Source organism: Craterilacuibacter sp. RT1T (assembly GCF_023502145.1).
Classification (GTDB): Bacteria; Pseudomonadota; Gammaproteobacteria; order Burkholderiales; family Chromobacteriaceae; genus Craterilacuibacter.
Genome location: NZ_JAMFLI010000001.1, coordinates 566,053 through 680,317, shown reverse-complemented (window position 1 = coordinate 680,317; position 114,265 = coordinate 566,053). Strand labels below are relative to the sequence as shown.

The following is a 114,265-nucleotide window of genomic DNA, read 5'->3' as shown; positions in this document are numbered from 1 at the left end:
AAACTGCAGGACCCGCGCTTCACGATGATCGAGACAGTGTGCGAAGGCAATCGTGCCTTTGTCACTTGGGATTTCAGCTTTTCGCTGTTTGGCCGCGCCCGCCTGATTCATGGCGGCAGCCTGCTGCAACTGGACGAGGCCGGACTGATTGCCGAGCATCGCGACTACTGGGATGCCGCCGCCGGCGTCTACGAAACCCTGCCGCTACTGGGCATGCTATTGCGCTGGCTCAAGCGGCGCATGGCATAATCCGCAGCCTTCAGATCAAGGACAGGTCCATGAGTATGCCAGGCTTGCCAATTGCAGCCGTCGAGCGCGAAACCGGCATTGCCCGCCAGCTACTGAGAATGTGGGAACGCCGCTACGGCTACCCGATGCCCCTGCGCGATGCGCAGGGCGACCGCCTTTATCCGCCCGAGCAGGTGACGCGCTTGTGCCAGATTCGCCGGCTGATAGATATGGGCTTGCGCCCGGGACGGCTGATGGCGCTGACGCCGGCACAACTGGAGGAGATGGCCGAACTGCATCTGCCCAAACGGGAAACCCCGCCCTTATGCGATGGCCTACTTGACCTTTTGCGCCATCAGGATGGCCAAGCCCTGCGCCAAGACTTGCAACAGCGGCTGCAAGCGATGGGACTGGCGCACTTTGTTTGTGTTTTCCTGCCGCAAGCCAATGCCCTGATAGGCGATGCCTGGTCACGCGGAGAAATCCGCATTTATCACGAGCACCTTTATACCGAAGCGCTGACCCGACTGCTGCGCGAAGCGCTGTCCGCCCTGCCCTCAGGCACAGGCCGGCCGCGCATCATGCTCACCAGCACCCCGGCCGAGCCGCACACGTTGGGGCTATTGATGGCCGAAGCCTTGCTGCGACTGGCCGGCTGCGAATGTCTGGCATTCGGCCCGTGCATGCCGTTTGCCGAGATGGGCGAGGCCATGATCCAGCACCGTATCGATGTGTTGGCCCTGTCGTTTTCCGTGGCCTACAACGGGCCGCTGGATGAAGAAATCGGCCAGTTAATGGCCAGCATCCCGCCCGCGAGCCAGTTATGGGTCGGCGGTGCCGGCACCCGACGCCTGAAGCTGCAAGTGCCCGGACTGCACATCATGCAAGGGCTGGAGCAGATTGAGCGACAAGTTGCGCAGTGGCGCAGCGCGCCCCCCGTCTAAACGGCCCCGGCCATCATTCAGCACGGCAGGCTCGCAGCGTCAAAAGCGCGTCAGCACGAAATACACAGCGCCGCAGGCCACCACCAGCGTCACCAGCGCGATGACCGTCGGGGCAAAATACAGCGTCGGCGCCTCGCCCTCTATGCTCTTGTAACCGGTAAGCATGGCCTTGACCAGATTCTGCTTTTTCAGCACGCGGTAAAGCACAATCGCCGTCAAATGCAGGCCGACCAGAGCCAGCAGCAGATTGAAGTTCAGGCGGTGCCAGCTATTCATCTGCTCGGCCAACTCGCTGCTGATGCTGCCAGCCAAGGGGCCGTCATACAGATAAGCGTTCACATCGGCCGAAAACAGGCCGGTGACCACTTGGGTGCCAAGCGCGAGCAGCACCACAAGCACCATCCAGCCGCCCATGGGATTATGCCCGGGCTGCTCGCTTTCCTTGAGTTCGCCTTTGAGGTAACGGCGTATCGCCTGCGGGCCCTTGATAAAATCGCTGAAGCGGGCCGTTTCACTCCCCAGTACGCCCCAGATCACGCGATACAGCAGCAAAGCGGCCAGCGCCACACCACCGCGCAGATGCCACTCCATCCAGTTGCCGGACTGGTTACCGCTAAACCACATGCCGGCAAACAGCAAGACCAGCACCCAGTGGAATACGCGGGTCGGTACATCCCAAACCTTCACTAATTGCCTCATATGAAACCCCCTGCTTTCTAATGCCGTTATTCTACGCCAGCCGCGCTGCGGTCAAACAGGCACTTTTCGGGTAAGATTGTTAATCTTTTTTAGTCATGGCTGGCATAGCCGGCGGCAGCGCACGGTTTTCAACCATCGCGCCACACCCAAGAATTGGAGAATCAGCAGATGCACCCGTCCACCCTGATCCAGGACATGCAGGCCCGGGGCCTGATCGCACAGGTTACCGATGCCACCGCTCTGGACGAAATACTGGGCCAAGAGCAGGTCACCCTGTATTGCGGTTTTGACCCGACAGCCGACAGCCTGCATCTTGGTCACTTGGTGCCGGTGCTGGTACTCAAGCGTTTCCAGATGGCCGGCCACAAGCCTATCGCCCTGGTTGGCGGCGCCACCGGCATGATCGGCGACCCGAGTTTCAAGGCCAATGAGCGCAAACTCAACACCCCGGACATTGTCGCCGACTGGGTCGGCAAGATCCGCAAGCAAGTCGAGCCGTTTTTGAGCTTCGAAGGCGAATCCGCCGCCATTATGGCCAACAACCATGACTGGTTTGGCAAGATGAATGTACTCGACTTCCTGCGCGATATCGGCAAGCACTTCTCGGTCAACGCCATGATCAAGAAGGAATCGGTACAGCAGCGCATCAACCGCGACGACGTCGGCATCTCGTTCACCGAGTTCACCTACAGCCTGTTGCAGGGCTATGATTTTGTCGAATTGAACCGCCAGCACGGCTGTCGATTGCAGATCGGCGGCTCCGACCAGTGGGGCAATATCACGGCCGGTATCGACCTGACCCGCCGCATGAACCAGCAGCAGGTATTCGGCCTGACCCTGCCGCTGGTGACCAAGAGCGACGGCACCAAATTCGGCAAGACCGAAGGCGGCGCAGTGTGGCTGGATCCGAAAAAGACTTCGCCCTATGCCTTCTACCAGTTCTGGCTGAACACCGCCGACGCCGACGTCTACAAATTCCTGCGCTTCTTTACCTTTATGTCCGCAGCAGAAATCGATGCGATCGAAGCAGCCGACAAGGCACGCGAAGGCAAGCCGGAAGGCCAGCGCATTCTGGCCGAACAGGTCACCGCACTGGTACACGGCCAGGCCGCCGTGACCGCAGCGCAGCGCATCAGCCAGTGTCTGTTCAGCGAGAATCTTGACAGCCTGACCGAAGACGACTTCGCCCAACTGGCACAGGACGGCATGCCCTCGGTCCAGATCGACCGCAGCCAGAACAATCTGATCGAAGCCTTGTTCGCCGGCGCGCTGGCCAAGAGCAAGAGCGAGGCGCGCACCTTTATCCAAAGCGGCGCGGTCAGCATCAACGGCGTCAAGGGCGCCAGCCTTGAACATGTGTTTAGCGATGCTGAACGCCTGTTCGGCCAGTACACCCTGCTTAAGCGCGGCAAGAAAAACTACTGTCTGGTGCGCTGGCACTAAGAGCGTGTTCACGCTCTCGCGAGCGAGGGTGAGACAAGGCGAAAACGGCTGAGAAAGCGGAATGTACAGGTGGTACATGAGCATTTCGAAGCTGTTTTTAACGCCGTATCGCCGATGCGCAGCAGATCGTGAACAGGTTCTAAGCGTTACAGCACAAAAGGCCGCGCCCCATGCGCGGCCTTTTTTATCACGTCCCCGCCTTTACTTCCCCGCCCAGCCTCGCCCCCGCTGTTAAATTGCCACATTAGGCAACGAATGCATGGAATTTGATACGCATCATCCAAATTTAATCATATTGCGATATCATCTGATCGCTTAAGCGCTGCAATCCAGCGTGCTGCGGCGATTGATAGCAAATTACAATCAATATTATATTGATATTTAATTTGTTAAATGTAGGCTCCAAGTTTAAGATTCGTCTGTCTTCACCGCCAACATAAAAGGAAAAACCACATGTCCATCATCAACACCGTTATCAAGCCATTTACCGCTCAGGCCTACCACGAAGGCAAGTTCGTAACTGTTTCCGATGCTGACCTGAAGGGCAAGTGGTCGGTTGTGTTCTTCTACCCGGCTGACTTCACCTTCGTTTGCCCAACCGAACTGGGCGATCTGGCTGATGTTTACCCTGAGTTCCAGAAGCTGGGCGTTGAGTGCTACTCGGTTTCCACCGACACCCACTTCACCCACAAGGCTTGGCACGACGCATCCGACACCATCAAGAAAATCAACTACCCGATGATCGGTGATCCAACCGGCACCATCACCCGCAACTTCGATGTAATGATCGAAGAAGAAGGTCTGGCACTGCGCGGCACCTTCGTGATTAACCCGGAAGGCGAAATCAAGGTTGCCGAAATTCACGACCTGGGCATCGGCCGTGACGCTAAGGAACTGCTGCGCAAAGTGCAGGCTGCCCAGTACGTTGCAGCGCACCCGGGTGAAGTTTGCCCAGCCAAGTGGACACCAGGCGAAGCCACGCTGGCTCCATCGCTGGATCTGGTCGGCAAGATCTAATTAGCGGCCCACAAACCGCCCCGCCCGGGGCGGTTTGGATTTCAGCGGAAAGCCCCATTCCGCCTTTCCAGTGAAATTCATTTAAGGAATACCGACATGCTCGACGCCAATATTCAGACCCAACTCAAAGCCTACCTCGAAAAACTGCAGCGTCCGATCGAACTCGTTGCCAGTCTGGATGACAGCGCAGCCGCACAGGAAATGCACACCCTGCTGCAGGATATTGCCGCGCTTTCGGACAAGGTTAGCCTGCGCGACAACGGCGAGGCGGCACTGCGCCCATCGTTCAGCGTTGGCGCGATCGCTGACAGCGCCCGCATCAGCTTTGCCGGCATTCCCATGGGGCACGAGTTCACCTCGCTGGTGCTGGCCTTGCTGCAAAGCGGCGGTCATCCACCCAAAGTGGATGCAGCCATTATCGAGCAGATCCGCGCTCTGCCTGCCGGTGCCCATTTCGAGACTTTTGTTTCCCTGTCCTGCCACAACTGCCCGGATGTGGTGCAGGCGCTGAACCTGATGGCCGTACTCAACCCCGGCATCAGCCATACCATGATCGATGGCGCACTATTTCAGGATGAAGTAGCCCGCCGCAAGATTATGGCGGTGCCAACGGTGTTTATGAACGGGGCCGAATTCGGCGCCGGACGCATGACGCTGGAAGAGATCATTGCCAAGCTGGACACCGGTGCGGCCGCACGCGAAGCAGACAAAATCAAAAACAAAGACGTGTTTGATGTGCTGGTCATCGGCGGTGGCCCGGCCAGCGCTTCGGCCGCCATCTACGCCGCCCGTAAAGGCATACGCACTGGCATCGTAGCCGAGCGTTTCGGCGGTCAGGTACTGGACACCATGGCCATCGAGAACTTCATCTCGGTCAAGGAAACCGATGGCCCGAAACTGGCCATGGCACTGGAGCAGCACGCCAAGGAATACGAAATCGACATCATGAACCTGCAAAAAGCCAATGCACTGGTGCCGGGTGAACTGATTGAGATCCAGCTGGAAAACGGCGCCTCGCTCAAGAGCAAGACGGTGATTCTGGCCACCGGCGCGCGCTGGCGCGAGATGAACGTGCCGGGCGAGAAAGAGTACCGCAGCAAGGGCGTAGCTTACTGCCCGCATTGCGATGGCCCCCTGTTCAAGGGCAAGCGTGTCGCCGTCATTGGCGGCGGTAACTCCGGCGTGGAAGCCGCCATCGATCTGGCCGGCATCGTTGCCCATGTCACCCTGCTCGAGTTTGATGGCCAGTTGCGCGCCGATGCTGTGCTGCAGAAAAAGCTGTTCAGCCTGCCTAACGTGACCGTGATCACCAAGGCGCTGACCACCGAAGTGACCGGCGATGGCCAGAAGGTGAACGGTCTGTCCTACAAGGACCGTGACAGCAACGAAATCAGGCATGTGGAGCTGGAAGGCATCTTCGTACAGATCGGCCTGCTGCCCAACACCGACTGGCTCAAAGGCACAGTGGAATTGTCGGCCCGCGGCGAAATCGAGATTGATGCCCGTGGCCAGACTTCGGTACCCGGCGTGTTTGCCGCGGGTGACTGCACCACGGTGCCATACAAGCAGATCATTATCGCAATGGGTGCCGGCGCAACCGCGTCGCTGGGCGCTTTCGATCATCTGATCCGCACCTCGGCACCGGCCTGATTGATTCCGTCGGCAAAACAAAGCCCCCGTCGCCAACACGGGGGCTTTTTTATCTATGCCCAAACCGCGTCAAGGCTTGAGTGCCGAAATATCCCTGGCATCCCAGTGCGGGAAATAGCGCCGCACCAGACTATTGAGCTCCACTTCGAAAGCACGATAGTTTTCCAGCTCGTCAAAGCGGGCTGCTTTGGCCTCTGCCAGCACGCCCTCGACCATGCCGCCGCCTGCGGTGGCATTACTCAGGCGGTCAATCACGATAAAGCTGCCGGTTGCACGGCAATCGGCGTAGGCATCGACCACGACCGGTGCATTCAGGCTGACCTGCACGCGCGCAATTTCATTGAGTTGCAAGCTGTCGGCGGCCACCATTTCCAGCGTATTCACATCCTGGCGTGCCAGAATGCGGCTGACGCGCCCGGCGACCGTCTTGCCGGAAAACTTGAACAGATACTCGCGCCCGCAGTGCAAGGGAGACTCATCCATCCATACCAGTTGCGCTTCCAGCTCGCCTCCCAGCGCCGGTGATGGCGCATCGGCATGCACAATCATATCGCCGCGCGACACATCGACTTCATCTTCCAGTGTCAGCGTGATGGCCTCGCCGGCCTGCGCCGAGGCCAACTCGCCGGCGTAGGTCACGATGGCCTTGACGCGGCTGGTTTTGCCCGAGGGCAAAATACGTACTGCATCGCCCGGTGCCACGCTACCGGCGGCAATCGTGCCGCAGAATCCGCGAAAATCCAGATTGGGCCGGTTGACGTACTGCACCGGCAGGCGCAGCGACCCAAGACCGGTGTCGTGCGCCACTTCCACGCTTTCCAGCAACTTCATCAGCGTCGCCCCCTGATACCACGGCGTACGCGTGCTGGCTTCGACCACATTGTCGCCACGCAATGCCGAAATCGGCACGAAGCGGATATCGGGAATGGCGAGGCGCTCGGCAAAATCCAGATACTCGTCACGGATACGCTGGTACACCGTCTCGTCGAAATCCAGAAGATCCATCTTGTTGATGGCGACGATCACATGCTTGATGCCCAACAGACTGACGATAAAGCTGTGACGCCGGGTCTGCGTCTGTACGCCATAACGCGCATCGATCAGGATGACGGCGAGATTGCAAGTCGAAGCGCCGGTGGCCATATTGCGCGTGTACTGCTCATGCCCCGGGCAGTCGGCAATAATGAATTTGCGCTTGTCGGTGCTGAAATAGCGGTAAGCCACATCGATGGTAATGCCCTGCTCGCGCTCGGCCGCCAGCCCGTCAACCAGCAGCGCCAGATCGATGGCGTCATCGGTGGTATTGAATTTTTTCGAATCGCGCGCAATGGCCGCCAACTGGTCTTCAAAAATCAGTTTGGAGTCGTGCAGCAAACGCCCGATCAGGGTGGACTTGCCGTCGTCGACATTGCCACAGGTAATAAAGCGCAGCATATCCTTGTTTTCATGGGCAGCCAGATAAGCATGGATATCGCTGTTAATCAGTTCGGACTGGTGGCTCATACTGTGTTCCTTAGAGGGCTTAGGGCGTCGTGAACGGAGGCGCAGCAAGGACATGCCCAGCTTGATGCCCGACTCCGACTCGCTACGGCCTGAATGTCAGAAATACCCTTCGATCTTTTTCTTTTCCATGGAGGCGCTTTGGTCGTGATCGATCACGCGCCCCTGACGCTCGGAGGTACGGGTCAGCAGCATTTCCTGAATCACATCGGTCAGGCTGTCGGCCTCGGACTCGACCGCACCGGTCAGCGGATAGCAGCCCAGCGTACGGAAGCGCACCTTTTTCTTGTGAATGCGCGCCTTTTCCTCATCCGTCAGATAAGTCAGGATGCGCGCGTCGTCTATCATAATCAGCGTACCGTCGCGCTCGACCACCTCGCGCTCGGCGGCAAAATACAGCGGCACGATGTCGATGTTTTCCAGATAGATGTATTGCCAGATATCCAGCTCGGTCCAGTTGGAAAGCGGGAACACGCGTATGCTCTCGCCTTTGTTGACGCGGCTGTTATAGATATTCCACAGTTCGGGACGCTGGTTTTTCGGATCCCAGCGGTGCTTGCTGTCGCGAAAGGAATACACCCGCTCCTTGGCGCGCGATTTTTCCTCGTCGCGGCGCGCCCCGCCAAAAGCGGCATCAAAACCATACTGGTCCAGCGCCTGCTTCAGGCCTTCGGTTTTCATCACGTCGGTATGCTTGGCCGAGCCAACGGTGAACGGGTTGACGTTGTTGCGTATGCCTTCCTGATTGATATGCACGATCAGATCCAGACCGAATTTCTTCGCCACCTGATCGCGAAACGCCACCATCTCGCCAAACTTCCAGGTGGTGTCCACATGCAGCAAGGGGAAAGGCAGCTTGCCCGGATGAAAAGCCTTAAGCGCCAGATGCAGCATCACGGCCGAATCCTTGCCGATCGAATACAGCATGACCGGATGGTCAAACTCTGCCGCGACTTCGCGCAGGATATGAATGGACTCGGCCTCGAGTTGCCGCAGATGGGTTAAGCGTGCGCTATGGATCTTCATCGTATTCTGCCCTTACAGCCGGTTGCGGGTCACATCACCCTGTCATGACAAGTAATCTACCCAAGCCTTGGCCGTGCTGCAAAATCAACTGGATATATCGTTATGCTGTATTTTTTTGAAAGCTTAGTGCATTACGGAATAACAGCATTGCGGCAATTCGCATCTAGACTGTTATCATCCTGTCTGCAAGCAACACGCCCATCATCATGCCCAAGCTACCCGATCCGACCCGACGCACCCTGATGCAGGCACTGGCCGTTTTCGGCACACTGGGGCTCTTGCCAGGATGCAGCACCCGAGTGAAACCGACGACAGCCCCCCTCCCTACACCCGCGCCGATTCCGTCCTTGTCCATCACGCCACTGATTCGCGTCGTTGCGCCCTCCGGCTTGCTGCCGCAAAGCATACGCGCCGAGTACGGCGTACAGCGCCTGAGTCAGGCCGGCTACCGGCTGGACAACCTCGCCTGCCTAAGCCGCCGCTTCCAGCGCTTCGCCGGCACCGATGCCGAGCGTCTGGCCGACTTCAACGGCATCAGCCATGCCGCGCCGCCCAAGATCGTGCTGTCGGCACGCGGCGGCTATGGCGCCATGCGCTTGCTGCCGTTTATCGACTGGGCCCGTTTGTGCCCGCTATTCAAGGAAGCCGGCACACTGGTCATGGGCTACAGCGACTTTACTGCCATCCAGCTGGCGCTACTGGCACAAGGCGGCGTCACCAGTTTCGCCGGCCCCATGCTGTACAGCGACTTTGGCGCGCCGGTGCCCAGCATAGACACCATGAATGCCTTTACCCGCGCCAGCACCAGTCGCCCGCTCAGCATCCGGGTCGATGCGGCCCCCATGCATGCGCTAAAGACCGACGGCCTGTTCTGGGGCGGCAATCTGAGCGTGCTCTCGCATCTGGTCGGCACACCCTATTTTCCGGCTATAGAGGGTGGCATCCTGTTTCTGGAGGATGTAGGTGAACAGCCTTACCGTGTCGAGCGCATGCTGCAGCAACTGAATCTGGCCGGCGTACTCAAACGCCAGCGCGCCATCGTACTGGGGGATTTTTCGCTGGAAAACACCAAGGATTACTACGACCCAAGCTATACGCTGGAAACCGTGGCCCAACATATACGCAAGGTCACCGGCGTGCCGGTATTCACCGGCTTCCCGTTTGGCCATATCCGCAACAAGGCCACTTTCCCTCTGGGCGCAATGGCCACGCTTGCAACCGACACCTGGGGCTATAGCGTCACCTTCCCCGACTACCCGACCACCAGCGCAAGCGGTCTGGATTTTGCCGCACTGACCACCGTACTCTGAACACTAAAACAACAAGGACACGCCATGCCCAATCCTGTGATTCAACAAATGCTGGAGCGCCGCTCCATCCGCAACTTCTCCGGTGCACCGGTGAGCGACAAGGATCTGCAAATCATTCTCAGCGCGGCGCAGCAGGCGCCGACTTCGGTCAATGGCGAACAGATTTCGCTGATTGTTACCCGCGACAAAGACACCATACGCAAGATTGCCCAGATCGCCGGCGGCCAGCCGCAGGTTGCCGCGGCCGATGTCTTTATCACCATCCTGATCGACTTCAACCGCACTGCCAACGCCGTGGCCATGGCCGGCGAAAAACAGGTGATAGACCAGTGTGCAGAAGGGCTAATCGTAGGCGCTGTCGACGCCGGCATCATGCTGCAGGCACTGCAAATGGCAGCAGGCTCGCTGGGCTACGGCACCACCGCCATCGGCGGCATCCGCAACAATCCGCAGGCACTGATCGAACTATTCGGCCTGCCTGCGCGTACTTTCCCGCTGGTCGGTACCACCTTGGGCGTACCCGACCCGGACAAGCTGCCGCGCATCAAGCCGCGCGTACCATTGGAATCTTTCGCCCTGAACGAGCGCTACGACAGCGACAAGGTGAACGCCGGCATACGCGACTACGATGCCGCCTTACGCCACTGGTGGGACGCACAAGGCCAGTTCGATATGCCCTCCTATATCCAGGCCACCACCAACTACTACAAAGTTGACTACTTCCCGACCGTGGGCGATGCGCTGCAGCGCCAGGGCTTTGGCCTGATCGATATCAAGAACTAAAACGCAAGACCGATTGACGCCACATACAAAAGACGGGATGCTCAAATCATGAACATCCCGTCTTCCCTTTTGCTTTTGCTGCTGGCCGAACTGGCTCTGGATAGCGCGCTGATTCACCATCTGGCCGACACCAGCCTGATGCACACCCTGCTGCTGGCGCTCTTGGCCATGCTGATGCTGCGCATGCTGACCATGGCTTTTATCTGGGTTTTCTCCCGCCGGTACGCCTCTGCGGCCGCACCGCTTGGCCTGATGCGCTGGCTAGGCATGCTGCTGCATGAATATCTGGCCTATGTCTTTACCTTCAGCCTGCTGCTGCCGTTCGAGAAACTATGGATGCGCCCCGACCGTCTGCGCGCCAGCCACAGCGTGGTTTTGCTGGTACACGGTTATGGTTGCAGCCGGGGGGTGTGGTGGAAGATACGCCGTGAACTGGAAGCCGCCGGCCATGTCGTCGCCACGCTTAGCCTGACACCACCACTGGCCGGCATAGACACACTGGAAATACAACTGGATCAGCGCATACGCGAAGTCTGCGCTGCCACCGGTGCCCAAAGTGTGCATTTGATCGGGCACAGCATGGGCGGACTGGTCAGCCGCGCCTACCTCAAGCGTCATGGAGCCGGCCCTGTCACCCAACTGATCACGCTGGCCAGCCCACACCGCGGTAGCAAACTCGCCTGTCTGGGCATGGGCGAAAACGCGCGCCAGATGCAGCCGGACTCGGCATGGCTCAATGCACTGGGCGAAACGCTGCCTGCCATTGCCGTGACCTCGGTACGCACCAGCCACGACGACTTTGTTACGCCACAAGACAAACAGCGCCTGAACGGCGCTGTTGATATCGAGATGGCGGCGACCGGCCACCTCGCCCTGCTGTACACCGGGCAAACCTCGGCACTGCTGTGCCAGTTGCTGGCCGGCAACACCTGCCCGGCCAGCACGGATAAAGGCACCGAACAGCGGCGCCGTCTGGCTTAGAACCTGTTCACGATCTGCTGCGCATCGGCGATACGGCGTTAAAAACAGCTTCGAAATGCTCATGTACCACCTGTACATTCCGCTTTCTCAGCCGTTTTCGCCTTGTCTCGCCCTCGCCCTCGCTCGCGAGAGCGTGAACACGCTCTTAGAAGTAAATCCCGCGCATCATCTCGGACAAGGCCGTCTGATTGCCGGTAGGACGTGCCGCCTTGCTGCCGTCTTTCGACTTGGGCGCATCGGCAAAGGTGCGGAAGCTCGTGTTCATGATCACCTGCGCCACGCGTGGCGCCACGGCATGCAGCACCTGCCCCAGTGTGCCCAGACGGGTCGCCAGACGCACCTGCTTATTGATAATGGTGTCGCAGATCATGTCGGCGGCCTCTTCCGGCGTCAGCGTCGGCACCTGATCGTATAGCTTGGTCGGTGCAATCATCGGCGTTTTGACCAGGGGCATATTGATACAGGTGAAGTGCACGCCCTTGTCGGCAAACTCCGATGCCGCCGTACGCGCCCAGGCATCCAGCGCCGACTTGGATGCAACATAGGCAGCAAAACGCGGTGCATTGGTCAGCACGCCAATGGACGAGATGTTGATGATATGGCCGCGCTTTTGTTCGATCATCCCGGGCAACACGCCCATGCTGACCTTGAGTGCGCCAAAGTAGTTAAGCTGCATGGTGCGCTCAAAATCATGGAAGCGGTCGAAGGAATCCTCGATCGCGCGCCGGATCGAGCGCCCGGCATTATTGACCAGAATATCCACCGTGCCATGATCCGCCAGAATCTGGGCGGTCAGCGCCTCGGCTTCGGCCATATCGGCAATGTCGCCCTGATAAACATGCAGGGTGAATCCGGCCTCGGCAAACTCGCGGCATGTTTCTTCTATCTTTTGCGGGTCGCGCGCAATGGTCAGCACAATGGCACCGGCTTCCAGCAGCTTGAGTGCGGTTGCCTTGCCTATGCCCGAAGTCGCCCCGGTCACCAGCACCACGCGCCCTTCGACCTGGCCTTTGAGCGAGCGGTCGACAAACAGCGCCGGATCCAGATGGCGTTCCCAGTAATCCCACAAACGCCAGGCATAGGTATCCAGCGGCGGCACGCTGATATCGGTGCCTTTAAGCGCACGGCGGGTCTCGCGGCAATCAAAGCGCGTCGGGTAATTAATGAAGCCGAACACATCTTCCGGCAAGCCCAAGTCCTGCATCAGCGCATCGCGCACGCGGCGTACCGGCCCCAGCGCCATCACCATTTTCACCAGATGGCGCGGAATAAAGCCAAATAATGCGGCATTGATCCTGAGCGCCATTTCCGGCGCATGCGCGGCACGGGCAAAGGTATTGAGCAGATCGCCCACGCGCATAGGCGACGGATCGGTCAGGTGGAAACACTGGCCGTTTTCACCCTCAAGGTGGGCGATATGGTCGACGGCATTGACGACAAAATCGACCGGCACCACATTGATGCGCCCCCCCTCCACCCCTATGGTCGGCATCCACGGCGGCAGCAGGCGGCGCAGCTTCTGGATCAGCTTGAAGAAGTAATAAGGCCCGTCTATCTTGTCCATCTCGCCGGTTAGCGAATCGCCCACCACCATGCCCGGGCGGTAGATGCGCCACGGCAATGTGCACTCGCGCCGCACAATGCCTTCCGAGTCATGCTTGGTGCGGAAATACGGATGATCGAGATGCTCGGCCTCATCGAACATGTCTTCACGGAACAGCCCTTCAAACAGGCCGGCCGCAGCAATCGAGCTAAACAAATGGAAATGGCCGGCCGCGATGGCTTCGGCAAAGCGCACGGTCTGGCGCGTGCCTTCTACATTGGTGCGCTGCTGGGTTTCGGCATCAGCACCGAGATCATAAACGGCAGCCAGATGGAAAAAGTGATCGACTTTATGTTGCAAACGCACAGCATCTTCGGTACTCACGCCCAGAAGCGGCTGGGTCAGGTCACCGGCAATGGCAATCGCCCTGCTTTCGTCCACTCCCCAATACGTTCTGAGTTCCTCGACACGCGCCGGATCACCCTCGCGCATCAGGAAATGTACCACGCTGCCCTCGCGCTGCAGCAGCTTGCGCACCAGACGTTTGCCGATAAAACCGCTGGCACCGGTAATAAAATACTGCATATTGTTTTGACTCCTCGTGTCGTATCTAGCCACTTACACTGCCACCTCTGTATGCGGATGCAATATGCCATAGTTTTTATCGCTTGTGCTGATTAGGCTGATCCCTCTAATTTTCCGCCTTACACTGTAAGTACAGACAAAGAACTCCCCCAACAAACAATGCACCTAGGAGGTCATCATGGCCAAGAAACTCAAAGCGCTCGCAAGCTCGGTAACCGAAAACCAACTGGCTTCGACCATTCGCGAATCTGCCCAGCAGATCTGGCTGGCCGGTCTGGGTGCTTATGCCAAGACCCAGGAAGAAGGCGGCAAGGTCTTTGACGCGCTGGTAAAAGAAGGTGAAGTACTGCAAGCCAAAACCCGTCAGGTCGCTGACGAGAAAATCGCCGAAGTGGCCGACAAGACCGTCGGCACCTGGGGTCGCCTGGAGCAGGTATTCGAAGACCGCGTTGCTCGCGCCGTGTCCAGCCTGGGCATGCCGACCCGCAAGGATGTAGAAAAGCTGAGCAAGCGTGTTGCCGAGCTGACTGAAGTCGTACAGCAACTGACCGAAGCCCAGCAAGCAGAAGAAGCGCCTCGCGCCAAGCCGGTCGCAGCCAAAGCCGTACGCGCCAGCAAGCCTGCCGCCACCGCTGTTGCTGTTGCTGCGCCTGCAGAAAAAAAACCGGTTCGCGCTAAAAAGCCGGCCGCTGAAGTTGCTCCTGCCGCCGAGGTAGTGGCTGAAGCAGCAGCACCAGCCAAGGCAGAAGACAGCAGCACCGACAAGACGGAAGCCGCAAGCGCTTAAAGCGCGACGGCACCACAGTGCACAAGCCCGGCCTTCGTGCCGGGCTTTTTAACGGAAGGGGGAACAGATGAGCAAAATCGGTATTGCCTTGGCAGGCGGCGGACCATTGGGCGGCATCTACGAGGTGGGTGCCTGCGCCGCACTGGCCGAAGCCATAGACGGCCTGGACTTTGGCCATGTCGATTTTTATGTCGGTGTAAGCTCGGGCGCACTCATCGCCTCCATACTCGCCAACAACATTCCGCCTGCGCGTCTGGCCCGCATCCTGATCAATGATGACGCCGCCGTGATGTTTGACCCCGGCACACTGCTGCACCCGGCCCTGAGCGAGTACCTGAGCCGCGTTGGCATGTTGCCTGGCCTGCTGGCCTCTTCATTGCAGCACTATCTGGCTGCGCCTTGCCGCCATGGCCTGTTCGAGTCATTACAACAACTCAATCAAGCCATCCCGACCGGACTGTTTGACGGTCAGGGCATAGACCGCATTCTGGCCGAACTGTTCAGCAAGGACGGCTTTAGCAATGACTTCCACGCCCTGCATCACCGCCTGTCCATCATCGCGACCGACCTTGACTCCGGTCAGGCCGTTGCCTTTGGCTCGCCCGGTTTTGACGACATCACGGTATCCAAGGCGGTACAAGCCAGCACCGCCCTGCCCGGCCTGTTTCCGCCGGTCAAAATCAGGGATCGCTATTATGTGGACGGCGCCCTGATCAAGACGCTGCATGCGTCGGTGGCGCTGGAACAAGGCGCCGATCTGGTGCTCTGCGTCAATCCGCTGGTGCCTTACCGCGCCCCCAAAGAACAGACCAACACCCACAAGCTATACGAGCGTGGCCTGCCTGGCGTCTTGTCCCAGACCTTTCGCGCCATCATCCATTCACGCCTGCATACCGGCATGAGCCGCTACAAACACGAATACCCGCACGCAGACGTGCTGCTGTTCGAGCCGGCCCGTGACAACGAGGCCATTTTCTTCGCCAATGTATTTAGCTATCGCGACCGCCGCAGCTTGTGCGAGCACGCCTACCAGCACACCCGCACCGACCTGTACCGGCGGCACCAGACGCTGTCTCCGCTACTGGAAAAACACGGTCTCAAGCTGAATATGGCGGTCATCACCGATAAAAACCGCAGTTTGCTGTTGCCGAAAAAAAAGGGGCTAAGCGGCACCTTGCAAAATCTGGAGCGCACACTGGATAAACTTAAATATAAGCTGGGCGACAAAATACCCACATAGGGTATGCTTGTAGCGTCAATCGGCTCCCGGAAAAAGCAAATGGAGAAAAAACCCAGCCGCCAGACGCGCGAGCGCATTCTCGCGACGGCTTTGCGCCTGTTCAATACGCTGGGCGAGCCTGCCGTTACACCGGCCGCGATTGCTGTCGAAATGGAAATCAGCCCGGGCAACCTTTATTACCATTTCCACAGCAAGACCGACATCGTCAACGCCCTGTTCGCCCGCTACGAAGAGGACATCGGCCGTTTGCTGCTGGCCGTCGATGACCATGCACAGGAACCGGAAGACATCTGGCTGTTTCTGCATCTGTTATTCGAGACCATCTGCCAGTACCGCTTTTTTTATCACGACATCAACAATCTGTTGCTATCCAACCGTCTGGTCGAAACCCACTTCACCCGCATTTTACGGCGCAAGGAAGAAGCCGCTGCCACCTTATGCCACAACCTCGCCCGCGCAGGCGTACTGCAGGCCGGCGACGGTGAAATCCAGGCGCTGGCCGTCAATATGGCGCTGGTTTGCACCTTCTGGATTTCCTATGAACATGCACGCAGCCCGCGAACCGAGCCGGATATCGGCCGCGGGGCCTATCAGGTCATGCAGCTGGCCGCGCCTTATCTGCAAGGCGAGGCGCGCACCTTGCTTGAGCGCATTTCACACCATTATCTTGCCCGACAATAAAAGGAGACAGCAATGCCCAACTGGAATGCCTTTCCCTATGCGGAACCCGCCTACACTTACACGCTGGCCAGCCTGAAAAAGCACTGGCCGCGCCTGCATCAGGGCGACTGCGAGCCCTGGCCGGAAGACAAGGCGGCACAGGAAGCCTGGCGCGCCTATCATGCCGGCGACTTTGCCCGCGCTTACGACACAGGCCTCAAGGCAGGCCCCTCGGGCATCAATGCCGCCAACAAGGCCGCCATGATCTACTTCACTTATCTGGACGAGGACGAAGAGCGCAAGCTTGAAGGCTTCCAGGACATTGCCAAGCGCTGCGAAACCCTGCAGGCACAAGCGCCGGACAATGCCAATGCCTGGTATATCCACGCTTATGCGCTGGGGCGCTATAGCCAAGGCATTTCGATTGCCCGTGCCCTCGCGCAAGGCTTGGGCGGCAAGGTTAAGGCCAGCCTGGAACGCACGCTCACACTGGCGCCGGAACACGCCGATGCCATGATCGCGCTGGGCACCTGGCACACCGAGATTGTCGTCAAAGTCGGCACCATGATGGCCGGCATCACTTATGGCGCCAAAAAAGACGAAGCCGTGCGGCTATTTGAGCAGGCACTGGCGCTCAACCCCGAGTCGGCCATTGCCCGTACCGAGTTCGCCAATGCGCTGGCCGCCCTGTATGGCAAGAGCCGGCTGAAAGACGCGGAAAAATTGTATGAAGAAGCGGCCGCCTGCCAGGCGGCCGATGCGATGGAGCGGCTGGACATCGAAGCCGCCCGCGCCGAGTTGGAAGAGTAAAAAATCAGCCGGCCCTGAGTGCAGCTTCCACCGCCTCGGGGTCGGTGAGCCGCTCTGGCGGCTCCATCAGCACCAAAAGCAGAAGCTGGCTGAATTCGTCGTTAAAACGGTTGGCGATATGCTCCGGGTCGGGTATCAGCCCCTTGTCGGTAATCAGACCAATCTGCACATTGCCGTCGTACGACAAAATGGACACGCCCACGCCGATATTGCCCGACTGCGGCACCCAGAACATGGGCTGAGCCAGCCGTGCGCCGCCCAGATACAGACTCTTTTGCGGCCCCGGCACATTGGTCATCACCGCGCTGGCCTTATTCGCCAGCAAATCGAGGATCTGCTGCTGCACCAGCTTAGGCGCCATGCCCACCACGCCCAGAATGCCCAGTGCCAGCACCGCCTGATAAGAGCCTTTCAGCGCCTCCATGCGCTCGCGCACCGTATACAGGCGGGTCAGCGGGTTAGCGATGCCGACCGGCAACTCCAGCGCCACCAGACCAAAGCGGTTGCCCAGCGTGCCCCGGTCTCCCTCGCCGCGCAGATTGACCGGTACCATCACCCTCACCTCCAGCCCTTCGACCGGATCGCCCTTGGCCAGCAGATAAGCACGAATCGCGCCGGCGGCGGCCGAGAGCAGCATATCGTTGACCGAACAGGACAGCACCCGCCCGACCGCCTTCACTTCGGGCAAAGGCAAAGGCTCGGACCAGGCCACACGCTTGACCGGGCCGGGCTTGCCCTTGAGCCGGGTCGGCGAATCATTGCCCATCAAGGCCAGCTTGGCCGCTTCGGCGGCAACATCATAGCCAATGCCGATATAGTCCATCGCCTTGCGCGGATTGCTGACCAGCTCCATATATTTGAGCCATAGATTGCTCGACACTTTCATCGAGGTCAGCATCGCGGTACTGACCGGTGCCCAGATCATATCGAGGAAATGGCGCCCCCCCTCCACCTTGTGCTTTGCCGGCAATGCGTGTGGCTTAGCACCGCCGCCGGGCACGCCGCTTGCGTCGTCCATCATCGACAGCAGCACATCGACCAGCGCAATGCCGTCACCGATGGCATGGTGGATGCGCACAATCAGCGCCTGCCCGCCCAGCGAGGTATCCACCAGATGCCATTCCCACAGCGGGCGGTGCGGATTCAATGGCGTGGCACACAGATCGGCGGCAAAAGCCTGCAGCGCCTCTTTTCCGCCGTCGCCGGGCAAAATGGCCCGTTTCAGGTGATGGTCCAGATCGAAATCGGGGTCATCGCGCCAGAAATAACTGCCGTTTTCCAGCGTCGCGATCTGGCGGAAACGGTCATAACGCAACATGCGCTCGCTGATGCTCTGGCGCAGACTGGCCTGATCCAGCTCACCGTCAAAAACCATGACCCCGACAATCTGCATCAGATTATGCGGGCTATCCATGCGCAACCACGCGGTATCGACATGGGAAATAGGGCAACACATTGCCATTAGCAGGCTCCGGCGAAATTCAAGCAATAGCAACTGGCAGACACTCAGTGCTCGCTAAAGTGTTGATCAAAATAATCGTGGATGGCGCCTTCCAAAGAAGACTTAAACGGAATAAGCAGCCAGCCCAGCCGCACACGGACTGTCACCTGCCCTTCGTCCAGCGACAAGGAACCATTCACGCCGCTACGCACAAAGTGCAGGACCACTTCGTCCACCCACTCGTATGCCAGCGCATGCTCATCGGCCAGCGCCTGCGCAATCGCTTCGGCCGCCTGCTTGGCGTCTGCCCGGCTTAAACCGTGACGACGAATAACCAGAATTTCGCTCATTGGGGCAGTATAATGCGGCGAACGGGCAATGGCAAAAGCATAAATTTAAGCCTGGAAATTTCCAAATCACGATAGCGGGCAGGGTTATGAGCGAGCACTCACTGGACACTCATCACGAAGACGACAAGGCTTTTTGGGTCGCACAACTGCAAGGCAAGCTGATGCTGGCTCGCAGCTTGCGCGAGGCCGCGCAAAGCCGCGCGCCACACGCGCAAGCCCGTCTGGCATTACGCGCCTGGCAGTCCGAACGACTGGCTCGGACCTATGCCGATTTACTGGACAGCGAGCGCTATGCGCCGGCGGCCAGCTTTTTCTTGCAGGAGCTTTACGGCACCCATGATGCGACGGAGCGCGACAATGAAGTCGAACGCATTATGCCGACGCTGGAAAAGCTGCTGCCGGCCTCGGGCCTGCGTGTACTGGCGTATGCGCTGGAAATGGATGCCCTGTCCGAAACGCTGGATAACGCCATGCTGGCACAACTGGGCCATGACACGGCACTGAATGCGGCGCGCTATGCCCGCGCCTACCGCGACTGCAACAATCCGGCCGAACGCGCGCGCCAGATCTGGCTGATGAGCGAAATCGGCCACACGCTGGACCACCTCACCCAAAAGCCGCTATTGGGTCTTAGCCTGCAGATGATGGCCGGCCCGGCCAAACTTGCCGGCCTTGCCGACCTGCACCGCTTTTTAAGCCGCGGCTACCAGAGTTTTCGCCATATGCAAGGCGCCACCGATTTTCTCGCCACCATTGCCGCACGCGAAACGGCGCTGATGGAGACGCTATTTTCCGGCGGCAGCGACGGCTTGTAAGCGATAGGGCAAAGCGCCGGCCTGCGCTGCTATAATCGCCGCCTTAGTCCATCCCTACCGATAGAGCGCATGCCTGCCTTAGCCCTTGTTGCCGAACTGAAAAAATCCCTTGCCGACTGTCTGATCCGCGATCGCCACGGCCTGCGCCGCAAGCTTGCCGACGCCGAACAGCGCCTGAAAAAGGGCCAGGACGCAAAACGGCTACTGGATGACAGCAGCGCCGCTATCGCGCGCTCGCAGGCCAAGGTGGCCAGCCGCCGCGAACATCTGCCCACGCCGCGCTTTGACGACGCACTGCCGGTTAACCTTAGGCGCGATGAAATCCGCAGCGCCATCGCCGAGCACCAGGTCATTATCCTGTGCGGCGAAACCGGCTCGGGCAAGACCACCCAGCTGCCCAAGATCTGTATCGAACTGGGGCGCGGCGTCCACGGCCTGATCGGCCATACCCAGCCGCGCCGCCTGGCGGCGCGCTCGGTTGCCAGCCGCATCGCCGACGAGCTGGGCACGCCCTTGGGCGAGCATGTCGGCTTTAAGGTGCGCTTCAACGACAAGCTGTCCGAGCGTAGCGTCATCAAGCTGATGACCGACGGCATTTTGCTGGCCGAGACCCAGACCGACCGTTATCTGGAAGCCTACGACACAATCATCATCGATGAAGCGCATGAACGCAGCCTGAACATCGACTTCCTGCTGGGTTACCTTAAGCAGATGCTGCCGCGCCGGCCCGACCTCAAAGTGATCGTCACCTCGGCCACCATCGATGCCGACCGCTTCTCGCGCCATTTCGACGGCGCACCGGTCATCGAAGTCTCCGGCCGCACCTATCCGGTCGAAGTGCGCTACCGCCCGCTCAAGGAGCGCGACGAAGACGAGCGCGAAGTCGAGATGGAAGACGCCATCGCCTCGGCCGTCGATGAAATTTCGCGCCAGGGGCCGGGCGATATTCTGGTCTTCCTGCCGGGCGAACGCGAAATTCGCGATACGGCGGAAAAGCTGCGTAAAGCCGGCATTCGCGGCTATGAAATCCTGCCGCTGTTTGCCCGCTTGTCGAATGAAGACCAGCAAAAAATCTTCCGCCCCTCGGGCGGGCGGCGCGTGGTGCTGGCCACCAACGTGGCCGAAACCTCGCTCACCGTGCCCGGCATCCGCTATGTGATTGACACCGGCCTCGCCCGCCTCAAGCGCTATAGCCCGCGCGCCAAGGTCGAGCAATTGCTGGTGGAAAAAATCTCGCAAGCCGCCGCGCGCCAGCGCGCCGGGCGTTGCGGCCGGGTCGAAGCCGGTATCTGCGTGCGCCTGTACTCGGAAGACGACTTTAATGCACGCGCCGAATTTACCGATCCGGAAATCGTGCGCTCCAACCTCGCCGCCGTCATCCTGCGTATGGCGTCTTTGCGTCTGGGCAAGGTCGATGCCTTCCCCTTTATCGAAGCGCCATCCAAAGGGCTGATCGCCGACGGCTATCAGGTGCTGCAGGAGTTGGGTGCCGTCAACGACAAGAGCGAGCTGACGCCGGTCGGTCAGGAGCTCGCGCGCATTCCGGTCGACCCCAAGATAGGCCGCATGCTCCTGGCCGGGCGCGACTACGGCTGCGTACGCGAAGTGCTGATTATCGCCGCCGCCCTGTCTATCCAGGATCCGCGCGAGCGCCCGTTCGATGCGCGCGAAGCGGCCGAGCGCGCGCAGGCGCGCTTTGCCGACGACAAATCGGACTTTTTGTCCTTCCTCTATCTGTGGGATTTCTTCCAGGACGCGCTCAAACACAAAAAATCCAACCGCCAGCTGCTGGATGTGTGCCACAGCCACTTTCTGTCCCATCTCAGGATGCGCGAGTGGCGCGAGCTGCATGCCCAGCTGGCCGAAATCGCCAGCGATATGCGCTTGATTACGCGCGAGGCGGCGCACAGCCACGCGACCGTGCCTGATGCCCAGCTCTCCGACAAGAAGAAAAAACAGCAAGATGCCATCGCGTTTGAACAATTGCACAAAGCCCTGCTCACCGGCCTGATCGGCAATATCGGCCAGAAGGCGCTGGAAGGCGACGACTACACCGGCACGCGCGGCGTGCATTTCCATGTCTTCCCCGGCTCGGGACTGAAAAAGACCAAACCCAAATGGGTGGTCGCGGCCGAGATTGTCGAAACCAGCCGCCTGTATGCGCGCTGCGTCGGCAAGATAGAGCCCGAATGGATAGAGGGTCTGGCGCAGCACCTGGTGAAATATCATTATTTCGAGCCGCACTGGGACAAGGCGCGCGGCGAAGTCGTTGCCAGCGAACGCGTCACCCTGTACGGCCTGACCCTGGTTGCCAAACGCCCGGTCAGCTATGGCCGCATTGCGCCGGAAGAAGCACGCGAGCTGTTTATCAAGGGCGCGCTGGTAGCGATGGAGTACAGCAGCAACGCTCCCTTCTTCCAGCGCAATGCCCAGCTGATCCGTGACGTAGAGCAACTGGAGCACAAGGCGCGGCGTCAGGACGTGCTGGTGGACGAGGACGCACTCTACGACTTTTACGCCGAAAAGATTCCGCCAACGGTCACCGATGCCGCCAGTTTCGAAGCCTGGCGCAAGCAGGCCGAACAGGCCGAGCCCAAGATACTCTATCTCACGCGGGAAGAACTGATGCGCCATGCGGCGCAACACGTAACCGTCAACCAGTTCCCCGAATGGCTGGAGCATGCGGACGGACGCATGCGCTTAAGATACCGTTTCGAACCCAACCATGTACTGGATGGCGTCACCGTCGATGTGCCGCTGGCCAGCCTCAACCGGCTGGAGGGTGCGCCGTTTGAATGGCTGGTGCCGGGCATGTTGCGCGACAAGCTCACCGCCCTGATCAAGAACCTGCCCAAGCAGGTACGGCGCAACTGCGTGCCGGTGCCGGATTTCGTCACCCGCTTTTTGTCGTCGGCACCGGACGAGACCCAGGCCATCGCGCCGCAATTGGCGCGCTTTATCCTGCGCGAAACCGGCGGCGTCAAAGTCGAGCCGCTTGATTTCGATGCCCATCCGCTACCGGCCCATCTTCTGTTCAATTTCCGCATCATCGATGACGGCAAACAGGAAATCGGCATGGGCCGCGATCTCGCAGCGCTGCAAAAGCAGTTTGGTCAGGCGGCGCAACTCACCTTCCGCGACACCAGCGCCGAGTTCGAACGCGACGATGTCTCCACCTGGGACTTCGGTGATCTGCCAGAGTGCATCCAGTTTGCCCGCGCCCGCCAGCAGCTCACCGGCTACCCGGCCCTCACGCTGGAGGCCGAAGGCAAGGTGGCCATCCGCCTGTACGATACCGAGCTTGCCGCCCGCCGCGCCCATCGCAAGGGGGTAGTCCGCCTGCTGCAACTGCAGCTGAAAGAGCAGATGAAGCAGCTGGGCAAGGGCCCGTCCGGTTTTACCCAAGTGGCACTGCAGCTGCGCGGCGTCGCCAACGCCGACGATCTGCTGCAAGATGCGATTGCGTGCATTTGCGACCGGGCTTTTATCGGCGACGACGAGGCGCCGCGCAGCGAAAAAGCATTCAACGAGCAAAAGGCACGCGCGCGCACCCGCTTGCCGGCCGTCACCCAGGCGGTCATGTCCTATCTTAACCAGATCGCCGGCGAATACCTGCCGCTCACGGCCCGTCTGGCCAAGCACAAGCTGGGCAACGAGCTTAAGGGTCAGCTTGATGCACTGGTTTACAAGGGTTTCCTGCTGGCTACGCCCTGGAGCCAGCTGTCGCAGATTCCGCGCTATATGAAGGCGATGGGGCTGCGCATGGACAAGCAGGTCAGCAATCCGCAGCGCGATGGCCAGCGTGGTGCCGAAGTGCGCCAGCTGCTGCAGCTATGGCAAAGCCGTGTCGCCGAAGACAGCGACAAGGGCGAAGCTTCGGAAGCGCTGCTGCTGTTCCGCTGGAAAATTGAAGAGCTGCGCGTCGGCCTGTTTGCGCAGGAACTGAAAACCCCGTATCCGGTTTCGCTGAAACGCCTGATGAAAGACTGGGCCAGCTTGCCGGCGAACTAAGCCCTTTAACCGCAAACAAGGCAGGCCGGTCATGACCGTGCCCGCCTTAGGAAGTGCAAGATGGAACAGGCAAGTAGCACTAAGCTGCTGGAGTCGGCTGTCAAGGTAGGTGAAGCCCTGCCCTTCAATATGTATGCGCAAAACGGCATGCTCTTGCTTGGCCGCGGCCACTATGTCCTGACCGATGCGCAGCGTGCGCGCCTGTTGCTGCATGCGGCGGCACAAACCGGAACGGCGGCAGCGCCTGCGCCGCCTCCGGCCCAGGCACGACCCGAGGCGCGCGAAATCAACCCGTTCGAAGAGCTGCTGCATGCGGCCAAACGGCTGGATTACCTGCAGCAACAGGCGCTGCAGATACCGGATTTTACTGCCCGCGTGCGCAAGCTGGCAGCCGAACTGGCCGATCTTGCCGCCTTCATGCCGGACGCCATGATTGCTGCCTTGCTGCTGGCTCCGGTCATCCGCTACAGCGCCACGCACAGTGTGCATGTCGCCATTTTGCTGGCCCTGCTCTCGCGTCGTCTGGCGCTGCCAGAGGCGGAAGCCAATACCTTGCTATGCGCCGCGCTGACCATGAATATCGCCATCGCGCCGTTGATGGACAGCCTGCATAGCCAGGAAGCCCGTTTACGCCCGGAACAGCGTGAACAAATCGCCATCCATCCGGTATTGGGTTCGGCCATTTTGCGCGCCGCCGGCGTGACCGATGAGCATTGGCATACGCTGGTGCAAAGCCATCACGAGCAATGGGATGGCAGTGGCTATCCGCTCGGCCTGGTTCGCCCCGATATTCCAGCCCAGGCCCACCTGATCCATCTGGCCGATCTGACCGCAGCCAAACTCACACCGCGCAGCTACCGTCAGGCGCTCTTGTCGCAGCAGGCCCTGGCGCAAATTTTCCGTGACCGCGAAATTCTGCTGGATCCCCAATACACCGCCTTGCTGGTCAAGGAGATGGGCATCTATCCGCCGGGCAGCTTTGTCCGCTTGGTCAATGGCGAAATCGCCGTCGTTGTCGCCCGCCGTGACAAGGCCAACGAGCCTTATGTCGCCGCCTTGCGTAAAGAAGATCAGGCTCCTTATGCCGCCCCGCTGCTGCGCGAGACCCGTCTGGCGCAATTTGCCGTCAGCACCAGCGTCAGTGCATCTTGTGCCGGCGTCCGTACCGCTTATCTCGCCACTTTATGGCGCTGCCGCCGCGAAGAGTGAAGCGGGTTTGACGCAGGCGATGCCGCCCATAACAGTGTGCAAGTGCACAAAACCAACACTCGGGGTCAGCAATACCCCTTGCACGCGTACGGATGTGACTTTGTCATAGCTAGTTGTTACCCTGTAAGCAGCAATGGCTGTTCCTTGCCATGTAAAGCAACAAGAACAGGAGAACAAATGACACAAGAGAACCCGGCTGCACTGGACCAGTTTTTTAACGGACTGACCGAAGCCAACCAGAAGTGGATGCAGCAGTTTGTCAATGCCGTGTCCGGCACCCAGGCGCAAGGCATGGACATGTCCCAGCTGACCCAGAACTGGCAGCAAATGATGACCGGTGCCAACCAGTTCATCGAAATGCAGACCAATCTGTACCAGCAACAGCTGAATATGTGGATGCAGTTTCTGGGGCAAGGCGCCGCTAGCGCCGAAGCGGGCAAAAGCAGCGACCGCCGCTTTGCCTCCCCAGAGTGGAACGACCATCCCTTTTACGGCTTTATCAAGCAAAGCTATTTGCTGACCTCCAAATGGATGACCGAACTGGTCGACAAGTCGCAGATGGCGGAAGATGAAAAAGAAAAGCTGGCTTTCGCGACCCGCCAGTATATCGATGCCATGGCACCGACCAACTTCATGCTGACCAACCCCGAGGTGATCAAGCGCGCCATCGAGACCAAGGGCGAGAGTCTGGTCGAGGGCATGAAGAACATGATGTCCGATATCGAAAAAGGCCATATTTCGATGTCGGACGAGAGCAAGTTCGAAATCGGCGTCAATATTGCCACCACGCCGGGCAAGGTCGTGTTTCGCAACGACTTGATCGAACTGATCCAGTACACACCGACCACGGCCAAGGTGCATGAAAAGCCGCTGCTGATCGTGCCGCCTTGCGTCAACAAGTACTATCTGATGGATTTGCAGCCGGAAAACTCCATGGTGCGCCACTTTGTCGCCCAGGGTTACCGCGTCTTCCTGGTGTCCTGGCGCTCGGCCAATGTGGAGATGAAGCACTTCACCTGGGATGACTATCTGGAAAAAGGCATCTTTGCCGCGACCGACACGGTACGTGAAATCAGCAAGCAGGACAGCATCAATGCGCTGGGCTTCTGTATCGGCGGCGTACTGCTGACCACGGCACTGGCGGTGATGAAAGCCAAGGGCATCAAGACCATAGACAACGCCATTTTCATGACCAGCCTGATCGACCACGCCGAGCCGGGCGAAGTCAAAGTCATGATCGACGAAAAACTGGTCGCCAAGCGCGAAGCCCGCGCAGCACAAGGCGGCATCATCAGCGGCAAGGAAATCGGCCGTACCTTTGCCTCCTTGCGCGCCAACGATCTGATCTGGAACTATGTAGTCAATAACTACATGCTGGGCAAGACCCCGCCACCGTTCGACCTTTTGTACTGGAACAACGACTCGGTCGATCTGCCGCTGCCTATGCACACCTTCTTCCTGCGCGAGTTCTACCTCAATAACGCGCTGACCCGTCCGGGCTCCATCACCCTCCTGGGCGAAAAAGTCGACGTCGGCCAGATCGATATTCCGGTCTACATCTTTGCCGCGCGCGAAGACCATATCGTACCGTGGCAATCCGCCTATGCCGGCCTGCCCTACCTCAGGGGCGTGGCGGAAAAACGCTTCGTACTGGGCGCCTCCGGCCATATCGCCGGTGCCATCAACCCGGTCACCAAAGACAAGCGCAACTACTGGGTGAACGATAATCTGGCACAAGACGCACAAGCCTGGTTCGATTCGGCCCAAAGCCTGCCGGGCAGCTGGTGGAAAGATCTGGATGCCTGGCTCACACCCAAATCCGGTGAAGACATTGCCACACCCAAGACGCTGGGCAGCAAGGCTCACCCGGCTCAGGAAGACGCACCGGGCAGCTATGTAAAGGCCAAGAGCCTGAAGCCGCTGGATGCCCAGTTGCAGCACTAAGCATCAAACCCTGCGCCTCACCCGGGCGCAGGGCGTAAGCCCCACCCGACGAAAATAATGGAGAATCCTATGCAAGAAGTCGTGATCGTTGCTGCAAAACGTACTGCCATCGGCAATTTTGCCGGTTCGCTGTCCAAGGTATCCGCCCCGGAGCTTGGTGCAACCGTGATCAAGGCGCTGCTGGAAGAAACCGGCGTGGCCGCCGAACAGGTGTCCGAAGTCATTCTGGGCCAGGTGCTCACAGCCGGCGCAGGCCAGAACCCGGCACGCCAGGCACTGATCAAGGCCGGCCTGCCGGTCACCACCCCGGCCACCACCTTGAACGTCGTCTGCGGCTCCGGTCTGCGCGCCACCCATCTGGCAGCTCAGGCCATTGCCAATGGCGATGCCGAAATCGTCATCGCCGGCGGTCAGGAGAATATGAGCCAGAGCCCGCACATCCTGCCGGGTTCGCGTGATGGTTTCCGCATGGGCAACACCCAACTGGTGGACACTATGGTGTTCGACGGTCTGACCGACGCCTACAACCACTACCATATGGGCATCACCGCCGAAAATATCGCCGAACGCTATAGCATCAGCCGCGAAGAGCAGGACCAGCTGGCACTGTCCTCGCAAAACCGTGCCGAAGCCGCACAAGCTGCCGGCAAGTTTGACGCCGAAATCGTACCGGTTCTGATTCCGCAGAAAAAAGGCGACCCGGTCGCTTTCGCCCGTGACGAATTCGTCAAGGCCGGCTCCACCGCCGACAGCATCGCCAAGCCGCGCGCCGCCTTTAAAAAGGATGGCACCGTCACCGCCGCCAATGCCTCGGGCCTGAACGATGGCGCCGCTGCGGTCATGATGATGTCGGCCGCCAAGGCCAAAGAGCTGGGGCTGACCCCGCTGGCAACCGTACGCAGCTATGCGCTGACCGGCTGTGCACCGGAAGTGATGGGCCTGGGCCCGGTTGCCGCCACCCGCAAGGCGCTGGCCAAGGCTGGCTGGGCGATTGAAGAGCTGGACCTGATCGAAGCCAACGAGGCCTTCGCCGCACAGGCGCTGGGCGTGGCACGCGAACTGGAGTGGGATCTGGCCCGTGTTAACGTCAATGGCGGTGCCATCGCACTGGGCCACCCGATTGGCGCATCCGGCGCCCGCGTACTGGTCACCTTGCTGCATGAAATGCAGCGCAGCGATGCGAAAAAAGGTCTGGCCACGCTGTGCATAGGCGGCGGCATGGGCGTGGCACTGGCCGTCGAGCGCGTGTAAGCCTCATCACCCCTGACCCGGAGCCTGCCGGGCAGGGGCACTAAGCCGGCAGTTTTTACCGGCTTAGTGCCCCTGCATTTCGCACAGAAAATGCACCACATGCACGACATCCTCCTGCGCCGCGCCCGAGTCGAAGATGCGGTCCAATTAAGTGCTCTCCATACGCCTGCATCAAGCTATGAAGCAATGTTGCAGCTACCTTTCCCTTCGCCGGCGCTATGGCAGCAACGCATCACCACCTGCCCTGACAATCAACACCAACTGGTCGCCGAGCGAGCAGGCGAGATCCTCGGCCTGATCAGCCTGACGCAAGAAACAAGGCCTCGGCGCAGTCACACAGCCAGCATAGGCATCATCATCAAAGACAGCGCCCGCGGCCAGGGCATAGGCTCAGCCTTGCTGCGCGCAGCGATAGATTTGGCAGAAAACTGGCTGCGCGTACGGCGCATCGAGCTTACTGTCTACACCGACAATGAGCATGCTCAAGCGCTGTATGCTAAACATGGTTTTGAGATCGAAGGCCGGTTCAAAAACTATGCTTTCCGCCATGGCCACTATGTAGACGTTTACAGCATGGCACGAGTGGTCTCGCCCGAGTGATAGAAAGGACGCATGATGCAACAGACACCCAAGCGCGCACTGATCGTGATTGATCCGCAAAACGAATACGTTACCGGTAACTTAAAGATCGAATACCCCGACGTTCAGCACTCGCTCGCCAATATCGGCCGCGCCATGGATGCGGCACACGCAGCCGGTGTGCCGATCGTCATGGTGCAGCAGTTTTTCCCGGCCGATTATCCGGTGTTTGCACGCGGCAGCGCAGGCGCCGACATCCACCCCTCCATTGCCAGCCGCCACTGGGATCACCTGATCGAAAAAGAAATGGCCAGCGCACTGACGCCGGACACCGGGCTGGCGGCGTGGCTGCGCAAGCATGAGATCGATACGCTGAGCGTCGCCGGTTATATGACCCACAATTGCGATGACTCGACCATACGCGCGGCCATGCATGAAGGCTGGAAGGTTGAATTCCTGCACGATGCCGCCGGCTCCCTGCCCTATAAAAATGCACTGGGTGCGGCGACCGCCGAAGAAATTCACCGCGTATTCACCATCGTTGCCCATACCGCCTTTGCTGCCGTCATCAGCACCGATGCGTGGATAGCCGCCATGCAAAAGGGCGAGCCACTGGAAATGGATAATGTGTTTCTATCCAACCAGCGGGCACTTGGCCGGCTTTAAACAGAAAATAGCGCGCAGGAACATTGCTGCCTTGCGGGAACTTGGCGCGCCTGCCAGACTCTCTGACTCACCATAGACTGAAAGAAAGAATGCCATGCGCCGCCTGCTGATACCCGCCCTGCTGATCCTGCCCTTGCTGTCAGCCTGCAGCGGCGAGCAGACCACCCAGTTGCAACAAGCCGCATCCAGCGCCATCGGTGCACTGGATGGCAATGACAAGCAGTCACTGGAGCAGTTGAAAAACCAGGCCAGTGCCGCCATCGGCGACGCCAAGCAACAACTGAAAGACAGCAGCGCACCTTTGGGACAACTCAAGCAGCAAGCCAGCGCCGCCATTGGCGTGGCCAAACGCCTGGGGGATGCTGCCATCATCCTCAACCCCGAGCTGAAAGGGCAGGTTGACGAGCTCAAACAGCAAGCCTCTGCCGTGAAAGAAGCGGCTGCGGCACTGCAAGGCAAGTAAAGCCAATCCATGCTTAAAAACGGCAGCCTGCAGGCTGCCGTTTTTATTGGCGATGCCCCGTCTTGCGTGGCTGTCACACAGATAGCCTGTATCGCAGCGAATCAACACCAGCTTGTGGCGGATATCGCCTTTTTACGCCGCCCGCTACTGCGGCGCATGATCGGCGAAGCGCTCGGCAATCGACTGGAACGCATCTTCACAGGCAGTAAAAGCCTCGACCACTTCGGGGTCGAAATGGTGGCCGGCACCATTGACGATAATGCCGCGCGCCACCGCATGCGGCAGCCCGGTCTTGTAAACGCGCCGGCTGATCAGGGCATCGTAGACATCGGCCAAGGCCATCAGTCGTGCCGACAAGGGAATCGCTTCGCCCGCGAGGCCTTGCGGATAACCAGAGCCATCCCATTTTTCCTGATGCGAATAGGCGATTTCCTTGGCGCACTGCAAGAAAGGCACGCGCATGCCCAAGCGTTCTTCGGCATGCACAATGGCATCGCGCCCCAGCGTCGTGTGCTGCTGCATAATGGCGAACTCGGCCGGCGTCAAGCGGTCAGGCTTAAGCAAGATGGCGTCGGGAATGCCGACCTTGCCGATATCGTGCAACGGCGCCGACTTGAACAGAATATCTATCATGCCCTCGTTTAGTTGTGCGCTATAGCGCGGATGGCGTGCCAATTCCGTGGCCAGTGCCTTGACGTAAAACTGGGTACGGCGGATATGGCCGCCAGTCTCGTTGTCGCGCGTTTCAGCCAAGCTCGCCATCGCATGAATGGCAACGTCCTGTATGGCCTGCACTTCGGCCGTGCGCTTTTGCACCTCTTGCTCGAGAAAAGTATTCTGGTCGCGCAAAAAATCGGCGGATGCCTTAAGCAAGAGATGGGTGGCCACCCGCGCCAGCACAATAGGCGGGCTGATGGGCTTGGTGATGTAGTCGACCGCACCCAGTTCGAAGCCGCGCGTTTCATCCTCCTGCCGTGACAAAGCGGTCAGGAAAATCACTGGAATATCGCGCGTCGCCGGGTTAGCCTTAAGCCGCTCGCACACTTCGTAACCGTCTATCTGCGGCATCATGATATCGAGCAGCACCAGTTGCGGTTGCGGTGTACTGTTCGCAATTTGCAGCGCTTTTTCGCCGCTAATCGCCAGCTTGACGCGGTAATGTGGCTGTAGCAGTTCGCTCATCAGCAACAGGTTATCCGGCGTATCGTCGACCACCAGCACCAGTGCGCGCGTATCGTTCTCACTCTTTGCTTGCATGTTTTTCCCCGTAAGCACTGGCCAGACGGCGCAAACAGCGACCCGCCTCGTCAAAATCAAAACTCGCCAGTGCAGCCGCCACCTGATCGACACCGCGACCCAATGCCTGGCGCAACTGTGGTGCCAGCGCAGTAAATTCGCTGCGCGCAGATGCGTCACTGCCCTCGATCAATGCCAGCAAAGACGCGAGCGCGGCTTCATCCAGTGGCGCAGCCGGCTCGGCCAAGCTTGCACTGGCGACATCCGGCAAGGTACTGGATACATGCTGACACAGTGCGGCCAAGGCCTCGGTAAACACCGTCAGCGCGCCCGCCCCCGCCCCTTTTTCGATGGCACTTTCCAGTTGCGCGGCCGCCTCTTGCAAAGCGTCCGCCCCCAGATTCCCGGCCACACCGCGCAGGCTATGCGCATGCAAACGCGCACGCGCGGCATCACCCTTCTGCAACGCCTGCGCGATTTCAGCGGCGGCACCCACTTCTTCACGGGCCAAGCGGTGCAACAGATCCAGATACAGCGCACTATTGCCACCGCAACGCCGCAGACCATCCTGCGGCGAAAAGCCCGCATAGCCAGCCAGTGGCGGAGATGCCGGGCGCGGCGCAAGCCAATGACTCAGCGTCGCGTATAAGCTGGCCGGCTCTATCGGCTTGGCGATATGGTCATTCATGCCGGCGGCCAGACACTGCGCCTTGTCGCTGGCCATGGCACTGGCGGTCATCGCCAGAATGGGTAGCTGCGCCATACCGGGCAAGGCGCGAATCGCACGCGTAGCGGCCATGCCGTCCATCACCGGCATCTGCATATCCATCAGCAGCAAATCGAATGGTGCCTGCTGCACGCGCGCAAGCGCCTGGGCACCATCGCCCACCACCTCGACCACGGCACCGACGCGCGCCAGCAATTCGGCCGCCACTTGCTGATTGAGCACATTGTCTTCGGCCAGCAAAATACGCGCGCCGGCCAGCGTCTTAGCCGTATCGGCCACCTCCTGCGGCAGCGCATGCTGCGTATCCGCAGGCGCACGCCCCAGCCAGACCCGCGCCCAGAAGGTACTGCCTACGCCTTCACGGCTGTCGACACCGACTTCGCCATCCATCAAGCTGGCCAAACGATGCGAGATGGCCAGGCCAAGGCCGGTGCCGCCATACTCGCGCGTAGTCGAGACATCGGCCTGCTCGAAAGGCTGGAACAGGCGCGCACGCGCAGTTTCACTCAGGCCGATGCCGGTATCGCTGACCGACAGCAGCAACGCCACCTTGTCGCCTCGCTCGCCATCCAGGCGCACGCGGATCACCACCTCGCCGCTGGCGGTAAATTTGATCGCGTTACCGGTGTAATTGATCAGAATCTGCCCCAGACGCAAAGGGTCGCCCAGCAGCATGGCCGGCACCTCGGGCGCCACCTCCAGACGCAGAGCCAGCTGCTTGCTTTGGGCACGCTCGGCCAGCATATTCTGTACATTGTCCAGCACCGATGCCAGCGTGAACGGCACCGACTCCAGCACCAGCTTGCCGGACTCGACACGGGAAAAATCGAGAATGTCGTTGATAATGGCCAGCAAATGGCGGCTGGAGAGCGCGATCTTGTCCAGATAATCGCGCTGGCGTGCAGAAAGCTCGGTTCCCAGCGCCAGATGGGTCATGCCGATAATGGCGTTCATAGGGGTGCGGATTTCGTGGCTCATATTGGCCAGAAAATCGGCCTTGGCCCGCGCCGAATCGCGTGCCGCCTCGCGGGCGCTGACCAGATCATTCACATCGACATTGACACCTATGGCGCGTAGCGGCAGACCGGCACTGTCGCGGATAATGCGCGCATTCACATGCAGCCAGCGCGCCGCCCCCGAGGGCAGCAAGATGCGCCAGTCATCTTCGAAATTGCTCTCATGCCCCTCCAGCGCGCTGACAAAATGGCGCATGGCTTCATCGCGGTCGGCAGGATGCAGCAAGGCCTGCCATGCGGCGAGCGTGCCGGAAAAAGTGCCCGGCGCCAGGCCGAACATCCGCTCAAGCTCAGGTGTCCAGTAATTGTGGCCACTGGCCAGATCCAGATCGAACACCCCGACCCGCCCGGCCTCCTGCGCCAGAGCCAGACGTTCATTGGCCTGACGCAAACTGGCTTCCATTTGCTTGCGTTCGCTGATATCGACAAACGTCCCCACCAGACCGCCGGGTTTGCCGTCGCTGCGGGCAAAGCCCGATACCCAGTACAGGGTGTCGTGTAGCTGGCCATCGGCATAGGGCATGGCCATTTCCGTCTGCAACTGGCCCAGCGTGCTGATCATTTCCTCATCTTCACGCTGATAGCGCAGCCGGTCAGCCTCGGGCAGAAAATCCAGCTCCAGCACGCGCTTGCCCACCAGACTGGCGCGCAAAACGCCGAATGCCTGTTCATAAGCGCGGTTAAAGCCGAGAAAACGGCTGTCTTCGCCCTTGTAGAACAAGGGGTAGGGAATGGTATCGAGCAAGGCGCTTTGAAATGCCAGCTGGTCATCCAGCCGGATGCGCGCCTGATGCTCGGCACTGACGTCGCGCACCGCCACACACACCACCCCCTTCTGCCCACTCAGTCGTGGCAGGCGACTCAGGCCCAGCTCGGCGCTAAAACGGCTGCCATCCAGACGCAGGGCGGGCAAATCCCGCCCCAGCACCGCGGCGCCGGCTTCACTGCTCAAACGCGCATACAACACGCCATATTCGCCGTCCAGCAAACTGGCCAGGCTGGTGCCAATCAGGCTGCCATCGGTGCAGGCAAACAAGGCATGTGCCCGCGGGTTGGCCAGTGTTATTTTTTGCTCATCGTCCAGCACCAGCATGCCGTCAGGCGCGGCCTCGATCAGGCTGCGATACCATGCTTCCGTCTGGCCAAGCTGTACTTGCTGTGCCTGCAGCGCCGCCGTCTGCTGCTCCAGCCGCTTAGCCTGCTGCTGCGTCGCCTCCAGCAGATAGCGCGATTTTTGCACCCGCTCGAGAATCTCCAGATTGAGCGCCAGCAAGGGCAATAAGGCATCCAGCAAGACTTGCTGGCGCACATTGAGCGGCGCGAGCAGCGACAATTCCAGCACCGCCAGCAGGCGCTGGTTCAGACACACCGGCAATATCCGTACTTGAGCGGGATGCATGGCGCCGGCCGCCCAGACGATGCGCCCTTCGGCGGGCAAGCTTAAAGTCAGGGGCGCACGATCCAGCGCACACTGGCCGACCAGCCCTTCACCATAAGCCAGCCTGTTTTTTACTTCGCCATCCGCCGCACGCCCATACGTCCCCACCAGTGTCAGGGCCTGCCTGTTTTCCCGATGCAGATACAACAGTGCGCCGCCCAAGCCCAGCAAGGGTGCAAGACGGGCCAGCATGCGCTGCGCCAGCTCGCTCAGGCTGGCCGACTGCTGCATCGCGCTGGCAATATGCGCCGTCTCCACCTTGACCCAGCGCTGCAACTCCATCACCCGGTACACATCGCGCAAACGGGCCAGATGCCGCGCCAGCACCCCGCTTTCATTTTGCAAGCCCAGCGCCGGAATCGGCGTATCCAGATGCGCGTCGGCAATGGCTGCCATGGCCTGAGTCAGGGCATCCAGCGGCCGGCGTATCGCCCGCGTCACCCACCATGCACAGCCCAGCAACAAAACGGCCGCCAGCACAAACCACAGCAAGGTCGCACGGACTTCTTGCCGGTAATTTTGCATCATGCCGCGCCAGGTATCGCCGGCGCGCACATCATCCAGACGGCGGATCTCACTTAGCGTGTCATCCAGTTGCTGCTCGGGGCTTTGCGAAGACGTCAGCAAGGTCAAAGCCCAGGCTTCATCGCTGCGTCCGCGCTCTGCCAGCGCCAGCACCGTGCTTCTTTGTGCCATAAACTGTTCGAACTGCACCTGCGCCGATTTTGCCAGTGCCGGAACGGTGTGCGCCTCTTGGCCTAAACGACCCAATGCCTGCAGGCTAGCCAGCACGCGCGCATCGCTGCGTATCAGCGCCTGCTGCAAGCTCGCGCGCAGGGCGGCATCCGGTTCCATAATGATGTCGCGTAGCAGTCGCCGCCCCAGAAGCACCTCATAGCGCGCCTCGGCCGACAATTGCGTACTGCGATAAAGCTGCTGATAAAAGTCATCCGACAGGCGTGCCATATGTGCAAGGCGCGGCAAGGCGGTCAGACTGGCGCCGGCCAGAATCAGCAAGGCCATGCAAGCGAAGGCAAGCATGTATTGCCAGATCGTGCGGTTGGCGGAAAAACGCTGCAGGGCTGGCCACATACCGGGATGATCCATATCAGGGAAGCGGGTTGTCCTTCCTTTATAGGAAAAAATGCCATTCAAAAATACAAAACAAGGCAAAACAACAAAAGGCATAACAAACATGCGCAACTCACTGGATGAACTGCTACTGCGTATCCGCGCCTGCCGGGCCTGTGAGCCATTTCTGCCGCTGGGCGCACGCCCGGTAGTTCAGGCCGCATCCGCTGCACGCATCCTGATTGCAGGACAAGCACCGGGGCTGAAAGTCCATCAAAGCGGCATTGCATTTGACGACGCCTCGGGCGAACGCCTGCGCGACTGGATGGGTATCCCGCGCACGCTGTTTTATCAGCCAGGCACGATTGCCATCGTGCCGATGGGGTTTTGTTATCCGGGCAAGCAAGGCCATGCCGATGCGCCGCCCCGGGCAGAGTGCGCGCCCTTATGGCGCCTGGCGTTGCTTGAACAGCTGGGCAGTATCCAGTTAACGCTGGTCATCGGCCGCTATGCGCAAGTCTGGCATTTGGGCGCGAAACAAAGCCTGACCGAGGCGGCACAGGCATGGCGCGAGCATGCGCCGGGGCTGTTTGTCCTGCCCCACCCCAGCCCGCGTAACCGGCCCTGGCTTGCCCGCAACCCCTGGTTCGAAGCCGAAGTCGTGCCGGCACTACGCCAGGCCGTCGCGCGGGTACTGGCGGCGTAAGCGGACAGTGCAAATAAAGCGCGGACAATGCTTGCGTATTGGATACAGGCTCTTTAAAGTGCGTCCGACCATTTGCGAGCGCGCACTTGCACCTAAAAAAGCGCAAACAACAATAAACGGAGATATTTATGGCTATCAGCGTGTTTGATCTGTTCAAAATCGGCATCGGCCCATCCAGCTCCCACACCGTGGGACCGATGCGCGCGGCGCGCACCTTTGTCGGACGCTTGCAGCGCGACAAACTTCTGGCGCGCACCGCCATGGTCAAGGCCGAAATGTTTGGCTCGCTAGGCGCCACCGGCAAGGGCCACGGCTCGGATATCGCCGTTCTGCTGGGCCTGTCCGGCGAAGAGCCGCAGCTGATCGATCCGGACACGGTACCGGCCAAGTTGGCCCGCATCCGTGAAGGCAAACAGATCAATCTGATGGGCAAGCACCCGGTGCGTTTTATCGAAGATGAACACCTGATCCTGCACAAAAAAGCCAGCCTGCCCTACCACCCGAACGGAATGACATTCGAAGCCTTCGACAACCAGGGTGTCTTGCTGTCCAAGCGCGCCTATTACTCGGTCGGTGGCGGTTTTGTCGTGGACGAGGCCGCTATCGATGCCGGCTTCACCCCGCCCGGGGCCGCCAGCCTGACCCATCCGTTTAGCAGCGGTGCCGAATTGCTGGCGCTATGCAAAACCCACAATAAATCGATCAGCCAGATCATGCTGGAAAACGAGCTGGCCTGGCGCGACGAAGCGACCATACGCGCCGAGCTGTTAAAGATCTGGCAGGTAATGCAGGCCTGCGTGAGCAAGGGCTGCGAAAGGGAAGGCATCTTGCCTGGCGGCATGAAGGTACAGCGCCGCGCCGCCGCCTTGCACCGCCAGTTGCTGGCCGCGCCCGAGGCCGCACTGCGTGACCCTTTGACCGTACTGGACTGGGTCAATCTGTATGCGCTGGCCGTCAATGAAGAAAATGCCGGCGGCGGGCGCGTGGTCACCGCGCCCACCAACGGCGCCGCCGGCATTATCCCGGCCGTCATGCACTACTATGCGCGTTTCGTGCCCGGCGCCAACGACGACGGTATCGTGCGCTTTTTGCTGACGGCCGGCGCCATCGGCATCCTGTTCAAGCTGAATGCGTCGATCTCGGGTGCCGAAGTCGGCTGCCAGGGCGAAGTCGGCTCGGCCTGCTCGATGGCCGCCGGCGCGCTGGCCGAAGCCCTGGGCGGTACGCCGGAGCAGGTGGAAAACGCCGCTGAAATCGGCATGGAACACAATCTGGGGCTGACCTGCGACCCGGTGGGCGGACTGGTACAAGTGCCGTGCATAGAACGCAATGCCATGGCCTCGGTCAAGGCGATCAACGCCGCACGCATGGCGCTCAGGGGGGACGGCAAACACTTTATCTCGCTGGATCGGGTGATCCGCACCATGCGCGACACCGGTGCCGACATGAACAGCAAGTACAAGGAAACCGCGCGTGGCGGCCTCGCCATCCACTTTATCGAGCTGCCGGTCAATATTGTCGAGTGTTAAGCCGCAACAGGGCTTGACGAACGAGCCGGTGGACTTTATAGTGCGCCCTGTCACTGCAACACAGCGCAGCGGATACGGGGGTATAGCTCAGTTGGTAGAGCGCTTGCATGGCATGCAAGAGGTCAGCGGTTCGATCCCGCTTACCTCCACCAGAATTAAAAAAGCCGAAGCAGATGCTTCGGCTTTTTTGCGTCCGGCAAGCCCCTCTTGGTTACAGGCCTTGCAAGCATTAAGATGGCGTCATTCACTATTGCGGTGCCAGGCCATGCCCCACTCCATCCTGTTTGTCGAAGACGATGCCGAACTGGCCGAACTGATCGCCAGCTTCCTTGCCCGCCACGACTTGAATGTACAGATAGAAGCACGCGGCGACACGGCACTGGCGGCCATTGCCGCCGCCCAGCCGGATCTGGTGCTGCTGGACATTATGCTGCCCGGCAAAGACGGCTTAACCATCTGCCGCGAACTGCGCCCGGTCTTTGATGGCCCCATTGTGCTGCTGACTTCGCTGGATAGCGATATCAACCAGATTATGGGGCTGGAACTGGGTGCCAACGATTACATTCTCAAAACCACCCCGCCCTCCGTCTTGCTGGCCCGCCTGCGCAATCATCTGCGCCATGCACGCGGCAGCACGGCAAGCCCCCCGCCCCCATCCGCCAATCCCGGCCATGGCCGGCTGGGCTTCGGCCAGCTACTGATAGACCCGCTTAGCCGCGATGTCAGGCTGGACGGGCACGGCATCGTCCTCTCTACTTCGGAGTTTGATCTGCTATTGCAACTGGCCCAGCATGCCGGCAGTCCGCTTAGCCGGGAAACCCTGCTGCAGGCAACGCGCGGCGTAGGCTACGATGGCCTGGATCGCAGCATCGATGTGGCCATCTCGCGCCTGCGCAAAAAACTGGGCGACAACCCGGACGAGCCGTTTCGCATCAAGACGGTGCGCAACAAGGGCTATTTATTCGTTCCTTCGAGCTGGTAAACCATGCGCAAGCTCTTTATCCAGTTCTACTTGCTGCTGATAGGCTGCTTTCTCACTGCGGTGGTACTGGTCGGCTCCATTTACGAGCAGGCGGTCGATAAGGTCGGAGACCGCTACCTGACTGACCTGCTCTCTACTTCCTTGTCGCTGATCAAGACCGAACTAAAAGGGGTTGCGCCGGAGCGATGGCAGGCGACACTGGCCGCCACCGATCACCCGCTATCATTTCCGGTCAAAATTGAGCGCATCGGCAACTATTCACTAGGCCAGACCGAACTGGATGAGCTGGCCGCCGGCAATATCGTCATGCTGGAAGACGACTCGCTATTTTTACAAAGCCTGCCGGATCCGGGCTATGTGCTGGTTGCCGGACCTTTACGTTATTTGTTGTTTTTACATCAGCTCAAATGGCTGGACTATGCGCTGATCGCCTTTATTGCGCTGTCGCTGGCGGTGCCGGTGTTTTTATGGATGTACCCGCACTGGCGCGACCTGAATGCACTGGAAAACGCGGCGCGGCGCATGGCACACGACAGACAGGATGCCCATGTCTCGCTGCGTCCGCGCTCCGGTGTCTGGCGTTTGGGCCAGGCATTCAACCGCATGGTCGACCATATCAATACCCTGCTGGCCAGCAAGAAAATGCTGACCGATGCCGTAGCCCATGAACTGCGCACCCCGCTTGCCCGATTGCGCTACCGTCTTGCCCTCTTGGACGGAGACAGCCAGAGCAAGGTGTATCGCGCCATGGAGCAGGATCTTGACCAGATTGATGCGCTGATAGACGAATTGCTGCTGCATGCCCGTCTGGATCAGCCCCAGCACCAGATACAAAACCAGGCACTGGATACCGTGCCTTGGCTGCGCATGCACATGAACGATATTCAAGCCCTGGCACCGGATCTTGCCTGGCAACTGGCGGCGGATGCCCACACCCCGATACAGATAGAAGCCGACCCCCACCTATTGGGACGCGCGCTGGACAATTTGCTGGTCAATGCCAGCCGCCATGCGCATGGCCAGATCCGCGTGCAGCTACAGGAGCGCGCAGATAGTTGGACTCTCATGGTCGAAGATGATGGTCCGGGCATCGCCAAAGCCGACCGCGAACGCGTATTCGAGCCCTTTGTCAGGCTGGATGCCAGCCGCAGCCGCCACACCGGCGGACACGGGCTGGGCCTGGCCATCACGGCCGGCATTGCCAAAGCCCACGGCGGGCAGATACATATCGACAGCAGCGTACTGGGCGGGGCGCGCTTTAACCTGAGTTGGCCACGCAACGGCAAATTACAAATGGTTACAAAGCGTCACCAATCACACACAGACGACATATCCCTCTCTCCGTAACATGCAGCACATGGAAACGCCGCAATTCTGCGGTCGCAACTGCTCACTGCCACCCGTCTCAGGAGAGATACACATGAAAAAACTGTCCGTACTCGCTATTGCTGCCGCTTTCGGTCTGGCCTCCACCGCCGGTTTCGCCAGCGAAACCAAAGCCGCAGCCGCACCGGTTGTTGCCGCCAAAGCTGCAGCACCTGCCGCCAGCGCCAAGCCGGTTGCCCTGAAAAAAGCGGCCAAGCCAGCCGCCAAGCCAGTGGTTGAGCAAAAAGCTCAGGCTGCCAAAAAGAAAGTCGTTAAAAAAGCCGCCGCCCCTGCAGCGGACAAGGCCGTAGAACAAAAGGCTCAGACCGCCAAGAAAAAAGCCGCCAAGCCCGCTGACAAAGCAGCCGCTTCCGCTGCCAAGTAATATCTGAGTGTGGGGATGTAATAAACAGGGTGCTACGGCACCCTGTTTCTTTTGGCCACACCCAAGACATACTGATATTTTTGAGATGCGATGCCGGCTTTTCATGTACCAACCACCCCTCCTCGTCAGGCTCACGCAAAGCAAAAGACATGGGCAACGTGCCTTAAGCTGACCGCTGTTTGAGCGTTTTAACGCCAGCAAATATTTTGGTAGAAGCTTTGATGAAACGCTTGTTGGTTTTACTGGCTGCGCTTGCCCTGAATACGGCCTACGCGGATAGCGCCAAGCAGCAGCACGCCCTGTTTTTCGGCAAGGATGACCGGGTCAAAATCCGCCCGCATGCCCAGCCTTGGCGCGCCATCGGCCAGATAGAAACCGCCTCCGGCCAGATCTGCACCGCTAGCCTGATCGCAGCCGATCTGGTACTCACCGCCGGCCATTGTTTTTTGAATGAAGCGGGCAAATTAGATGCGGCCACCTTGTTCAGCCTGGCTCTGGATGGCGAGCAGGCCGCCATTCGCGTGCGCCCCGCCCGCGTTTATGTTGCGCAGCGCCTGTTTGACGGCATCAAGATCCGCGCAGACGGCATGATCATCGCCCCCGAAGTGGCTGCCCTGGATTACGCCTTTGTCAGGCTGGCACAGCCCTTAGCCCCACACTTCAAACCGCTGCCGGTATTTCAAGGATCCAGCCAGGCACTGCGTGCGGCCTTGCAAGGCAAGCATTGGCGCGTTTCGCAGGCGGGCTATCCGATAGACGACGACAGCCACTTAAGTGCACACCTGAACTGCCGCGTCAGCGCCCAGCTATCCGATGGCCGCTTAAGTCATCAATGCGACACCCTGCCCGGTGACAGCGGCTCGCCGCTGCTGCTTATGCATGGCGAACAGGCAAGCATCATCGCCATCCAGAGCTCCGCGCCCGATGCCGCCCATCGCGCGCAAGCCGACAATATGGCGCTGAGCACCCCTGCTTGGCAGGCTGTACTGAAAAAACTGCAGCGCCGTCGGCACTAAACGCAAAAAACCCCGCACAAGGCGGGGTTCTCGCAGCAAGGGGGCAGGTTTAACCACAAGCACCCACATGACCGCAGGCAGTGCAGAATTCGCAACCGTCTTTCTTGATCAGCGCGTGGTTGCCGCACTCAGGGCAAGCCTTGCCGGCCAGCTGTTTCATTGTACTGCCGGCTTCAGCCACAAACAGATCGCTCTGCTCGGGCACCATCACACCCATTTCTTCGACCGGCACGCCTTCTTCGGTCAGAATGCCCAGCATGGCAAAGCGGTGGATCAGCAGACGCGCCACATAGGCGATGGTCGACGGCCAGCTTTGCGACTTGTCCAGCCCCGGAATGCGGGCAAAGAAGTCTCCCTGCGCTTCGGCGTACGACATCAGTTTGCGCAGCTTCATGCCGATCCAGGCCGGATCGATCACGCGCATATCGAGGCTGAGCATCTTGCACAGGCCATCGAATTCGCTCGGATAATTGCCTGCCAGCCACATCGAGTAAGGACGGCGCTGGCCATTAGGCAAGACCAGCTCCTTCACGAACAGCACAAAGTCGTCGCCGGTTTGCGGGTTGACGATATCGACCGACCAGCTCATGGTGCCGTCGGTGCCGGATTTCGGCTCTTTGCGGGCAAACAGCGCATCCATGACCGGTGTCGAGTCCCCGGCTTCGGCTTCCAGTGCGCCCAGTTGCATTACGCGATGCTGCACCACCTGACCCAAGGCCGCCGACGCCGAGGTGGCGTAAATCATTTTTTCGCCCAACTCGAAAGCATAGCGCTTGTCGCCACTGGTGCGGGCCAATACGTCCAGCTTGGCCGCCAGCCAGGCACGGTCGCGGCAACGCATATCCATGGACAGGGTTTTGGCAATCGCGCCCAGACCACGCTGCTCTTCGGTCGCATTCACCCAGCACTCGAACGGGCTGCTACGGCCGTTTTCCACATGACCGACCACCACGGCAAAGTTGCCGGATGCGCCTTCGACCATATAGGTCCACGACGGATTGCCCTCTTTCATTTTCGGGCGGTGCGGCCACTTCAGCGAAGCCAGCGCCGGGCTAGGCGCGGTATTCAGCGTGATGCGGCGATCCGGATCCCCGTCCTGGCTCGCCGACAGGTCTTGCGGCGTTTCCTTGGTTGGCTCGACCGATAGTACCGAACCGATCACGCTGTTCGGGCGATAGGTGGTAATACCCTTCAGGCCGGCCTTCCAGGCTTCGAGGTAAAGGCTCTCGAAGTCGGCAAACGGGTAGTCGACCGGCACATTGACGGTCTTGGAAATCGCGGTATCGATAAATGGCGCAACAGCCGCCACCATCTGCATATGGTCCAGCGCACCCATGCTCATGGCCGAGACGAAATAGTCCGGCAACTGGTCGGTGTCGCCACCTAGCATGCGGTAAACGCGGTAAGCGTGGTCTTCCACCACATAATCCTGCGTCGTGCCGTCGGCCATGCGCTTCTTGCGGGTATAGAACCACGAGAATGGCGGCTCGATACCATTGGAGGCATTGTCGGCAAACGCCAGCGAAATGGTGCCGGTCGGCGCAATCGACAGCAGGTGCGAGTTGCGGATACCGTGCTTCTTGATGCGCGCCTTGATGGCATCCGGCAGGCGGCTGGCGCAATGCGGCGCGGCCAGATACTTGTCGGCATCAAACAGCGGGAAGGCACCCTTCTCGATCGCCAGATCAACCGAAGCGTCGTAAGCGGCATCGCGCATCGCTTCGGAAATCTTGGCGGCAAAACGGCGGCCTTCGGCGCTGTCGTAACGCACCTTGAGCATAATCAGCGCGTCACCCAAACCGGTAAAGCCCAGACCCACGCGGCGCTTGGATTGCGCTTCGTTTTCCTGTTCCTTGAGCGGCCATACGGTCAAATCGAGCACATTGTCCAGCATGCGCACCGCCATGCGCACCACTTTCTCGAACGCTTTGAAGTCAAACGTCGGCTTGTCGCCAAAAGGCTGGCGCACGTATTTGCACAGATTGACCGAGCCCAGATCGCAGCAACCATAATCCGGCAAAGGCTGTTCGCCGCACGGATTGGTCGACTCGATCACTTCGCAGTAGCTGAGGTTGTTGTCCTGATTGATCTTGGACATAAACAGCACGCCCGGCTCGGCGTGATCATAGGTGGAAACCATGATCTGGTTCCAAAGATCGCGCGCACGCACGGTGCGGTACACCCACAGGCCGTCTTCGCGCTGATAGTTGCCGGGGAATGCATCGGAAGCCGGCTCGACCGCATGGGTCAGCGCCCACTCGCCGTCGGCATCGACGGCCTGCATAAAGGCATCGGACACACCCACCGAAATATTGAAATTCTTCAGGTCGCCCTGGTCTTTGGCATGGATAAAGTCTTCGATATCCGGATGGCTGACATCGAGCACCCCCATCTGGGCGCCACGACGGGCACCGGCCGACTCGACCGTCTCGCAGCTGCGGTCAAACACACGCATATACGATACCGGGCCGGAAGCGCGGCTATTGGTACCCTTAACGCGCGCGCCTTTAGGGCGGATGCGCGAGAAGTTGTAGCCGACACCACCGCCACGGCGCATGGTCTCGGCCGCCTGCAACAGCGCCTCGTAAATGCCGACCTTGCCCAGTTGCGGCTCGGACACCGAGTCGCCTACCGGCTGCACAAAACAGTTGATCAGCGTGGCTTTGAGATCGGTACCGGCGGCGGAGTTGATGCGCCCGCCCGGGATAAAACCGTTATCCAGTGCTTCGAAAAACAGCGGCTCGAAACGGGCAGGCTCTTTTTCCAGCTGCGCCAGTGCGCGCGCTACACGCTGGCGTACCTGGCTTACCGAGGTCTCGCCGCTCTTGGCGTACTTCTCCAACAACACTTCACGCGAGATGTCCTGCTCAGCCATCAAGGCCACATTTTCCTGTTTCACCGCTACCCCTCCCATTCACCCGCAATATCAATATATACGCACTCGGCGCGCAGTATGACACAAGCTGTTGATGATTTAAACGTTGACAAACCGCTCAAAACAGCCATCAGCAACGATTCATTCCGGCCGTCAAAATTCGGCAAGGGCGCGAGTCTCGCGCAAAGCACCAACGGGGGCAAGGGAAAACCCGGTGGAAAAACTGTGGATAAAACCAGACACCCTCCGCCCAGGCCAGCCATGCCGCGCCCTAGCTGGAATAGGCGAAAAAAACGACTGCTTACGATCAGATGCCCATTTATAAAAAATGGCCACCCAATGGCTATGACATGTAGGATTAACCTATCTAACACATCACACCCTCTTCCCGACACAGGACACTTAAGCCATGAACTTTCTGACTACGGATCTGTACGACGCCAACGAAGGCCAGGTACAGGTGATGCTGCCCCTATTGCAAAGCTATGGCGGCCGCCCACGCTTTTTCGGGCAAATCGTCACCCTCAAGCTGTTCGAGGACAACACGCTGGTGCGCGAAGTACTGGGCACACCAGGCGCAGGCAAGGTGCTGGTCATAGACGGCGGCGGTTCGCTGCGCTGCGCACTCTTGGGTGACCAGATAGCCGAACTGGCCGTGAAGAACCAATGGGAAGGGGTGGTGATCTGGGGCTGCATCCGCGACTCGGTCGCCATCCATCAGCTCGACATCGGCGTGCGCGCACTGGCAACGAATCCCAAAAAATCGGTCAAGCGCGGCGAAGGTCAGCAAAGCCTGACGCTGTGCTTCGGCGATGTCAGCTTCACGCCCGGCGAATGGCTGTATGCCGATGAAGACGGCGTGTTGCTATCGCCCACTCCGCTTCTCTGATTGGGCAGTACCCCGCAGCGACAGAGGAGCACTCCGCGACGAACGGCCGAATTCAGGCGATGCTAAAGCCGTACAACACCGCGTAGTGCTGATCAAAGGGATAGTGCGCAGTTTACGCAGCACGTGATAGCCGTACTCACGTGCACCCAGAAACTGGTGCCGCGTAACGATAAGGAACTAGCGATACAAGGCAATGACTTCGCAGCGCTTCCCTGTTGACAGGGAAGCCATATCAATACTGATCGACAGACTAATCAGCCCGGCACAAATCTCGCGATTCAGAAACACGTTTTCAATCACGAAACAACCACTGGCTTCGCATTTCTTATCGAATGCGATATGTTGCTCACCATGCAGGCCAATGCCATAGCTATCGACAAGGATAAATGCGGGCCCCATCTCCAACAACTGCTCTAGCACACGCTCTTCCAGACAAGTCAGCATCTTGCCGTAGGCCGGGGCACCATAACCGTTGCGCTCGACATTGGCCGTATACAGCACCAATGCCCGCCCCTGCAAATCAAGCCCGGCCAGAGCCCCCGCCTCAGGCATACCCTGCGTACAGTCGATTACGACCGCATCAACCTCGTAACGGCTGGCATCCGGGCTGCGTTCATAGCAGTCTATGTGCGTCCCAATATGCCCAAATGCACCAACTGAGTCAGATTGCCTTTTGGCCCACTGGTAGGCAGGATGACTCTCTCCAACCTCAAGACTAATACACTCTGTTTTCAAAATACCCTCCGGGCGACCCACAACGGGTCTCACAAAAAAGTGCCCTGATTGCGGAATCAATCCGCCTAACCACCAGGGCAGTAATAACGACAGACATTCCCGGGATGCGAGCAAACCCTGCCAAGGGCGCCAGAAAAACCGCTTTAAGCCACCGCAGGCCCAATACCAAGCATGTCACAAGCCAGCGCTTCGGCCACCTTGATGCCATCCACACCCGCCGACAGGATGCCGCCCGCGTAGCCTGCACCCTCGCCCGCCGGATACAGACCCTTAACGTTCAGGCTTTGCAACACGTCATTACGCTTGATGCGCAAGGGGCTGGAAGTGCGCGTCTCGACCCCGGTCAGCACCGCATCATTCATATCGTAACCGCGGATCTTCTTGGCAAAGGCCGGAATCGCCTCGCGCATGGCGGCAATCGCATAGTCGGGCAAGGCGCTGGCAAGATCGGTCGGCGTGACCCCCGGCTGATAGGACGGCGTGACCGAACCCAGCGCGGTCGATGCCCGGCCGGCGATAAAGTCTCCCACCAGCTGCGCCGGCGCATTGTAGTTGCTGCCGCCCAGCACATAGGCGCGCGACTCCAGGTCACGCTGCAGACGCATACCGGCCAAGGGATCGCTACCCGGAAAATCCTTAGGCTCGATATTGACCACCAGGCCTGCATTGGCATTGCGTTCGGCGCGCGAATACTGGCTCATGCCATTGGTCACCACGCGGCCCGGCTCGCTGGCTGCGGCCACCACCTGCCCGCCCGGGCACATGCAAAAACTGTATACCGCACGGCCATTGCTGGCCTGATGCACCAGTTTGTAGTCGGCCGCACCCAGCATTTCATGGCCGGCATACTTGCCCCAGCGCACTTCATCGATCAGCTTTTGCGGGTGCTCGATGCGGAAACCGACGGCAAACGGCTTTTGCTCCAGATAGACGCCGCGTTCATGCAGCATCTCGAAGGTATCGCGCGCACTATGGCCCAGTGCCAGTACGATATGGCGCGAAGCAATCTCGTCGCCGTTTTCCAGACGCAGGCCGCGCACCTGCTTATTGCCATCCGCCATCTCGTCCAGCAGCAAGTCGCTGACCTTAGCCTGAAAACGGATCTCGCCGCCCAGGCGTTCGATCTCGGCGCGCATCTTCTCGACCATGCTCACCAGACGGAACGTGCCGATATGCGGGCGGTTGACATAGATGATCTCGTCCGGCGCACCGAAACGCACAAACTCCTCCAGCACCTTGCGCCCCAGATGGCGCGGGTCCTTGATCTGGCTATAGAGTTTGCCATCCGAAAACGTACCGGCGCCGCCTTCGCCGAACTGCACATTCGATTCGGGGTTGAGCTTGTTATTGCGCCACAGGCCCCAGGTGTCCTTGGTGCGCTCGCGCACCTTTTTGCCGCGTTCAAGCACCACCGGCTTGAAGCCCATCTGCGCCAGCACCAGCGCGGCAAAAATGCCGCACGGACCAAAGCCGACCACCAGCGGGCGCTCGGCCAAATCCTCCGCTGCCTGACCGACAAACTGGTAGCGCATATCCGGCGTCATGCCTATATGCGCGTCTTTGGCAAATTTTTTCAGCAAGCGCTCTTCGCCGGCCACCGTGATATCAACGGTGTAGGTTAATGCCATCACCGAGCGGCGCGCATCGAAGCTGCGCTTGTAAACGATAAAATCCTGCACATCGCCCGCGGGCACGCCCAAGCGGGCAATAATGGCGTCACGCAAAGCGTGTTCGGGATGGTCAAGGGGGAGCTTGATTTCAGACAATCGCAACATGGGGAATCGGGGTCCTGGGCTGGGCGCACACTACGGCGCAGAAGCCATTACAAATCAACAAGGTGCGCATTGTAAGAGAGGCAGCGCTTTCGCGGTAGCCGCCAAAGGAAAAAACCCCGTGCGCAAGGCCGTGTTCAAAGCGCCTGCCGCCGCGCTTTGCGCCGCTGCCAGGCCCAGGCCGAACTCAAGCGCCACAATGTACTCACCGCCAGATAGACCAGAGGCGCCAACACCAAGGCAATCAACACCAGCCCCAAGAGCAAAGGCTTACCCACACCGCTCAAATCCGACCACCAACTGGCGTCACCACTAAACGGCACCCCGGCCCCACCCTCGTTACCCAGCAAAAAATTGCCTAAGCGATAAGCCAGATAATAAATGGGTGCGAAGGTGAGCGGATTGGTCACCAGCGTAGACAAAGCCGCCGCCGCCACATTGGCGCGCAGGGCAATGGCCGCCATCACCGCCAGAAATATCTGGGCAAACGGGGTCAGCAGACCGAAAAACACGCCCAGCGCCATACCCAGCGCCACGCTGTGACGGCTCAGATACCATAACTGCTCCCGCCCAAGCCAGGGCGCAAGCCAGCCCAAACCTTTGCGCTGGCGCAGGCTTTGCGCATCAGGCAACAGACGGCGCAACTGTTTTTTCACGAACACACTCCGCTCTCAACAAAAAACAAGGTGATAAGCACGGCAAGCAGCGCTCAAGGCTTTTGCACGGCAGCCAAACCCAGGCACGGGTCTTCTCTCGGCGTAGCCGCCACCGCGACGGCCAGATCATACCCCGAAGCGGACTGCCCCTGCTCGATAAAGCCGACCACCCACAAGGGCACAGCTTCAGGCAACCAGCGCGGCACGCCCACTGCCCGCCCGACATGGCCATTACCGGCAATCAGCACCGCGCCCTGACTTCGGTGTTGCAGCAAGGTATCCGCCAGTACAACATCGCGCGCCACCTGCGCGCGCACCATGGCCGGCATGGCCTTGGCCGGCAGCATGCCGCAGTGGCCCTGATCCAGCGCTTGGCGCTGACCTTCTTCCAGCGCCGCCGGCAAAGGCTGATCCAGCCGATAGCGCTGGCGGGTGGCCTCATCCAGCACCGCCGCGTAGCCGTTTTTCATGACCTGGCGTGCTTCATCACGCGACAGATTGCCGGCGATCAGTGGCAACTGGTACTGCTGCGCCAAGGCCAGCACGGGCTGGTACAAGGCCCAGTTCCAGCCTTCTGCGCCGGCCCGCTGCGCAATACATGCGCCATCGAGCCGGCAGTGCTGGCGCGCCGCATCCAGTTCTGCCTGCCGTTCGCGATCGAACATTTCCATCACCAGCGCCGGCCGCCAGCCCGCGTGCAATGCCGTCTTAAGCAAGGCCAGCCTTTGCGCATGGCCATCCGGGTTGTCATGCACCTCGCCCAGCAACACCACATGGTCAGCACGCATCCAGACCTTTGCCTGCCGGCCAAGTTCATCTGCAGCTGCTGGCAAAGCGCATAACAGACCCAGTAGCGCCAAGCGCCAGCGGTGCGAATTCAAATTCAACATGGCGCCTCCCCTAAAACCTGATCCAGCTACACACGATACAGGCGGGCAAGCCATGCGCCAATGCCCGCCATGCAGTACGATTTCAGGCGCGGCCACCCATCATGCAAACAGGGCATCCTGACGATGCCCTGTTGATGAAAAAGCGCCTGCGCTCAAGTGCAAAGCCGGCATGGCTCAGCCGGTCAGACTCACATTTTTTCTTTTACATCATCCGCCGCTTTAGTCACCCCCTGACCTGCCGCCTTTACATCCTGCCCCATGCCGGCCATGGTATTGCAGGCGGCGAGTAAAAGCGTCGTCAAAATCACGGCAGCCGCCGTTTTGATTCCCTGTTTCATCTTAATCCTCCTTAGCTGTGAGATCACCGACGGGTGATGCTCTCAGGATAGGCATCCGATCGCCTGTTTGCCGGTGAGTCGCAACGAGACTCAGACGCTGCCCGCCCTCATGCCCACCTTCTCCAGCCGGAACTAGCCCCGCTGCGCCCACAGCTCTACAATGCGCGGATGACTACACCACGCTTCGTCCACCTTCGTGTGCATTCCGAATTTTCCGTCAGTGACGGCATCGTGCGTCTTGGCGACGCGATCAAGCGCGCACGCGCCGATCAGATGCCGGCACTGGCCATGTCCGACCTGATGAACCTGTTCGGGCTTGTCAAGTTTTACAAGGGCTGCCGCGATGCCGGCATCAAGCCGATTATCGCCTGCGATATCTGGCTGGAAAATGAGGCGGACCGGGACAAACCCAGCCGCCTGATGCTGATCGCCAAGAACCGCGCCGGTTACGGCCGCCTGTGCGAGCTATTGGCCGCAGCCTTTACCGGCAATCAGGTGCGCGGGCGCGCCGAAATCAAGCGCGAGTGGCTGGAGCATGGCGACAATAGCCAGCTGATTTGCCTGTCCGGCGCGCAGCTGGGCGATATCGGCGTTTCGCTCAGCAATGGCAACCCGGAAGAAGCGCTGGCACGCGCGCAAAGCTGGGCGCGCCTGTTTCCCGACAGCTTCTATCTGGAAATTCAGCGCGTGGATAACCCGCAGGTCGAGGCCATCGTGCAGGCCAGCTTGCGTCTGGCCGGCGAAGCAGGCCTGCCGGTGGTGGCGACCCACCCCATCCAGTTTATGGATGCGGACGACTATATGGCGCACGAGGCACGGGTGTGTATCGCCGAAGGCTTTACCCTGTCCGACAAGCGCCGGCAAAAGAAATTTGCCGACTGCCAGTACTTCCTCTCCAGCGCGCAAATGCTGGAACGCTTCGCCGATGTCCCCGAGGCGCTGCAAAACTCGGTCGAAATCGCCAAGCGCTGCAATTTCACCGTCGAGCTGGGCACCAACTACCTGCCGGACTTCCCGACGCCGGACGGCATGAGTCTGGACGATTTTATGGTGCAGGAGGCGCAAAAAGGGCTGGAAGAGCGCCTGATCGAGCTGTATCCGGATGCCGAAGAGCGCGAAAAGCAGCGTACGCGCTATGTTGACCGCCTCAAGTTCGAAACCGACACCATCATCCAGATGGGCTTTCCCGGCTATTTTTTGATCGTGGCCGACTTTATCAACTGGGCCAAGCATAACGGTTGTCCGGTAGGGCCGGGACGCGGCTCGGGTGCGGGCTCGCTGGTGGCCTACAGCCTCAAAATTACCGATATCGATCCGCTGGAATATGCGCTGCTGTTCGAGCGTTTCCTTAACCCGGAGCGGGTTTCCATGCCCGACTTCGACGTCGACTTCTGTCAGGACAACCGCTACCGCGTCATCGAATATGTGCGCCAGACCTATGGTCAGGAGGCGGTGTCGCAGATTGCCACCTTCGGCACCATGGCAGCCAAGGCGGTGATCCGCGATGTGGGGCGCGTGCTCGACCTGCCGTATATGTTCTGTGACCAGCTGTCCAAGCTGATTCCGGCCGCACCCGGCAAGCAGTACTCGCTGGACGACGCCGTCGCGATGGAGCCGGTCCTGAAAGAGCGGCTGGAAAACGAGGAAGAAGTCGCCCAGTTGTGGGTGCTGGCCAAGAAGCTGGAGGGTCTGACCCGCGGCATCGGCATGCACGCAGGCGGCGTGCTGATCGCACCGGGCAAGCTGACCGATTTCTGCCCGCTGTATCAGGCCTCCGGTGAAGACGCCGTTTCGGTCTCCATGCTGGACAAGGACGATGTCGAGAAAATCGGCCTGGTGAAGTTCGACTTTCTGGGCCTCAGAAACCTGACCATCATCGATCTGGCCGCACGCTATATCAAGCAGCTGGATCCGTCCTTCGACACCGACCTGAATCTGCTGGAGTTCACCGATCCGGCGGCCTACCGCATCTTGCAGACGGCAAATACCACCGCCGTGTTCCAGCTGGAATCGGACGGCATGAAGCGCCTGCTGGAGAAGCTCAAGCCCGACCGTTTCGAAGACATTATCGCGGTATTGGCACTGTATCGTCCGGGCCCGCTGGGCTCGGGCATGGTGGACGACTTTATCCTGCGTAAAGCCGGCAAGCAGGCGGTGGACTACTTCCACCCCGACCTGACCGCCTGCCTTGACCCGACCTATGGCGTGATCGTGTATCAGGAACAGGTGATGCAGATTTCGCAGATTATCGGCGGCTATACGCTGGGCGGCGCCGACATGCTGCGCCGGGCCATGGGCAAGAAAAAAGCCGAGGAGATGGACAAGCATCGCGGCATCTTCACCGAAGGCGCAGAGAAAAAGGGCTACACCAAAGAGCTGGCCACCCATTTGTTTGACCTGATGGCGATGTTTGCCGAATACGGCTTTAACAAATCGCATACCGCCGCCTACGCCGTGGTGTCCTACCAGACGGCATGGCTCAAGGCGCACCACTGCGCGGCCTTTATGGCGGCGACCATGTCGAGCGAACTGGACAACACCGACCAGCTCAAGATTTTTTACGATGATGCATTGGCCAACGGCCTCACCTTCCTGCCACCCGACGTCAATCAGGGCTTTTACCGTTTTGTGCCGACCGACCGCAGCCATATCCGCTATGCGCTGGGGGCGATCAAGGGCACCGGTGAGGCGGCGGTCGAGCATATTATCGCGGTACGCGAGGCCAGCGGCCCGTTCAAGGATCTGTTCGATTTTTGCAGCCGTACCGACAAGAGAATCGTCAATAAACGCACAGTTGAGGCACTGATCCGCGCCGGCGCATTCGACGCACTGGATAGCAACCGCGCCAGACTGTTCGCCAATGTCGCTCTGGCACTGGAAGCGGCCAGCCAGGAAGCCGCCAACGCGGGGCAAGGCGGGCTATTCGATATGTTCGGCGACGATGTGGTGCCGGCCGTGCCGATGATAGAAGCTCGCGCCTGGACGCCGGCGGTGCAACTGGCCGAAGAAAAACAGGCCATCGGCTACTATCTGTCCGGCCACCCGTTCAAGTCTTACGAAAAAGAAGTGCGCGGCTTTATCAAAACGCCGCTATCGCGTCTGGTGCCGCGCAAGGAGCCGCAACTACTGGCCGGCTTTGTTACCGGCATCCGCGTCAAGGTGGGCAACCGCGGCAAGATGGCTTTCGTGCAGCTGGATGACGGCAGTGCCAAGCTGGAAGTCTCGCTGTTTGCCGAAGGCTTTGACGCCAATCGCGACCGCTTAAAAGAAGACACCGTGCTGGTAGTGGAGGGCAAGGTCAGCGAAGACAAGTTCTCCGGCGGTCTGCGTATTATCGCCGAACATGTCTATCAGCTGGGCGAAGCGCGCAGCCGCTATGCGCGCTCGCTGGCCATCCAGCTGGATCACACCGCCGATGTGGGCAAACTCAGAAGTACGCTGGTCGATTACAAAAGCGAAGAAGCCGGCTGCCCGGTACGCCTGCACTACAACAATGGTCAGGCCAAGGGCGAATTGATGCTGCCGCCGGCATGGGGGGTAAGACTGGATGATGCACTGCTGCTGGCGCTAGCCGATACGCTGGGCGAGAGCCGCGCCAAAATCATCTGGTAAGACCTACATCGGCAGGTGCGGTGCCATCACATTGATGGCCTGCACCGCGCGCCGGTAACGGGCGTGGGCGCGCGACACGGTGGAGACGGACAAATCCATCTGCCGAGCTGCCCCGCTGCAAGTCATGCCTTCGATCTCGATCAGCCATACTGCCTCGCGCGAGCGCTTTTTCAGCCCGATCAGGTTGGCAACCTGATTAAAGAGTTCCAGTCTCATTGCATGCTCCCTTTTTTTCCAGCATAGTGGCTTGCAAAAAAAGTGCATATATTTGCGCCCGCCAGCCTCAGGCAAGGAGCCCTCGTGATTACCGTCTACCATTCGGAACATGCGCAAAGCTATATCGCCGCCCTGTCCCGCCTCTTACCCGGACATCGCGTCAGCGACCAGCTCGAACCTGACGCACGCTATGCGGTGGCATGGAACCCACCCGAGGGCTTTTTTAGCAACCTTTCCGGCTTGCAAGGGGTGTTTGCACTGGGCGCGGGGGTTGACCGCCTGCTGGGCCGGCAAGACCTCTCCCCCGACATCCCCATCTACCGCCTGACCGATGCCGGCATGGCCGAACAAATGGTCGAGTATGCGCGCTATGGCGTGCTGCACTGGCAGCGCAGCTTCGACGTTTACCGTACACAGCAGCAGGCACAGCAATGGCAGGTTAGACCGGACAGACGCAAGGCCGACACCCGCATCACGGTCCTCGGGCTGGGTGAAATGGGCGGGCGCGTCGCGGCGGCGCTGGCGGAGGATGGTTATTGCGTCAGCGGCTATAGCCGCAAGAGGCACGCCTTGGACCGCGTCAACTGCATCTCTGGCGAAGCGCAGCTAAACGCCCTCTTGGCCCAAACCGATGTCCTGATCAACCTGCTGCCCTCCACCGCGCTGACCCGCGGCCTGCTCAGCGCAAAACGGCTGGCGCTGCTGCCAGCGGGCAGCGCGCTGATTCATGCCGGACGTGGCGATCAGCTCGATGAAAATGCCCTGCTTGCGGCACTGGACAGCGGCGCACTGCGCTTTGCCCTGCTGGACGTATTCGCACTGGAGCCGCTAGAAGCCGGACATCGTCTATGGGGCCACCCGCGCGCCATCATTACGCCGCACAGCGCAGCCCAGACGCTGATCGGCGAGGCCGCAGCGCAGATCGCAAGGCGCATTCAGGCACTGGAGCAAGGGCAGGAAGTAACGGGCAAGGTCGAGCGTAGCCGCGCCTATTGACGGGCAAATAAAGCGTCAAGCAGAGGTTGCGCACCGGCCGGAATGGCGGGCGGCAGAAATACGAAGGGAAGTTCGGGCACGGAGGCTAAGGCCTGATCCGCGCCCGCAAGTCTTGCTTAGCGGCGGAACGAAGGTGCCGACGACGGGCCGCGTTCTTCCTTGTGACGGAAGCTGATGCGCGCCTTGGTCAGATCATACGGCGACATTTCAACCGTCACCTTGTCGCCTTCCAGAATGCGGATGCGGAATTTGCGCATTTTGCCCGAGGCATAGGCCACGACTTCAACGCCATTCTCCAAACGCACTTTAAATCGGGTATCCGGCATGACGTCGACGACGACGCCTTGCAGTTCCAACAGTTCTTCTTTAGCCATAACCTATCTCCGATAGCCCCCCATCTGATGGCGGGCATCCGTGTCTTCAACAATGCTCTGACTGCCCCCTCATTAACACTCCAGCGCCGACCCGGTTCAACAAGGGCTGGCGGAGATGTCCGTCAGGATAATGCCGAATCCGGCAGATATTCGTTACGGGAAACGAGGCGAGAATGAGGCGGGCGGAACCCGGATGAGTCCAGGCGAACGCTCTCAGCCAACGGGCAGCACAGCTTTCCTGCGCGCAGTATACCTGATTACGGCAAACAAAACCCTTGCCTTATGGTAAAAGATGCGCCCAAGCAGCCACTTGGCTTGCATGATGCCTCAAATCTGCCGCCGAACGCGCCGGCGCAGCACCTTTTGCAAATGCTTCTCCCGCCCTGCGATGATGCGCCGCCAAGCCTTGGCGAGTGCCCCTTCTGCCTGCAGGCGCTGCACCAGTGCTTGCCAATCATTCAATTCGCCCAGCAAACCCTGCACGGAGAACAAAGCCTTCACCCGCTTGCGGGTACGCCGCTGAAGTAGCGGCGCAAACTGTACGCCCCAGCCGCGATAGCGCTTGATAGCCAGCCGCGCCGCATGCCAGTGGGCAGGCTTGCCGCTACCCAGCGCCCGTTGCAGCTTGGCTTGCACTTTTTGCCATAAAGACTTGGCCTGCATGCGTGCCAGTTTGCGCAAGCGCAGCTTATCCAGCAGCGCATCTGCGCCGGCAAGAAAAGGCAAAAGCAAAGCCAACGCCGCCACTAAATCAGGCTGCAGGCGCGGCAACAAGCGGTTGCGCGCCTGCTGTAAGGCACGTGCCCACGCAAGATCCACGCTTAATGCCCGCGGATGGCATCGCTGCAACAAGGCCAGCGCGTCCAGCGCCACTTCCAGCTCGCGCGCCTCGCGGCTTAGGCGGTAACACCCGGCCAAGTGCCGGCGCAACGCATCAGCCGTCTCGCTACCGCGAAAAAACAGCAGCACCGTACGCAAGGCCCGTAGCGCAAGACGCAAGTCATGCACCGCCTCGGCGCGCTGCGCGCCATCCGGCCCGGCCAATGCCCGACAAGCCAGCTCAATGCGTGCCGACTGGGTGATGACCACCTTGGTGAAATACGCTGTGCTCATTCGCCGCTTCCAGACAGACCCAAAACGCAGCATAGGCGATTTTCAGACACAAAAAACGGCACCTGTTCAGGTGCCGTTGGCTGCATCCGCTCAAGCTTACTTCCAGTTTTGCGGCAGCTTGTAACCCGGATACTGTTTTTGTGCCCACGCCTTGAAAGCAGGCGAGTTGTAGGCGGCGATCACATCCTTGGCCCATGGTTTGGCCGCGTCAGCGCTCTTGACCACACCCCAGTTCACATAGGCGTAGCTCTTTTCCTGGAACACGGCCTCGGTCAGCTTGATGCCGGAGCTGGTGGCGTAGTTGCCATTAATGATGGCAAAGTCCACATCGCCACGGGCGCGTGGCAGTTGCGCCGCTTCCAGCTGGACGATTTTCACCTGCTTGACGTTCTGGGCAATATCGCGCTCGGATGCAGTCAGCGGATTGACACCCGGCTTCAGCTTGATCCAGCCCAGATCGGCCAGCATCACCAGCGCACGGGCGAAGTTGGACGGATCGTTAGGCGTGGCGATCGTGCTGCCAGCCTTCACGTCTTTCAGCGCCTTAAGTTTGCCCGGGTAAACACCCAAAGGCGCGGTCGGCACCTGGAACACCGGCGTCAGGCTCAGCTTGTGCTCTTTGCTGAACGAGTCCAGATACGGCTTGTGCTGGAACACGTTTACATCAAGCGAGCCTTCGGCCAGACCCAGATTGGGGCGTACATAATCGGTAAACTCGACCAGTTTGACGCTATAGCCCTGCTTTTCCAGCTGCGGCTTGATATTGAGCTTAACCATGTCGCCAAAGTCGCCCACGGTGGTACCGATCACGATGTTTTTCTTGGCAGGATCCGCAGCCACAGCCGCGCCGGTAAAGCTCAGGCCAACCGCAACGGCTAGCAGTGTTTTGATAAAGCTTGCACGCATCTTGTTTCTCCTTGGTATGGATGCTTGATAAAAGGGTTAACGCTTGTCCAGACGCGCGGCCAGATAGTTGCCGCCCAACTGGATAATCTGCACGACCACCACCAGCAGCAGCACCATGGCCAGCATGACTTCACTCTGGAAACGGTAATAGCCGTAGCGGATGGCCAGATCGCCAATCCCCCCGCCGCCCACGACACCGGCCACGGCGGAGTAACTCAGAAAGCTGATGGTCAGAATGGTCAGCGCATTCACTAGGCCGGCACGCGCTTCGCGCAACAAGACCTTGAACACAATCTGCAAGGGGCTCGCGCCCATGGCTTCGGCGGCCTCGACCACTCCGCGCGGTACTTCGCGCAGCGTCTGCTCGACCAGACGGGCAAAATACGGAATGGCGGCAAACGACAAAGGCACGGCTGCGGCGACCGGGCCGATGGTGCTACCGACGATCAGCCGGGTTAAGGGCACCAGCGACACCATCAGGATAATGAAAGGGAAAGAGCGCACCAGATTGACCAGCCAGCCCAGCAAACCGGCAACAAAACGGTTGGCCAGAATCTGCCCCGGCTGCGCCAGATACAGCCACACGCCCAAGGGGCCACCCAAGAGGACGGCAGCGGACAAGCCTATGCCCAGCATCAGTGCGGTTTCCAGACAGGCCTGCCAGATTTCCGGCCCCAGCAGCACCAGGTTGCTCCATGCCTCGGCAAAAGTGATCGCTTCCATTACGCGGCCTCCAGCATATCGCGCGCAGCAGACGACAACGCCTGCACCTCGCCTTGTTTAACATCCATCACTTCAAGCAGCGCCCCGCCCTCAAGCAAGGCTGCACGCTGGCAAATTGCCCGCACCACGCCCATTTCATGGGTGACCAGTACAATGGTGACGCCAAAACGCGCATTGATATCGGCCAGGCACTGCAACACGCTTTGTGTGGTTTTCGGGTCCAGCGCCGAAGTCGGCTCGTCGGCCAGAATGACCTTGGGGCGCGGCGCCAGCGCGCGGGCAATCCCGACCCGCTGCTTCTGCCCGCCCGAAAGTTGGGCCGGATAATGTTCGGCGCGGTCAGAGAGCCCCACCACTTCCAGGCATTCGGCTACGCGCAGCGCAATATCAACGCGGCTCCAGCCGGCGATTTCCAGCGGGAAGGCAATATTTTCCGCCACGGTGCGGTTAGACAGCAGATTGAACTGCTGAAACACCATGCCGATATTTTGCCGCGCACGGCGCAGTTCGCTAGCCGACAAGCGGGTCAGATCCTGACCATCCACCAGTACGGCCCCCGCCTCGGGGCGTTCCAGCAGATTGATCAGACGCAGCAAGGTGGATTTACCGGCACCGGAAAAACCGATCAGACCGAATATTTCGCCCTCGGCGATGGAAAGCGTAGTCGCGCGTACGGCATCAAACCAGCCCCCGTCGGGATGGCGAAAGCGCTTGCTCACGTTATTGAGATGTATCATCGAAGTCCCTAGAAATGCAAAAAGCCCGCCACTTGCGGCGAGCTTAAATCATGGAACTTCGGTATTACTGAAGTGCGGATTGCGAGCTGCAGTCCGTCCACGCTTTAGCTGTTTTACGCCCGCAAGCTGTATCAAATCGGCGATGTATCTGGGACAAAATCTACCAGCCGCGACCCGCAACTGTCAAGTGATGTATACAAAATATTATCTTCCAATGGCACTGTTTTATAGTGGCAACAATTGTGCACTTAATGGCAAATGATCGGATAACTTGGCCCAGGGCAGGCCGCGATGCACTTCGACCGACACCGGCTGCAAGCCGCGCACATAGATGCGATCCAGCGGCAGCATGGGCATGCGCGCCGGAAAGCTTCTGGCACACTCGCCATTGAGCAGGCGGAACACTTCATCCAGACCGGCACGCTCGCGCAGGATGGCGCTGGCCTCGTCGCGCCAGTCATTGAAGTCGCCAGCCAGAATCAGCATGGCCTCCGGCGGCACATTGCTGTCGATATAACGCGACAGGGCCTCGAATTGCTTGCGCCGGTCGCGTGCCAGCAAATTCAGGTGGGCGCACAGCGTGACCACCGGCTGCGTCCAGCCCTGCGGTTGCAGCAGGCAATGCAGGATGCCGCGGCTTTCCAGCCGGTTGACGCTGATATCAAGATTGCACCACTCGGTAACGGGAAAGCGCGACAACAACGCATTGCCGTGATGGCCGTGATCATAGGCGGCGTTCAAGCCATAAGTGACCTTGCTGCCCAGATGGCGCGCCAGATAATGATGCTGTGGCAAGCTTGGCCAGTTGGGGTGGCGCAGGGCGCGCAGGGCATTGCGCCCCTGCACTTCCTGCAAAAAAACCACATCGGACGACAAGGTATCCAGCGCCCGCGCCATCGCCGGCACCATCACCTTGCGGTTCAGCGGCGACATGCCCTTGTGGATGTTGTAAGTTGCAACGGATAGCGGTTTCATCGCACGAACTCAGGCTAGACCCGGTGATGCGCAGCATACGCCCCGATCATCAGGTAAACGGCACCATGCACGCTTGTGTCCATTATGCACCGCATGATTCGGGCTGGGATAGCACCGCGACCAAGACTGTTTGCTTCTTAGCCCTACGCGCTATAGGATATTTGCCTAAAGCGCCGTCAACGGCGCAATACTCACGAGGAGAAAGCAATATGGGCACTGCACGCCAATGGATATGGGACCATAGCCAGGATACGTTCAAGCCCTATGGTGGCGATACACCGTACAGCATAGAGGACCTGGAAGAGCAAACTTTGCAAGGCGGCGTCTTCGTCCATCAGGATGAGCGCGGCCGGCACTGGTTTATCAGCGAAGGGGACTCCAGCCGCTGGCATGATGGTGAAGAGCTGAATATGGGCGGCGAGTATTACGACAAAGCCCGTCTGGCGGCCATCGCAGGCTAACGCGCCAGGCTCAATCGCTGAGCTTGGCCGGATTGCCCTGCAGCAGCAGGTCGGTAATGGTGTCTTTGTCCATGGTTTCACCATTAAGCAGGCGCGCCAGAATCTCGCTCCCCAGCAACTGGGGGGCAATCAGCACATCCGGCTGGCAACGCTTGATTTTTTCCAGATGACGGTTGTCGTTGAGTAAAACCACCGTACGCACATCACTGGCCAGATCCTTCATCGCCAGCACTACAAATGCATTATCGGCATCATCCCCCCCCAGCGCCAACACCGAGCGCGCCAACTCCGCGCCCGCTTCCTTGAGAACGCTGGTATCGGAAGTCTCTCCGACCACGATATCCGCATCATCAGGCAGGCTATGCTGCTGCGCACTCTCGGGGGACAACAACACCGTCACTTTAAGGCCGCGCTGGCTCAAACTCTCGTACAGATTATGTGCCAATGGTGATGCACCAACGATCAGAAAATGACCGGAGCGTTTCATTTTACGTCCCTTCCCTTTAATAATGCGTTGCATGCTTGAGTTCAGCATGGGGCCTACCAATGTACTCAACGCTGCGGCAAATACGGTAATACCCAGAATGATGATGGAAAGAGTAAACAGCCGTGCGGCATCGGTGTGCGGGGTAATATCGCCATATCCCACCGTCGTCATGGTCACCAGACTGAAATACAGCGCCGTCATCGGATTCAGAATGGGCGGGATAAAATCAGCCCCTAACGATAATGAACCGACCATGGCATAGCACAGCAAAGCGCTGACAATCAGCAGGGTCACCAAGGCCCCGGCAACGACACTCGAACCCTGAAAGCTATCGCGAAACAGCACAAGCAACACAAGCAAGGCCCACGAAAACGCCAGCGTACCATGCTGCACCAACCCGGAGCGCCACAACAAGGGTGTCACCAGCAGCACCAGCATCAGGGCAAAGAACCAAGCCGCCCGGGCACGCAACAGCAAGCCTATCGCCATGAGCACCAGGCCACTGACCAGCAACAGGCGCGGCAGCATGAACCAGTTGAACTCGGCCAAGATGGCCGACTCGGCATGCCAGAAATTGCCGGGCAGCGTTCTGGGCAGCTCGGTCACCAAGGGATAACCCAGCAACAGTGCTTCGATCAGCAATAGCAGCGCCAGCGGCACTTGTGGCAGCAGCTTGCGCCATTGATGCAAACGGTTAACAACCATGGTGACTTCCAATGAGATTCAGGACAAAGGCGACAGCCGACGGCCCAATTCCCGGATAGCTACCGCATTGGAAGGGGAAAATACGCGCTGTGCCGCCTCTTGCCAGTCTAGCCAGACATACGCGATATGCTCGCGGGCATTAAGCCGGGGCGTCGCTTCGGCTGACAATTCGAAAGCAAACACATGTTCGGTGTTATGCGTCACCCCCTCGGGGTAACGGTGACGCCAGTGCGGATAGATTTCATAGACCGAGCTTTGCGCCCAGTCATGCATCACACCGTCAGCAGCAGAAAAACCGGTTTCCTCGCCCAGCTCGCGCCAAGCCGTCGCCAGCAGCGCCTCCTGCCCCTCCCGGCTGCCGGTGACCGACTGCCAGAAGCCGGGCTTGTCGGCGCGCTCAATCAACAACACCCGGCCACAAGCGCTATACAATAACACCAGCACCGAAACCGGCTGCTTATTGCCAGCCATTCAAGCCTGCCTTTCTGCCAGACGGCTGGCGAGTTCGACGGCCGACTTCACACCCATTTTGTCAAATACGCGTGCACGGTGCACTTCAACCGTCTTCATGCTGATCGCCAACTCGTCGGCGATCTGTTTATTCAGCTTGCCCATTAACACCAGCTTCATCACCTCGCGCTCGCGCTCGGTCAATGAAGCCAATGTTGCCTCGACATGCCGCTTGCCATGATAGTGCTTGCGCTGCGTCTCATCCCGCGCCAGACACTGCTGCAACAAGGCAATCAGATGCTCGTCGTTAAACGGCTTTTCCAGAAAGTCGACCGCACCCAGCTTGAGTGCGGCCACCGCATGCGGCACATCGCCATGCGCCGTCAGCATAATAACCGGCGGGCAATAAGGCGCCAGCGCCAGACGCTCCAGCAAAACCAGACCGCTCATGCCACCCAGACGCAAATCGACAATCAGGCAATGAAAGCGTGCCGGATCGCCGCTTTGCAGCAGCGCCTCGGCGCTCTCGAAAGGATGGACGGCAAAAGGCTGGCCGTCCAGCAACCAGAGCAGTGCATCACGCACTGCTTTGTCATCATCAACAATGGCCAGCTCTTTTGCGCTCATACCATCCTCGCGTTTCAGGCTTCGTCTTTAAGGATACGGATCTCGCGCTGTGGGAACGGAATCTGGATCCCGTTTTCCTGGAATTTGCGCCAGATCGCCAGATTGATCTCGGACTTGAGCCCCAGGAAACCGTTCTCCGGATCGGATACCCATACGCCCAGCGACAGATTGATGCTGGAATCGGCAAACTCGAGCACAAACGCCGACGGGCCCGGTTCCTTGAGCACGCGCGGATGGTTGGCGGCTTCTTTGAGCAAGCGCAGCGCCAGATCCAGATCGGTGCCATAAGCCACACCGATAGGCAGGCTGGTCCAGATCGCCTTGTCCGAATACGAAGTATTGATCACAGTACTGCTAATCAGCGCCTCGTTAGGCACCAGCGCCTCCGAGCCGTCGGCACTCTTAAGCACGACAAAGCGCGAGGTAATCTTGGTAACGACCCCCACCCGCCCTTCGACTTCCAGACGGTCGCCGATGCGGATGGAGCGGTCCAGCAGAATGATAAAACCCGACACATAGTTGGAGGCAATCTTCTGCAAGCCGAAACCAAGACCCACACCCAAGGCACCACCGAACACCGACAAGACGGTCAGATCAATGCCGACTACAGGCAGGGCAATCAGCACCGCACCGACCAGCAAGGCAGTACGCGCAATTTTGGAGAACACGATACGCAGCGAAAGATCGAGATCTTTCAGGCGCATCAGGCGCGACTCGATGGCGCGGCTCACCCACAAGGCACCGATCACAATGACGGACACCCACAAGATGGCGCTCAGCACCATCAGCAAATCCAGACGGGTGCTGCCAACGGTAAAGGCAATCGACTGCATCCACTCGATCGCCAGCGAGTCGACCCCTACCGCCCAGCTGGCATACATCAGCCACAGCACCATGGCCATAAAGTGTTCGCTACCGCGCTCGAACCTGCCGCGCGGCAAGGCCTGACGCACCACGGCGGTGATGATGCGTATCATCGACAGCCAGAACATCAGCGTCGCCATGGTCACCAGCACCTTGGCCGGGGTCGAGGCAAACAGCTTCCAGGCAAAAACGCTGATCACCAGCAGCAGCATGGTGCTCAGCGGCATCGCCAGACGCAGGCCGATATAGGGCAGGAAACGCTCGGAACGCTCGGGGTGAGTACGGTAGAAATGGCGGTATACATAACCTGACCACAACCAGCCCAACACGCCACAAGCCAGGCCAATCGCCAACTGAATCAGGCCGGGTGTCGTCTGCAAAATGGCAGACAGCGAGTCAAAGATCAATTCATCACGTTGCAACAACAGAACATACTCCGGTAAAAACACTAACAAAAAACACACTACAGGCCAGACAAACAGCCGGCAGCGCACTACAAAAAATCCTTTAGCCCGACAAGCCCTGCCCGTCCAGATGCAGCACGCGGCCGGTATGCGCGGCAAGCTCGGTGTCGTGCGTCACGATCACCAGGCTGGTTCCCAGATCCGCATTCAGCGACAGCATCAGATCGAATACTACGCGAGCATTGGCGCGGTCCAGATTACCGGTTGGCTCGTCGGCCAACACACAGGCCGGACGTGTGACCAGCGCGCGTGCAATGGCGGCACGCTGGCGCTCGCCACCGGAAAGCTCGCCCGGCTTGTGCCCCAGCCGGCTGCCCAAGCCCACCTTGGCCAGCATGTCGCTGGCCGCGGCTACGGCCTGCGCCCGTGGCTCGCGCCGGATCAGGAGCGGCATCATCACGTTTTCCAGTGCAGTAAACTCGGGCAGCAGATGGTGGAACTGATAGACAAAGCCCAGCTTTTCATTGCGCAGCATGCCGCGCGCCGCTTCACTCAACCCGGACAGGCGCGCACCGGCCACGCTCACCTCGCCCCGGGTCGGCGTATCCAGCCCGCCCAACAGATGCAGCAAGGTGCTTTTACCGGAACCGGAGGCGCCGACAATGGCCAGACGTTCGCCCACCGCCACATTGAGGTTGATACCGGACAAAACCTCTACATTCAGCCCGCCCTCGTCGTATACCTTGGCCAGATTGACCGCTTCGATCACATTACTCATAACGCAGCGCCTCGGCAGGCTGGGTACGCGCAGCGCGCCAGCTTGGATACAGGGTGGCCAGCAAGGACAACACCAGCGAAATCACGGCAATCGTACCCACATCGGCCAGTTGCACATCGGATGGCAAATAGTCGATCAGATAGACCTCGCTTGACAGCAGCTTGACGCCCAGCAGGCGTTCGATAAACGGCATGATGACATCAAGGTTCCAGGCCACGGTCAGCCCCGCCGCGACGCCGGACAACGTCCCCAGCACACCGGCGACCGCCCCCTGAATCATGAAAATTTTCATAATACTGGCCGGACTCGCACCCAGGGTGCGCAAAATGGCGATATCGGCCTGCTTGTCGGTCACCACCATGACCAGCGTGGACACCAGGTTGAATGCCGCCACCGCCACAATCAGCGTCAGGATGATGAACATCATGCGCTTTTCTATCTGCACGGCGCGGAAGTAGTTGGCATTCATGTCGCTCCAGTCCGAGACCCAGACTTCCGGCAGCTTTTGCTGCAGATCGCGCTTCACCTGCGGCGCCTGAAACAGGTCAGCCAGCTTCAGACGCACGCCCGACACATTGTCGCCCATGCGGAACAGCGTCTGCGCGTCCTTCATGTCTATCATGGCGAAGCCCGAGTCGTACTCGTACATATCGACTTTGAACAAGCCCTTGATGGTGAACTGCTTCAGGCGCGGCATCATGCCCGCCGGCGTGACATTGCCCTGCGGCGTAATCAGCGTCACCTTGTCCCCGACCCCGACCCCCAGCTGGCGGGCAAGCTCGGTCCCCAGCAGCACGCCGAATTCACCCGGTTTAAGGTCGGCCAGTTGCCCCTTGACCATATGCTTGCCGACATCGACCACCTTGTCCTCAGCCTTGGGTTCGATGCCGCGCACCATCACCCCGCGCACGGCGCCGCCATAAGACAGCAAGCCCTGTGCCGACACAAACGGCGCCACCGCCTGCACGCCGGGCTCGGCCGCCGCCACCTCGGCCACCTGCGGCCAGCCGGCCATGCCGCCTTGCATGGCCGACACCTCCACATGGGAGGCCACGCCCAGAATGCGGGTACGGATTTCCTTCTGGAAACCGTTCATCACCGACAGCACGATAATCAGCGCCGCCACCCCCAGCGCAATGCCTATCATGGAGGCCAGCGAAATAAAGGAAATAAAGCCGTTACGGCGCCGGGCGCGCAAATAACGTAAACCGATCAGGGCTTCGAAAGGCCATTGCATCGGGGGTTTACCTCTAAAGTCAGGATGTGTAGGGATTGTCCAGCGCCTGCATCAGGCTGACCAGGTAGGCCTTGATCTGCGCCTCGTCGCACCCCATCAGGATGGCATCCTCATAGGCGTCCTGCGCCATTTGTGCGAGTTCTTCCAGATTTTCGCGCATGACCTTGATTTTCTCGACGCAAGCGAGTGTATTCCCCTCGGCATCGCGCCATACCGGCATATCCAGTTGCATGGGTATCCCCCATAAAGGCAGATGCCCGCCTAAGCGGGCATCGTACGGTTGATCTTGAAGCGCCTAGCTGCTTTTCTTTTGACTGCTTGTCTTTTTGGCCGGTGCTTTTTTGGCGCTCGCCTGCTTTTTCGTGCTGCTAGCCTTGCTGCTTTTGGCGCTGGCACGAGTCGATGTCCGGCTTTTTACGCTACTTTTTTGCGCTGTGCTTTTCTTGCCAGCAACGACCTTGTTACGGCTGTTCGCCTTACTTTTACTGGTGGCACGAGCAACAGGGGCAGCAGCCTCGCGGCTACGTACCGGATGCTCAGCCGCCGCCTCCAGTTGCACCGGTTGGCCACGCTGCACACGTCGAGCGCCATTATACCGGCTAACCCAGTAGCTGCCGGTCATATTGGAAACTTCAATATTCTTGCCGCTACGCGGCGCATGGATAAACTTGTTGCCGCCCAGATAAATGCCGGCGTGGGAGTTGCGAAAGCCCCGGGTATTGAAAAACACCAAATCGCCCGCCGCCAGCTCGTCGCGCTCGACCGCCCGGCCGGCACGCGCCATTTCGGCCGCCGTGCGCGGCAGATTCACCTTGAGCGACTTTTCAAACACATATTTGATGAAACCGCTGCAATCCAGCCCCGATGCCGGCGAGTTACCGCCAAAGCGGTAAGCCACACCGATCAGGCTCATGGCCTGCAGCAATAAGTCACCCACGGCCTCTTCGCCCGGTGCGGAGGCAAAACGGGCAATAGGGTCGGACTGTTCTTCACTTGTTGCGAATCCCTTGACTTGCGCCTCCGGCGCTGCATAAGCAAAAGTCATGAAAAATGCAAAAAACAGAGCTGGTAAGAATAAAGGCAATTTCATACACTGCACTCTATCGAACGTGACCTGCAGTGTAAAGTCGAAGTCCCAAACATCTGGATAGCCATGTTAAGAGAAACGCTGGTTGCCATGCGCGACCTCCCCCGCCTGCGCGAAATCAGTGCGATTCTGGTACGTCATGGACTGGGGCGCTTTGCCGAACGCCTGGGTCTGCCCAGCGCCATGGCGCAGATGGCCAAGTTGCTACGCCATGAGACAACGGAAACCGTCACCGCCATTCCCACCCCGATACGCCTGCGCCTCGCTTTTGAAGAACTAGGGCCGACCTTTATCAAGCTCGGGCAGATACTATCCACCCGCGTCGATGTGTTCCCGCCCGAATGGATTGCCGAGTTCGAAAAACTGCAAAACCGCGTGCCGCCCATCCCTGCCTTGCAAGTTGCCCCGCTGATCAGCAAGGCACTGGGCCGGCCGCTGGACGAAGTATTCGATGCCTTCGAAGCCCAACCGATAGGGGCAGCCTCCATCGCCCAGGTGCACCGTGCCCGCCTGAAAGATGGCACGGTGGTTGCGATCAAGCTGCGCCGCCCTGCCATTGTCGCCAAGGTCGAAGCCGATCTGCGCATCCTCGACCATATCGCTTACCTGATCGAGATGGAGTTCCCCGAGACCCGCCACTACCACGCGCGCGAAATCGTCGCCCAGTTCGCCCGTTCGCTAAAGCGCGAGCTGGATCTGGCGGCCGAAGGACGCGGCATGGATCGCTTCGCCCACGACTTCAAGGACGACCCGCATATGGTGGTACCCAAGGTGTACTGGGACTTCAGCAATAGCGAAATCAATGTACAGGACTATATCGAGGGCATTCCGGGCGGACGGCTCGACCTTCTGCCCGGGGCGGGGCTGGATGCCAGCCTGCTGGCGCGGCGCGGCGCCGATGCCGTACTGAAGATGATCTTGATCAACGGCTTTTTCCATGCCGACCCGCATCCGGGCAATGTGTTCTACCTGCCGGACAACCGCATCGCCTTTATCGATTTCGGCATGGTCGGACGCCTGTCGCATGTCAGACGCGACGAGATTGTCGATTTGCTGTCGGCGCTGGCACGGCGCGACGAGCGCGCCATGGCCGAGGCGCTGATCGAATGGACCGGGCGCAATCCGGTGGATGAACAGCGCTTTGCCTATGATGTGTCCGAGCTGATGTTCCAGTACGAACATGTGCCGCTGGGCCAGCTGAATATCAGCCAGCTGATTAACGACATCATGGCGCTGATTCGCGATCACGGCATTGTCTTGCCGCCCGACCTTGCCATGCTGTTCAAGGCACTGATCACACTGGAGGGGCTGGGGCGGCAGCTTGACCCCGAATTTTATCTGGTCGACCAGCTCACCCCTTTTGTGCGCGAGCTGATCAAGGCGCGTTACCACCCCAAAGCCATCGCCCGCAAAGGCAAACAAAGCCTGCTGGACGGCATAACCATGCTGGCCGGCCTGCCGCACGACATGGTGCGCATGGCGCGCGATGTGCGCCAGGGCAAGTTCCGCATTAATCTGGATTTGGCGCGGCTGGACAGTTTCGGCCGCCAGATAGACAAAAGCGCCAACCGCCTGACCATGGGCATCGTGACCGGCTGCCTGATCATAGGCTCCAGCATCGTGATGACGGTCAATGCCGGCCCCATGCTGTTCGGCCTGCCGCTATTCGGCTTTCTCGGCTTTATGGTGGCCATGCTCAACAGCCTGTGGCTGATTTTTTCCATCTGGCGCGCCGGCAAGGAATACTGATGAAACCCGCACTCTCTGCGCTCTTGCTGCTTCTGGCCCTGCCCGCCCATGCCTTGCAGGTGCTGACGCTGGACTGGGCCAATGCAAATGAAGTCGCCGCAGCGCTGCGCCCGACACTGCAGCCGGGCGAATCGCTGTCGGCCTTCGATGGCAAGCTGATCATCAATGCCAGCGCAGCGCGCGAGCAGGTGCTGGCACAGGCGGCGCGCGAACTTGACACCCAGCCGGCCATGCTGAACATCGAAGTCGCGCAGGACAAATCGGCACAAGGCTTTCGCAGCGAAATCAATCTGGGCAACGCCACAAGCAGCAATAATGGCTGGTCGGTCAATAGCAGCAGCCGCCACAACAGCACCCTGCAAAGCTTAAGCCTGCTCTCGGGCAAAAGCGGCAGCATCAGTCTGGGCGTCGAGCGCCCGCTGCCGTGGTGGTTTAACGGACAGAACAGCCAGCGCGCCATCAGCGGCTTTCAAGTCACGCCAAGGCTGAACGGCCAGCAGGTGTTGCTGGATATTTCGGTCAGCGACGAAGCTTTGGGCAAGGGCTCAAGCGTGCGCAAACAATCGCTGGTCACCACCTTGAGCGCGCCTTTGGGCAGCTGGGTGACGTTGGGCAGCATCCGCGAGGACGGGCGCGGCGGGCAGCTATTTATATTCGGTGCACAAGGCGGCAACAGGCAAAGCCTGAGCACGGTGCGGCTACGCGTCACCCGCGCGCCTTAGCACCGGTTCACGATCTGCTGCGCATCGACGATACGGCGTTAAAAACGGCGGCGACAGGCGCTTAACGCTCAGCAATAAACGCCACCGCCTCGGACAGGCGCTCGATACCGATGATTTCCAGCCCGGCAATGGGCTGGCGCGGGCGATTGGCCGTGGGCACCAGCGCACGGGTAAAGCCCAGCTTGGCGGCTTCTTTCAGCCGCTCCTGCCCGCGCGACACCGGCCTCACTTCACCGGCCAGCCCCAGCTCGCCAAACACCACCAGTTTTTCCGGCAAGGGCTTGTTCCGCAGCGAAGACACCATGGCCAGCACCAGCGCCAGATCGGCGGCCGGCTCGATAATCTTGACCCCGCCCACCGCATTGAGAAATACATCCTGATCGGCACAGCTCACACCGGCATGACGATGCATCACCGCCAGCAATAGCGCCAGCCGGTTCTGGTCCAGCCCCAGCGCCAGACGCTTGGGCTGAAAGCCGTGCGCGTTGTCCACCAAGGCCTGCACTTCGACCAATAGGGGGCGCGTGCCGTCCTGACTGACCAGCACGCAAGAGCCGGGCACATCATCGCGGTAAGACGACAGGAAAATAGCCGACGGATTGGACACGCCCTTGATGCCGCGCTCGGTCATGGCAAACACGCCCAACTCGTTGGCGGCACCGAAGCGGTTTTTGATCGCCCGTATCATGCGGTAGTTGGAATGGCTGTCACCCTCGAAATACAGCACGGTGTCGACAATATGCTCCAGTACGCGCGGGCCGGCGATCGCACCTTCCTTGGTGACATGGCCGACCAGCACGATGGTGATGCCGGACTGCTTGGCAATACGGGTCAGCTGCGCCGCACATTCGCGCACCTGCGACACCGAACCGGGCGCGGAGCTGACCTGATCCGAGTACAGTGTCTGGATGGAGTCGATCACCGCCACTGCCGGCTGCTCGTCCTTGAGCGCGGCAATTACCGCCTCCAGCCGGATCTCGGCCAGCAGGCGCACATGGCTGGCATCCAGCTGCAGGCGCGAGGCGCGCAGCGCAATCTGCTGCGGCGACTCCTCGCCCGACACATACAAGACCTTGCGGTTGGCCCCCATGGTGGCCAGCGCCTGCAATAGCAGCGTGGACTTGCCTATACCCGGATCCCCGCCCAGCAAGATCACGCCACCTTGCACCAAGCCCCCGCCCAGCACACGGTCGAGTTCTTCCATGCCGCAACTCTCGCGCGGCACTTCTTCGGCCTGCACCGAAGACAGGCTTTGCACGCGGCTGGTCTGGCTGGTCCAGGTTTCAAAGCGCGGCGCGGCAGCGGGCGCGTCAACCGCCTCGACCAGGGTATTCCAGGCATTGCAATGCGGGCACTTGCCCTGCCATTTGGGCGAAGTGCCACCACACTCGGTGCAGCTATAGATGGTTTTGGCTTTGGCCATGATGATTCCGCAAGAACAGCAATAGCCAGCCTTCCCCCTATTTTTGGAAGCTGGCTGGACATTGTTTGAATGAATGTCGGCTAGGTTAGCGCAGAAAGACTTAGCCGGGTGCCGCACTCGCGCCAGGCTGGGACTGGCGAATGATATCCAACAAACGCATCTGATCGGCTTCTGCACCACTGCCTGCCTTGACCGCACCGCCCTTGCGCTCGCGCATGGCAGAGAGCACCGCCTCTACCTGCGGATCGCTTTGTGCCTGCTTGTCTGCTTCTTCACTACTCAGATGTGTCGGCCCCAGTTGCACCACTGCCGGCGCCGCCTTGCTATGCGACGGGGTCGCCTTAGCCGGCAAACCGGTCGCGGGTTTGGCGGGGGATGCTGGAGGCGCCATGGTGTCCAGCTTGTTTTTCACCATGTACTCATTCATTTCACGCCAGCCGGCGTAAATCTGCGCCTTGTCCGCGTCCTCGTTGCGCAAAAAACACTCTTCCAGCGAACGCCCGGTCTGGCGACAGGCCGCACCGATGGCCTTATTGGCATCATGGGTGAGGCCGGTCAGATTGCCTATCCAGTTACAGCCGGAAAGCAGCACGCATAGCGGCAGCCAGAACCCTGTTTTCATGCGCCACTCCTTCAAGCAGTTTGGGTACGCAGATCCAGATGGATGATTTCGCCACTGCGCCCTGCACTCGCCGCACTGAGCCAGTACAGGAAATGCGGCATCAGATCGGCCAGTTCGCCGCGCTCACAGCGCGCCTCGCCCGGGTGGGTGCGCAGGCGCTGCGGCGAGTTGACCGAACCCGGGGTCAACAAATTGACGCGCAAATTGGGGAAAACATCCCACTCGCTGGCGGCCACCTGCATCAGATAGCCCAGACCGGCATGCGACGCCCCGAACGCGCCCCAGAAGGCCTTGGCCTGCTGGCCGTGCTCTTCGCCGACAAACAGCACCGAAGCATCCGGTGCGGCTTTCAGAAGCGGCAGGCAAGCGCGGGTCAGCGCGAACGGCGCCACCGTATTGATGCGGTACTGGTTCATCCATTCATCTATGGTCTGGTTGGCCAAAGGTGACAGGGCATACATATGCGATGCGCAGTGGACGATGCCATCCAGCCGACCCAGCGACTGCCCCAGCTGGAAAGCCAGATTATTGAATTCTTCGTCGCTGGCCTTAAGCAGATCCAGCACGATGGCGACCGGCTCGGGCAAACCCTCGGCCACGATCGCGTCGTACAGTGCTTCCAAACGCTTGGTATTGCGTGCCAACAGCACCACGGTCGCGCCGTGACGGGCGTAATGCCAGGCTGCCTGCTCGCCTATGCCTTGGGTGGCGCCGGTTACCAGAATAACGCGCCCGTTCAGGCAGTCTGCTGCCAAGTCTTGTGTAGTCATAAGATCAATTCCAGTCGTGCATCACGGCAGATGCCGCAGCCGCGCCGCTTCTGACGGCGCCTTCCAAAGTCGCCGGGTAATCCGGATTCACCCAGTCCCCGGCAAGATAGCCATAGTTTACCTGCATGCGCGGCCCCGGTCGCGCCAGCGCCACGCCGGAGGCGAAAGTCGCGCGCTTCTCGCGCACCACCTGCACCGACAAAGGCGCGTCCAGCGGCCCGCAAATAGCGGCCAGATCGGCCAGCACCTCGGCAATCAGCGCGCCTTCCTCCCCCTCGCCCGCATCACAGCTGATCACCGCCGCAATCTGCCCTGTTTCGCCGCACAAGCGCTCGCGGTCAAAAAACCAGTGCACCCGCCCGTGGGTCAGGCCGGTCATCTGGCGCGGCAAGGCCGGCAGGCGGGCAAAGCCAAGGTATACGGTGGTTATCGGCTGCGCTTGAAAAGCCTGAAGGGCGACACCGGCCATTTCACTGGACACCAAATGCGCCGCCTGCCACGGCGGCAGCGCCACAATCACCCGGTCAAAGCGTTCGCCATCAACATCCACCCCATCCGCAGCAAACGCCAGCGATCGCACCCGCTGAGCGCTGCGGCAGTCTGCGCCTTGTGCCTGCAGATAGCGCCAGGCCGGTTCGGGCAAAAGCTGCGACAAATCCACCCGCGGCAGCATCAGATCGCTGTCGGCGCGCGCCCCGCCCACGCTATCGCCCAACACCCGGGCCAGCGTCTGCATCGAAGCGCGTTCCAGCGGGGTATTAAGCGCCGACAGCACCATGGGGCGCCAGAAGCCCTGCACCAGCGCGGCGCTTTGCCGCTTTTCTGCCAGCCAGTCGCTGACACTGCCATCGTGCGCCACACGCCAGTGACTCAGGCGCAGGCCCGACAGCGCGCGCAGTAAAGATAATTTTTCCCGCCAGCGCAAACCATGGGCACCCAGCAAGCCGGCCAAAAGATGCAAGGGCGCGGGCAGGCGCGGACAGGCAAACGACAAACCATCGGCCATGGACCAGCTCAGCGGCTGGCGCAACAACAGCGCCTCCGGCTCGAGCCCCACGCGCCGCATCAGGGCAAAGGTGTCGTGATAAGCGCCAATCAGAATATGCTGGCCGTTGTCCAGCGTACAGGCCGGCCTTTGCAGGCGCCGTGCCCGCCCGCCGGGCGCGCGCCCGGCCTCGATCAGGGTCAGCTCGGCCTGATCCGCCAGCGCGACGGCCGCCGACAGCCCGGCCCAGCCGGCACCGATCACCGCCACCCGTGGCTTGCGTTTCATGCGCGGTAGCCGAAGGCCCAGGTACGCCAGGCCAGCCACAGCTTGCGCCCCGGTGGCAGTGACAGGCGCTGGTTCAGCACTTTACCCGGTCCATCCAGCGACAACTCGTGCAAGGTTGCGCGGTAAATCGCCGCCATAATCAGCCCCGGGCGCTGCGCCTTGCGATCGGCCTTGGGCAACAAGGCCCAGGCACGCCGGTAATAGTCGTCGGCCCGCGCAATCTGGAAGGCCATCAATTCGGTAAAGGCCGCGCTTTCGCGGTAGGCCATAATATCGGCCGCCGGCACATTAAAGCGCTGCAAATCCTCCACCGGCAGATATAAGCGGCCACGGCGTGCATCTTCACCCACATCGCGGGCGATATTGGTCAACTGAAAAGCGATGCCCAGCTCGTGCGCATACTTGAGCGTCGCGCGGTCGCTGTAGCCGAAAATCTGTGCCGACAGCTGCCCCACCACCCCCGCCACGCGGTGACAATACAGCAACAGATCGGCAAAACGGTTGTAGCGCGCCACATCCAGATCCATCTGCATGCCATCGATGATTTCATCGAACAGGCCGCGCGCCAGATCGAATGCATCCACATGCGGCAGCAACGCCTGCGTCACCGGATGCTGCGGTGTGCCATCAAACAGGCGCCCGATTTCCTCGCGCCACCAGCCAAGCTTGGCGCGTGCGACCGCCTCGTCGTGAATTTCATCCACCACATCATCCACCTCGCGGCAAAAGGCATACAGCGCGGTAATGGCCAGGCGGCGCTTGGCCGGCAAAAAGCGGAAGGCCGAGTAAAAGCTGGAGCCGCTGGCTCTGGCCTTATCGGCGCAATACTGGTCTGGCGTCAAACGCGCCTCCTTGCAACGGGTGGCGCCCCCATCCGGCGCACCACCCTAAAATTTGGAAATTCAGGACGCCTTGAGCGCGCGCCAGAACATATACAGCCAATCCTTGCGCGTGAGCACCGGACGCGCCTTGAACACATCGCCGCCACTGGCATGCAGCTTTTGCAAAATGCGCTCGCCGCCGAGTATGGTCATGCGGATTTCAAAACCAAAACGCCCCTTCAAGCGCCGGCCCAATGGCGCACCGGCTGCCAGCATGGCGCGTGCGCGCCCGATCTCCTTCAGCATCAAAGGCGTCCACAAGCCGGAGGTATCGCCCGCCGCAATCTGCGCTTCGCTGACACGGAACTTGGCCATATCGCTTTGCGGCAGATAGACCCGCCCCTTATCCCAGTCGATGGCGACATCCTGCAGGAAATTAATCAGCTGCAAGGCGGTACAAATGCCATCAGACATGGCCAGGCTTTTACTATCGTGCTCGCCATACAAGGCCAGCATCAGACGGCCGACCGGATTGGCCGAACGGCGGCAATAATCGACGATTTCGGCAAAATCCTGATAACGCGTTTTGCTCACATCCTGGCTAAAAGCCGACAACAAATCGTAAAACGGCGCCAGCGGCAGCTGATGCACGGCAATGGCCTGCGCCAGATTCTGCATCATCGGGTCTTGCGGCAACTGGCCGCGACCGATTTCGTCCAGCGCAGAAGACAAGGCGGCAAGCCCCGCCAGCCTGGCGTCAGCACCGGCATCGCCCTCATCGGCAATATCATCGGCAGTGCGGGCAAAATGATAGATGGCATGCACGCCCCGGCGCATGCGCCGTGGCAATAAAACCGAGCCTACCGGAAAATTTTCGTAATGCCCGACCGACATGGCTAGACCGCCGTCACAGGATGTAAAACGGCGATTATAAGGCCAGAGCGGAACAAACGGCGACCCGGCAGCGCCGCCCCTCATGCCTAACAACACACCATGCCCCAAGATAAATCGGCAAATCCGCCTTTTTCACAAAAACAATACAAAAACGCCTTGACGGAAAAAAAAGCCCTCTGTATAGTTCCGTTCTCGTTGCAGCACACAAGGCAACGGACGCAGTCAAACGTGGGGGTATAGCTCAGTTGGTAGAGCGCTTGCATGGCATGCAAGAGGTCAGCGGTTCGATCCCGCTTACCTCCACCAAAAGATTCAGGCCAGAAGCCGCAACATCGCTTCGACCGACCATTAAGGTCCCCATCGTCTAGTGGCCTAGGACACCGCCCTTTCACGGCGATAACGGGGGTTCGACTCCCCCTGGGGACGCCAGCAGTTTTGGGGGTATAGCTCAGTTGGTAGAGCGCTTGCATGGCATGCAAGAGGTCAGCGGTTCGATCCCGCTTACCTCCACCAAACAACAAAAAGCCTCGACTCCGGTCGGGGCTTTTTGCCTTGCTGCACGGATGTCATGCAGCGTTTACACTAGACACACCTCCATCCCGCCACCCACACCATGCTCAGCACGCTAATCGACCAGTACGGCTACTACGCCCTGTTTGCCGGCACGGCCATAGAGGGCGAAACCGTTTTGCTAGCCGCCGGCTTTGCCGCACACCGCGGCTGGCTGAGCCTGCCCTGGGTGATGGCGGTCGCGGCGGCCGGCGGCTTTTGCGGCGACATGCTGGCTTTCAGCCTGGGACGCTGGCGCGGCCCGTGGCTATTGGCCCGCTTTCCGGCACTGGCCCGCCATACGCCGCGCATCAACACCCTGCTGGACAAATGGCATGCCCCGCTCATTATCGGCATCCGTTTCATGCTGGGCCTGCGCACCGCAGGCCCGGCCATTATGGGCATGAGCCGCATCCCCTTTGCCACCTTCGCCTTTTACAATGCCATCGGCGCCGCCATCTGGGCCAGCCTGTTCGCGAGCCTGGGCTATGCCTTCGGCAGCGCGCTCGGCTTGCTGCTGGGCGAACTCAAGCAGCTGGAAGAGGCCGCCTTTATCGCCATTGTGTGCGCCGGCACCCTGTTCCTGCTTTGGCGCAAACACCGCCAGCACGCTTAACGCGGCACGCGCGCAAGGCAGGTTTGGTAACGCCAGTCGACGCGCCCGGCAAACCATTCGGTGGTGAGCTTGCGGCTGATCTTGGGGCTTTTCAGATCGATCTGCGGCATGATGGCGCGCGGCAAAGCCCGGCCCTGCTCGCGCGCCGCCAGTTCGAACACCTTGCGGTACAAGGCACTCTGGCCAAAACCGGCCAGCTTTTCCATTTTCAGGTCACGCGCCATCGCGTCAGGGCTCATGCCCAGACGGCCGGCCAGCGCCTGCAATACCTGCGAGGTTTCGCTCTGCGCGCCACCGGCACGGTAATTCAGCAGATCGCCATCCAGCGTCAGGCGCTGACCGGACAAGGATGACAAGGCGGCCTGAAAGGCGGCATTGCGGCTGGAATAGCGCCCGGCGTTAAAGTCGGCAAAACGGTATTTCATCTCGCTATACGGTGCAGGGTACTGCAAGAGATTGGCAATGCCGAAATAAAGCCCGCCACGGCGGCTGAACACTTCGCTGCGTATGCTGCCACGGCGGATATAAGGATAAGGCCAGGCCTCGACCTGAGACTCGGCAAAAGCCACGCTCACCTGCATCGGCCCGCCGGTACGGATCGGGTTTTTCATCCCGACCGGCAAGCCGTAACGCACGGCATCGGCCGCCATATCGTCAAACAGTTCGCTCACTTCCCTTTCGGTGCGCAGGCTGTCGATACGCGCCTTATAGCTGCGCCCATCGGGCGACCCCTTCAAAAAAGCGGTCTTGGCCAATGCCAGCGGCACATGGTAGCGAGCGGCCCGCTCCTCGATCGCGCCCCATACCATGCCGGGCAGGCCCGGCACCGTCGGGTCGGCCTGCCAGCTTGATTCCTGCTCGATCACCGCCAGTGCCGCACAAAAGTTTTGCGCCGTATACGGAATTTTTTGCGCACTAAACGCCGACAAAATATCTTCACGCCAGCCGGCACGCGGCGACACCTTGACCGGCAACAAGCGATCCAGCAGCGCCCGCCCTTCGGCCTCGCTCATCTGCGGCAGCACTTTCACCACAGGCTTAGGCTCGGCCACCGGCGCAACGACCGGCACGACAGTGGGCGTCACCGCTAACGGCGGCGACTCGGGCACTACCGCCGGCGCAAGCACGACCGGTACCGGCGCCTGTTGCGTGGCGCAGGCAGAAACAAGCAGGGTACAGCCAAGCAGGGTCAGAACACGCGACACGAGGTACCCATCTTCAATATTTGAAAACGCGAGCATAGGCGATCGCCTCGTTGGCGGCAATGTATTGCACCGCAATAGCGCTGCAAACCGCTACGACTAAGAGCGTGTTCACGCTCTCGCGAGCAAGGGCGAGACAAGGCGAAAACGGCTGAGAAAGCGGAATGTACAGGTGGTACATGAGCATTTCGAAGCTATTTTTAACGCCGTATCGCCGATGCGCAGCAGATCGTGAACAGGTTCTAAGCGCCGGGCTGGGCCTATTGCGGGCAAGGCCTTAAGCTCTCTAGCGTTTTTTTTGCTGCGGGGTTGCGCGAGACTTGGAGACACCGGGCATGCAAGGGCGTGGACGCGCCCGCCCCTCTCACCGCACAGAACAGCACGCAAAACGGCATCGGGACAGCAAAAAGGGGCAAGGCCTCATGGCCCTGCCCCTTGCGGACAAACGCGGCACCCTGCGCTTTACTTGGCCGCACCCATCAGATGCTTGGCCAGCATATGATAAGCCGGCAGCGAGGTCGGATCATTGGCGGCATTGCCGGCCACCGGATTGGAGGCGTAGCGCGCAATCACCATCTCGGCCTTGGGGTCGATATAAAGGGTTTGCCCGTACACCCCGCGCGCGGCGTAAGCGCCGTGCTCGTTATGCGAGACCCACCACATATTGCGGTAGCTCCAGCCCGGCAGCAGCTTGTAGCCGGCCTTGGCAAAATCGGCCGGTTTGCCGCCATGGCGGATATCGTCGACCGCCGCGCGCGGAATAATCTGCTGGCCGTTAAAGCGGCCGTTATTGCGCATCATCTCGCCAAACCGCGCCAGATCGCGCAAGCCGGTATTCAGCCCGCCACCGGCAAACGGGGTGCCGGTCGAGTCAACGGTAAAGTAGGCATCCTGCTCCGCCCCCATGCGGCGCCATACGCGCTCGGACAAGAGTTCAGCCACCGAACGGCCGGTCACGCGGGCGATTATCCAGCCCAGCGCATCGGTGTTGGCGGTCTTGTAGCCGAAAGCCGCACCATGCTCGCCCTGCTTTTTCACCGTCTGCAAAAACTCGTAATAGCTGCGCGGGCCGGTGTAATCCTTGGCCTTGGGCAGCGGGCTGCCGGCGGCGGCATGTGCCCATACCTCGGCCTTGGGGTTGGCATAGTCTTCGCTAAACTGCAGGCCAGTCGTCATGTCCAGCACCTGGCGCACGGTGGCATCGCCAAAAGCCGAACCGGCCAGCTCGGGCAGATAAGCCGACACCGGCTTGCCCGCATCCAGCTTGCCCTCGGCCACCAGCATCGCGCCCAGCGTACCGACCAGCGACTTGGTGACCGACATCGCGCCATGCTGGCCATCATCCTTCAATACGCCAAAGTAACGCTCGTAAACAACACGTCCCTTGTGCAGCACCACGATGCCGTCGGTGTAGTTGGCGCCCAGCGACTCGCCCCAAGTCATGGTCTCGCTCGCGCCCAGGGGGGTGAAGCGCAGCGCATCAATCTCGCTGCGCAGCTTGTACGGCAAAGGCACCGGCGCACCCAGCCCGCGCGACACATTCACCGTCGGCATCAGCTGGCGAAAATGGGACACGCTCCAGCGCATGGCCGGAAATTTGAAATAGCTGCCATCCTCAAAGCGAATGATGCGCTCGGGCGGTGGCGGCGAACCCACCATCCAGCCCAGGGAAGCGGGGTCGCTCGCTGCCGCATCCGGCACGGCTGGATTACCCGCCGCCTGTGCCGGCGCGAAGGCAGCCCACACCAGCAGCGCGCCTAAGCCGGCACGAAGGGGTCGGAGACAAAAAGACATGCGGATTACTCCCAAATAAGTCCATGCCCGCCACAGCCAAGGATGCAGCAGGCAGCAAAGACGGCGAGTTTAAACACGTTTACGCCTTGAAAGGTAGTGCTCAATATCAAAACAGCAAAAAACAATGACTGCGCGACAGGCAAAAACCCGATCGAGCATACAGCAACAACATGGCAAAGCAGCGCATTGCCCCTGAGGCAAACAGGGCTATGTCAATGAAAATCAACAAAAAACCATGAAAAAAACCGCCATTTCTGGCACAATGCGCGCCTTGCCGAATTGAAGCCCAGCCATGACCGACGTCACCACCCCCCCCATCCACGCCCTGCGTTCCAATAAAAAACACAAAAGCGCCCCCTTCCTGCCTATGAGCCGCATCGAGATGAAGCAGCTGGGCTGGAATGCGTGCGACATTATTCTGGTGACCGGTGACGCCTATATCGATCACCCCAGCTTCGGCATGGCGCTGATAGGCCGCCTGCTAGAAGACCAGGGCTTCAAGGTCGGCATTATCAGCCAGCCTGACTGGCATTCGGCCGAAGACTTCAAGGCACTGGGCAAGCCGCGGCTGTTTTTCGGCGTCTCGGCCGGCAATATGGATTCGATGGTCAACCACTACACCGCCGACCGCAAACCCCGTTCGGACGATGCCTATACCGCCGCCGGTGTGGCTGGCAAGCGTCCCGACCGCGCCGTGGCCGTCTATGCCCAGCGCTGTCGCGAAGCCTATCCCGGCACCGACATCATGGTCGGCGGCATCGAAGCCTCCTTGCGCCGTATCGCGCAGTACGACTACTGGAGCGAAAAAGTGCGCCAGTCGGCACTGGTCTACTCCAAGGCCGATATGCTGCTGTTCGGCAATGCCGAACGCGCACTGGTTGAAGTGGCCCACCGCGCCGCCGCCGGCGAGCGTCTGGCCGATATCCGCGATGTGCGCGGCACCTCGTTTATGGCGCCTTATGGCTGGCTGCCCGAAGGCTGGAGCGAAATGGACTCCAGCACGGTCGACGTGCCCGGCCGCATTGACAGCCATATCAACCCCTATATCGACACCACCCAGGCAACAGAAGCCGCCTGCGATAGCGCCGCCGCGCCGGATGCGCCCAAAACCATCCGCATCGTCAGCCGCGAAGAACGCCTGGCGGCACGCCGTGCCGAGCGCGCCAAGACTGTGATCCGCATTCCGGCCTATGAGGCCGTGGCCTACGATCCGGTGCTGTATGCCCACGCCAGCCGCACCCTGCATCTGGAATCCAACCCCGGCAACGCGCGCGCACTGGTGCAAACCCATGGCGAGCGCGATGTGTGGATGAACCCGCCGCCCATTCCGCTAACCACGCCGGAGATGGACTACGTTTACGGGCTTAACTATGCCCGCAACCCGCATCCGGTCTACGAAGGCGCCAATATTCCGGCATGGGAGATGATCCGCTTCTCGGTCAATATCATGCGCGGCTGCTTTGGCGGCTGTACCTTCTGCTCGATTACCGAACACGAAGGCCGCATTATCCAGAGCCGCTCGGAAGCCAGCATTCTGGGCGAGATCGAGGAAATCCGCGACAAGACCGAAGGCTTTACCGGCCATATTTCCGATCTGGGCGGCCCGACGGCCAATATGTACCGCCTGACCTGCAAGGATGAAAAGATCGAGGCCTCGTGCCGGCGCCTGTCCTGCGTCTATCCGGACATCTGCGAGAACATGAATACCGACCATGGCCCGCTGATCCAGCTCTACCGCAAGGCGCGCACCCTGCCTGGCGTCAAGCGTCTGACCATAGGCTCGGGCGTACGCTACGATCTGGCGGTGCGCTCGCCCGAGTACGTGAAGGAGTTGGTCACCCACCACGTCAGCGGCTATCTGAAGATCGCGCCCGAGCACACCGAACAGGGCACGCTGTCCAAGATGATGAAGCCGGGCATAGGCAGCTATTACCGCTTCAAGGAATTGTTCGAGCGCTACAGCAAGCAGGCGGGCAAGAAGCAGTATCTGATCCCCTACTTTATCGCAGCCCACCCGGGCACCAGCGACGAGGACATGCTGAATCTGGCTTTATGGATCAAGGACAACGGCTTCCGTCCGGACCAGGTGCAGACCTTTACCCCGACGCCGATGGCGCTGGCCACCACCATGTGGCACACCGGTCGCAACCCGCTGAAAAAGCTGGCGCGCAGCTCGGAAAAAGTCGATGCGGTGCGCGACCCGGCACGGCGCCGCCTGCACAAAGCCTTCCTGCGTTTTCACGACCCGAAAAACTGGCCGACGATACGCAATGCACTGGAAGACATGGGCCGCGCCGATCTGATCGGCAATGGCCCGCAGCATCTGGTGCCGCCATGGGGGGCCGAAGACAAGCCAGGCTTTGGCAGCAGCAGCCCGCGCCAGAGCCCTGCCGGCAGCCCGCGCCGCGCGACAAGCCATGTCCGCAGCCATGGCCAGACGCCGAACAAAAAACCGGCCGGCGCACGCCACACCAGCAAACCGGCAGGACGACCACCCAAAAGCGGCAAGCGCTGATCGGCCGCCTTGCATAAACAACAGCCCGGCAAAAGCCGGGCTGTTGTTTTATCCACAGATACCGCGACACTTTGCCAGTTAAAGCACTGCGCCGGCGCCGCCATCTTCTGCTGCGCGCGCGCTCACACACAAAACTTTGCCTGCGGTTGCCACATCGGCCAATAGCGCAAGAATGGCCAGGGCCAAATCGGCACGGGCTAGCGTCGCGCCGCTGCCATGGCGGCCATCATGCAACTGCCAGCGGCCGCTGCCTTCTGCGTGGCTCAGCGCGCCCGGGCGCAATATAGTGACAGCAAGCGGGCTTTGTTGCCAGCGCACTTCGGCACGGCTTTTGGCAGCAAGCGCCTCTCCCAGCAAGCTGGCGGCCTGAGCCGAGAGCAAAGGCGCGAGATCACCGCAACCAAAGCTGCTCACCAGTAAGGCACGCTCAACGCCATGGTGCTCGCACGCGGCAATCACATTGATATTGCCCATCTCGTCAATTCTCCGGCCCGTGCCATCCTTGCCGCCCAACAAGCTGACGACTTGCCTTGGCTGCGTCAAAGCCAGTGCACGCAGACAATCCTCGGCATGAAAAGCATCCCCCTCTATGACGGTAACGCCCAGCCTGGCCAAGTCTGCCCCCCGCCCCGGACGAGCCAGCGCGGCAACCTGCAAGCCCTGCGCACGCGCCTGCTGTGCTAGCAAGTAACCACTATTGCGGCTGGCACCAAAAATCAGCAAATCGTTCATAGCGACGCCCCGCACAGCTGGCGTAACGCAGCGAGCTGCAGCGGATTCAGCGCCCCGTCGGCATTTCGCCCGGCAAAGACCTTGAACATGATGCCGCCCTCCTGATTGGTAAACAGCAGGCTTGCGCTATCGCGCCCCATAAACTGCCGCTCGACCAGATAAATGTACTGGCAGCGGTTGACGCGCAAATGGCCATGCAGCCCGCCAGGGTTTTTGAGGTTGTAGAAACCATGGCCCATCTCCCCTTCGGGGAAACGCCCGCCAAACTCGAAAATGCCATCGGCGGTATGCACAATCACCGTCACATCGCCCAATGCAGGCAAAGCCTGCAAAACCTCGACGCAATCACTGCCGGCGCGCTTTTTCCACATGGACGCCGGCAGACACTCGATCACTTGCGCCGCGCTCAAACCGTTTTTCTCGGCGAGGGCTTCCAGCACGACGCCGGGGTTAGCGGAAAGACGGTCTTTGATTTCGATCAGTTTGGTATTGCTCATACGGTTTCCTTACGTGTGCAATGAGGGTGAAGTGCCACGGTATGGCCGGCATGATTGTCCGGCTGCAGGGTATCGGCGAGGTGCCGCATCATGGTGGGGCCCCAGAAACGACCTTCCGTTGTCAGGCGGGCATATGTGCCATCCAGCAACAACAGGCCCTGCCCTGCCCAATGCTGCAAGAGCGGCAGAGTCAGTTCGGGGCGAGGCAAAGCCGCCAGCCTGAAGCGTCCGGTTTCGATTTCGCCTTGCAAGACCGGCAACCAGTGCTTACCGGTGGCCGCACACGCCATGCGGGCCAGTGGCTTTTGTGCCGGCGGCGTCTCAAGGTAGCGCGCAAGATCAGGCTCTAGCGCATAACTGATACCGGCCAGATTGCCGCCTGCACCAGCACCAAAAGCCAGACAGGACGCACCCGACTTGATGGCCAGGTTGTAACGGTTACGCTCGCCACCATCCGGCGTGCCGAAATGGCTATTCGACAACTGCGCCCAGCCGGCATCTGCAAATAGCTGGCATGCAATGCGGTATTGCTGCAATTGCTCGGCAAGCCCGGGCGCGGGCGGGAAGGCACCTTTTTCTATCATGCGCACAATCGGCAATTGCGGCATCAAGTTGAAGGCGTAAACATCCAGCCCGGCAAGGCCAAGCCCGAGGGCGATTTCAAGATCTCGCCGCCAGATTGCTTCGCTTTGCCCCGGCAAACCGAAAATCAGGTCGGCAACGACAACCTGCCCGCTATATGCGGCCAGCCAGGCAAGATAATCAGCCGCTTCATCCCCCGGATGTTTGCGGCCGAGGCGACGGCGGATGGCCGAGTCAAAGGTCTGCACGCCAATAGAGAAGCGGTTGGCACCACTGGCAAGGCAAGCATCCACCTTCTCCGGAGTGAAATGCGATATGCGCCCCTCGACCGTGATTTCGCAGTCATCGCTCAAGGGCAGCGTCGCGCGCAGTGCGTCCAGCAAGCGCGCCAGATCTTCTGCGGCAAGCAGGGTCGGCGTGCCGCCTCCCAGATACAGGGCCTGGATGCTGCCACCGGGCGCACGCCTGGCGGCATCCGCTTCCAGCTCGGCGATCAGGCGGTCGGTATAACGGCGAGCCGACTCGGGGTTCCAGCCATTGCGGTAAAAGCCGCAGAAAACGCAGTGATTGGCGCAAAAAGGAATATGAACATAGGCAAGAGCCTGCTCCGGCAGGGCTGCCGCTTGCAGTTGCGACCAGCGCTCCGGCCACTGGCTTGGTGCCAGCGGATTCTGCCCCCACATCGGCATCAAGGCACGGCGGGTGGAAAACGGGTGTACAGCAGATGAGGCGTCAGCCATGAAGTCTCCAGTTAGACGGAAAAATGATGTGCTGGCGGTGGCTGGCCTTTCTAGGCTAAATGATAATGTGTCTCATTTGCAACAACAGCAACTAATAATTGCGCTTCTTACTGAGAATCATTATCATTTACGAAATCGAAATAAAGGTCGCATCATGAATAAACCGCGCACTAACCCGGCCCCGCCCGTCCCGACCGGCACACCGGCTTTGCAAAGCCAGCAGCTGTTCAGCCATACCAGGGAAATCAAAATAGAACATGCCGGCGAGGTCTACCGCCTCAGCCTGACCAGCAATAACAAGTTGATTCTCACCAAGTAATTCTCGCGGGACGCTCCCGCCCTATTCACCCAGCCAGCCCGCGTTTGCGCCAGCCAGCCAACAACCCGTCAGGGAGTTTGCATGGCCCGCTTTCGTCTGACCCCATTACTGATAGGCCTTGCCTCGGCATGGCCGGCTTTTGCCGAAACCTCGGTCCAGTTGGATAGACTGGAAACCGTCGAAGTCACCGCCCACCGCAGCGCAAAAGCACTGGCAGAAACGGCCCCCAATGCAGTGGTGGTATCGCGCCACAAGCTGGATGCCACGCTGGCAGGTGATATTGCCCAGGCCGTCAAATACGAGCCCGGTGTCGAAGTGGCCAGCGATCCTGCCCGCCGCGGCAATGCCGGCTATACCATCCGCGGCATTGACGGCAACCGCATCCTGATGCTGGTCGACGGCATTCGCCTGCCGGACGCCTACGCCGGCGGCGGCAATACCAACGGTTTTATTGCCGGCCGCGACTACCTCGATCTGGAAACCTTGCGTGCGATCGATATCGTCAAGGGGCCGTTCTCCAGCCTGTACGGCTCGGACGCCATCGGCGGCGTAGTCGGCTATCGCACATTGCAAGCCGAAGACTTGCTGCAAACCGGTGAAAACACAGGGGGTGACGTCAAACTGTTTGGCAGCAGTGCCGACAATTCGACCGGACTGAGCGCCAGGCTGGCACTCAAGGGCGAGCGCAGCGATGCGCTGCTGGTCGCGACCCACCGCCGTGGCCATGAAACCCGCAATCAGGGCGGCCAGGATGCCAGCGACCCAAGTCACGCCAAAAACCGCACCACGCCCAACCCGCAAGACTGGACGAGCGACAGCGTATTGGCCAAACTTGGCTGGCAGCCGGTAGCAGGCCAGCGGCTGGAGCTGGCGCTGGACCACTACCGCCGCCAGACCGATACCGATGTAATCAGCGCACGCACTGCGCCGCGCAAGATGGGGCCGATGACTGTCGCCGGCATCAACCGTCTGGACGCAGCCGACCGCGTGGCGCGCGATCGCATTTCGCTTGCCTGGCAGGCTGATGATATCGGCGCATTCGAGCAGCTGTCGGTCAAGCTCTACACCCAGAAGCTAGACAATAGCGATGACAGTATTGAATGGCGCAGCGATGGCGCACGCCGCATCTCCGACTACGGCTTTGAACAACACAGCAAGGGCCTGACACTCGACGCCCGCCAGCAATTCGATCTGGCCGGCCTGAGCCACCAGTTGGTATGGGGGCTAGATGCCAGCCGTACCGACACCCGCCGGCCGCGCGAAAAAGTAGAAATCAAGGCTAACGGCAGCAGCAGCAACGTCATCGCCGGCGAAACCTTCCCCAGCAAGACCTTCCCGGATAGCACATCCGATCGGCTGGGCGTGTTCGTGCAAGATGAAATCCGCTTCGCCAGCGGGCTTGTCGCCTCGCCCAGCCTGCGCTGGGACTACTACCGCATGCGCACCCACACCGATCAGGCTTATCTGAATGCGAACCCCGATGGGGCGACGCCTGCGTTCAGCGACAATGCCTTTTCTCCAAAATTCGGCTTGGCACTACCATTTGCCGAACATTACACCGGCTTCCTGCAGCTCTCTACCGGGTTTAGAGCGCCACCATTTGACGATGCCAATATGGTGTATGCCAACCATGCTCACGGCTACGAGGTCGTGGCCAACCCGAATCTAGGCTCCGAAACCAGTCGCGGCATCGAGTTGGGGCTCAAGGGCAATTGGCAGCATGCCGACTTTGGCCTGACCGCTTACGCCAATCATTACCGCGACTTTATCGAGCTGGTCACCTTGCAAGGCGACAGCAACGGCAACGGTATCGGCAGCAGCACCCGCCCGGGCAGCTTTGAATCCCAGTACCAGAATATCGGCAAAGTCCGCATCCATGGCGTAGAAGCCAAGGCGAGCTGGCGCTTTGCACCGGCCTGGCGCCTGGCGGGCAGCGTCGCTTGGGCACAGGGCCACAATGAAACCGACGATCAGCCCCTGAACTCGGTCGCCCCGCTCACGGCTGTTGCCGGCCTGCGCTACGACAGCGAAACATGGGGGGCAGAGGCATTTGTCAAAGCCGTATCCCAAAAACGCCGCGTCGCAGAAGCGCACCAGTTCAAGACACCCGCTTACGCAACACTGGATCTGACCGCCTATTGGCAAGCGAATAAACACCACACGGTACGCGCCGGCATTTTCAATCTGACCGACCGCAAGTACTGGAATAGCGCCGACGTACGCGGCCTGAGCGCAGGCGATGCGGTACTGGATCGCTACACCCAAGCCGGGCGCAACTTTAGCGCCAGTTACAACTACAGCTTTTAAGCAGCCACAGCGGCCTGCCCGAAAAACAAGGAGAACCCCATGGAAATCACACCTCAGGACCTGATGACTCAACTGACGCAGTTACGCGCACAGGAAGGCGTACTTTACCCGCGCGACACCGCGGCACAACTGGGCATCACCGAATGCGAACTCGTGCATGCCGATCCGGCCGCCACGCGGCTGGATACTTCAGACTGGCCAGCCTTGCTATCCGCTATCGCGGCGTTGGGCGAGGTGACCGCACTGGCACACAACAGCGCCTGCGTTCATGAGTTGACCGGCCACTACGGCAATGTAACGTTCGACGGCAAAGTCGGCCTGGCCATCAACCCGGTGATAGACCTGCGCTTTTTCCTGTTCGGCTGGGCGCATGCTTATGCACAAGTCACGGCGGGCACAGCGGGCATCAGGCGCTCGCTGCAGTTCTTTGACCGCAGCGGCCGGGTCATCCAAAAGGTGTTGCTGAATGAGGGCAGCGATGTCGCCGCATTCGATGCACTGCGTGAACGTTTTGCCTGCCCGCGTGCGGCGCTGCAGCTAGACGCGGCCAGCGTGGTGCAGCATAAGCCAGCCAGCAGCGATATCGATATTCCGGCATTCCAGCGCGACTGGCTGGCGCTTGGCGATGTACACGCTTTTCACCCCTTGCTGCGGCGCTACGGACTATCGCGCCAGCAAGCTTTCCGGCTCGCGCCGCCGGGCCAGGCATGGCAAGTCCGCACCGATGCCGTAGAGATGTTGCTGCGCCGTGCCGTGGCCATTGCCCTGCCGATTATGGTCTTTGCCGGCAATGGCGGCATCATCCAGATCCACACCGGCCCGATACATGAGGTCAAGCTTGTCGGCAACTGGCTGAATGTACTGGATGCACATTTCAAGCTGCATCTGCGCACCGACCTGATTAGCGAGGCCTGGGTCACCCACAAACCGGGCGACACGGGCGCGGTGACCTCGCTGGAGTTATTCAACGAAGCGGGCGAGTCGCTGGTGACATTCTTTGGCGAACGCAAACCCGGGCAAAGCGAACGCATCGAATGGCGCAAACTGCTGGGCGAACTGCTGCCGCTGGAGAACGATGATGCATAAATGGATCAACCGAACTCTGGCACTGGCGGCCTTTGCCTTCGCCCTGCCCTTACAGGCGGCTGAGCGTCTGGTCGTCGTCAGCAGTGATATCGCCGAAATCGTGGTCGCGCTGGGCGCGGCGGGCGAAGTCGTCGGACGCGACCGTTCAAGCCGCATGCCGGAACTTGCGCATGCCGGCGAAATCGGTTTTGTCCGCTCACTCTCGGCCGAAACCATTGCCCGCGCCCGCCCGACCCTGGTACTGGGTAGCGCCGCCGCGCAGCCGCCGGGCATATGGCGACAATTGCAAAGCCTAGGCCTACGCGCCGAAGAAGTCTCGCTGGCCGAGGATGGCAGCGACTTTGCCCAAGCCATACAGCGGGTCGGCACCCTGGTTGGCAAACCGGCCGCAGCCGCGGCACTGGCGCGCGACTGGCAAACAAAAATGGCGGCGCAACCAGCCAGCGCGCGCCGCTATCTGATCAGCTACGACGGCACCATGGTCGCCGGCAGCGGCACACCGGCCGACACGCTGATCCGTGCCGCCGGTGGCGTGAATGCAGCCGGCCAGATCAAGGGCTACAAAACCCTGTCGCGCGAGGCATGGCGCACGCTGGCACCGGATGTGATCATACTGGCCGCACACAATACGCCGGTGCATGGCGGTGCAACGGTTTTCGCACGCCGTCCGGAAATAGCGGCCACGGCGGCAGGCAAAACCGGCAAGGTCGTTGAGCTGAGTGCGCGCGATGCCATGATGGTGACGCTGGATAGCCCAGCCGTCGTTAAGCGCTTGCGGAGGCTTTGACATGGCCGTTATCGAGGCAGGCGCTGCGCCTGTCGCCACCCACCCCATGCACCGCCTGATAGGCCTCTTACTGGCCGCCACGCTATTGCTGCCGCTGCTGGCGCTGGCAAGCCAGGGCGATGCGCTGGCCTGGCCCGACTTGTCCGATCCCTTAACCCAGGCGCTGCGGCTGCCGCGCATCGCCACGGCGCTTCTGGTCGGCGCGGCGCTGGCCGCCAGCGGCGCTGCACTGCAGGCGCTGTTTCGCAACCCGCTGGCCGACCCGGGCCTGATCGGCACCTCGGGCGGCGCAGCCCTCGCCGTCGTCGCCGTACTGGCGCTGGGCTGGCATACCCTGCCGCTGCCACTGGCCGCATTTGCAGGCGGCTTAGCGGCGACCTGGCTGATTCTGGCGCTGACGCGGCTGGTACGCGGCGGTCTTGCCGGCCTGTTGCTGATGGGGCTGGTGGTCGGCGCATTTTGCGGCGCCCTGATCAGCCTGCTGCTGTTTTTGTCTGATGATCTGACGCTGCGTGCAGCCAGTGCCTGGCTTGCCGGCAATCTGGCCGCAGCGACACCCGAGCGGCTGGGCGCGTGCGCGCTGGTCGCGCTCACCGGCATCGCCCTACTGCTGTGGATCGCGCGCGATCTGGATTGCCTGCTGTTGGGCGAGGATGCCGCGCGCGCGCTGGGAGTCGATGTGGTGCGCACCCGGCATCTGGCCGCCATTGGGGCGGCGCTGGCGACCGGCGGTGCGGTAGCCTTGTCGGGCGTCATCGGCTTTGTCGGCATGATGGTGCCCAATCTGGTTGCCGTACTGGTCGGGGGTTGCCGGCGCCGCATGATCCTGCTCTCGGCCTGGGGAGGCGCATTATTTCTGCTGGCGGCCGACACGCTGGCACGCACTATCGTGTGGCCTATCGACATACCGGTGGGCCTGATTGCCGCCTTTGCCGGCCCGCCGTTTTTCGTCTGGCTATTTGCCCGCCAGCAAAGGAGCCTGGTTAATGGCTGAAATGGTGTTTGATCTGAATGAAGTCAGCCTGCAGCGGGGGACGCAGACCGTCATCGACAATCTGTCGCTACACATCCCCGCCGCACGGGTATGCGCCCTACTCGGCCCCAATGGTGCCGGCAAAACCACCCTGCTGCGCCTGATGGCAGGGCTGGCAAAGCCCGTCCGCGGTCAGGTATTACTCGGAGGGGACGATGTCCATGCCCTAAGCGCCGCCGAACGGGCAAAGCGTATCGCCTATGTACCGCAACACATACCGGCCGGTTTACCGCTGACAGTCACCGAGTTCGTCTTACTGGGCCGGATACCGCATTTGGGGCCGTTTTCCCAGCCACGCGCCGCCGATCGTGCCGTACTGGACGAGGCGCTGGTGCGCTGCGAGCTGAAACAACTGGCAAGCAAGCGGCTGGACAGCCTGTCCGGCGGGGAGCGCCAGCGGGCAGCCATCGCGCGCGCGCTGGCACAGCAGGCTCGGGTGCTACTGCTGGATGAACCGACCAACCATCTGGACCTGCGCCAGCAATTCCGTTTGCAGCGCTTGCTGCAAACCCTGGCGGCTTCTGGGCATACGGTTATCGAAGTACTACATGACCTGACTCTGGCGGCCAACCACGCCACCTGGCTGGCCTTGCTCGATGCAGGCAAGCTGGTCGGCGCGGGCAGCCCGGATAAGGTACTGGAGCCGGCCGCGCTTTCACGCGTCTATCGCTGGCCGCTGACGGTCAGCCAGCAGGCGGGCGGATGGCAGTTATCCAGTGCGGCAAGTGCCGCCCTTGCCTAAGCGCCAAGCCATAGACCCAAGCGCCATCGGGCAGGGCTTTTCTACCACAAAGAACCCGCCAGCTTGCCGCTGGGCACGACAAGGCAGGCAACTGCGCGTAGTCTCGACACAGGCAAACACTTGTTTGCTCTGGCGTTTCTAGCGAGTGAGCCCACCATGCCGACACCCCATCACGTCAAGCCGGGCAAGCACTGGCGGGCAAGCGATTTGCGCGGACTCAGCCAGTTGGCGGGTCTGGCAGTCACCCATAGCAGCCATATTGTCGAAAACGTCCACCAGTCGATCAGGCAGACATTGGGCATGTCAGGCGGCGCGGCGCCCGGACAGACCGCCGGCATTACCGGCTTTGTCTACCAGAGCGTACGCGGCGTAACCCGCCTGCTTGACCTGGGCCTGCAACGGCTCTTCTCTGGTCTGGAAACACACGCACTGCCGCTGAACGAGGCGGAGCAAGACAGCCGGGAGCGGCTGGCGCTGCTGGCGGCACTGAATGGCGTGATGGGTGACAAGCTAAAAGTCCATCACAGCCCGTTTGCCCTGGATATGAGCTTGCGCCATCAGGGTGCGGCGCTGGACATGGCATCGCTCCCAGTGGATCAGGGTAAGGTTTTGCTACTGATACACGGCTTGTGCATGAATGAGCTGCAATGGCGCAGCGGCCCGCCAGAGGCGGGTTTCGATCATGGTGCCCGCTTGGCTGAGGCGCTGGGCTATACCCCGCTTTACCTGCGTTACAACAGCGGCCTGCATGTCTCGCAAAACGGCCACATCCTCGCCGAGCTATTGGAGCAGACACTAAGCCAGTGGCCGCGCCCCATTACCGAGCTGACGGTGCTGGCACACAGCATGGGTGGCTTATTGATTCGCAGCGCCATCCATTATGCGCGGGCTGCGGGTTTTTCCTGGCCGGACAAGTTGCAGAATATCGTGTTTCTGGGCACGCCGCACCACGGCGCACCCCTGGAGAAAGCCGGCAACTGGATAGATGTCATTCTGGGCAGCACGCCCTATAGCGCGCCGCTGGCCAAGATTGGCCAGTTGCGCAGCGCCGGCATTACCGATCTCAGGCATGGCTACGTGCTGGATGAGGACTGGCAAGGCCATGACCGCTTCCGGCGCAAGCCGGACGACAGGCAGATCCTGCCCCTGCCCGAGGGGGTCAATTGTTACACCGTCGCCGCAACAAGCAGCAGCAAGCGCAGCGTACTGGCCGAGCATATTGTGGGGGACGGCCTCGTGCCGCTGCAAAGCGCGCTGGGGCTGCATAAAGAAGCGGAACGCTGCTTGCACTTTGCCGGGGAAAACCAGTACATCGTCTACCAGAGCGGCCATATGGCCTTGCTGCGCGACCCGGCGATTTACCGCCAGTTAGTGCACTGGCTGGACAAGCCCAAGCTCGCGCCCTAAAAGCAAAATCCCGCCAGCGGCGGGATTTTGCTCGATACCCAAAGACACACGCTACAGCGCTTGCACCGGCGTCGCGCCGTACTTGACTTCGGTAATGCGGTTGTCGCCATCGACAAACACCTGCGCCGGCTTATTGGCGGCGACTTCCTGCTCGTTCATCTGGGCAAAAGTCGCGATGATCAACAAGTCGCCCGGCGCAGCGCGGCGTGCTGCCGAACCGTTAACCGAAATAATGCCCGAGCCGCGTTCGGCGCGAATGGCATAGGTCGCAAAGCGCTCGCCATTGGTCACATTCCAGATTTCGACTTCTTCGTATTCGAGAATATCGGCGGCTTCCAGCAGGTTTTCATCAATGGCGCACGAGCCGATATAGTGCAGTTCCGAATGCGTGGTCGTCACGCGGTGCAGCTTCGATTTGAGCATGCTTCTGAGCATGAGGTGTTTCCCTTTTTGTCCTGACAATCAAACCATAAAGCCCGCTGCGAACCTGCGGCGGGCTTTATGCGGGTAGAAGACAGGCCGCTTAACGCGCGACTTCTACATTGTCGATGAGGCGGGTCTTGCCCAAACGGGCCGCGACCAGCACCACCAGATTTTTTTCACCGGCATGGGCGACTTCCAGCGTTTGCGCCTGACGCACCTCGACATAATCGACACGCCAGCCATGCGCCTCCAGATCCTGGCGCGCACGCGTTTCCAGCGCCGCATAATCGCTGTCGCCGGACAGCAAAGCCTCGCGCATCAGCGCAAGATTGCGGTACAGACGCGGCGCTTCGGCACGCTCTTCGCTGGTCAGATAGCCATTACGCGAGGACAAGGCCAGGCCATCATCGGCACGGCCGGTATCCACCGCCACCAACTGCACCGGGCTATTGAGGTCTTCCACCATGCCGCGGATAATCGCCAGCTGCTGGTAGTCCTTCTTGCCAAAACAGGCGAAATCCGGCTGGACAATATTGAACAGCTTGGCGACGACCGTCGCGACACCACGGAAATGCCCGGGGCGGAAAGCCCCGCACAACTCGTCCTGCAGATGCGGCGGCTCGACATTGAACGACTGGCGTACATGCGGATACAGTTCGGCTTCCAGCGGGAAGAACAGCACATCGACACCGGCGGCTTCCAGCTTGGCGCAATCGTCGTCGAAAGTGCGCGGGTAGGCATCAAAATCCTCCCCTTGGCCAAACTGCAGGCGGTTGACGAAGATGCTGACCACCACATGCGCGGCATGCTGATGCGCTTCGTTTACCAGTGCAATATGGCCGGCATGCAGATTGCCCATGGTCGGCACAAAAGCAACGCTAGCGGCTTGTTTACGCCAAGCGCGCAGCTCGGCAATGCTACGAATGATTTGCATGGTTCACCCCTTAGAAGGTGTGTTCGGCGGCAGGGAAACTCTTGTCCTGCACCGCCTTGACATACGCTTCGACCGCACCCTGTATGCTCTGGGCGTCAGCCATGAAATTCTTGACGAAACGCGCCTTCTTGCCCGGATAGACACCCAGCGCATCGTACGACACCAGCACCTGACCGGACACATCGACACCGGCACCAATGCCTATGGTCGGCACCGCCACGGTTTCGGTGATTTCACGCGCCAGGGCGGAAGGTACACATTCCATCAGCACCATGCTGGCACCGGCCTCGGCCAGCACCTTGGCATCGTTGACGATGCGGCGCGCATCGTCTTCGCTCTTGCCCTGCACCCGGTAACCGCCAAAGGCATTAACGAATTGCGGGGTCAGCCCGATATGGGCACACACCGGAATGCCGCGCTCGGACAGGAAACGGGTGGTTTCCGCCATATAGGCGCCGCCTTCGATTTTCACCATATGGGCACCGGCCTGGATCAGGCGCGACGCATTGGCAAAGGCCTGCTGCGGGCTTTGCTGGTAGCTGCCGAAAGTCATGTCGCCCAGCACCAGCGCACGTTTAGCGCCACGCGCAACACAGCGCACATGGTATTCCATCTCTTCTTGCGTCACCGGCAAGGTTGAGTCCACGCCCTGAATGACCATGCCCAGCGAGTCACCCACCAGCAGGATATCGACACCGGCATCCTCCAGCAGGCTCGCAAAACTTGCGTCGTAGCAAGTCAGCATGGAAATCTTGCGGCCTTCGGCGGCCATCTTGTTCAGGGTATTGACAGTGACTTTCATGACCTAGGTGTCTCCTTAGGGTCTTTGGAACTGCGCACAAGCCTGGCTTGTGGCCAGACGCATCAAGCGCTCTTGTTAAAGTAACTGCGCTGCCCGCGCATCTCGCTAATGCAGCGCAACAATAATTCAAAATCTTCATCCCCCTCAAGCAAGTTGAGGTGGTCGGTGTTCACGGTCAACAAAGGCGCGGCATCATACTCGTAAAAAAAGTTACGGTAAGCCTCGTGCACCCGTTTGAGATAGCCGTCAGGAAAATTGACCTCATACTCGCAAGCGCGCTCGGCAACTCTGGACAGCAGCACATCTTCCGATGCCTCCAGATAGATCACCAGATCCGGCGACGGGTACTCGGGCAAGATGCGCGGCGTCAATTGCCGGTAGAGCGCCAGTTCTTCTGCATCCAGATTGGCGCGGGCAAACAGGCCATCTTTTTCAAACAAAAAGTCTGAAACCACCGGCCGCCCCTTGAACTCGCCTTCTATCATGCTGCGCGCGGCAGCACTGCGCTGCAACAAAAAAGAGAGCTGGGTAGACAGTGCGTGATGCGGCATGCTGCGATAAAAACGCGGCAAAAAGGGATTGTCCTCGGGCGCTTCGGCCAAAAGATCGACTTCCCAATGCTCGGCCAGACGGCGTGCCAAGGTCGATTTGCCGGCACCTATCGGCCCTTCTATCACCACATAACGCAAAGGATTCATGCACGCTCTCCAACAATCGGACGGGGGTTTAGTCGTTCAGACGCTCGATACCGGCCGAGCCCAGACGCTCAGCCAATTCTCGTGCCGACCCGTAATGCCCCAACTGGTAGTCGGGTGCAATCTGGGCCAAAGGCTGCAACACAAAAGCGCGCTCATGCATGCGCGGGTGCGGCAGGGTCAGCACCTCACTATGCCTGATCTCGTCGCCATACGTCAGCAGATCCAGGTCCAGTACGCGCGGCGCGTTGCGAAAAGAACGCACACGGCCATGCACACGCTCGATTTGCATCAGGGCATCCAGCAATGCATCCGCATCCAGCGCGGTGTCCAGCTCGGCCACGGCATTGACAAAATCAGGCTGCGCAATAAAGCCGACCGGCGTGGTGCGGTATAAGGCGGAGCTGGCCAGCAAAGCGGTGCCGGGCAAGGCAGCCAGTGCCGCCAGCGCCTGCTTTAACTGGGCGGCCGGGTTATCCAGATTGCTGCCCAAAGCAATAAAGGCGCGGGTCAAGCGGCATCTCCGGCAGCCGGCTTTTTACGCGGACGGCGGCGGCGCTTGCGTGCAGGCGCACCATCCTCATCCTTGACCGCCGCAATCAGCGCCTGACGCGCGTCATTGTCGCCCTTCTGGAAGTCAGCCCACCAAGTCACCAGCGACTGCGGCACTTCGCCAGCGGCAGCGCGCAGTGCAAGGAAATCGAAACCGGCGCGGAAACGCGGCTGCTCCATAAAGCGGAACGGACGCTGGCCACTACGCGCATCGAAGCGCGGCTGCTGCATCCAGATTTCACGCATGGTGACGCTAAAGCGGCGCGGAATGGCAAAATCATTGTCCTGCGTTGCTTCCACATCGGCCATGGCCTGCATCAGGGCCGGAATCGGTTTTTCACCGTCCGCCTGCAAAGCCTGCCAGCGCTGGTCCACCTGACGCCACAGCAAAGTGGCCAGCAAGAAGCCGACCGAAATCGGCCGCTCGTCGCGCACGCGCGCATCGGTGCTATCCAGCGCCAGACGGATAAAACTGTCATCGGCCGCCTCGCCCATCACCACATCCAGCAGCGGGAAGGCGCCACCGGACAAGCCCTCATCACGCAGCTTGGTCAGGCAGTCCCAGGCATGGCCGGACAGCAAAAGCTTGAGCAACTCGTCAAACAGGCGTGCAGCCGGCTCATCTTTGAGCAGCACGGCATGGGAGGCAATCGGCTTGCGCGTTTTTTCGTCGATCGCGAAACCCAGCTTGGCCGCCAGACGCACGGCGCGCAGCATGCGCACCGGGTCTTCCTTATAGCGCTGCACCGGCTGGCCTATCATCACCAGCTTTTTAGCCTTGATGTCGCGCATGCCCTGATGAAAGTCGACGATGGACTCGTCGGACGGATTGTAAAACAACGCATTAACGGTGAAGTCGCGGCGGTGCGCGTCTTCTTCCTGCGAGCCGTAAGAGTTGTCGGCCATGATGCGGCCCGAGTCGTTCTTGCGGCCGATATTGCCGCCACGGAAGGTGGTGACCTCGATGGTTTCCGGCCCCATCATCACGTGGACAATGCGAAAACGCTTGCCGATGATGCGCGAGCGGCGGAACAGGTGATGCACCTCCTCCGGCGTCGCATTGGTGGCGACATCGAAATCTTTGGGTGACACACCCAGCATCAGGTCGCGCACGGCCCCCCCGACCACATAAGCGGAAAAACCGGCTTCCTGCAAGGTGGAGGTTACACGTTGGGCGCCGCGACTGAGTTCGTCACGCCGGATTCCGTGCATGGCAAACGGAATGACTTTGGGCTTGCCACGGCGGCTGCCCAACTCTGCGGGCAGTTCGAGCACGCGTCGGATTAACTTGCGGATCATGGGAATGGGGTAGCGGATTCTGGTTTTGGTCGCGGGACGCCGCGACAGACATGAAGCGGATTATATCGCGAAACCGGCCGCTGCACACCTCGCTTGACAAAGGCAGGGCACACACCCTACGCTGAGCCCTCTTGAGTACAGTGCAATATCTGCCATTCAAGTACCGGGGTTTCGACCCCAGCGCCGATTTAACCGACAACTTGCAGGGCGCCCATATAAATCCTGCTAAAGCGACGCCTGGCTGCGACCGGGCCCGCATAAGGCGACCCGCGCACGACAAGGATAGAACCATGTACGACTGCCAGACTGATAACTACACCGACTTTGACGCTCCGGCGCCGACCACTTTGCGTACTGCTTCTTGCCTCAATGGCGTGTTGCATGCGCACTCGCTGCATCCCGATACCCATGGTGCACTGGCCAGCCTCGCGGCCCACGCCGCCGTGCTGGGCTACATCCCGCGCCACAAAGGCACCAGCTTGCTGATCGCCGGTGTTTCACTGGATGACGCACTGGCGATCAACAGCCGTTTTGCCGCCCAGCTGGTCATCAGTTGCGAGCTGCGCCAGGACCCGCCCGCCCGCCACCGCTAAAGCACAGGCCGGACAGGAGCAGGCGTTTGCCGCTACAATAGCGCGCTTACGCCTGTTTGCTCTGGATAACCATGCTGTTCGAACTCAATCGTGCGCCGCGCGGCGCTATCAGCCGCGAAGCACGCTCCCTGATCCATCTTGCCTTGCCCATGATGATCGCCCAAGTCGCCCAAGTCGCTACCGGCTTTGTCGACACGGTGATGGCCGGCAATGTCAGCACCGATGATCTGGCTGCCGTATCACTGGGCTCCAGTATCTTCGTAACCGCCTACGTGACCCTGATGGGGGTGGTGGCGGCGCTCAATCCTATTTTGTCGCACCAGTTCGGCTCGGGCGAACATGGCGATATCGGTGAAACCGGCCGCCAGGGTCTGTGGTTCGGCCTGTTTGCCGGCATCTTGGGCATGGTTGCCATGATTGCAGTCGAGCCCCTGCTCAGGCTATGGCTGACACTGCCAGAACATGTCGAAGACATGACCATGCTTTATATCACCGGCGCCGCGCTTGGCATGCCGGCGGCACTGCTGCACCGCAGCCTGCACGCCTACGCCTCCAGTCTTAACCGGCCACGGCCCATTATGCTGGTCAGCCTGATTGCGCTGGCGCTCAACATCCCGCTTAACTACATCCTGATTCACGGTCTGTACGGCATGCCCCAAATGGGCGGTGCCGGTTGTGGCTGGGCCACCGCCATCGTGTTCTGGTTTAATGCCATCGCGCTCTATATCTATATCGCGCGCGCCAAGCACTTCAAGCCCTACGGCCTGACCGAACGCATGAGCTGGCCCGATTTCAAGCGCTATGCCGGCTTTCTCAAGCTGGGCATTCCGATCGGCCTGTCCTTCTTTGTCGAAGTCAGCCTGTTTTCCTTTATTGCGCTGCTGGTTGCCAAACTGGGCACACTGGTCGTAGCCAGCCATCAGGCGGTACTCAACTTCAGCAGCATCATCTATATGCTGCCGCAAAGCCTGTCGGTGGCGCTGTCGGTGCGTGTCGGGCAAGCCGTGGGCGCGGGTGACTATCTGCAGGCCCGCTTCGTCTCCGGCGTAGGACTGGTGACCGGCCTGATCGCCGCCATTATCACCATGGTGCTGGTCTTGCTGCTGCGCGAGCCCATCATCCGCATGTATACCAACGACCCGCAAGTCATCGCCATCGGCCTGACCCTGCTACTGTTCGCGGCAGTCTATCAATTGACCGATGCGGCACAGACCATCGCCTCGGGCGCACTGCGCGGCTATAAACTCACGACCATTCCGATGTTTATCCATATTGTGTCGTTCTGGATACTGGGCCTGGGCCTGGGCATTGTGCTGGGCTTGACCAATTATCTGGTACCGGCCATGGGCGTGAACGGTTTCTGGGCCGCGCTGGTGGTCAGCCTGTCGGTCGCCGCCTTTTTTCTGGTCTGGTATCTGGCACGCGAAAGCCGCCAGCGCCTGCATCGCCAACATTTAGCAAAGATTGCGCCATGAGTCTGACCCTGCATCAAGAAATCTCACTCAAGCCCTACAACAGCTTCGGCTTGAATGCCAGCGCACGCCATTACGCCGAACTGGAAACACTGGCGGATTTGCCCGCCCTACTTGCCTGCGATGCTTACCGGCAGGGGCCGGTGCTGTGGCTGGGCGGCGGCAGCAATATGCTGTTTACCCGCGACTACCCGGGTCTGGTCGTGCGCATGGCCACGCGCGGCATACGCATCATCGCCGACAGCGACACGCATATCGAGCTTGAAGCCGCAGCGGGTGAAGTCTGGCACGACTTTGTGCTGCATACGCTAAAGATGGGCCTGTCCGGCCTGGAGAACCTCAGCCTGATTCCGGGCACGGTTGGCGCCAGCCCGGTACAGAACATCGGTGCCTACGGGGTAGAAGTAAAAGATGTGATCAGCGAGGTGGTCTGCGCCGATCTGGCCAAGGGTGGAGCCGAAGTGGTGCTGCCAAACAGCGACTGCCGCTTTGCCTACCGCGACAGCATCTTCAAGCGTGAAGCCGGTGCACGCCTCTTGGTCACTGCCGTGCGTTTCAGGCTGGCCAAGGCCGCCAGTCTCAAAACCGCCTATGGCGATATTGCCCGCGAACTGGACAGCCGCGGCATCAGCACGCCTACGGCGCGCGATGTCAGTCAGGCGGTGATCGCCATTCGCTCGCAAAAGCTGCCCGACCCCGCACAGCTGGGCAATGCCGGCAGCTTCTTCAAAAATCCTATTGTCGACGCATCCCAAGCCGCAGCACTGCTGGCACGCCACCCGGCATTGCCGCACTATCCGGCTGGCGAAGGCCGGGTCAAGCTGGCAGCCGGCTGGCTCATCGATCAGGCCGGCCTGAAGGGCTACCGCGAAGGCGATGCCGGCGTACACGCCAAACAGGCGCTGGTACTGGTCAACTATGGCACGGCCAGCGGCAGCGACATCTGGGCGCTGGCAGACAAAGTCAGGCTGACGGTCGCCCAGCACTATGGCGTCGATATCGAGCCTGAACCTATCGTAATCTGAACTAGCCGGCCGCCCGCGCTGCGGCAATATACAGGCTGACCATGGCGGCAAAACCCAGCAGCCAGGCCAGCGAGCGCAGTGTGGGCCGGTCGGTGATGTAAAACACGCCATGTGCCAGACGGGCCGCGATAAAGATCAGCGCCGCCACATCCATGGTCATGGGCGAAACCCCCATCAGCTGCGCCACCAGCACCGCAGCCACCCAAGGGGTCAGCGCTTCCCAGGCATTCTGCTGGGCCCAGTTAGCACGCAGGCGATGGCCGCTCGCTTTCGCCAGCACGGCGCGCGGCTGGCGGTTATCGTACGGCGCCCCGGCCTTGGCCAATACCGCCCACAACAAAGGCAGTAGCGAGGCCATCAGCAAACTCCACAAGGCAAAACTCATCATCACGCTCCTCACGGCTGCAGCCGCATTCAATCCCCACGCTTGCCCAGATAGGTCGCATCATCAAACGACACCACCCATGCCGGCCGGTACACCGTCAACACGGCCATCGCAAGGCCCGTGGTAAAGGCCTCGGACCACGACAGCAAGAAATAAAACGGCAAGACTTCGTTCAGCAAAAAGTCCGTTGCATAAGCCCCGACCAGCATCAGCGCCACACATGAAGCCAGCGTTGACAGCAACAGGCTGGCACCGCCAGCGGCAAAGGCACACACAAACAGATAGACAAAATAATTCGCCGGTAGATAGCGCCGGCTTAAGCGCCACACCCCGTGCACCAGACCCACCGGCAGCAAAGCCATGGTCAGAAAATTCATGCCGAAAGCCTGCCACTGCCCCAGGCCCAGCATAGACACCGCCAGCAGCACCAAAGCCAAAGCCGGCAAGGCCAGCCATGGTCCCAGCATCAGCGTCAAAATGGCTGCACCCAGCAGGTGAAAAGACAGGCCGTCATGGAGCCCGCCATGCAAGAGCCACAAAGCCAGCACCACCAACGTCGCCCCCATACCCGCATTAAGCAGACGGCTATCGAGCTTGCGCCACGGCGTGCGCCACAGGCAAAACAGCAAGACCAGCAGCGACAACAGCGCCGACAAGCCTAGCCAGTCACGGGGAAACAGGTCGGCAGTAAAATTCATCACGGACACAGACAAAGCAATATGCGCGAATCATAGCAGAATACGAGTCCACTTCCCTTAAGCATTGCAATGCGGCATTCTGCTAGAATCGCGCTTTTGTCGCCTGCCACGGAGAATGCCATGCCCCGCCTGCCCGCCCCTCATCTGATTGCACAGGACGTTGCCCGCGCGCTGGCCGAGGACATCGGCTCTTGCGACTGGACGGCACAGCTGGTTGCGGCCGAAACGCAAGGCCAGGCACGCATTATCGTGCGCGAGGAAGCCGTGATCGCCGGGCAAGCGTGGTTCGACGAATGTTTCCGCCAGGTTGATGCCAGCTGCCAGACTCTGTGGCTAGTCAAAGAAGGGGAAAATGTCGCAGCGGGACAAACGCTATGCGAAATCACCGGCCCGGCGCGTGCCTTGCTCAGTGCCGAGCGTTCGGCGCTGAATTTCCTGCAGCTGCTGTCGGCCGTCGCCAGCGAAACCCGCCGCTACAGCACGCTGATTGCCGGCACGCACGCACGCATTCTCGACACCCGCAAGACACTGCCCGGCCTCAGACTGGCACAGAAATACGCGGTACTGGCCGGTGGCGGCTGCAATCAGCGCATCGGTCTTTACGATGGCATTCTGATCAAGGAAAACCATATCGCCGCCGCCGGTTCGATTGCGGCCTCCTTGCAAAGCGCATTCGCACTGGCACCAGCCGGGGTCAGCATACAGGTGGAAGTCGAGAATCTGGACGAGCTGCAACAGGCGCTCGACGCCGGTGCCACGCTGGTGCTACTGGACAATATGTCGCTGGAAGCCATGCGCGCAGCCGTCGCGCTCAATCAGGGACGCGCCGAGCTTGAAGCTTCGGGCGGGGTGGACTTTGACACGGTACGCGCCATTGCCGAAACCGGCGTTGACCGCATCTCGATCGGCAAACTGACCAAGGATATCCGCGCCATCGATTTATCGATGCGCTTTACCCAGGCTTAAGCATTTGCCTGGCGATATCCCCGTTACGGGTTGGCACAGAGGGCTTGTAGGGTTTGTGTCGCGGACCTGTTGCGCTGGCCGCGTCCGCGCGGCAAGCGCGCGGGCACTACGCCAGACGCACTGCCAGCTGGTGCAGCATGCCGGCGGTCGCCCCCCAGATGAAATGTTCTTCATGGGTGAGCGAGTAATACTCGCCCGTCACACCGCCACGATTAAAAGCATGGCGCTGATAGGCTGACAGATCGAGCGCGCGCGCAAGCGGCAGCTCGAAAATCTCGGCCACCTCCCCCGGCTCGGGCACCAGACTCACCGGCACCGTGACAATGCCGACAACCGGATGGATGGCAAACCCGCTTAAGGTCGGGTAAACCTCCATCTCGCCGACCACGCTGACCCTGTCTTGCGCCAACCCCACTTCCTCCCAAGCCTCGCGTAATGCTGCATCGACCACACTCGCGTCGAGCGCATCCACTTTGCCGCCGGGAAAGCTGATTTGCCCGGCGTGGCTTTTCAAGGCCTCGGTGCGGCGCGTCAATAAAATGCTCGGTTCTTGCTCATGCCACAAAATGGCGATCAGCACTGCCGCCGAGCGCAGCTCGACATGCGCAGGAAAACCCTGGGCAAATTCGGGACGCACCGGCCGCGCCGCGCGCGCCATACACATGGACAACCAGCCATGGGCATCCTCAGCCGTGGCGGGAAAGTCGGGACAAAGACCATGATGGGCAGGGTTCATTTGCATATCATGTCTGCTTGCCATAAAAAAAGCCAGCGCAAAGGCTGGCTTGTTGCGGCGAACAGATTTTAGCGGCGCATCGAATCGAAGAAGGCTGCATTGGTCTTGGTCGCGCGTATCTTGTTCTGCAAGAACTCCATCGCCTCGATATCGTCCATCGGGTACAAGAGTTTGCGCAGCACCCAGATGCGCTGCAACTGGTCTTGCGGCACCAGCAGCTCTTCGCGGCGCGTGCCCGAGCGGTTGATATTGATGGCTGGGAAGATACGCTTCTCGGCCATTTTGCGGTCAAGATGCAGTTCGCAGTTGCCGGTACCCTTGAATTCTTCGTAGATCACGTCATCCATGCGGCTGCCGGTGTCAACCAGCGCGGTGCCGATAATGGTGAGCGAGCCACCTTCTTCGACATTACGCGCGGCGCCGAAGAAACGCTTGGGGCGCTGCAGCGCATTGGCGTCCACACCACCGGTCAGCACCTTGCCCGAAGCCGGCACCACCGTGTTGTAGGCGCGCGCCAGACGGGTGATGGAGTCCAGCAGAATCACCACGTCTTTTTTATGCTCGACCAGACGCTTGGCCTTTTCGATCACCATTTCGGCAACCTGCACATGGCGCGTGGCCGGTTCGTCAAAAGTGGAACTCACCACTTCGCCGCGCACCGAACGCTGCATCTCGGTCACTTCTTCCGGACGTTCGTCGATCATCAGTACGATCAGAATCGCTTCCGGATGGTTGGCCGAAATGGCATGGGCAATATGTTGCAGCATCACCGTTTTACCCGACTTGGGCGGTGCCACCAGCAGCGCGCGCTGGCCTTTGCCGATCGGGGCAATCAGGTCGATGATGCGGCTGGTAATATTTTCTTCCGCCTTGATCTCGCGCTCCAGCCGGAACGGCTCGGTCGGGAACAGCGGCGTCAGGTTTTCAAACAGGATCTTGTGCTTGGAGTTTTCCGGCGGCTCGCTATTAACTCGGTCCACCTTCACCAAGGCAAAGTAGCGCTCACCGTCTTTAGGCGTACGGATCTCGCCTTCGATGCTGTCGCCGGTATGCAGGTTAAAGCGGCGAATCTGGCTGGGGCTGACATAGATATCATCCGGACCGGCCAGATACGAGGTATCCGGGCTACGCAGGAAGCCGAAACCGTCAGGCAACACCTCCAGCGTACCTTCGCCGTAAATGCTCTCGCCTCTTTTGGCCTGGTTTTTCAGCAGGGCAAAGATCAGGTCTTGTTTACGCAAGCGGTTGGCGCCGTCAATTTCATTGGCGATCGCCATTTCCACCAATTGGGTGACGTGGAGATGTTTGAGGTCAGATAAGTGCATAGCAGCCGTGTGTCGACTTTTGATGAAGTGAAGGGCAACGATTGACTTCAAAAGCCGGAAGTATGAGGAAGAAATCGGGAGAACAGGCGGCGGAGGGGCCGCCCGTACATGAAACTGCAGGAAGGATAGTCTTGATTAGATGTGGCTGTCAATAAATGCCGTCAGCTGACCCTTGGCCAGTGCGCCAACCTTGGTCGCCACCACTTCACCATCCTTGAACAGCATCAGGGTAGGAATGCCGCGGATACCGAACTTGGGCGGAGTCTGCTCGTTCTGGTCGATATTCAGCTTGACCACTTTCAGGCGACCTTCGTAATCGCGCGACACATCGTCCAGAATCGGGGCGATCATCTTGCAAGGACCACACCACTCGGCCCAGTAATCAACCAGAACCGGGCCTTGTGCCTTCAGTACATCCTGTTCGAAGGAGTCATCGCTAACGTGCTGGATAAGATCGCTCATGGTTTCCTCTGGGTATGTATGCGTTATTCGCTGTTTAAGCGCTGATGGTAGCAAAGCCTCAAGCCCAGCGGCAAGCCCGAATCCGGCAAGGCTTTGTCTTGGAGCCGGCGGCAAGCCTGCATGACAAAATAATAGCAGGGCGTATAGTACAGGCATGACTTTCCCCCTCTCCGCCTTACGCGCCCGCCTGTACCGCCTGATGCCGGGACTGCCGGCTTTCGTCCACTACCGGCGTCAGGATTTACCGGCTGACCTGTACGCCGGCCTGACCGTGGCCAGTATTGCCCTGCCGGTGGCGGTGGCCTACGCACAAATGGCCGGCTTTTCGCCCGAAATCGGCCTGTATGCCTGCATGCTGCCATTGCTGGCCTATGCACTATTCGGCAGTTCGCGCCTGCTAATTCTGGGGCCGGATGCCGCCACCTGCGCCATGGTCTCCAGCGCCCTGATTCCACTCGCCGCCGGGCAGCCGGACACCTATCTTGCGCTGTCGGCGCTGCTGGCTTTTTTTGCCGGCGTGTTTTGCCTGCTGGCCGCCCGCTTGCGCCTGGGCTTGTTGGCCGATTTTTTGTCCCGCCCCATCTTGGTCGGCTTTCTCAACGGTGTGGCACTGAGTATTTTCATCGGCCAAAGCGGGCCGCTGCTGGGTTTCACCCTGGACAGCCACCGCATCTTGCCGCGCCTGGCCGAGCTGGCCGACAAACTGCCGCAAACCCATATGCCAACACTGGCCATCGGCCTGTTTACCTTCGCCATCATGCTGCTGTGCGCCCGCCTGCTGCCGCGCCTGCCGGCTGCACTTGTCGCCATCATCAGCAGCAGCGCCGTAGTCGCTGCGCTGGGTTTGCAAAACAAAGGGGTTGCCATACTGGGCTTTGTACCGGCCGGCCTGCCCATCCTGCATCTGGACTTTAGCCATGTGTCGGCTTACGAGTTGGGCGGGCTGTTAACAGCGGCTGCCGGCGTTGCCCTGATCAGTTTCTCCAATGCCATCCTGACTGCCCGCAGTTTTGCCGCCAAAACCGGCGAACAAATCGACCCGGATCAGGAGCTCAATGCGCTGGGCGCCGCCAATATTGCGGCGGCCCTGTCCGGCAGCTTTGCCATCAGTGCCGCCGACTCGCGTACCGCCGTCAATCTCGCGGCCGGCGGGCGCAACCAGATGGTGTCGGTTGTCACTGCCGGCGTCATCGCACTGGCCATTGTGTTTCTGACACGCCCCTTGCAATTTGTCCCGATCGCGGCGCTGGCTGCCATTTTGATGCATGCCGCCTTCGGCCTGATCGATCTGGCGACACTGCGCCAGTTACGCCAGATCAGCCGCAGCGAACTGGGCGTTGCACTTTTGACCACGCTGGGGGTGGTCAGCGCCGGCGTAATGCAGGGCATCGCCATTGCCGTCGGCCTGTCGCTCTTGCGTTTTATCCGCACCACCGCCCGCCCCGATGACGAGATTCTCGGCCGTATTCCCGGCGTACCCGGTTTTCACGACAGCCGGCGTCACCCTGATGCCGTACTGGAGCCCGGCGTGCTGATTTACCGCTTCAATGCGCCGCTGGTTTTTTTCAATGCCCCCTACTTCAAGCACCGCGCCTTGCAAGCCTGCCAGACACAAACCGGCTTGCGCTGGATGATCATAGACATGCTGCCGCTGACCCGTCTGGACGCCACCGGACTTTATACCCTGCACGAACTCAAACACGAACTGAGGCTGCGCGGCATCCATCTGGCGCTGGCCGGACGCCGGGCCGAGCTCCTGCAATGGCAGCAAAGCCATGCCCAGCAGGACTGGGGCAGCGCCGATCATCTTTACCAGACACTGAAGCAGGCACTGCGTGCTTTTCAGGCGACAAAAACCACAAGCCCGCCTTTGTCTGCCACGGGGCATTAGGCGAACGGCACGCATCGGGTATAATGCCCGCTTGTTCCATGTACAAGGACTCGAAATGGGTTTCCTGCAAGGCAAGAAAATTCTGATCACCGGCATGATTTCCAACCGTTCGATCGCTTACGGCATCGCCCAAGCCTGTCACCGTGAAGGGGCAGAACTGGCGTTTACCTATGTAGTCGACAAGCTGGAAACGCGTGTCCGTGATATGGCGGCCGACTTCGGCTCCAAGCTGGTCTTCCGCTGCGATGTGCAGAACGACGACGAAATCAACGCGCTGTTTGCCGATCTGGGCAAGGAGTGGGAGGGGCTGGACGGTCTGGTGCACGCCATTGCCTTCGCCCCGCGCGAAGCGCTGGAAGGCGACTTCCTCGACGCGCTCAGCCGCGAAGCGTTCCAGACCGCACACGACGTATCGGCCTACAGCTTCCCGGCACTGGCCAAGGCGGCACGCCCGATGATGCAGGGACGCAAGGCATCGCTGCTGACCCTGTCCTATCTGGGTGCGGTACGCGCCATGCCCAACTACAACGTGATGGGTCTGGCCAAAGCCAGCCTGGAAGCGTCGGTACGCTTTATGGCGGCCAGCCTGGGCAAAGAAGGCATACGCGTCAACGGCATCTCGGCCGGCCCGATCAAGACGCTGGCAGCCGCCGGCATCTCCGGCTTCTCCAAGCTGCTTAGCGCGGCGGCCGATCAAGCCTGCCTGCGCCGCAATGTCACCACCGAAGAAGTCGGCAATACCGCCGCCTTCCTGCTGTCCGACCTGTCGTCGGGCATTACCGGTGAAATCACCTATGTGGATGCAGGCTTCAGCATCAATGCCATGAATGCGGCAGAAAACTAAGCACGCACCACCTTAGGCAAAGGCGTCCGCTTGCGGGCGCCTTTATTATTTTCACCGACCGGATCAGCCCCGTCATGCTCAGCCATAGCCAGAAAATCCGCTTTTTCCGCCACCATATCCCGGCATTCGCCTGCATTCCCGGCTGCCACGATTGCTGCGGCCCGGTCACCACCTCAAGCGAAGAGATGGCCAGACTGCCACGCAAAAGCGCCGCCGAACACGAAGCGGCGCTGACGGCACTGAGTTGCCCGCATCTGGGCGACAAGGGCTGCCAGGTCTATGGCGAACGCCCGCTGATCTGCCGCCTGTTCGGCACCACCGAGAGCCTGCCCTGCCCGCATGGCCGCCGCCCCGAAGTGCTGACCGATCCGGACATCGAGGCGCAAATCCATCAGTACATGCGCGACACGCGCCAAGTGCTGGTTTAAGCCCTCTCCATAAAAAAGCCCGGCCTAGGCCGGGCGCGGTCAATGCTGGCTTCAGGCTCAGAAGCCTATCGTGTACAAAGCCCAAATGCTAAGCAGCGTGCCGGCTAAGGCCGTGCCGTAACACAGCAGCCGGGCACCCGTGCCTGCGTGGATGCCTACATCGTGCAGGCTATGGAAGATGCGGTGTACCGCATGCCAGAAGAACAGGGCCACCACCGCCAGGATAAAGGCCTTGCCGAACAGGTTCTGCGCAAAGGCCAGCATCTTGGCGTAGGAAAAGGCATCTGCCGGCAACAGGCCCAGCGGAACGGCAAAGGCCGTGATCAACACCAGCATGGTGCCGATCAGGGCCGACAACATACCGCCGGCGCCAAACAGCAGCCAGAAGACCGGCTCATGGCTACGCTTCAGGCTTGGCTTCATTGTGCACCTCCGCTCGTCAACATCCATACGATCCCGAATAGCAGCACGCTGGCCACCAGTGCGGCGCCCAAACCCAGCGCGGTAATGGTGGCACCGGCCACCCGCCTGCCACCGAGCTTCATCGGCGGCAGGGTACGCGGCATGATTTTGAACCAGGTGTAACCGTGGTACGCCATCATGGCCAGAATCACGCTGTTAGCCAGCAGCAGCGGCACGCTGCCAAGCAGTGCGCGATAAGCCTCCCACGCGGCCTCACCTTGCGCCAGACATAACACGCCCGCCAGCAACTCCAGCGCATACAGCCAGACAAAAAAGGCCGTGCCTTCGTGCACCATATACTCGACAAAAAACGGGTCGCGCTTCCACCAGCCAGCCATAGGCCGGATATAGGGTTTTCTCGCACTCATCGGCACGCTCCTTTTTCGCCGGCAGGACGCATAAAGCGGAAGAAATAGTCGCGCGCACTGGCGACCTTGTTGACGTTGACCGCATTAGCCGGATCCACCATCTTGGGGCAGACCTCGGAGCAATAGCCCACTGCGGTGCAGTTGAACACCCCCAGTTCGCTATTGATCAGCGCCATGCGCTCGGCGCTGCCGCCGTCGCGGCTGTCGAGGTTATAGCGGTGCAACAGGGCAATGGCACCCGGGCCGATAAAGTCGGGATTCAGGCCGACCTGCGGACAGGCGGCATAACACAGGCCGCAGTTGATGCAGCCGGCAAACTGGGCATACAGATCCATTTCTTCCGGTGTCTGCAGATACTCGCCCTCATCCAGCGCACGCGCCTGTTTGGGGATGATGTAGGGTTTGACCTTCTGCAGCTTGTCCATAAAGCCATCCATCACTACCACCAGATCGCGCTCGATCGGGAAGTGGGCCAGTGCCTCGACCCGGATGCCTTCTGGGTAGTCGCGCAAGAACGTCTTGCAGGCAAGCGCAGGCTTGCCGTTGACCATCATGCCGCAACTGCCGCAGATCGCCTGACGGCATGACCAGCGCAGGCTGAGTGTGCCGTCCAAATCGTCCTTGATGTAGTTCAGCGCGGTCAGCACCGACATATCGTCGCTGTACGGCACCTGGTAATCCTGCCATACCGGCACCGCGTCCTGCTCGGGGCGGTAACGCAATACCGAAACCTTAGCCATTGCTGCGCTCATTGTTTAGCCTCCTGCCCTGCCTGTTGTTTTTCTGCGGCCTCGCCTGCCGCACCATAGGCACGCACGCGCGGCCTCGAACGGGTGATTTTCACGTCGCCATAGGAAATGGCCGGGGCGCGCCCCGCCTGATAGTGCGCCAGCGAGTGCTTAAGGAAGTTGACGTCGTCGCGCGCTTCGTAGCCATCCAGACGCTGGTGCGCGCCGCGCGACTCGCGCCGGTTCAGTGCCGAATGCGCCATGGCTTCGGCCACATCCAGCTGGTAACCCAGCTCGATCGCCAGTAGCCAGTCGCTATTCCACACCGAGGAGCGGTCTTCGATATGCACGTTCTGGTAACGCCGCTTCAGTTCGGCCAGCTTGTCGCAGGTGGCCTGCATGCTGTCGTGCAGGCGGTAGATGCCGCAGCCCTCTTCCATGGTTTGCGCCATTTCGCGGCGGATATCGGCGATGCGCTCGGAACCGTCGCGGCGCAGCAGGTTTTGCGCCGGCAAGGCGGCCGCTTCGGCCAGACGCAGCAAGTTCGCACTATTGCGCGCCTTGGCAGAGCGGGCGTAACGGGTGGCGGATTCGCCGGCGACCTTGCCGAATACCGACAGTTCGGCCAGCGAGTTGGAGCCCAGACGGTTGGCGCCGTGAATGCCGACGCTGGAGCACTCGCCGGCGGCGAACAGCCCCGGCAAGGATGCCGCGCAGTGCACATCGACCGGAATGCCGCCCATGGTGTAATGCACGGCCGGGCGCACCGGAATCGGCTCGGTGACCGGGTCGACTCCCATGAATTCGCGTGCCAGCTCGCAAATTTGCGGCAGGCGCTCATGCAGTTTTTCCGCGCCCAGGTGGCGCAAATCCAGATGCACCACCGGCCCGTAGCGGCCGTCTATGGTGCGGCCCTTCTGCATCTCGTACCAGAATGCCTGGCTTAAGCGGTCGCGCGGCCCCAGCTCCATCGCCTTATTGCGCGGCTTGTCCTCGGCCGGGCCCAGACCATAGTCCTGCAAATAGCGGTAGCCATCCTTATTGACCAGCAAACCGCCCTCGCCACGACAGGCCTCGGTAAACAATAGGCCGGTGCCCGGCATACAAGTCGGGTGGTACTGCACGAACTCCATATCGCGCAAGGGCACACCATGGCGGTAGGCCACGGCCATGCCGTCGCCGGTGACGATGCCGCCATTGGTGTTCTCGCGAAATACGCGCCCGGCGCCGCCGGTAGCAAACACCACCGCACCGGCTTCAATCAGCACCATCTCGCCGCTGGCGATTTCCACCGCCAGCACGCCTTGCGCGCGGCCGTCGTCGACAATCAGGTCCAGCATGAAATATTCGTCGAAACGACGGATGGAAGGATATTTGAGCGAGGTCTGGAACAGGGTGTGCAATATATGGAAGCCGGTCTTGTCGGCGGCAAACCAGGTGCGTTCTATTTTCATGCCGCCAAACGGGCGCACATTGATATGGCCGTCTTCCTTGCGGCTCCACGGGCAACCCCAGTGTTCGAGCTGTACCATTTCGCGCGTACATTCGCCGACGAAATAATCGACGACATCCTGCTCGCACAGCCAGTCGCCACCAGACACCGTATCGTTAAAGTGATGCTCCAGACTGTCATGCGCCTGCACTACGCCAGCGGCGCCCCCCTCGGCAGCCACCGTGTGGCTGCGCATAGGGTAAACCTTGGACAACAGCGCCACCGTCTGCGCAGGATCCAGCTCGGCGGCGGCAATCGCCGCCCGCAAGCCTGCCCCGCCGGCCCCCACAATCACAACATCAGCCTTGAATACCTGCATACATGCTCCTGTGGCCGGCCCGCCTGCGGGTCAGTCGGATAATCATGTCATTAATATAAAGGTATTCTTATTCAGTTGATTTGATCCCGGTCAGATGCGCACTAACTGAAGAAAGCAATCAAGTGCTAAATCACAGCCTCTGGCCAGTGCTCGCACACCGCCTTGCCTGCGGCTTGCGGATATGGGGCGAGTAGCTCAAGCAGCATGCGCTGTGTCGCTTGCGAGCTCTGTCCGTAACGCGGCAAGCAAAGGCTGAAAGCGGGGAAATAATCCAAGGCAGGCAAGTCCAGTGCTCGCAACGCACCAGCAGCGACCCAGGGCACGGCATAATGCTCGGGCAAATAACCGATTTGCTCACCCGATAATAAGAGCAAGGCCGTGCCTTCCATATGGGCCGAAACGGCACGCGAGCAAAAACCGTCGGCCTCGTCCAGCGGCGTCACGCCGGGCTTGCCGCGCCCGGCAATGGCAAACGGCAACAGATCTTTTTTGCGCGACGCAGGCGGATCCAGCCGGAACACCGGATGCGAGGCGGCAGCATACAGGCGCTGGCGCTCGGAAAACAGCGGGATGTACTCCAGACCGGGCATTTCGTAATCGCTGGAGCACAAGCCTATGCTCAGCTTGCCCTGCAGCAGCAAGGCCTCGATTTCATTCGATTCCATCACATCCAGCGTCACACTGACTTCCGGATACTTGCGCGTAAACTCGCGCAGGCTGGCCGGCAGGCGGCAAGCCGGATTCATGGCGATGGTGTCGACCACCCCGATGCGCACATGGCCGAAAATCTGTTCGCGTATCAGGCCCAGCTTGTTCTCGTACTGCCCAAGCTGGGATAGCAGGCGCAGCGTTTCTTCGTACACCTGCTCCCCTTCTACCGTCAGCTTGAAACCGCTGCGGCCGCGCAGACACAAGCACATCCCCAGCCGGGTTTCCAGGTCGTGCATTTTGCAGCTGATGGCCGACTGACTCATGCCCAGCTTGGCCTGGGCAGCGGAAAATCCGCCACTCTCGACAATGGTGATAAAGATGCGCAACAACCTGAGATCGAAATTATCCAGACGCACGGCCAGCCTTCCGTTTTCGTTTTCCATGGCCGGCAATCAAACCGCCGCCAACAAGGTAGCGAAAACTACCGCCAACCCATCCGCGCCGATTTGACCTTAATCAAACACGCATAAAAAAGCCCCCGCAGCGCGGGGGCAATAGGGTACATCACGGAAAACATGGGTTTACAGCGACAGGGCACCGGTGGCCAGCTGCCAGGCGGCAAACACACCCAGTACGACGGCAATTGCGGCCAACACCATTTCGTTACGGGTAAAGGCGGCCAGCTTCTGCTCGCTGCGGGCCTTCAGGTAGAACAGGATGCCCGGGGCGTACAGCACCATGGACAGCAGCAGGTATTTAGGGCCTGCCGCATACAGCAACCAGCAACCATAAACCGAGGCGAGCACACCAATGGCCAAGTCTTTACCCGCCGCACCTTCCTCCCCCTTATAGCCATCCTTGCGCACGGCGATCATCGCAGCATACAGCGCGCACAAGAGGTACGGGATCAGGATCATCGACGTAGCAAGGTACAAGAGGTCGAGGTAAGCCGAACCGTTGAACAGGGTGATGATCAGGAACAACTGCACCAGACCGTTGGTCAGCAACAGTGCATTCACCGGCGCACCCTTGGCATTGGTCTTGCCCAGGAAAGCCGGCATGGTGCCGTCTTTACCAGCAAGGTAAGGCACTTCGGCAGCCAGCAGCGTCCAGGCCAAGAGCGCACCGCCCACCGAGATAATCAGACCGGCATTCATCAGCGTGGCACCCCAGTCACCCACGGCCGCCTTGAGCACACCCGCGGTCGACGGGTTCTTCAGCGCAGCCAGTTCAGGCTGGGACAGTACACCCAGCGACAGCAGCGACACCGCCACGAACATCATGATGGACAGTGCAAAACCGATCATGGTGGCCTTGCCTACATCGGCCATCTTCTCGGCACGGCTGGAGAAAATCGACGCGCCTTCGATACCGATAAACACCCAGGTGGTCACCAGCATGGTGCTCTTCACCTGATCCAGCACGGAGCCCAGTTCAGGACGTCCCCAGAAATCCAGCTGGAAGGTCTCGATCTTGAAGGCGACAAACACCAGCACCAGGAACAGGCCCAGCGGGATCAGCTTGGCCACGGTGGTGATGATGTTGATCATCGCCGCACCCTGAATGCCTCGGCAGATCAGGAAGTGGTAAGCCCACAAGAGCACGGACGAGCACAGGATGGCCGGCAGGGTATTGCCCTCGCCGAAAAATTCCAGGCCGGAAAACGAACTGAAGGCAGAGAAGATCACCACGTAGTAGGACACGTTGCCGATCCACGCCGAGATCCAGTAGCCCCAGGCCGAGTTGAAACCCATATACGGGCCAAAGCCGGCACGGGCGTAGCCATAGACGCCGCCTTCGATATCGGGCTTGCGGTTGGCCAGCGTCTGGAACACGAAGGCCAGCATCAGCATGCCGACAAAGGTAATCGCCCAGCCTATGATGATCGCGCCGGCGCCGGCGGACGCCGCCATATTCTGCGGCAGCGAGAAGATGCCGGCGGCAATCAGGGCGCTGACGACCAGCGCAGTCAGCGCGCCGAGTTTCAGCTTGGGTTCGGCCGCGGGTGCAGCCCCTCCTTGTACGACTTCAGTCATGTTTTACTCCATTTCGATGAGTCGGAAGCCCATATGGCTTAGTGCAAGTATTCTTTGCGTACGTATTCGGAAGTCATGCATTGCAAGGCGCCGCCATAGCTCAGCGCAAAATAGATGGTGTCGCCCACCTGATAAGGTTGCGCCGTATCGGTCACATCGAGAATCAGGTGGTCAGAGCTGCCACCGATAATGCGTAGCGCCGGATCCAGTGCAATCAGGTCGTCGAAGTTCACATCCTGTTTGCCAATCGCGCAGATGGCGCGCCGGCGGATACCCAAGTCCTCGAATACCGGCTTGTTGCCAAAAGCATCCAGCGCGGTCGAATTGACCGGCACCGACGGCTTTTCCTTAAGCTCGATAATCTCGACCCCCAGGCGCATGGTGTCCTGGCTCGTACCCGGAATCGGGTCGTCATTCAGACCGATACCCATCAGCAAAGAAGCCCCCAGACGCAGCTGATTGATGCCGTCCGGCAAGCCGCCCCTAAGCAATAAAGGCAATGCGGCGGAGCTGGCACCGGAAACCACATGCAGCTTCACGCCCAGCTCTTGCTCGATACGGTGTGCGATATCGACCAGTTGCTGCTGGTTGTCGGTGGTCGGTTCGACCCCGCCATAGCAGGCAAGATTGGTACCCAGACCTTCGAGTTCGAGACCCGGCAACCGGCTCACCAGACGCGCCAGCGCCACGGTGTCGTCGACATTGAAGCACCCCTCGCGCAAGTCGCCCAAATCATGCATCACGATGATTTTGTGCACCCGCCCTTGTGCTACGGCTGCAGCAGACAAGGCGCGTATCGTGTGCTCTTCGGAGTTAAGCGAGATATCGGCGTAGCGCACTACATCCATCACATCGCTTGCGGCGGGAATGCGCAGCAGCAGTTTTTGCGCCGGCAAGCCCTGCAGTTTTTCCAGATTATGGATACGCGAGTCACCCAAGATACGGATGCCGCCATCAAGATAGGCTTCGGCCACTTCATGCGCACCGCAAGCCAGCTTGGTAATGCCGACCGGGTGAATACCGGACGCCTCACACAACTGCACCATGGCTTCGGCATTGGCGCGCACCAGCGGCAGATCAACAAAGAGACAAGGCAAACTTTGGGACATGGTTTCCTCCGGATTCCTGATTCTCAAGGCCGGGCCTCATCCAACAGGCCGCGGTCTTTGCTTAATCCGGAATGT

The 114,265-nt window shown here is 60.2% G+C and carries 106 protein-coding genes and 4 tRNA genes (1 of these 110 cut by a window edge); 52 read left to right on the top strand and 58 right to left on the bottom strand.

What is annotated here, in order from left to right; translation table 11 throughout:
- Both M3P88_RS03505 and M3P88_RS03500 read left to right on the top strand, forming a co-directional pair.
- Positions 1-249, top strand: the 3' portion of a protein-coding gene (locus tag M3P88_RS03505) for a nuclear transport factor 2 family protein (RefSeq protein ID WP_249614656.1). Its footprint begins 165 nt before the window's first position; 249 of the gene's 414 nt are visible here — the last part of the coding sequence; its start codon lies off the left edge, out of view; its stop codon occupies positions 247-249.
- Positions 250-278: 29 nt separating this feature from the next.
- Positions 279-1,172, top strand: a complete 894-nt coding sequence (locus M3P88_RS03500; RefSeq protein WP_249614655.1) for a MerR family transcriptional regulator — start codon at positions 279-281, stop codon at positions 1,170-1,172.
- Between the two features lie 39 nt (positions 1,173-1,211).
- On the opposite strand, the gene M3P88_RS03495 is transcribed toward M3P88_RS03500, so the two are convergent.
- Positions 1,212-1,871, bottom strand: coding sequence for a cytochrome b/b6 domain-containing protein (locus M3P88_RS03495; RefSeq protein ID WP_249614654.1), 660 nt, complete (start codon positions 1,869-1,871; stop codon positions 1,212-1,214).
- Positions 1,872-2,039: 168 nt separating this feature from the next.
- Here M3P88_RS03495 and tyrS point away from each other — a divergent pair, with 168 nt between their 5' ends.
- The 3 genes from tyrS (at position 2,040) to ahpF (ending at position 5,981) form a co-directional block, all read left to right on the top strand.
- Entirely contained in the window at positions 2,040-3,314 is a 1,275-nt protein-coding gene (gene tyrS, locus M3P88_RS03490; RefSeq protein ID WP_249614653.1) for a tyrosine--tRNA ligase, read from the top strand.
- A 453-nt stretch (positions 3,315-3,767) separates the two neighbouring features.
- Positions 3,768-4,331: an alkyl hydroperoxide reductase subunit C gene (ahpC, locus tag M3P88_RS03485; protein ID WP_124735338.1), complete on the top strand. Its 564-nt coding sequence runs from the start codon at positions 3,768-3,770 to the stop codon at positions 4,329-4,331.
- 96 nt (positions 4,332-4,427) lie between these two features.
- Positions 4,428-5,981, top strand: a complete 1,554-nt coding sequence (gene ahpF / locus M3P88_RS03480; RefSeq protein WP_249614652.1) for an alkyl hydroperoxide reductase subunit F — start codon at positions 4,428-4,430, stop codon at positions 5,979-5,981.
- A 69-nt stretch (positions 5,982-6,050) separates the two neighbouring features.
- On the opposite strand, the gene cysN is transcribed toward ahpF, so the two are convergent.
- Positions 6,051-7,484, bottom strand: coding sequence for a sulfate adenylyltransferase subunit CysN (cysN, locus tag M3P88_RS03475; RefSeq protein WP_249614651.1), 1,434 nt, complete (start codon positions 7,482-7,484; stop codon positions 6,051-6,053).
- A 96-nt stretch (positions 7,485-7,580) separates the two neighbouring features.
- A complete protein-coding gene (gene cysD / locus M3P88_RS03470; protein ID WP_249614650.1) occupies positions 7,581-8,507 on the bottom strand; it encodes a sulfate adenylyltransferase subunit CysD in 927 nt (308 codons plus the stop codon).
- Between the two features lie 206 nt (positions 8,508-8,713).
- On the opposite strand from cysD, the gene M3P88_RS03465 reads away from it, so the two are divergent.
- Genes M3P88_RS03465 through M3P88_RS03455 form a run of 3 tightly spaced genes read left to right on the top strand, consistent with a single transcriptional unit; the run spans position 8,714 to position 11,581 of the window.
- A complete protein-coding gene (locus M3P88_RS03465; protein WP_249614649.1) occupies positions 8,714-9,817 on the top strand; it encodes an LD-carboxypeptidase in 1,104 nt (367 codons plus the stop codon).
- 24 nt (positions 9,818-9,841) lie between these two features.
- Positions 9,842-10,600, top strand: a complete 759-nt coding sequence (locus tag M3P88_RS03460; protein WP_249614648.1) for a nitroreductase family protein — start codon at positions 9,842-9,844, stop codon at positions 10,598-10,600.
- Positions 10,601-10,648: 48 nt separating this feature from the next.
- Positions 10,649-11,581, top strand: a complete 933-nt coding sequence (locus tag M3P88_RS03455; RefSeq protein ID WP_249614647.1) for an esterase/lipase family protein — start codon at positions 10,649-10,651, stop codon at positions 11,579-11,581.
- Between the two features lie 145 nt (positions 11,582-11,726).
- Here M3P88_RS03455 and M3P88_RS03450 read toward each other — a convergent pair whose 3' ends face one another.
- Positions 11,727-13,709, bottom strand: coding sequence for an SDR family oxidoreductase (locus M3P88_RS03450; protein ID WP_249614646.1), 1,983 nt, complete (start codon positions 13,707-13,709; stop codon positions 11,727-11,729).
- 178 nt (positions 13,710-13,887) lie between these two features.
- Here M3P88_RS03450 and M3P88_RS03445 point away from each other — a divergent pair, with 178 nt between their 5' ends.
- The 4 genes from M3P88_RS03445 (at position 13,888) to M3P88_RS03430 (ending at position 17,206) form a co-directional block, all read left to right on the top strand.
- On the top strand, positions 13,888-14,496 hold the full coding sequence (locus M3P88_RS03445) for a phasin family protein (RefSeq protein WP_249614645.1): 609 nt from the start codon (positions 13,888-13,890) through the stop codon (positions 14,494-14,496).
- Between the two features lie 67 nt (positions 14,497-14,563).
- Complete coding sequence (locus M3P88_RS03440) at positions 14,564-15,736, top strand: patatin-like phospholipase family protein (RefSeq protein ID WP_249614644.1); 1,173 nt, start codon at positions 14,564-14,566, stop codon at positions 15,734-15,736.
- Positions 15,737-15,775: 39 nt separating this feature from the next.
- Positions 15,776-16,417, top strand: coding sequence for a TetR/AcrR family transcriptional regulator (locus M3P88_RS03435; protein ID WP_249614643.1), 642 nt, complete (start codon positions 15,776-15,778; stop codon positions 16,415-16,417).
- Positions 16,418-16,429: 12 nt separating this feature from the next.
- Positions 16,430-17,206, top strand: a complete 777-nt coding sequence (locus M3P88_RS03430; protein WP_249614642.1) for a tetratricopeptide repeat protein — start codon at positions 16,430-16,432, stop codon at positions 17,204-17,206.
- Between the two features lie 4 nt (positions 17,207-17,210).
- Here M3P88_RS03430 and M3P88_RS03425 read toward each other — a convergent pair whose 3' ends face one another.
- Entirely contained in the window at positions 17,211-18,668 is a 1,458-nt protein-coding gene (locus M3P88_RS03425) for a wax ester/triacylglycerol synthase family O-acyltransferase (RefSeq protein ID WP_249614641.1), read from the bottom strand.
- A 44-nt stretch (positions 18,669-18,712) separates the two neighbouring features.
- Complete coding sequence (locus M3P88_RS03420; RefSeq protein ID WP_249614640.1) at positions 18,713-18,997, bottom strand: polyhydroxyalkanoic acid system family protein; 285 nt, start codon at positions 18,995-18,997, stop codon at positions 18,713-18,715.
- A gap of 86 nt (positions 18,998-19,083) precedes the next feature.
- On the opposite strand from M3P88_RS03420, the gene M3P88_RS03415 reads away from it, so the two are divergent.
- From M3P88_RS03415 to M3P88_RS03380, 8 genes are all read left to right on the top strand, one after another.
- A complete protein-coding gene (locus M3P88_RS03415) occupies positions 19,084-19,812 on the top strand; it encodes a DUF8198 family protein (protein WP_249614639.1) in 729 nt (242 codons plus the stop codon).
- Between the two features lie 69 nt (positions 19,813-19,881).
- Complete coding sequence (hrpA, locus tag M3P88_RS03410; RefSeq protein ID WP_249614638.1) at positions 19,882-23,823, top strand: ATP-dependent RNA helicase HrpA; 3,942 nt, start codon at positions 19,882-19,884, stop codon at positions 23,821-23,823.
- A gap of 60 nt (positions 23,824-23,883) precedes the next feature.
- Positions 23,884-25,032 carry an HD-GYP domain-containing protein gene (locus M3P88_RS03405; RefSeq protein WP_249614637.1) on the top strand — a complete coding sequence of 383 codons (1,149 nt, stop codon included), beginning with the start codon at positions 23,884-23,886 and terminating at the stop codon, positions 25,030-25,032.
- 177 nt (positions 25,033-25,209) lie between these two features.
- Positions 25,210-26,976: a PHA/PHB synthase family protein gene (locus tag M3P88_RS03400; RefSeq protein WP_249614636.1), complete on the top strand. Its 1,767-nt coding sequence runs from the start codon at positions 25,210-25,212 to the stop codon at positions 26,974-26,976.
- 69 nt (positions 26,977-27,045) lie between these two features.
- Entirely contained in the window at positions 27,046-28,227 is a 1,182-nt protein-coding gene (locus tag M3P88_RS03395) for an acetyl-CoA C-acetyltransferase (RefSeq protein WP_249614635.1), read from the top strand.
- Between the two features lie 90 nt (positions 28,228-28,317).
- Positions 28,318-28,827 carry a GNAT family N-acetyltransferase gene (locus M3P88_RS03390; protein WP_349629035.1) on the top strand — a complete coding sequence of 170 codons (510 nt, stop codon included), beginning with the start codon at positions 28,318-28,320 and terminating at the stop codon, positions 28,825-28,827.
- 12 nt (positions 28,828-28,839) lie between these two features.
- Positions 28,840-29,472 carry a cysteine hydrolase family protein gene (locus M3P88_RS03385; protein ID WP_249614633.1) on the top strand — a complete coding sequence of 211 codons (633 nt, stop codon included), beginning with the start codon at positions 28,840-28,842 and terminating at the stop codon, positions 29,470-29,472.
- A gap of 94 nt (positions 29,473-29,566) precedes the next feature.
- The gene (locus M3P88_RS03380) at positions 29,567-29,935 is read left to right on the top strand and encodes a hypothetical protein (RefSeq protein WP_249614632.1); all 369 of its coding nucleotides are present in this window, start codon (positions 29,567-29,569) and stop codon (positions 29,933-29,935) included.
- Between the two features lie 144 nt (positions 29,936-30,079).
- Here the strand turns inward: M3P88_RS03380 and M3P88_RS03375 are convergent, their stop codons facing one another.
- Both M3P88_RS03375 and M3P88_RS03370 read right to left on the bottom strand, forming a co-directional pair.
- Positions 30,080-31,192: a response regulator gene (locus M3P88_RS03375; protein WP_249614631.1), complete on the bottom strand. Its 1,113-nt coding sequence runs from the start codon at positions 31,190-31,192 to the stop codon at positions 30,080-30,082.
- On the bottom strand, positions 31,176-35,444 hold the full coding sequence (locus tag M3P88_RS03370) for a PAS domain S-box protein (protein WP_249614630.1): 4,269 nt from the start codon (positions 35,442-35,444) through the stop codon (positions 31,176-31,178). Before M3P88_RS03370 ends, M3P88_RS03375 begins: the two co-directional genes overlap by 17 nt.
- A 103-nt stretch (positions 35,445-35,547) precedes the next feature.
- Between M3P88_RS03370 and M3P88_RS03365 the strand changes: the two genes are divergently transcribed.
- The 7 genes from M3P88_RS03365 to M3P88_RS03335 all read left to right on the top strand — a co-directional run bounded on the left by M3P88_RS03365 (position 35,548) and on the right by M3P88_RS03335 (position 41,406).
- The gene (locus M3P88_RS03365) at positions 35,548-36,129 is read left to right on the top strand and encodes a uracil-DNA glycosylase family protein (protein WP_249614629.1); all 582 of its coding nucleotides are present in this window, start codon (positions 35,548-35,550) and stop codon (positions 36,127-36,129) included.
- Positions 36,130-36,257: 128 nt separating this feature from the next.
- Complete coding sequence (locus M3P88_RS03360; protein WP_249614628.1) at positions 36,258-37,658, top strand: L-serine ammonia-lyase; 1,401 nt, start codon at positions 36,258-36,260, stop codon at positions 37,656-37,658.
- A gap of 76 nt (positions 37,659-37,734) precedes the next feature.
- Positions 37,735-37,810, top strand: a tRNA-Ala gene (locus M3P88_RS03355).
- A gap of 113 nt (positions 37,811-37,923) precedes the next feature.
- Positions 37,924-38,640, top strand: coding sequence for a two-component system response regulator RstA (gene rstA / locus M3P88_RS03350; protein ID WP_249614627.1), 717 nt, complete (start codon positions 37,924-37,926; stop codon positions 38,638-38,640).
- 3 nt (positions 38,641-38,643) lie between these two features.
- Positions 38,644-39,987, top strand: coding sequence for a two-component system sensor histidine kinase RstB (rstB, locus tag M3P88_RS03345; protein ID WP_249614626.1), 1,344 nt, complete (start codon positions 38,644-38,646; stop codon positions 39,985-39,987).
- A 73-nt stretch (positions 39,988-40,060) separates the two neighbouring features.
- On the top strand, positions 40,061-40,390 hold the full coding sequence (locus M3P88_RS03340; RefSeq protein WP_124736397.1) for an acid-shock protein: 330 nt from the start codon (positions 40,061-40,063) through the stop codon (positions 40,388-40,390).
- Positions 40,391-40,611: 221 nt separating this feature from the next.
- Positions 40,612-41,406 carry a trypsin-like serine peptidase gene (locus tag M3P88_RS03335; RefSeq protein WP_249614625.1) on the top strand — a complete coding sequence of 265 codons (795 nt, stop codon included), beginning with the start codon at positions 40,612-40,614 and terminating at the stop codon, positions 41,404-41,406.
- 49 nt (positions 41,407-41,455) lie between these two features.
- On the opposite strand, the gene M3P88_RS03330 is transcribed toward M3P88_RS03335, so the two are convergent.
- Complete coding sequence (locus M3P88_RS03330; protein ID WP_249614624.1) at positions 41,456-44,305, bottom strand: adenosylcobalamin-dependent ribonucleoside-diphosphate reductase; 2,850 nt, start codon at positions 44,303-44,305, stop codon at positions 41,456-41,458.
- A gap of 385 nt (positions 44,306-44,690) precedes the next feature.
- On the opposite strand from M3P88_RS03330, the gene rraA reads away from it, so the two are divergent.
- Positions 44,691-45,170, top strand: coding sequence for a ribonuclease E activity regulator RraA (gene rraA / locus M3P88_RS03325; protein WP_249614623.1), 480 nt, complete (start codon positions 44,691-44,693; stop codon positions 45,168-45,170).
- Positions 45,171-45,347: 177 nt separating this feature from the next.
- Here rraA and M3P88_RS03320 read toward each other — a convergent pair whose 3' ends face one another.
- The 5 genes from M3P88_RS03320 to M3P88_RS03300 form a co-directional block, all read right to left on the bottom strand.
- Positions 45,348-45,905 (bottom strand): cyclase family protein, encoded by a 558-nt coding sequence (locus M3P88_RS03320; protein WP_249614622.1) that lies wholly within the window; start codon positions 45,903-45,905, stop codon positions 45,348-45,350.
- Positions 45,906-46,048: 143 nt separating this feature from the next.
- Positions 46,049-47,680 (bottom strand): NAD(P)/FAD-dependent oxidoreductase, encoded by a 1,632-nt coding sequence (locus tag M3P88_RS03315; protein ID WP_249614621.1) that lies wholly within the window; start codon positions 47,678-47,680, stop codon positions 46,049-46,051.
- Positions 47,681-47,814: 134 nt separating this feature from the next.
- Positions 47,815-48,333: a DUF2062 domain-containing protein gene (locus tag M3P88_RS03310; RefSeq protein WP_249614620.1), complete on the bottom strand. Its 519-nt coding sequence runs from the start codon at positions 48,331-48,333 to the stop codon at positions 47,815-47,817.
- A gap of 53 nt (positions 48,334-48,386) precedes the next feature.
- Positions 48,387-49,223 (bottom strand): ChaN family lipoprotein, encoded by an 837-nt coding sequence (locus M3P88_RS03305; protein WP_249614619.1) that lies wholly within the window; start codon positions 49,221-49,223, stop codon positions 48,387-48,389.
- Positions 49,224-49,411: 188 nt separating this feature from the next.
- A complete protein-coding gene (locus tag M3P88_RS03300) occupies positions 49,412-49,561 on the bottom strand; it encodes an entericidin A/B family lipoprotein (RefSeq protein ID WP_220789336.1) in 150 nt (49 codons plus the stop codon).
- 168 nt (positions 49,562-49,729) lie between these two features.
- Between M3P88_RS03300 and dnaE the strand changes: the two genes are divergently transcribed.
- Positions 49,730-53,173 (top strand): DNA polymerase III subunit alpha, encoded by a 3,444-nt coding sequence (gene dnaE / locus M3P88_RS03295; RefSeq protein ID WP_249614618.1) that lies wholly within the window; start codon positions 49,730-49,732, stop codon positions 53,171-53,173.
- Between the two features lie 3 nt (positions 53,174-53,176).
- Here the strand turns inward: dnaE and M3P88_RS03290 are convergent, their stop codons facing one another.
- Complete coding sequence (locus tag M3P88_RS03290; RefSeq protein WP_124736405.1) at positions 53,177-53,389, bottom strand: sigma factor-like helix-turn-helix DNA-binding protein; 213 nt, start codon at positions 53,387-53,389, stop codon at positions 53,177-53,179.
- An 84-nt stretch (positions 53,390-53,473) separates the two neighbouring features.
- Between M3P88_RS03290 and M3P88_RS03285 the strand changes: the two genes are divergently transcribed.
- On the top strand, positions 53,474-54,385 hold the full coding sequence (locus M3P88_RS03285; RefSeq protein WP_249614617.1) for a 2-hydroxyacid dehydrogenase: 912 nt from the start codon (positions 53,474-53,476) through the stop codon (positions 54,383-54,385).
- Between the two features lie 116 nt (positions 54,386-54,501).
- Here the strand turns inward: M3P88_RS03285 and infA are convergent, their stop codons facing one another.
- The 6 genes from infA to M3P88_RS03255 form a co-directional block, all read right to left on the bottom strand.
- Entirely contained in the window at positions 54,502-54,759 is a 258-nt protein-coding gene (gene infA / locus M3P88_RS03280; RefSeq protein ID WP_124736406.1) for a translation initiation factor IF-1, read from the bottom strand.
- Positions 54,760-55,086: 327 nt separating this feature from the next.
- Positions 55,087-55,872 (bottom strand): CHAD domain-containing protein, encoded by a 786-nt coding sequence (locus tag M3P88_RS03275; protein ID WP_249614616.1) that lies wholly within the window; start codon positions 55,870-55,872, stop codon positions 55,087-55,089.
- A 96-nt stretch (positions 55,873-55,968) separates the two neighbouring features.
- Positions 55,969-56,778: a MetQ/NlpA family ABC transporter substrate-binding protein gene (locus M3P88_RS03270; RefSeq protein ID WP_249614615.1), complete on the bottom strand. Its 810-nt coding sequence runs from the start codon at positions 56,776-56,778 to the stop codon at positions 55,969-55,971.
- Between the two features lie 36 nt (positions 56,779-56,814).
- Positions 56,815-57,501, bottom strand: coding sequence for a methionine ABC transporter permease (locus tag M3P88_RS03265; protein WP_124736409.1), 687 nt, complete (start codon positions 57,499-57,501; stop codon positions 56,815-56,817).
- Positions 57,501-58,238 carry a methionine ABC transporter ATP-binding protein gene (locus M3P88_RS03260; protein ID WP_249614614.1) on the bottom strand — a complete coding sequence of 246 codons (738 nt, stop codon included), beginning with the start codon at positions 58,236-58,238 and terminating at the stop codon, positions 57,501-57,503. The genes M3P88_RS03265 and M3P88_RS03260 overlap by 1 nt, the downstream gene beginning before the upstream one ends.
- 225 nt (positions 58,239-58,463) lie before the next feature.
- Positions 58,464-59,213 carry an endonuclease/exonuclease/phosphatase family protein gene (locus tag M3P88_RS03255; RefSeq protein ID WP_249614613.1) on the bottom strand — a complete coding sequence of 250 codons (750 nt, stop codon included), beginning with the start codon at positions 59,211-59,213 and terminating at the stop codon, positions 58,464-58,466.
- A 209-nt stretch (positions 59,214-59,422) separates the two neighbouring features.
- Between M3P88_RS03255 and M3P88_RS03250 the strand changes: the two genes are divergently transcribed.
- Positions 59,423-59,674: a hypothetical protein gene (locus tag M3P88_RS03250; protein ID WP_249614612.1), complete on the top strand. Its 252-nt coding sequence runs from the start codon at positions 59,423-59,425 to the stop codon at positions 59,672-59,674.
- Positions 59,675-59,684: 10 nt separating this feature from the next.
- On the opposite strand, the gene kch is transcribed toward M3P88_RS03250, so the two are convergent.
- From kch to M3P88_RS03210, 8 genes are all read right to left on the bottom strand, one after another.
- Complete coding sequence (gene kch, locus M3P88_RS03245; RefSeq protein ID WP_249614611.1) at positions 59,685-60,866, bottom strand: voltage-gated potassium channel protein; 1,182 nt, start codon at positions 60,864-60,866, stop codon at positions 59,685-59,687.
- A gap of 18 nt (positions 60,867-60,884) precedes the next feature.
- A complete protein-coding gene (gene nudB / locus M3P88_RS03240; RefSeq protein WP_249614610.1) occupies positions 60,885-61,337 on the bottom strand; it encodes a dihydroneopterin triphosphate diphosphatase in 453 nt (150 codons plus the stop codon).
- The gene (locus M3P88_RS03235; RefSeq protein WP_249614609.1) at positions 61,338-61,943 is read right to left on the bottom strand and encodes a response regulator transcription factor; all 606 of its coding nucleotides are present in this window, start codon (positions 61,941-61,943) and stop codon (positions 61,338-61,340) included.
- Between the two features lie 14 nt (positions 61,944-61,957).
- Complete coding sequence (locus M3P88_RS03230; RefSeq protein WP_249614608.1) at positions 61,958-63,232, bottom strand: mechanosensitive ion channel family protein; 1,275 nt, start codon at positions 63,230-63,232, stop codon at positions 61,958-61,960.
- Positions 63,233-63,314: 82 nt separating this feature from the next.
- Positions 63,315-63,989 (bottom strand): lipoprotein-releasing ABC transporter ATP-binding protein LolD, encoded by a 675-nt coding sequence (gene lolD, locus M3P88_RS03225; RefSeq protein WP_249614607.1) that lies wholly within the window; start codon positions 63,987-63,989, stop codon positions 63,315-63,317.
- Positions 63,982-65,226, bottom strand: coding sequence for a lipoprotein-releasing ABC transporter permease subunit (locus M3P88_RS03220; protein ID WP_249614606.1), 1,245 nt, complete (start codon positions 65,224-65,226; stop codon positions 63,982-63,984). The genes lolD and M3P88_RS03220 overlap by 8 nt, the downstream gene beginning before the upstream one ends.
- Positions 65,227-65,245: 19 nt before the next feature.
- Positions 65,246-65,458, bottom strand: a complete 213-nt coding sequence (locus M3P88_RS03215; RefSeq protein ID WP_124736427.1) for a hypothetical protein — start codon at positions 65,456-65,458, stop codon at positions 65,246-65,248.
- A gap of 63 nt (positions 65,459-65,521) precedes the next feature.
- Complete coding sequence (locus M3P88_RS03210) at positions 65,522-66,271, bottom strand: C40 family peptidase (protein ID WP_249614605.1); 750 nt, start codon at positions 66,269-66,271, stop codon at positions 65,522-65,524.
- Positions 66,272-66,403: 132 nt separating this feature from the next.
- Here M3P88_RS03210 and M3P88_RS03205 point away from each other — a divergent pair, with 132 nt between their 5' ends.
- Both M3P88_RS03205 and M3P88_RS03200 read left to right on the top strand, forming a co-directional pair.
- Positions 66,404-68,062, top strand: coding sequence for an ABC1 kinase family protein (locus tag M3P88_RS03205; protein WP_349629034.1), 1,659 nt, complete (start codon positions 66,404-66,406; stop codon positions 68,060-68,062).
- Complete coding sequence (locus tag M3P88_RS03200) at positions 68,062-68,784, top strand: hypothetical protein (RefSeq protein ID WP_249614603.1); 723 nt, start codon at positions 68,062-68,064, stop codon at positions 68,782-68,784. Before M3P88_RS03205 ends, M3P88_RS03200 begins: the two co-directional genes overlap by 1 nt.
- Positions 68,785-68,845: 61 nt before the next feature.
- Here the strand turns inward: M3P88_RS03200 and radA are convergent, their stop codons facing one another.
- The 6 genes from radA to hpnC all read right to left on the bottom strand — a co-directional run bounded on the left by radA (position 68,846) and on the right by hpnC (position 74,587).
- Positions 68,846-70,207, bottom strand: a complete 1,362-nt coding sequence (gene radA / locus M3P88_RS03195) for a DNA repair protein RadA (RefSeq protein WP_249614602.1) — start codon at positions 70,205-70,207, stop codon at positions 68,846-68,848.
- A 100-nt stretch (positions 70,208-70,307) separates the two neighbouring features.
- Positions 70,308-70,829, bottom strand: a complete 522-nt coding sequence (locus tag M3P88_RS03190; RefSeq protein ID WP_249614601.1) for a hypothetical protein — start codon at positions 70,827-70,829, stop codon at positions 70,308-70,310.
- An 11-nt stretch (positions 70,830-70,840) separates the two neighbouring features.
- Complete coding sequence (locus M3P88_RS03185) at positions 70,841-71,599, bottom strand: SDR family oxidoreductase (RefSeq protein ID WP_249614600.1); 759 nt, start codon at positions 71,597-71,599, stop codon at positions 70,841-70,843.
- A 4-nt stretch (positions 71,600-71,603) separates the two neighbouring features.
- Positions 71,604-72,872 carry a hydroxysqualene dehydroxylase HpnE gene (hpnE, locus tag M3P88_RS03180; RefSeq protein WP_249614599.1) on the bottom strand — a complete coding sequence of 423 codons (1,269 nt, stop codon included), beginning with the start codon at positions 72,870-72,872 and terminating at the stop codon, positions 71,604-71,606.
- Positions 72,869-73,714, bottom strand: coding sequence for a presqualene diphosphate synthase HpnD (gene hpnD, locus M3P88_RS03175; RefSeq protein WP_249614598.1), 846 nt, complete (start codon positions 73,712-73,714; stop codon positions 72,869-72,871). Before hpnD ends, hpnE begins: the two co-directional genes overlap by 4 nt.
- 60 nt (positions 73,715-73,774) lie before the next feature.
- Entirely contained in the window at positions 73,775-74,587 is an 813-nt protein-coding gene (gene hpnC / locus M3P88_RS03170) for a squalene synthase HpnC (protein ID WP_249614597.1), read from the bottom strand.
- Between the two features lie 230 nt (positions 74,588-74,817).
- Between hpnC and M3P88_RS03165 the strand changes: the two genes are divergently transcribed.
- From M3P88_RS03165 to M3P88_RS03150, 4 genes are all read left to right on the top strand, one after another.
- Positions 74,818-74,893, top strand: a tRNA-Ala gene (locus M3P88_RS03165).
- A gap of 47 nt (positions 74,894-74,940) precedes the next feature.
- Positions 74,941-75,016, top strand: a tRNA-Glu gene (locus M3P88_RS03160).
- A gap of 8 nt (positions 75,017-75,024) precedes the next feature.
- Positions 75,025-75,100: transfer RNA gene (locus M3P88_RS03155), tRNA-Ala, on the top strand.
- A 100-nt stretch (positions 75,101-75,200) separates the two neighbouring features.
- Positions 75,201-75,752, top strand: coding sequence for a DedA family protein (locus M3P88_RS03150; protein ID WP_249614596.1), 552 nt, complete (start codon positions 75,201-75,203; stop codon positions 75,750-75,752).
- On the opposite strand, the gene M3P88_RS03145 is transcribed toward M3P88_RS03150, so the two are convergent.
- On the bottom strand, positions 75,749-76,957 hold the full coding sequence (locus tag M3P88_RS03145; RefSeq protein WP_249614595.1) for a DUF1615 domain-containing protein: 1,209 nt from the start codon (positions 76,955-76,957) through the stop codon (positions 75,749-75,751). The genes M3P88_RS03150 and M3P88_RS03145 overlap by 4 nt on opposite strands.
- A gap of 459 nt (positions 76,958-77,416) precedes the next feature.
- Entirely contained in the window at positions 77,417-78,748 is a 1,332-nt protein-coding gene (locus M3P88_RS03140; protein ID WP_249614594.1) for a serine hydrolase domain-containing protein, read from the bottom strand.
- 292 nt (positions 78,749-79,040) lie between these two features.
- On the opposite strand from M3P88_RS03140, the gene M3P88_RS03135 reads away from it, so the two are divergent.
- Entirely contained in the window at positions 79,041-81,263 is a 2,223-nt protein-coding gene (locus tag M3P88_RS03135) for a YgiQ family radical SAM protein (RefSeq protein WP_249614593.1), read from the top strand.
- 78 nt (positions 81,264-81,341) lie between these two features.
- Here M3P88_RS03135 and M3P88_RS03130 read toward each other — a convergent pair whose 3' ends face one another.
- The 3 genes from M3P88_RS03130 to hutW are packed head-to-tail and all read right to left on the bottom strand — an operon-like array spanning position 81,342 to position 83,814.
- Positions 81,342-81,995 (bottom strand): NAD(P)-dependent oxidoreductase, encoded by a 654-nt coding sequence (locus M3P88_RS03130; RefSeq protein ID WP_249614592.1) that lies wholly within the window; start codon positions 81,993-81,995, stop codon positions 81,342-81,344.
- Positions 81,992-82,492, bottom strand: coding sequence for a heme utilization cystosolic carrier protein HutX (gene hutX, locus M3P88_RS03125; protein ID WP_249614591.1), 501 nt, complete (start codon positions 82,490-82,492; stop codon positions 81,992-81,994). Before hutX ends, M3P88_RS03130 begins: the two co-directional genes overlap by 4 nt.
- The gene (gene hutW / locus M3P88_RS03120) at positions 82,489-83,814 is read right to left on the bottom strand and encodes a heme anaerobic degradation radical SAM methyltransferase ChuW/HutW (RefSeq protein ID WP_249614590.1); all 1,326 of its coding nucleotides are present in this window, start codon (positions 83,812-83,814) and stop codon (positions 82,489-82,491) included. Before hutW ends, hutX begins: the two co-directional genes overlap by 4 nt.
- Here hutW and hemP point away from each other — a divergent pair.
- The 7 genes from hemP (at position 83,813) to M3P88_RS03085 (ending at position 91,495) form a co-directional block, all read left to right on the top strand.
- Entirely contained in the window at positions 83,813-84,133 is a 321-nt protein-coding gene (gene hemP, locus M3P88_RS16035; RefSeq protein ID WP_249614589.1) for a hemin uptake protein HemP, read from the top strand. The two genes, hutW and hemP, sit on opposite strands and share 2 nt — an antisense overlap.
- Positions 84,134-84,214: 81 nt before the next feature.
- Positions 84,215-86,440 (top strand): TonB-dependent hemoglobin/transferrin/lactoferrin family receptor, encoded by a 2,226-nt coding sequence (locus M3P88_RS03110; RefSeq protein ID WP_249614588.1) that lies wholly within the window; start codon positions 84,215-84,217, stop codon positions 86,438-86,440.
- Positions 86,441-86,479: 39 nt separating this feature from the next.
- A complete protein-coding gene (locus tag M3P88_RS03105) occupies positions 86,480-87,526 on the top strand; it encodes a hemin-degrading factor (RefSeq protein WP_249614587.1) in 1,047 nt (348 codons plus the stop codon).
- Positions 87,519-88,313: a heme/hemin ABC transporter substrate-binding protein gene (locus M3P88_RS03100; protein ID WP_249614586.1), complete on the top strand. Its 795-nt coding sequence runs from the start codon at positions 87,519-87,521 to the stop codon at positions 88,311-88,313. The genes M3P88_RS03105 and M3P88_RS03100 overlap by 8 nt, the downstream gene beginning before the upstream one ends.
- Before the next feature lies 1 nt (position 88,314).
- Positions 88,315-89,307 carry a FecCD family ABC transporter permease gene (locus M3P88_RS03095; protein ID WP_249614585.1) on the top strand — a complete coding sequence of 331 codons (993 nt, stop codon included), beginning with the start codon at positions 88,315-88,317 and terminating at the stop codon, positions 89,305-89,307.
- Positions 89,300-90,088, top strand: coding sequence for an ABC transporter ATP-binding protein (locus M3P88_RS03090; RefSeq protein WP_249614584.1), 789 nt, complete (start codon positions 89,300-89,302; stop codon positions 90,086-90,088). The genes M3P88_RS03095 and M3P88_RS03090 overlap by 8 nt, the downstream gene beginning before the upstream one ends.
- Before the next feature lie 156 nt (positions 90,089-90,244).
- Positions 90,245-91,495: an alpha/beta hydrolase gene (locus M3P88_RS03085; protein WP_249614583.1), complete on the top strand. Its 1,251-nt coding sequence runs from the start codon at positions 90,245-90,247 to the stop codon at positions 91,493-91,495.
- Between the two features lie 51 nt (positions 91,496-91,546).
- Here M3P88_RS03085 and panD read toward each other — a convergent pair whose 3' ends face one another.
- The 6 genes from panD to pcnB all read right to left on the bottom strand — a co-directional run bounded on the left by panD (position 91,547) and on the right by pcnB (position 96,200).
- The gene (panD, locus tag M3P88_RS03080) at positions 91,547-91,930 is read right to left on the bottom strand and encodes an aspartate 1-decarboxylase (RefSeq protein WP_249614582.1); all 384 of its coding nucleotides are present in this window, start codon (positions 91,928-91,930) and stop codon (positions 91,547-91,549) included.
- Between the two features lie 88 nt (positions 91,931-92,018).
- Positions 92,019-92,852 carry a pantoate--beta-alanine ligase gene (gene panC / locus M3P88_RS03075; RefSeq protein WP_249614581.1) on the bottom strand — a complete coding sequence of 278 codons (834 nt, stop codon included), beginning with the start codon at positions 92,850-92,852 and terminating at the stop codon, positions 92,019-92,021.
- A gap of 10 nt (positions 92,853-92,862) precedes the next feature.
- Entirely contained in the window at positions 92,863-93,654 is a 792-nt protein-coding gene (gene panB, locus M3P88_RS03070) for a 3-methyl-2-oxobutanoate hydroxymethyltransferase (protein WP_124735999.1), read from the bottom strand.
- A gap of 62 nt (positions 93,655-93,716) precedes the next feature.
- A complete protein-coding gene (locus tag M3P88_RS03065; RefSeq protein WP_249614580.1) occupies positions 93,717-94,352 on the bottom strand; it encodes a deoxynucleoside kinase in 636 nt (211 codons plus the stop codon).
- Positions 94,353-94,380: 28 nt separating this feature from the next.
- Positions 94,381-94,863: a 2-amino-4-hydroxy-6-hydroxymethyldihydropteridine diphosphokinase gene (gene folK, locus M3P88_RS03060; RefSeq protein WP_249614579.1), complete on the bottom strand. Its 483-nt coding sequence runs from the start codon at positions 94,861-94,863 to the stop codon at positions 94,381-94,383.
- Complete coding sequence (gene pcnB / locus M3P88_RS03055; RefSeq protein ID WP_249614578.1) at positions 94,860-96,200, bottom strand: polynucleotide adenylyltransferase PcnB; 1,341 nt, start codon at positions 96,198-96,200, stop codon at positions 94,860-94,862. The genes folK and pcnB overlap by 4 nt, the downstream gene beginning before the upstream one ends.
- Before the next feature lie 290 nt (positions 96,201-96,490).
- On the opposite strand from pcnB, the gene M3P88_RS03050 reads away from it, so the two are divergent.
- The 3 genes from M3P88_RS03050 (at position 96,491) to murB (ending at position 99,290) form a co-directional block, all read left to right on the top strand.
- The gene (locus tag M3P88_RS03050) at positions 96,491-96,793 is read left to right on the top strand and encodes a hypothetical protein (RefSeq protein ID WP_249614577.1); all 303 of its coding nucleotides are present in this window, start codon (positions 96,491-96,493) and stop codon (positions 96,791-96,793) included.
- Between the two features lie 71 nt (positions 96,794-96,864).
- A complete protein-coding gene (locus M3P88_RS03045) occupies positions 96,865-98,268 on the top strand; it encodes an MATE family efflux transporter (RefSeq protein ID WP_249614576.1) in 1,404 nt (467 codons plus the stop codon).
- Positions 98,265-99,290, top strand: coding sequence for a UDP-N-acetylmuramate dehydrogenase (gene murB / locus M3P88_RS03040; protein ID WP_249614575.1), 1,026 nt, complete (start codon positions 98,265-98,267; stop codon positions 99,288-99,290). The genes M3P88_RS03045 and murB overlap by 4 nt, the downstream gene beginning before the upstream one ends.
- Position 99,291: 1 nt before the next feature.
- Here the strand turns inward: murB and M3P88_RS03035 are convergent, their stop codons facing one another.
- Positions 99,292-99,678: an MAPEG family protein gene (locus M3P88_RS03035; RefSeq protein WP_249614574.1), complete on the bottom strand. Its 387-nt coding sequence runs from the start codon at positions 99,676-99,678 to the stop codon at positions 99,292-99,294.
- A 26-nt stretch (positions 99,679-99,704) separates the two neighbouring features.
- Complete coding sequence (locus M3P88_RS03030) at positions 99,705-100,373, bottom strand: energy-coupling factor ABC transporter permease (protein ID WP_249614573.1); 669 nt, start codon at positions 100,371-100,373, stop codon at positions 99,705-99,707.
- A gap of 120 nt (positions 100,374-100,493) precedes the next feature.
- Between M3P88_RS03030 and nadC the strand changes: the two genes are divergently transcribed.
- On the top strand, positions 100,494-101,339 hold the full coding sequence (nadC, locus tag M3P88_RS03025; RefSeq protein WP_249614572.1) for a carboxylating nicotinate-nucleotide diphosphorylase: 846 nt from the start codon (positions 100,494-100,496) through the stop codon (positions 101,337-101,339).
- Positions 101,340-101,445: 106 nt separating this feature from the next.
- Here the strand turns inward: nadC and M3P88_RS03020 are convergent, their stop codons facing one another.
- The 3 genes from M3P88_RS03020 to trxA all read right to left on the bottom strand — a co-directional run bounded on the left by M3P88_RS03020 (position 101,446) and on the right by trxA (position 103,862).
- Positions 101,446-102,081 (bottom strand): CoA pyrophosphatase, encoded by a 636-nt coding sequence (locus M3P88_RS03020; protein ID WP_249614571.1) that lies wholly within the window; start codon positions 102,079-102,081, stop codon positions 101,446-101,448.
- A 62-nt stretch (positions 102,082-102,143) separates the two neighbouring features.
- A complete protein-coding gene (gene rho / locus M3P88_RS03015) occupies positions 102,144-103,400 on the bottom strand; it encodes a transcription termination factor Rho (RefSeq protein ID WP_249614570.1) in 1,257 nt (418 codons plus the stop codon).
- Positions 103,401-103,535: 135 nt separating this feature from the next.
- On the bottom strand, positions 103,536-103,862 hold the full coding sequence (trxA, locus tag M3P88_RS03010; protein WP_124736010.1) for a thioredoxin TrxA: 327 nt from the start codon (positions 103,860-103,862) through the stop codon (positions 103,536-103,538).
- A 154-nt stretch (positions 103,863-104,016) separates the two neighbouring features.
- Between trxA and M3P88_RS03005 the strand changes: the two genes are divergently transcribed.
- The 3 genes from M3P88_RS03005 to M3P88_RS02995 all read left to right on the top strand — a co-directional run bounded on the left by M3P88_RS03005 (position 104,017) and on the right by M3P88_RS02995 (position 107,025).
- Positions 104,017-105,753: a SulP family inorganic anion transporter gene (locus M3P88_RS03005; RefSeq protein ID WP_249614569.1), complete on the top strand. Its 1,737-nt coding sequence runs from the start codon at positions 104,017-104,019 to the stop codon at positions 105,751-105,753.
- A 55-nt stretch (positions 105,754-105,808) separates the two neighbouring features.
- On the top strand, positions 105,809-106,597 hold the full coding sequence (fabI, locus tag M3P88_RS03000; protein ID WP_124736012.1) for an enoyl-ACP reductase FabI: 789 nt from the start codon (positions 105,809-105,811) through the stop codon (positions 106,595-106,597).
- A 74-nt stretch (positions 106,598-106,671) separates the two neighbouring features.
- Positions 106,672-107,025 (top strand): YkgJ family cysteine cluster protein, encoded by a 354-nt coding sequence (locus M3P88_RS02995; RefSeq protein ID WP_249614568.1) that lies wholly within the window; start codon positions 106,672-106,674, stop codon positions 107,023-107,025.
- Between the two features lie 57 nt (positions 107,026-107,082).
- Here the strand turns inward: M3P88_RS02995 and frdD are convergent, their stop codons facing one another.
- The 7 genes from frdD to M3P88_RS02960 all read right to left on the bottom strand — a co-directional run bounded on the left by frdD (position 107,083) and on the right by M3P88_RS02960 (position 114,190).
- Positions 107,083-107,448, bottom strand: coding sequence for a fumarate reductase subunit FrdD (frdD, locus tag M3P88_RS02990; RefSeq protein WP_249614567.1), 366 nt, complete (start codon positions 107,446-107,448; stop codon positions 107,083-107,085).
- Positions 107,445-107,855, bottom strand: coding sequence for a fumarate reductase subunit C (locus tag M3P88_RS02985; RefSeq protein WP_249614566.1), 411 nt, complete (start codon positions 107,853-107,855; stop codon positions 107,445-107,447). Before M3P88_RS02985 ends, frdD begins: the two co-directional genes overlap by 4 nt.
- Positions 107,852-108,607: a succinate dehydrogenase/fumarate reductase iron-sulfur subunit gene (locus M3P88_RS02980; protein ID WP_249614565.1), complete on the bottom strand. Its 756-nt coding sequence runs from the start codon at positions 108,605-108,607 to the stop codon at positions 107,852-107,854. The genes M3P88_RS02985 and M3P88_RS02980 overlap by 4 nt, the downstream gene beginning before the upstream one ends.
- Positions 108,604-110,394 (bottom strand): fumarate reductase (quinol) flavoprotein subunit, encoded by a 1,791-nt coding sequence (gene frdA, locus M3P88_RS02975; protein ID WP_249614564.1) that lies wholly within the window; start codon positions 110,392-110,394, stop codon positions 108,604-108,606. The genes M3P88_RS02980 and frdA overlap by 4 nt, the downstream gene beginning before the upstream one ends.
- A 125-nt stretch (positions 110,395-110,519) precedes the next feature.
- Positions 110,520-111,488 (bottom strand): LysR family transcriptional regulator, encoded by a 969-nt coding sequence (locus M3P88_RS02970; RefSeq protein ID WP_249614563.1) that lies wholly within the window; start codon positions 111,486-111,488, stop codon positions 110,520-110,522.
- A gap of 138 nt (positions 111,489-111,626) precedes the next feature.
- Positions 111,627-113,081 carry an arginine-ornithine antiporter gene (arcD, locus tag M3P88_RS02965; protein ID WP_249614562.1) on the bottom strand — a complete coding sequence of 485 codons (1,455 nt, stop codon included), beginning with the start codon at positions 113,079-113,081 and terminating at the stop codon, positions 111,627-111,629.
- Positions 113,082-113,119: 38 nt separating this feature from the next.
- Entirely contained in the window at positions 113,120-114,190 is a 1,071-nt protein-coding gene (locus M3P88_RS02960) for an alanine/ornithine racemase family PLP-dependent enzyme (protein ID WP_249614561.1), read from the bottom strand.
- Between the last annotated feature and the right edge of the window lie 75 nt (positions 114,191-114,265).

What these genes read in the sequence shown, in the direction of transcription:
- M3P88_RS03500 (WP_249614655.1), top strand. Translation starts at nt 279, where the DNA reads ATGAGTATGCCAGGCTTGCCAATTGCAGCCGTCGAGCGCGAAACCGGC.
- M3P88_RS03495 (WP_249614654.1), bottom strand. Translation starts at nt 1,871, where the DNA reads ATGAGGCAATTAGTGAAGGTTTGGGATGTACCGACCCGCGTATTCCAC.
- tyrS (WP_249614653.1), top strand. Translation starts at nt 2,040, where the DNA reads ATGCACCCGTCCACCCTGATCCAGGACATGCAGGCCCGGGGCCTGATC.
- ahpC (WP_124735338.1), top strand. Translation starts at nt 3,768, where the DNA reads ATGTCCATCATCAACACCGTTATCAAGCCATTTACCGCTCAGGCCTAC.
- ahpF (WP_249614652.1), top strand. Translation starts at nt 4,428, where the DNA reads ATGCTCGACGCCAATATTCAGACCCAACTCAAAGCCTACCTCGAAAAA.
- cysN (WP_249614651.1), bottom strand. Translation starts at nt 7,484, where the DNA reads ATGAGCCACCAGTCCGAACTGATTAACAGCGATATCCATGCTTATCTG.
- cysD (WP_249614650.1), bottom strand. Translation starts at nt 8,507, where the DNA reads ATGAAGATCCATAGCGCACGCTTAACCCATCTGCGGCAACTCGAGGCC.
- M3P88_RS03465 (WP_249614649.1), top strand. Translation starts at nt 8,714, where the DNA reads ATGCCCAAGCTACCCGATCCGACCCGACGCACCCTGATGCAGGCACTG.
- M3P88_RS03460 (WP_249614648.1), top strand. Translation starts at nt 9,842, where the DNA reads ATGCCCAATCCTGTGATTCAACAAATGCTGGAGCGCCGCTCCATCCGC.
- M3P88_RS03455 (WP_249614647.1), top strand. Translation starts at nt 10,649, where the DNA reads ATGAACATCCCGTCTTCCCTTTTGCTTTTGCTGCTGGCCGAACTGGCT.
- M3P88_RS03450 (WP_249614646.1), bottom strand. Translation starts at nt 13,709, where the DNA reads ATGCAGTATTTTATTACCGGTGCCAGCGGTTTTATCGGCAAACGTCTG.
- M3P88_RS03445 (WP_249614645.1), top strand. Translation starts at nt 13,888, where the DNA reads ATGGCCAAGAAACTCAAAGCGCTCGCAAGCTCGGTAACCGAAAACCAA.
- M3P88_RS03440 (WP_249614644.1), top strand. Translation starts at nt 14,564, where the DNA reads ATGAGCAAAATCGGTATTGCCTTGGCAGGCGGCGGACCATTGGGCGGC.
- M3P88_RS03435 (WP_249614643.1), top strand. Translation starts at nt 15,776, where the DNA reads ATGGAGAAAAAACCCAGCCGCCAGACGCGCGAGCGCATTCTCGCGACG.
- M3P88_RS03430 (WP_249614642.1), top strand. Translation starts at nt 16,430, where the DNA reads ATGCCCAACTGGAATGCCTTTCCCTATGCGGAACCCGCCTACACTTAC.
- M3P88_RS03425 (WP_249614641.1), bottom strand. Translation starts at nt 18,668, where the DNA reads ATGGCAATGTGTTGCCCTATTTCCCATGTCGATACCGCGTGGTTGCGC.
- M3P88_RS03420 (WP_249614640.1), bottom strand. Translation starts at nt 18,997, where the DNA reads ATGAGCGAAATTCTGGTTATTCGTCGTCACGGTTTAAGCCGGGCAGAC.
- M3P88_RS03415 (WP_249614639.1), top strand. Translation starts at nt 19,084, where the DNA reads ATGAGCGAGCACTCACTGGACACTCATCACGAAGACGACAAGGCTTTT.
- hrpA (WP_249614638.1), top strand. Translation starts at nt 19,882, where the DNA reads ATGCCTGCCTTAGCCCTTGTTGCCGAACTGAAAAAATCCCTTGCCGAC.
- M3P88_RS03405 (WP_249614637.1), top strand. Translation starts at nt 23,884, where the DNA reads ATGGAACAGGCAAGTAGCACTAAGCTGCTGGAGTCGGCTGTCAAGGTA.
- M3P88_RS03400 (WP_249614636.1), top strand. Translation starts at nt 25,210, where the DNA reads ATGACACAAGAGAACCCGGCTGCACTGGACCAGTTTTTTAACGGACTG.
- M3P88_RS03395 (WP_249614635.1), top strand. Translation starts at nt 27,046, where the DNA reads ATGCAAGAAGTCGTGATCGTTGCTGCAAAACGTACTGCCATCGGCAAT.
- M3P88_RS03390 (WP_349629035.1), top strand. Translation starts at nt 28,318, where the DNA reads ATGCACCACATGCACGACATCCTCCTGCGCCGCGCCCGAGTCGAAGAT.
- M3P88_RS03385 (WP_249614633.1), top strand. Translation starts at nt 28,840, where the DNA reads ATGATGCAACAGACACCCAAGCGCGCACTGATCGTGATTGATCCGCAA.
- M3P88_RS03380 (WP_249614632.1), top strand. Translation starts at nt 29,567, where the DNA reads ATGCGCCGCCTGCTGATACCCGCCCTGCTGATCCTGCCCTTGCTGTCA.
- M3P88_RS03375 (WP_249614631.1), bottom strand. Translation starts at nt 31,192, where the DNA reads ATGCAAGCAAAGAGTGAGAACGATACGCGCGCACTGGTGCTGGTGGTC.
- M3P88_RS03370 (WP_249614630.1), bottom strand. Translation starts at nt 35,444, where the DNA reads ATGTGGCCAGCCCTGCAGCGTTTTTCCGCCAACCGCACGATCTGGCAA.
- M3P88_RS03365 (WP_249614629.1), top strand. Translation starts at nt 35,548, where the DNA reads ATGCGCAACTCACTGGATGAACTGCTACTGCGTATCCGCGCCTGCCGG.
- M3P88_RS03360 (WP_249614628.1), top strand. Translation starts at nt 36,258, where the DNA reads ATGGCTATCAGCGTGTTTGATCTGTTCAAAATCGGCATCGGCCCATCC.
- rstA (WP_249614627.1), top strand. Translation starts at nt 37,924, where the DNA reads ATGCCCCACTCCATCCTGTTTGTCGAAGACGATGCCGAACTGGCCGAA.
- rstB (WP_249614626.1), top strand. Translation starts at nt 38,644, where the DNA reads ATGCGCAAGCTCTTTATCCAGTTCTACTTGCTGCTGATAGGCTGCTTT.
- M3P88_RS03340 (WP_124736397.1), top strand. Translation starts at nt 40,061, where the DNA reads ATGAAAAAACTGTCCGTACTCGCTATTGCTGCCGCTTTCGGTCTGGCC.
- M3P88_RS03335 (WP_249614625.1), top strand. Translation starts at nt 40,612, where the DNA reads ATGAAACGCTTGTTGGTTTTACTGGCTGCGCTTGCCCTGAATACGGCC.
- rraA (WP_249614623.1), top strand. Translation starts at nt 44,691, where the DNA reads ATGAACTTTCTGACTACGGATCTGTACGACGCCAACGAAGGCCAGGTA.
- M3P88_RS03315 (WP_249614621.1), bottom strand. Translation starts at nt 47,680, where the DNA reads ATGTTGCGATTGTCTGAAATCAAGCTCCCCCTTGACCATCCCGAACAC.
- M3P88_RS03305 (WP_249614619.1), bottom strand. Translation starts at nt 49,223, where the DNA reads ATGTTGAATTTGAATTCGCACCGCTGGCGCTTGGCGCTACTGGGTCTG.
- M3P88_RS03300 (WP_220789336.1), bottom strand. Translation starts at nt 49,561, where the DNA reads ATGAAACAGGGAATCAAAACGGCGGCTGCCGTGATTTTGACGACGCTT.
- dnaE (WP_249614618.1), top strand. Translation starts at nt 49,730, where the DNA reads ATGACTACACCACGCTTCGTCCACCTTCGTGTGCATTCCGAATTTTCC.
- M3P88_RS03290 (WP_124736405.1), bottom strand. Translation starts at nt 53,389, where the DNA reads ATGAGACTGGAACTCTTTAATCAGGTTGCCAACCTGATCGGGCTGAAA.
- infA (WP_124736406.1), bottom strand. Translation starts at nt 54,759, where the DNA reads ATGGCTAAAGAAGAACTGTTGGAACTGCAAGGCGTCGTCGTCGACGTC.
- M3P88_RS03275 (WP_249614616.1), bottom strand. Translation starts at nt 55,872, where the DNA reads ATGAGCACAGCGTATTTCACCAAGGTGGTCATCACCCAGTCGGCACGC.
- M3P88_RS03270 (WP_249614615.1), bottom strand. Translation starts at nt 56,778, where the DNA reads ATGCGTGCAAGCTTTATCAAAACACTGCTAGCCGTTGCGGTTGGCCTG.
- M3P88_RS03265 (WP_124736409.1), bottom strand. Translation starts at nt 57,501, where the DNA reads ATGGAAGCGATCACTTTTGCCGAGGCATGGAGCAACCTGGTGCTGCTG.
- M3P88_RS03260 (WP_249614614.1), bottom strand. Translation starts at nt 58,238, where the DNA reads ATGATACATCTCAATAACGTGAGCAAGCGCTTTCGCCATCCCGACGGG.
- M3P88_RS03255 (WP_249614613.1), bottom strand. Translation starts at nt 59,213, where the DNA reads ATGAAACCGCTATCCGTTGCAACTTACAACATCCACAAGGGCATGTCG.
- M3P88_RS03250 (WP_249614612.1), top strand. Translation starts at nt 59,423, where the DNA reads ATGGGCACTGCACGCCAATGGATATGGGACCATAGCCAGGATACGTTC.
- kch (WP_249614611.1), bottom strand. Translation starts at nt 60,866, where the DNA reads ATGGTTGTTAACCGTTTGCATCAATGGCGCAAGCTGCTGCCACAAGTG.
- nudB (WP_249614610.1), bottom strand. Translation starts at nt 61,337, where the DNA reads ATGGCTGGCAATAAGCAGCCGGTTTCGGTGCTGGTGTTATTGTATAGC.
- M3P88_RS03235 (WP_249614609.1), bottom strand. Translation starts at nt 61,943, where the DNA reads ATGAGCGCAAAAGAGCTGGCCATTGTTGATGATGACAAAGCAGTGCGT.
- lolD (WP_249614607.1), bottom strand. Translation starts at nt 63,989, where the DNA reads ATGAGTAATGTGATCGAAGCGGTCAATCTGGCCAAGGTATACGACGAG.
- M3P88_RS03220 (WP_249614606.1), bottom strand. Translation starts at nt 65,226, where the DNA reads ATGCAATGGCCTTTCGAAGCCCTGATCGGTTTACGTTATTTGCGCGCC.
- M3P88_RS03215 (WP_124736427.1), bottom strand. Translation starts at nt 65,458, where the DNA reads ATGCAACTGGATATGCCGGTATGGCGCGATGCCGAGGGGAATACACTC.
- M3P88_RS03210 (WP_249614605.1), bottom strand. Translation starts at nt 66,271, where the DNA reads ATGACTTTTGCTTATGCAGCGCCGGAGGCGCAAGTCAAGGGATTCGCA.
- M3P88_RS03205 (WP_349629034.1), top strand. Translation starts at nt 66,404, where the DNA reads ATGCGCGACCTCCCCCGCCTGCGCGAAATCAGTGCGATTCTGGTACGT.
- M3P88_RS03200 (WP_249614603.1), top strand. Translation starts at nt 68,062, where the DNA reads ATGAAACCCGCACTCTCTGCGCTCTTGCTGCTTCTGGCCCTGCCCGCC.
- radA (WP_249614602.1), bottom strand. Translation starts at nt 70,207, where the DNA reads ATGGCCAAAGCCAAAACCATCTATAGCTGCACCGAGTGTGGTGGCACT.
- M3P88_RS03190 (WP_249614601.1), bottom strand. Translation starts at nt 70,829, where the DNA reads ATGAAAACAGGGTTCTGGCTGCCGCTATGCGTGCTGCTTTCCGGCTGT.
- M3P88_RS03185 (WP_249614600.1), bottom strand. Translation starts at nt 71,599, where the DNA reads ATGACTACACAAGACTTGGCAGCAGACTGCCTGAACGGGCGCGTTATT.
- hpnE (WP_249614599.1), bottom strand. Translation starts at nt 72,872, where the DNA reads ATGAAACGCAAGCCACGGGTGGCGGTGATCGGTGCCGGCTGGGCCGGG.
- hpnC (WP_249614597.1), bottom strand. Translation starts at nt 74,587, where the DNA reads ATGTCGGTCGGGCATTACGAAAATTTTCCGGTAGGCTCGGTTTTATTG.
- M3P88_RS03150 (WP_249614596.1), top strand. Translation starts at nt 75,201, where the DNA reads ATGCTCAGCACGCTAATCGACCAGTACGGCTACTACGCCCTGTTTGCC.
- M3P88_RS03140 (WP_249614594.1), bottom strand. Translation starts at nt 78,748, where the DNA reads ATGTCTTTTTGTCTCCGACCCCTTCGTGCCGGCTTAGGCGCGCTGCTG.
- M3P88_RS03135 (WP_249614593.1), top strand. Translation starts at nt 79,041, where the DNA reads ATGACCGACGTCACCACCCCCCCCATCCACGCCCTGCGTTCCAATAAA.
- M3P88_RS03130 (WP_249614592.1), bottom strand. Translation starts at nt 81,995, where the DNA reads ATGAACGATTTGCTGATTTTTGGTGCCAGCCGCAATAGTGGTTACTTG.
- hutX (WP_249614591.1), bottom strand. Translation starts at nt 82,492, where the DNA reads ATGAGCAATACCAAACTGATCGAAATCAAAGACCGTCTTTCCGCTAAC.
- hemP (WP_249614589.1), top strand. Translation starts at nt 83,813, where the DNA reads ATGAAGTCTCCAGTTAGACGGAAAAATGATGTGCTGGCGGTGGCTGGC.
- hutW (WP_249614590.1), bottom strand. Translation starts at nt 83,814, where the DNA reads ATGGCTGACGCCTCATCTGCTGTACACCCGTTTTCCACCCGCCGTGCC.
- M3P88_RS03110 (WP_249614588.1), top strand. Translation starts at nt 84,215, where the DNA reads ATGGCCCGCTTTCGTCTGACCCCATTACTGATAGGCCTTGCCTCGGCA.
- M3P88_RS03105 (WP_249614587.1), top strand. Translation starts at nt 86,480, where the DNA reads ATGGAAATCACACCTCAGGACCTGATGACTCAACTGACGCAGTTACGC.
- M3P88_RS03100 (WP_249614586.1), top strand. Translation starts at nt 87,519, where the DNA reads ATGCATAAATGGATCAACCGAACTCTGGCACTGGCGGCCTTTGCCTTC.
- M3P88_RS03095 (WP_249614585.1), top strand. Translation starts at nt 88,315, where the DNA reads ATGGCCGTTATCGAGGCAGGCGCTGCGCCTGTCGCCACCCACCCCATG.
- M3P88_RS03090 (WP_249614584.1), top strand. Translation starts at nt 89,300, where the DNA reads ATGGCTGAAATGGTGTTTGATCTGAATGAAGTCAGCCTGCAGCGGGGG.
- M3P88_RS03085 (WP_249614583.1), top strand. Translation starts at nt 90,245, where the DNA reads ATGCCGACACCCCATCACGTCAAGCCGGGCAAGCACTGGCGGGCAAGC.
- panD (WP_249614582.1), bottom strand. Translation starts at nt 91,930, where the DNA reads ATGCTCAGAAGCATGCTCAAATCGAAGCTGCACCGCGTGACGACCACG.
- panC (WP_249614581.1), bottom strand. Translation starts at nt 92,852, where the DNA reads ATGCAAATCATTCGTAGCATTGCCGAGCTGCGCGCTTGGCGTAAACAA.
- panB (WP_124735999.1), bottom strand. Translation starts at nt 93,654, where the DNA reads ATGAAAGTCACTGTCAATACCCTGAACAAGATGGCCGCCGAAGGCCGC.
- M3P88_RS03065 (WP_249614580.1), bottom strand. Translation starts at nt 94,352, where the DNA reads ATGAATCCTTTGCGTTATGTGGTGATAGAAGGGCCGATAGGTGCCGGC.
- pcnB (WP_249614578.1), bottom strand. Translation starts at nt 96,200, where the DNA reads ATGATCCGCAAGTTAATCCGACGCGTGCTCGAACTGCCCGCAGAGTTG.
- M3P88_RS03050 (WP_249614577.1), top strand. Translation starts at nt 96,491, where the DNA reads ATGTACGACTGCCAGACTGATAACTACACCGACTTTGACGCTCCGGCG.
- M3P88_RS03045 (WP_249614576.1), top strand. Translation starts at nt 96,865, where the DNA reads ATGCTGTTCGAACTCAATCGTGCGCCGCGCGGCGCTATCAGCCGCGAA.
- murB (WP_249614575.1), top strand. Translation starts at nt 98,265, where the DNA reads ATGAGTCTGACCCTGCATCAAGAAATCTCACTCAAGCCCTACAACAGC.
- M3P88_RS03035 (WP_249614574.1), bottom strand. Translation starts at nt 99,678, where the DNA reads ATGATGAGTTTTGCCTTGTGGAGTTTGCTGATGGCCTCGCTACTGCCT.
- M3P88_RS03030 (WP_249614573.1), bottom strand. Translation starts at nt 100,373, where the DNA reads ATGAATTTTACTGCCGACCTGTTTCCCCGTGACTGGCTAGGCTTGTCG.
- nadC (WP_249614572.1), top strand. Translation starts at nt 100,494, where the DNA reads ATGCCCCGCCTGCCCGCCCCTCATCTGATTGCACAGGACGTTGCCCGC.
- M3P88_RS03020 (WP_249614571.1), bottom strand. Translation starts at nt 102,081, where the DNA reads ATGCAAATGAACCCTGCCCATCATGGTCTTTGTCCCGACTTTCCCGCC.
- rho (WP_249614570.1), bottom strand. Translation starts at nt 103,400, where the DNA reads ATGCACTTATCTGACCTCAAACATCTCCACGTCACCCAATTGGTGGAA.
- trxA (WP_124736010.1), bottom strand. Translation starts at nt 103,862, where the DNA reads ATGAGCGATCTTATCCAGCACGTTAGCGATGACTCCTTCGAACAGGAT.
- M3P88_RS03005 (WP_249614569.1), top strand. Translation starts at nt 104,017, where the DNA reads ATGACTTTCCCCCTCTCCGCCTTACGCGCCCGCCTGTACCGCCTGATG.
- fabI (WP_124736012.1), top strand. Translation starts at nt 105,809, where the DNA reads ATGGGTTTCCTGCAAGGCAAGAAAATTCTGATCACCGGCATGATTTCC.
- M3P88_RS02995 (WP_249614568.1), top strand. Translation starts at nt 106,672, where the DNA reads ATGCTCAGCCATAGCCAGAAAATCCGCTTTTTCCGCCACCATATCCCG.
- frdD (WP_249614567.1), bottom strand. Translation starts at nt 107,448, where the DNA reads ATGAAGCCAAGCCTGAAGCGTAGCCATGAGCCGGTCTTCTGGCTGCTG.
- M3P88_RS02985 (WP_249614566.1), bottom strand. Translation starts at nt 107,855, where the DNA reads ATGAGTGCGAGAAAACCCTATATCCGGCCTATGGCTGGCTGGTGGAAG.
- M3P88_RS02980 (WP_249614565.1), bottom strand. Translation starts at nt 108,607, where the DNA reads ATGAGCGCAGCAATGGCTAAGGTTTCGGTATTGCGTTACCGCCCCGAG.
- frdA (WP_249614564.1), bottom strand. Translation starts at nt 110,394, where the DNA reads ATGCAGGTATTCAAGGCTGATGTTGTGATTGTGGGGGCCGGCGGGGCA.
- M3P88_RS02970 (WP_249614563.1), bottom strand. Translation starts at nt 111,488, where the DNA reads ATGGAAAACGAAAACGGAAGGCTGGCCGTGCGTCTGGATAATTTCGAT.
- arcD (WP_249614562.1), bottom strand. Translation starts at nt 113,081, where the DNA reads ATGACTGAAGTCGTACAAGGAGGGGCTGCACCCGCGGCCGAACCCAAG.
- M3P88_RS02960 (WP_249614561.1), bottom strand. Translation starts at nt 114,190, where the DNA reads ATGTCCCAAAGTTTGCCTTGTCTCTTTGTTGATCTGCCGCTGGTGCGC.